The organism is Ideonella sp. FW305-24, assembly GCF_058788035.1.
This window is the reverse complement of sequence record NZ_JBYTAI010000004.1, coordinates 330,282-442,229: the sequence shown is the minus strand read 5'-3', so window position 1 is coordinate 442,229 and position 111,948 is coordinate 330,282. Positions and strand designations below refer to the sequence as shown.

The following is a 111,948-nucleotide window of genomic DNA, read 5'->3' as shown; positions in this document are numbered from 1 at the left end:
GCCGACTGGATGACCGCCAAGTCGGCTTTGAACTAGAAAATCTGCCGAGGAGGCATCGGTGAGCTTTGAATCCCTGCAACTGAAACTGCAAGCGCTGAGCGCGGCCCGCCTGGCCGGCATGCGCCGCGGCATTGAAAAAGAGAGCCTGCGCACCCAGGCCGATGGCCAGCTCGCCGCCACGCCGCACCCTGCCGCTTTGGGCGCCGCGCTCACGCACCCGCACATCACGACCGACTTCAGCGAGTCGCAGGTCGAACTGGTGACCGGTGCCAACACCACCGTGGGCCAGACGCTGGACGAGCTCGCCACGCTGCACCAGCTGAGCTACCGCGCCATTGGCGACGAGCGCCTGTGGGTGGCCAGCATGCCCGGCCGGCTGCCGCCGGATGCGCAGATTCCCATCGGCCAGTACGGCCGCTCGAACGTCGGCCAGGCCAAGACCGTCTACCGCCACGGCCTGAGCCACCGCTATGGCCGCCGCATGCAGACGATCTCCGGCATCCACTACAACTGGTCGCTGCCAGGGCTGTCGAACGACGAATACTTCGGCCTGATCCGCAATTTCCGCCGCCATTCCTTCCTGCTGCTGTGGCTGTTCGGCGCCTCGCCCGCCACCAGCACCGACTTCGGCGCCGGCCTGCAGCATGGCCTGGATGCGATGGGCACCGACACGCTGTACCTGCCCTACGCCACCTCGCTGCGCATGGGCCGCCTGGGCTACCAGAGCGATGCCCAGGCCAGCCTGCGCGTCAGCTACAACCACCTGGCCGGCTACGGCGCCTCGCTGCAGGACGCGCTGACCCAGCCCTACCCGGCCTACGAAGCGCTGGGCGTCAAGAGCGCCGACGGCCGCTACCAGCAGCTCTCGACCTCGCTGCTGCAGATCGAAAACGAGTTCTACGGCACGATCCGCCCCAAGCGCACGATCCAGAGCGGCGAACGCCCGCTGCATGCGCTGCGCCAGCGCGGCGTGGAATACGTCGAAGTGCGCTGCATGGACCTGGACCCCTTCGAGCCGGCCGGCATTGGCGCGCAGACCTCGCATTTCCTCGACGCCTTCCTGCTGCACTGCCTGCTCAGCGACAGCCCGCAGGACACACCCGAGGAAGTCGCGGCGCTGGCCCGCAACCAGCACCGCACGGCGGCCCGCGGCCGTGAACCCGGCCTGCTGCTGGAACGCGGCGAACAGACGCTGACGCTGACCGACTGGGCCGCCGAGCTGCTCACGCAGATGGGCCCGATCGCCGATCTGCTGGACCAGCGACTGGCCGGCGACGGCAGGCCGCACCAGGCCGCGCTGGCCGCCGCCCGGCAGATGCTGGGCAACCCGGCGCTGACGCCTTCGGCCCGCGTGCTGGCGGCCATCCAGGCCCGGCCGGACGCATCGTTCGTCGGCTGGGTGCGCGAGCGCTCGGACGCCGTTCGCACCCATTTCCTGGCCCAGCCGCTGCCCGCCACTGCGGCCGACCGCTGGGCCGCGATGGCCCGCGAGTCGCTGGCCGAGCAGGCCCGCATCGAAGCCGCCGAAACCCAGAATTTCGACGACTTCCTGAAGGACTACCTGTCGCCCAGCCAGCTCGGCTGAGCGGGGCTGGGCGAGCCTGCAGGCTTTTGCCGGTCAGCCGGCTTGCACCTGGATGCGCCGGGGCTGCGCATGCTCGGCCTTGGGAATGCGCAGGCGCAGCACGCCGTTGGACAGGTCGGCGGCAATCTTGCCGGTGTCCAGTTCCTTGCTGAGCGTGAACACCCGGTGATAGCGGCCCAGACTGACCTCGCTGTGACTGGACCGCAGGCCTTCGGGCACCGTCAGGCCGGATTCGGCCTCGATGGTCAGCGTGTCGGCCGTGACCTGCAGGTTCAGCTTGTCACGCGACACGCCGGGCAAGTCCGCATACAGCGTGATGCCCTGCGAGTCCTCGATGACATCCACCGGCGGAGTCAGCGCGGCGTCGCTGTAGTTCGCCTTGCCTTGAGACTGGTCCTGCGGCCTGTCCACCGCCTGGTTGCCGGGGCGGGTTGCAAGCGACGAGCTGTTGGGCGTTTTGGACGAAAGATTGAAGCTGTTCATGATGGTCAATCTCCTGGATGCTGAAGTTCAGGAAAGACGGCTCACTGCACCGTGATGCGGCGCGGCTGCGAGGCCGCACGGCGCTGCACCGTGATGTGCAGCACACCGTCCTTGCAACGCGCCTGCACGGCTTCCGGATCGGCATCTTCCGGCAGGGTCAACACGCGCCGGAAGCTGCCGGCAAAGCGCTCGTTGATGTGGACCGCGGACTTGCTGTCACCGGCCTCGGCCAGTGAGTTCTTGCGCTCGCCAGCAATCGTCAGCAGCCCGCGCTCGAGTTGCACCTCCAGTGTGGCCGGGTCCAGGCCCGGGGCGAATGCATAGATCTCGACGGTCTGCGGCGTGCCGCCGACGTTCAAGGCCGGGAAACTCTGGCGGCCGAAGCCGCGGATGCTGGGAGACAGGTCGAAGGCCTGCTGCATGTCGCGTTGCAGGCGATCCAGCTCGGCGAACATGTCGCGGGGAAACAGGGATCGATACATGGCGAAACCTCCATTCGTTCTTGCGTCAAACAAGGGTGGAACGAAGCGCCGAAGACTGGCCCCCAGCGCTTCTGGCTCCAAAACTAGGAGCGCCGCGCCAGGTTTTCAAGAGACTTTTTTCGAGATTTTTTCAGTCGTCGGATTCGGCCAGCGTGACCGTCAACTTGCGGGTCGCGCCGCTTCGCCAGACGCTCAGCGTGCAGCTGTCGCCGGGCTGCAGGCGCTCCAGCGCGGTCAGCATGTCGTCCTGCGTCTCGACCGGCTCGCCATCGACCGCGGTGATCACGTCGCCGGCCAGGATGCCGCCGTCGCCCCGGCTGAAGGCCTTGAGCCCGGCCTTGGCAGCCGGGCCGTTGCGCTGCACCCGCACCAGCGCCACGCCCTTGGGCAGGCCCAGCGCACGGTTGATCTCCGGCCCGCCGCCGGTCACGCCCAGCGAAGGCCGCACCATGCGGCCGTCGCGGATCAGCCGCGGCACGATGCGGTTGACCTCGTCCACCGGGATGGCAAAGCCGATGCCGGCGCTGCCGCCGGACGGGCTGTAGATCGCCGTGTTGACGCCGATCAGCCGGCCGGCGGAATCCAGCAGCGGGCCGCCGGAGTTGCCGGGGTTGATGGCCGCATCGGTCTGGATCGCGCCCTTGATCGTGCGATGCGTGACCGACTCGATCTCGCGGTTCAGTGCGCTGACGATGCCGGTGGTCAGCGTCTGGTCCAGGCCGAATGGATTGCCGATGGCATAGACCTTCTGGCCAACCTGCAGGTCGCGGCTGGTGCCCACGGTCACCGGCTTGAACTTGGCCACAGGCGCCGGGATCTTCAGCACCGCGATGTCCCGGTCCGGGAAGGCGCCTACCAGCTCGGCCTTGTAGCTGGACTGGTCCGCCAGCGTGACCCGCGCGCCGCTGGCGCCCTGGATCACGTGGAAGTTGGTGACGACGTGGCCCTGCGTGTCCCACACAAAGCCGGTGCCAGTGCCCTGTGGCACCTGCTGGACGTTGAGCGAGAAGAAATCGCGCTCCAGCCCCAGCGCGGTGATGTTCACCACCGAGGGCGACACGGCCTTGAAGACCGCGATGTTGTTCAGTTCGTCGGCACCGAGCACGCCGCGCGGCGTCACCGGCCGGGGTGGTGCGTCAGGCTTCGCGTGAGCCGGCGAGGTGGCGAGTGGCAGCGCCAGTGCGGCAGCGTAAGCAAGGCAGGCGAAGCGATTCGGGCGCATGGCAGACAGCGGTTGTGGCAATGGCCCGGGATGTTAGGCAAGCCCACGCTGATTTCAATCCTCCGCGGGCCCGCCGAACACCGCCAGGAAGGCCTCGGCGAAACGCGCTGAAACCGCCAGCGTCAGCGTCACCGCATGCCACTGCCCTTCGACGCTGACCTGCAGGTCCTCGTCCCAGTCCATGCCGTCGTCCAGCGGGCCATGGCCGTGCGGGAAATGCTGGCGGGCCCAGTCCAGCACCTGCCGCACCTCGGCCAGCACGGCGGCGTGCTGCGCGGCCGAGGTGGACGCCAACGCTTCCAGCGTGCTCACGCCTTCATCGTTGTCGCTGAGGTCGAAGCTCAGGTAACGCAACGCGGGCATCAGAACGGCGACGAGGTGTCGCCGCCGTTTTGGGCAGCGTATTGCAGCTGCGAGTGCAGCTCCGCGACCTGCTGGCGCAGCGCGGCGTTTTCCGCGGTCAGCGCGGCCACGCGCTGGCGCAGCGAGTCGACGTTGTCGTCGGTGTCGTCCGCGGGCAGCGTGGGTGCTGCGGCTGCCGGCATCACTGCCACCTCGACGGGTGTCTTGCGCTTGGCATCGCGCACGCGCTTGGCGGCCTGCTTCAGCTCGTCCTTGCCTGCATTGGCCGCGGCGACCTGTTCCTCGGCCGGCAGGCTGGCCACTGCCGCCGCGGCGCTGAGCGACAGCGTGCCGGCGCGCACCGCAGCGACCAGCTCGGGCGCCGCCTGCTTCTGGATCTTCTCGATCATCACCACCTGGCTGCTGCTCAGGCGCGCGGCCTTGGCCAGCGCCTCGCGGGTCTCCAGCGTGTCGGCGGGCTTGGGCGTGGGCACGCTTTCGGGCGGCACGAAGCGCTCGTCGCCCACCGGAGCCTTGAATTCCGCCGCCGGCTCGGCCTGCTTGCGCAGCCGCCGGACGGCGACGATCTCGCGCTTGCGCAGCGCCAGCACGCCGCGCTGGAAGTCCGAAACGCTGCGCCGGCCCAGGTGCTGGTCAATCATCCACAGGTGCACGTCTTCCAGGCTCTGGAAACGCGTGTTCTGCACCGTCTGGAACGGCACGCCGTGCTGCTGGCAGATGCCGTAGCGGTTGTGCCCGTCCACCAGCACATTGCCCCACAGCACCAGTGCGTCCCGGCAGCCTTCGGCCAGGATGCTGCGTTCCAGCGCTTCATGTTCTTCCGCAGTCAACGGGTCGATGTAAGCCTTGAGTTCTTCGTTGACGACGATGTCCATGTGCGCGATGTGAGGGAAAACAGGGAAAAGGGGCGCGATTGTAGGGAGGCCGGCCGCAATGCCCGCAAGGGATGGAGAGCAGCTTACAAGGACATTGACGGCCGCAGCGCCATCGCTGCCCGCCAGCGCAGCAGGTGCGGGTGCTGCTCGCCGGGCTTGTGCTTCACGACCCGCGCGAAGTCCACGGCGACGACCGCGGTGATGTCGGCCAGGCTGAAGCGCTCGGTCGCGATGAACTCGCGCCCGGCCAGGCGCTGGTCCAGGTCCACGAAGAACTGCTGCACCCGGGCCAGGCCGCGCGTCGCCAGTTCGGGGATCTGCGCATGGTCCACCGGGCCCGGCAGCGCGCGGTTGACCATGGCCGGCGAGCTGTTGCGAAAGGCCTCGGCAATCGCCATCAGCCCCTCGAACTCGATGCGCCACTGCCAGCTGGCAATCTCGGCCTTCTCCTGCGGCGTTCTGCCCAGCAGCGGCGGCTGCGGAAACGCGGCTTCGACCCACGCGGCGATGGCCGCATTGTCGGTCAGCAGCGGGCCGCCTTCCTCGGTGCGCAGCGCCGGCACGGTGCACTGCGGATTGATGCGGCGATAGGCCTCGCCCATCTGCTCGTTGGCCCGCAGGTCAACCTGCACCGTCTCGTGGGCCACGCCCTTCTCGGCGAGCAGGATGCGCGCGCGGCGCGGGCTGGGGGCGGTGGCGCAGTCGTAGAGCGTGATCATGCGGCGCCCAGCTTGTCTTGTGTCCTGGTGTCGAAGTCGCTGGCTTCGTGCCGTTCGTGCAGCTGGCTGGACGGCTGGCCCCAGGTGCGGTTGACCATGCGGCCGCGCTGCACGGCCTGGCGCAGCGCAATCTCGTCGGTCCAGCGCAGCACATGCCTGTATTCGTGCACCTGAAGGAACTCGCCGGCCTCGTAGAGCTGGCCCTTGACCAGCGTGCCGTACCAGGGCCACACGGCCATGTCGGCAATCGTGTAGTCGTCGCCCGCCAGGTAGTGGTGCTCGGCCAGGTGGCGGTCCAGCACGTCGAGCTGGCGCTTGACTTCCATCGCGTAGCGGTCGATCGGGTATTCGAACTTGGCCGGCGCGTAGGCATAAAAATGCCCAAAGCCGCCGCCGAGGAAGGGCGCACTGCCCATCTGCCAGAACAGCCAGGACAGGCACTCGGCCCGCGCGCTGCCGCCAGCCGGCAGGAACGCGCCAAACTTCTCGGCCAGGTACTGCAGGATGGCGCCGGACTCGAACACACGAACAGGCTCAGGCCCGCTGCGGTCCATCAGCGCCGGGATCTTGGAATTCGGGTTGACTTCGACAAAGCCGCTGCCGAACTGCGCGCCTTCGTTGATCGGGATCAGCCAGGCGTCGTACTCCGCGCCGGCATGCCCCAGCGCCAGCAGCTCCTCCAGCATCACCGTGACCTTCACGCCATTCGGCGTGGCCAGCGAATACAGCTGCAGCGGATGCCGTCCCACGGGCAGCGGCTTGTCATGCGTCGGCCCCGCAATGGGTCGGTTGATGCCGGCGAACTTGCCGCCGTTCTCGCGCTGCCAGGTCCAGATGGCGGGTGGGGTGTAGTTGGACGAATCGGCCATGCAGCAAGCTCCGGGAGAAGGCTTTGAATCCGGCGCAGTGTATGCAGCCGCCCTGCCGCCTGCTGCTGCCCGGTCTTCGCCCCCACCGCAGGGCCAGCCTTTACCGCAGTACGTCGCATCAGCCCTCAATGGGCAGCGCACGCTCGCTTAAAGTCCGACTTTTGAATGTTTTGTGAAGAAGGCGGAGGGCGGGTTGCAGGACTTGGATGGGTTGACCGAAGCCGCGCCCGCATCGCCGCCCAACGCCGTCTGGCGCATCGGGCATTTCGTGTTCGACCCGGCCGCGCGCACGCTGACGGCCGATGGTGCCGATGCCCACAGCGAGCGCATTTCCGGCAAGGCCGCTGCGGTGCTGCTGAGGCTGGCGGAGCACGCCGGCAGGGTGGTCAGCCGCGAGCAGTTGATCGCCGAAGTCTGGGCCGGCAACAGCTACACCGGCTCCAGCGGCCTGACGCACACCGTCTCGCAGCTGCGGCGCAGCCTGCGCAAGGCGCCGGCGGCCGAACCGGTACGACTAGACGGCGAGGCCGACGAAGACACCGGCCCGATCGAGACGATTTCCAAGTCCGGCTACCGACTGCTGTGGCCGGCGGTTCAGGTCACCGGGGAAGAAGCGGAAGCGCCGGCGCCCGCCCGCAAGTCGAAGCTGCCCTGGCTGGCCGGTGGAGTCTCTGTGCTGCTGGTCATGGCCCTGGCGCTGGCCTGGCAGGCTCGCCACGGCGCGAACACCGTCGCGCAGCGCTCGCTGAGCGCCATCACCACGCTGGAAGGCATCGAGGAGTCGCCCGCTTATTCACCGGATGGGCACTCGCTGGCCTATGTGTGGCGGCGCACCGGCGTACCGCCGCGGCTGCGCGTGGTCGACCTGCAGCGGCCCGAGGCGCCTGCGCGTGAGCTGACCGATCCGCAGGACCGCCTCTACCGGCCGGTCTGGGTGGACACCCATCACCTGGCCTACCTGCAAGGCCAGCACGGTGAAAGCTGCCGCGTGATGCTGGTGGACCTGCGCGACGACAGCCGGCGCGACCTGGCCGAGTGCCACTACCTCACCGGCGCCGCCACGCTGGCCGCTTCGCCGGACGGCCAGTGGCTGGCCTTCTCGCGCCGCTCCTCCAGCGCACCTGGCGGCCTGGCGCTGATGCTGCACCACATGGCGGACGGCCAGGAACGCGTGCTGGCGCAGGCCGGCGAAGGCCTGGGTTATGGCGAGATGGCCTGGTCCCACGACGGCCGCCACCTCGCGGTGCTGCAGCTGAAGGACACCGTGGGCGACCTGGTGCGCTTGGACGTGCGCAGCGGCGAGGCGCTGCGGCTCACGCGCGAAACGGCGCCGATCTGGGCGCTGGCCTGGCGGCAGGGCGACCGAGACCTGGTCTTCTCGGCCGGGCTGGCCGGCGACTTCGCGCTCTGGCGCGTGGACGCCGACGGCGGCACGCCCAGCCGCTTCGCGCGCATCGACAACGTCGGCAGCCTGGCCGCGATCCCCGACGGTTCCGGCGACGTGGCCGCCAGCGTGCTGCGCTACGACGACCACATCGAGCTCTACACGCTGGCCGACGGCGCGCTGCGCAGCAGCATCCGCTCCAGCGGCCGCGACCTGTATGCCGACGCCTGCCAGGACGCCGAACACCCGATCTTCGTGTCCTTCCGGGCGCGGCGCATCGGCGTCTGGTACCGCGACGGCGCCAACGCCGAGGCCCGCGAGCTGCCCTTGCCCGCCGGCACGCCCGAGCCGCCCGCCTGCAGCCCCGATGGCCGCCGCTACGCCACCGTGCTGAGCCCGAGCGACGGACCGAACCAGCTGGTGATCGGCGACTTGAACGGCGGCGCAGCACCGACCGTGATCCCCGTGCAGGCCGAGGTCGCCAGCCCGAGCTGGGGCCTGGACGGCCGCACGCTCATCGTCTACAGCACCCGCGAGAACCACCCCGAACTCTGGCGCTTCGACCCCGCCACGCAAACCTTCAGCCGGCTGACCGACGACCACGCCCACTTCGGCCGCGAAGTGATGCTCGGCACGCAGCGCTGGCTGTACTACGCCAGGGAAGAACAGCGCGGCCTGTGGCGCCGCCGGCTGGACGACAAGGGCCGCCCCGTCGGCCCAAGCGAGCTGGTGCTGGACGACCTGGCGCAACAGGACTGGGGCAACTGGGCCTGGCACGACGGCGAACTCTGGCGCATCTCGCGCAGCGCCGCTGGCGACCAGCTCATCCGCCGCGACGCCACCGGCCACGACCACGCCCTGCTCACCCTGCCCAGCGCCTCCATCGGCCCGTTCCGCTCACTGGCCATCGACAAGGCCGGACTGGCCTTGGTGACCCGCCACGGACCGACGCAAGGCGACCTGGTGCGCGTGCCGGCGGACGGACAGTGAAACTCAGGTCACCGGCGCCGGATTGAACAGCACCAGCGAGTTGTGCAGCTTCCAGTGTTCAGCCCAGGTCTTCTTGCCGCTGGCCACGTCCAGCATCAGCTGGAACAGCGCCCAGCCGGCTTCCTCGATGGTCTGCTCGCCGTCGGCGATGCGGCCAGCGTTGACGTCCATGATGTCGTGCCAGCGGCGCGCCAGATCGCTACGGGTGGCGACCTTGATGACCGGGCATTCGGCCAGGCCGTAAGGCGTGCCGCGGCCGGTGGTGAAGATGTGCAGGTTCATGCCGGCGGCCAGCTGCAGCGTGCCGCAGATGAAGTCGCTGGCCGGCGTCGCGGCGAAGACCAGGCCGCGCTGGTCACGGCGCAGCTTCTCGCCGGGCGGCAGCACATGCGAGATGGCTGAGCTGCCGCTCTTGATGATGGAGCCCATCGCCTTTTCGGTGATGTTGGACAGGCCGCCGGCCTTGTTGCCCGGCGTGGTGTTGGCCGAACGGTCCACGCGGCCGCGGTCCAGGTAGCGGTCGTACCAGCCCAGTTCACGCTTGATCGCCTCGGCCACTTCGGGCGTGGCGGCGCGGCTGGTCAGCTGGTCCACCGCGTCACGCACCTCGGTGTTCTCGCTGAACATGATGGTGGCGCCGGCGCGCACCAGCAGGTCGGCCGCGAAGCCCACGGTCGGGTTGGCCGTCACACCGGAAAACGCATCGCTGCCGCCGCACTGCACGCCCACCACCAGCTCGCTGGCCGGCACGGTCTCGCGCTGGCGGGCGTTGAGTCGCGCCAGGTGCGGCTTGGCGCTCTGCACGATGTCGTCCAGCATGGACATCAGGCCCACATGCGCCTCGGCCTGCAGGCAGACCACGTCCAGCCCGGCTTCGCTGCCATCGTCGGCCGGCTGGATCGCGAAGCTGCCGGGCGGCAGCAGGCGCTCGGGCTGCAGCTTCTCGCAACCCAGGCTGACGACCATCACCTCGCCACCGAAATTCGGGTTCAGCGAGATGTGCTTCAGGGTGCGGATCGGGATGATCGCGTCCGGCGCGTCAATGGCCACGCCGCAGCCATAGGTGTGCTCCAAGCCGACCACGCCGTCCACGTTCGGGTACAGCGGCAGCAGTTCGCTGCGGATGCGCGCCACCGCCAGCGCCACCACACCGGCCACGCACTGCACGGTCGTCGTGATGGCCAGCAGGTTGCGCGTGCCGACCGAGCCGTCGGCATTGCGATAGCCCTGGAAGCTGTGGCCGACCAGCGGGTCCTGGTGCGGCGGCTTGACGGTGGCAATCGGCAGCGTGTCGTCCAGCTCGCGCGCGGCCGGCATCTTCAGCAGCCGCTCGTGCACCCAGCTGCCGGCCGGAATGTCCTTCACCGCGTAGCCGATGGGCACGTTGTAGCGCCGCACCACCGCGCCTTCGGCAATGTCCTCCAGCGCCACCTTGTGACCCTGTGGCACCTTCTCGCGCAGCGCCAGGCCGGCGCCGGGCAGGCCGGGCGGCAGCTCGGTGCCGGCAGGCAGGCCGCCGTCGTTGGCGACGATGGCGACGTTGTCGGCCGGGTGCATGCTGAGCGTCAGCGGCGGCCTGGCGGTCAGCGAGGCGATGGAAGGGGCAGCCACGGGGGCTGCGGTCGGGGCGGCGGCGTTGGTCAAGGCAAACTCGCTCAGGTCAGGAACTGAAAAGCTGGCTCTGGCGCTGTTGCGCTGCGGGTCTTTGCTGACTTGCGCAGGCATCACAGCCCGGAGATGATAGTTGTATGTCGTCGTACAACATAACCAGGAACGGCACTTTAGCGCGTTGAAGCCAGCGCCCGACCTGGGATTCCACCGATCCGACGAGGGACAATACCCCGCATGCAGCCTGTTGCACCGAATTCCACGCTTCCCGCCCGCCGGCGGCCCCGCACCCTTGCCCTGGAGCTGGTTGACTCCCTGGGCGACCGCATCCGGGATGGCCGGTTGGCACCCGGTGACAAGCTGCCGACCGAAGCGGCCATCATGGCCGAATTCGAGGTCAGCCGCACCGTCGTGCGCGAGGCCATCTCCAAGCTGCAGGCGGCCGGCATGGTCGAGACGCGGCACGGCATCGGCACCTTCGTGATCGGTTTTTCCGAGGGCACCGGCTTTCGCATCTCGCCAGAGCAGTTCAGTACGCTGAACGACGTGATCGCGGTGCTGGAGCTGCGCATCGGCCTCGAGACCGAAGCCGCCGCGCTGGCCGCCGTGCGACGCAGCCCCACCAACCTGCAGGCCATGCGCCAGGCACTCGACGCGGTGACCCAGGCGGTGGCCAACGGTGGCGATGCGATTGCACCGGACTTCCAGTTCCACCTGGAAATCGCCCGTGCCACGCAGAACCATCACTTCGCCGACCTGATGCAGACGCTGGGCAGCATGATCATCCCGCGCGCCCGCCTGCAGCCGACCACCGCGCTCAGCGACGCCCTGACCGAAGAGCGCAGCCTCTACCTGCGGCGCGTCAACGGCGAACACGAAAGCATCTTCGACGCCATCGCCAGCCAGGACCCTGACGCCGCCCGCGCCGCGATGCGCACCCACCTGGCCAACAGCCGCGAACGCCGCCGCCGCGCGCAGCAGGGCTGAGCTGCCTCAAGCCGCTGGCGCGCCGCTTGCACCTGCCGCCATCAGCTTGACCAGCAGCGCCAGCGTCGCCTCGGTGGCCGCCGCTTCGCCGCCGGGCTTCACACCCCATTGCGGCAGGTGCCCGTCCAGCTGCATGCGCGCCAGGCCATAGACGGTCGCGCGCGACAGCAGCGCCAGCGCCGCCGCGTCGTGTGCCAAGCTCACTTCACCCACCGCCTGCGCTTCGTGCAGCGTCTGCTCGGTCAGCGCGCGCACCGCCTGCATGCTGGCCTGCAGCCCAGCTGAGCCGGCGAGGTCAATCTGGTCCCGTGCCGAGACGATGCGGAAATGCGCCTCGTGCGCCCTGGCCCACTGCAGGTAGCCGCGACCCAGCGCACGCAGCCGCGCCAGCGGTGTCTTGTCCCGCGGGCGAATGGCCTTGCGCACCTCGATCTGCAACCGCGCGCTGGCCTCCTCGGCCATCGCCGTCATCAGCGCCCGCCGGTTCGGGAAATGCCGGAACGGCGCGCCGGGCGACACGCCCAGCTGCCGCGCCGCCTCGCGCACGCTCACGCCTTCCGGCCCGCGCTGCTGCGCCAGCACCAGCGCAGCCTCCAGCAAGGCCTGGCGCAGGTTGCCGTGGTGGTAGGCACGCGCTGCGGGCGCGGCGTGGGAAGCAGAAGCCTTGGCTGGCTTGACCATGTAAGCACCTTGTGTGGCGCCTGGACCGGCGCCTGGGCCGAAATGTAATCTCCGATCACATTGAAGTCACCGGCCACCCCCATGCACACTCGCCCCCTGCCCGACCCGACCCGCGCCAGGCTGCTCGAAGGGCCACGCCTGCTGGCCTGCCTGTCGCTGGCGCTGCTGCTGATGGCGGCGACTCCCTTGCTGGTGCTGCCGGACCTGGTGCCTGCGCTGCGCCTGGCCATTCGCCTGACCGCGCGCAGCTCGTGGCTGTTGTTTCTCCTGGTCTTCACCGCCTCGGCCGCCGCCCGCCACTGGCCCGGCGCCCTGACCCGCTGGCAGCTGCGCAACCGCCGCCACCTGGGCCTGGCCTTCGCGGTTTCGCACACCGTCCACCTGGCCGCCATCCTCGGCTTCGCCAACCTCGATCCCGCCGGCTTCCACCAGGCCAGCAGCCTGGGCAACCAGATCACCGGTGGCATTGCCTACGGCTTCATCGCGCTGATGGCGCTGAGCTCGTCCGACACGGTTGCCGCCTGGCTCGGCCGCAAGACCTGGGGCCGGCTGCACACGGCCGGCATCTACTACCTGTGGATCAGCTTCATGGTGACCTTCGGCAAGCGCATCCCGACGTCTGCCAGCTACGCCGTGCCAGTCGTCATCCTGCTGCTGGCGCTCGCCTTCCGGCTCTGGCCCCAGCGCAAGACCAGGCTCACGTCATGAGCCAGCCACGGGCCTAGACTTCGGCGATGCACCAGCCATCGCTGTTCGAACCCGCCGAGATGCTGCCTTCGCGGCTCCCGCCGGGTTTGAGCTACCAGCCTGAGTTCCTCACCGAAGCCGAAGAGGCCGGGTTGATCGAATTGATCCGCAGCCTGCCGCTGGCCGCCGCGAAGTACAAGCAATACACCGCCCGCCGCCGCGTCGTCAGCTACGGCGGCAGCTACGACTACGACGCCAACCGCCTGCTGCCCGCCGCCCCGCTTGTCGACGAACTCAAGCCGCTGCGCGAGCGCGTCGCCGCCTGGGCCGGCGTGGCGCCGGAAGACCTGGTGCATGCGCTGGTTGCCGAATACGCACCGGGCACACCACTGGGTTGGCACCGCGACGTGCCGAACTTCGAGCACGTCTTCGGCGTCTCGCTGGGCAGCGAGGCCCTACTGCGCTTCCGGCCGCATCCACCGGAGACGGCCAGGCGCGAAGACGTGTTGCGCGTGCCGGTGGCGCCGCGGTCGATCTACGCGATGCGTGGGCCGGCGCGATGGGACTGGCAGCACAGCGTGGCGCCGGTGGCGGAACTGCGCTGGTCGGTCACGTTTCGCACACGGCGGGACCACCACCAAGGACCAAGGTCGCGAGCAAACAAATGGGGTCAGCAAACAAATGGGGTCAGAGTCAATTTATCTCACTGAAGATCGAGCGATAGCCATCCCCATCTCCAGATAAATTGACTCTGACCCCATTTGTTTGAACGACGGTGGGACTGATCGTTGCTGGTGGCCTCGGTGCGGAACCCAAACAAGCCACTGCCGCGTCAGTGGAATCACCAAGTCTCAATCGGCTTTGGTGTTGTACGATGACTGACAACACCTCGAAGCCAGGCCCTTGTTCGCTGTTCTGCCTGGCTGTTCTGTTCACTTCCAGTCCTTCGCTGCCAGGAGCCCTCATGTCCCCCCAAGAACTCAAAGCCGTCTTGCAATCCGGCCTGCTCTCGTTCCCGCTGACCGATTTCGACAGCGAGCTGAACTTCGCGCCCAAGGCCTATGCCGACCGGCTGGAATGGCTGCAGCCCTACGGCGCCTCGGCGCTGTTCGCGGCCGGCGGCACCGGTGAGATCTTCTCGCTGGAGCCGGTCGAGTTCAGCGCGGTGATGAAGGTGGCGCTGGAGACCTGCAAGGGCCGCACGCCCATCATCGCTGGCGCCGGTGGCGGCACCCGCCTGGCCATCCAGTACGCGCAAGAGGCCGAGCGCCTGGGCGCGCAAGGCATCCTGCTGATGCCGCCTTACCTGACCGAAACCAGCCAGGAGGGCCTGATTGCCCACGTGCAGGCGGTCTGCAAGAGCGTGAAGTTCGGTGTCATCGTCTACAACCGCGCCAACTGCCGCCTGACGCCCGCCAGCCTGCAAGTGCTGGCCGACACCTGCCCGAACCTGATCGGCTTCAAGGACGGCGTGGGCGACATCGAGAAGTTCGTCTCGGTGCGCCAGACCCTGGGCGAGCGCTTCGCCTACCTGGGTGGCCTGCCCACGGCCGAGCTGTTCGCCGGCGCCTACAAGGCCATGGGTTGCCCGGTGTATTCGTCGGCAGTCTTCAACTTCATTCCGAAGACGGCGATGGACTTCTACAACGCCCATGCCGCGAACGACACCGAGACCTGCGACCGCCTGATCCGCGACTTCTTCATCCCCTACATCGCGATCCGCAACAAGGGCGAAGGCTATGCGGTCTCGATCGTGAAGGCCGGCGCCACCATCATCGGCCACAGCGCCGGCCCGGTGCGCCCGCCCATCTCCGACCTGAAGCAGGCCGAGTACGACGAACTGGCCGCGCTGATGGCCAAGCTCGGCCCGCAGTAAGGCGCCAAGTTCCCCCGGGCGGCCCCGCGCCGCCTCCCATGCCATCGCCCCAACGGCCGCAGAGCCGGGGCGCGGCATGTTCCATGATCCCGACAGGAGACACCTGATGAAACTGATCCAACGCTCGCGCCGCGCTGCGCTTTCCGCACTGCTGACGCTTGCCGCCACGCTGCCCCTTGTCACCTTGCCGGAGGCCGCCATGGCGCAAAGCGATGAAGCCCGTGCCGTCGGCGCAGCCGTCGAAAAGCTGCGCACGCTGATGGTCGACCCCGACCGCGCCGCGCTCGAAGCCATCGTCGCCGACAACCTGACCTACGGCCATTCCGGCGGCAAGGTCGACACCAAGGCCAGCTTCATCAAGGACTTGCTGGAAGGCAATTCAGACTTCGTCAGCATCAGCCTGACCGAGCAGCAGGTCACCGTGACCGGCGACGTGGCCACCGTGCGCCATGTGCTGCAGGCCGCCACCAACGACGCCGGCAAAGGCCCGGGCACCGTGAAGCTGCATGTGCTGAGCGTGTGGACCCGCCAGGCCGGCGCGTGGACGCTGCTGGCCCGCCAGGCCGTTCGCCTCCCGACCTGAGCCGCACAGCGGCCTCAACCGAGCTTCTTCCCATGACCTCCTCTGCCACGCCCACCGTCCAGCAAGTGCGTGTCGTGCCCGTTGCGGGCCGCGACAGCATGCTGCTGAACCTGTCCGGCGCCCACGCGCCGTTCTTCACCCGCAACCTGCTGATCCTGACCGACAGCGCCGGCCGCACCGGCGTGGCCGAGGTGCCTGGCGGCGAGCCGATCCGCCAGACGCTGGAAGACGCCCGCGGCCTGCTGGTCGGCGCCAAGGTGGGCGACTGGCAGCGCGTGCTGAATGCGGTGCGCACCCAGTTCGCCGACCGCGACGCCGGTGGCCGCGGCCTGCAGACCTTCGACCTGCGCACCACCATCCACGCGGTCACCGCGGTGGAAACCGCGCTGCTGGACCTGCTGGGCCAGCACCTGGAAGTGCCCGTTTGCGCGCTGCTCGGTGAAGGCCAGCAGCGCGCCAGCGTGCCGATGCTGGGCTACCTCTTCTACGTGGGTGACCGCAGGAAGACCGACCTGCCTTACGACACCCAGCCGGACCAGGCCGACGACTGGCTGCGCCTGCGCCATGAAGAGGCGATGACGCCCGAAGCCATCGTCAAGCTGGCCGAAGCCTCGCAGGCGCGCTACGGTTTCCAGGACTTCAAGCTCAAGGGTGGCGTACTCAGCGGCGAGCAGGAAGTCGAAGCCATCAAGGCACTGAAGGCCCGCTTCCCCAAGGCCCGCATCACGCTGGACCCGAACGGCGGCTGGCTGCTGAAGGACGCGATCCGCCTGATGCGCGACATGCACGGCGTGCTGGCTTATGCCGAAGATCCGTGCGGGGCCGAAGCCGGCTTTTCCGGCCGCGAGGTGATGGCCGAATTCCGCCGCGCCACCGGCCTGCCCACGGCCACCAACATGGTCGCCACCGACTGGCGCCAGATGGTGCATTCGCTCTCACTCCAGTCGGTGGACATTCCCCTGGCCGACCCGCATTTCTGGACGCTGCAAGGCGCCGTGCGCGTCGGCCAGACCTGCCGCGATTTCGGCCTGACCTGGGGCTCGCATTCGAACAACCACTTCGACGTTTCGCTGGCCATGTTCACCCATGCCGCGGCCGCGGTGCCCGGCCGCGTCACCGCGATCGACACGCACTGGATCTGGCAGGAAGGCCAGGAGCTGACGAAGAACCCGTTGCAGATCGTCGGCGGCGAAGTCGCCGTGCCGACCGCGCCCGGCCTGGGCGTGACGCTGGACATGGCCGCCGTCGAAGCGGCGCACCAGCTCTACCTGCAGCACGGACTGGGCAGCCGCGACGACGCGACCGCGATGCAGTACCTGATCCCTGGCTGGAAGTTCGACAACAAGCGACCCTGCCTGGTGCGCTGAAGCGCGCGCCTTGAGCCTGGTTCCAAACCATCCCAAACGGAGACATCACCCCATGAACACGACTCGCCGTTCCGTGCTGGCCTCGGCCGCATCATTGGCTGCATTCGGCAGCGCTTTCCCGCTGCGCGCACTCGCCGCGGACGCCTACCCGTCCAAGCCCATCACCTACACCGTGGCCTTCCCGCCCGGCGGCACCTCGGACATCCTGGCCCGGCTGATCGCCGACAAGCTGGGCCCGGCCCTGAAGGGCACGGTCATCGTCGAGAACAAGGCAGGCGCCGGTGGCAGCGTGGGCTCGGAAATCGTCTCGCATGCGGCGCCGGACGGCTACACGCTGCTGGGCGGCACCATCAGCTCGCACGCGATCAACGTCAGCCTGTACCCCAAGCTCGGCTATGACCCGGTCAAGTCCTTTGTGCCGGTGACGCTGATCGGCACCAACCCGCTGGTGCTGCTGGTCAAGGCCGACAGCCCGTACAAGACCGCCAAGGACCTGGCCGCTGCCGCGAAGAGCAAGCCGCTGACGGCCGCTTCCGCCGGCAACGGCACCTCGCAGCACCTGGCGCTGGAGCTGTTCAAGTACAAGCTGGGCCTGAAGGACGTTGTGCACGTGCCGTACAAGGGCAGCGGCCCTGCGCTGCAGGACACGCTGGCCGGCCAGGTCGACATGATGTTCGACACCACGGTGGCCGCGGCGCAGTTCATCGAGTCCGGCAAGCTGCGCGCGCTGGCCGTCACCTCGGCCAAGCGCGTCAGCAGCCTGCCCGACGTGCCGACGATTGCCGAGACGGTGCTGCCTGGCTTCGAGGTCGTCTCGTGGCAGGCCATCTTCGCACCCGCCGGCACGCCCAAGCCGCTGGTGGACCGACTCAACAGCGAGATCGGCAAGATCCTGGCGACCGCCGACATGCAGGAGCGCCTGACCAAGCTGGGCATGCTGTCGCAGCCCATGACGTCCGACCAGATCCAGGCGTTCCAGAAGGCCGAAGTCACCAAGTGGGCCGAGGTCATCAAGGCGGCCAACATCAAGGTCGACTGAGCGCCATGACGGCTGCCGCCACCGTGCCTGCCAACGCTGCGCCTGCCCACGCGGACACGCCGCGCTCGCAGCGCGCGGCACGGCAGCAGCAGCGGCTGGCCCGGCGCTTCCTATCGCTGGATGACTTCGAGCCCGCCGCACAGCGCCGGCTGCCGCGCCCACTGTTCGGCTACGTGGCCGGCGCCACCGAAACCAACGCCTCGCTGCACGGCAACCGAGAGGCCTTTGCGCAGTGGCAGTTCGTGCCGCGGGTGCTGGTCAACGTGTCCGCGCGCGAACAGTCGGTCGAGCTGTTCGGCCGGCGCTACGAAGCGCCGTTCGGCATCGCGCCCATGGGCATCAGCGCGCTGACGGCCTACCGCGGCGACATCGTGCAGGCCCGCGCTGCCGCGCAAGCCGGCGTGCCGATGGTGCTCAGCAGCTCGGCGCTGATCCGCATGGAAGACGTGCTGGCCGAAGCGCCCGGCACCTGGTTCCAGGCCTACCTGGCGCGCGACCTCAACGCCGGCCTGGCGCTGGTGGACCGCGTGGCCAAGGCGGGCGTGGACGTGCTGGTCATCACCGTGGACTCGGCCGTGGTGCCCAACCGCGAGAACAACGCGCGCAACGGCTTCAAGACCCCGCTGCGGCCGGACCTGCGCCTCTTGTGGGACGGCCTCACCCATCCGCGCTGGGCGCTGGGCACCTTCCTGCGCACGCTGGTCATGCATGGCATGCCGCATTTCGAGAACGTCGAGGCTGGCCGCGGCGCGCCGCTGGTGGCCAAGGACGTGACGCGCGACTTTTCCGGCCGCGAGCACCTGGACTGGGACGCACTGAAGCTGATGCGCCAGCGCTGGCGCGGTGCGCTGGTGCTCAAGGGCATCTGCCACCCGCAAGACGCCCGCCGCGCCCGCGAGCTTGGCGCCGACGGCGTGATCGTCTCCAACCACGGCGGCCGCCAGCTGGACGGCACCGTCTCGCCGCTGCGCGTGTTGCCCGCGGTGGCCGAAGCGGCCGGCAGCATGACGGTGATGGCCGACAGCGGTTTTCGGCGCGGCACCGACGTGCTGAAGGCGCTGGCGCTGGGCGCCAAAAGCGTCTTCATCGGCCGGCCGATGAACCATGCCGCCGCGATTGGCGGCGAGGCCGGCGTGGCCCATGCCATTGCGCTGCTGAAAAGCGAGATCCGCGCCGACATGGGCCTGCTGGGCGTCAACCATCTGGCCGAGATCGGCCCCGAACTGTTGAGCCGGCGTCAAGACCGGTGCTTGTGGACAATACCGGAGACTCTTGGATGAAACGACTTCTCACCGCGCTGGCCTGTGTGGCCGCGCTCACCGCCTCGGCCGCGGCCAGCGCCCAGGCCTTCCCGGTCCGGCCGGTCACGCTGGTCGTGCCCTTCCCGCCCGGCGGCGGCACCGACACCACCGCCCGCCTGATCGCGCAGAAGCTCAGCGTGAAATGGGGCCAGCAGATGGTGGTCGAAAACAAGGGTGGCGCAGCCGGGCAGATCGGCGCGGACTCGGTCGCCAAGGCCAAGCCCGACGGCTACACGCTGCTGATGGGCAACCTCGGCACCCAGGCCATCAACCCTTCGCTCTACGCCAAGCTGCCCTACAACGCCGACACAGCGTTCGCCCCCATCGCGCTGGTGGCCGACCTGCCGCTGGTGATGCTGGTCAACCCCGGCGTGCCGGCGAAGACGGCGAAGGAATTCGTCGCGCTGGCGCGCAGCAAGCCCGGCCAGCTGACCTTCAGCAGCTCGGGCGCCGGCGGCGCGCCGCACCTGGCCGGCGAAATCTTCAAGGCGACCACCGAAACCTTCATCGTGCACGTGCCCTACCGCGGCGGCGGCCCTGCCACCAGCGACCTGATCGCCGGCCACGTGCAGCTCTCGTTTGTCACCGCACTGGAAGCCAGCAGCTTCATCAAGACCGGCAAGCTGCGCGCGCTGGGCGTGAGCAGCCCCAAGCGGCTGAGCAACCTGCCCGATGTGCCCACGCTGGCCGAAGCCGGCGTGCCCGGCGTCAACGTCAGCAGCTGGGTCGGCATGCTGGCGCCGGCCGGCACGCCCAGGGACATCGTCGACAAGGTCGCCAGCGACCTGCGCGAAGTGCTGGCCTCCGATGACGTCAAGACCCGCATCACCGAGCTGGGCGGCCTGCCCGCCGGCAACACGCCCGCCCAGTTCACCAAGCTGATCGACGACGACCGCAAGCGCTACGCCGTGGTGATCCGTGATCGCAAGATCACCGTCGATTGATTTCCGTCCGCACAAGACGACCGCACCAGACGACCGCAAGGATTCACATGACCCGTTCCGTTCGCACCGAAAACCGCCTGTCCCGCCGCCAACTGCTGGCCGCTACCGGCCTGGGCGCCCTCGCGCTGGGCACGCTGCTGGCCCCGCAGCATGCCGCCGCGGCCGACGCCGCCTGGCCCAGCAAGCCGATCCGCCTGATCGTGCCGTACCCGCCCGGCGGCTCGTCGGACATCATTGCCCGCGCCATCAGCGTGCAGCTGGGCACTGCGCTCAAGCAGACCGTCATCGTCGACAACCGGCCCGGCGCCAGCGGCAACATGGGCGCCGACTTCGTCGCCAAGGCCAACGACGGCCACACGCTGCTGCTGTGCGACGTGGGCGCGCTGGCCATTGCGCCCTCGGTCTACACCAAGCTGGGCTTCGACCCGAGCAAGGACCTGCGTGGCGTGACCATGCTGGCCTACTCGCCGCACATGCTGGTGGTGCACCCCTCGGTGCCGGCCAACAACCTGCAGGAGCTGGTCGCGCTGTCCAAGACTAAGGAGCTGAACTTCGCCGTGACGGCGCTGGGCAGCGCGCCGCACCTGGCCGCCGTGGCGGTGCAGCAGGCCACCGGCGCCAAGTGGACCTACATCCCGTACAAGGGTGGCTCGCAATCCGTCGCCGACACCATTGCCGGCCAGACCGACCTGACCATGAACGGCATGCTGGCCACGCTGCCGCATGTGCAGTCCGGCAAGCTGAAGGTGCTGGCCCTCTCCAAGGGCACGCGCATGCCGCTGCTGGCCAACGTGCCCACGCTGGCCGAACAAGGCATGAAGGGCTTCGAGTCCGGCACCTGGCAAGGCGTGCTGATGCCGGTGGGCACGCCGCCGGCCGTCATCGCCAAGGTCAACGCAGTGCTGACCGGGATCATCCGCTCGCCCGAGGTGCGCGAGCGCCTGGTCTCGCAGGGCGCCGAGGTGCGCACGATGTCGCCAACCGAGTTCAGCAGCTTCTTCGAGACCGAGCGCAAGCGCTGGGCCGAGGTGGTCGTCAAGGGCAATGTCAAGCTCGACTGATTGATCGATTGAGGAACCTGATGACCACACCCCGCCTGCTGCTGGTCGGCAACCTGGTGCCCGTGCTGAACCGCGCGCTGGCCGAAAGCTTCGCCATCCATCGCCTGGTCGAGGAGGCCGACCCGGCCGCCTTCCTGGCCGCGCACGGCGGCGAGTTCGAGATCGCCGTCACCTCGGCCGCGGTCGGCATGAACGAGGCCCAGCTCGCCGCATTGACCAACCTGAAGCTGATCTCCAGCTTCGGCGTGGGCCTGGACAAGGTGCCGGTGGCCGCGGCGCAGGCACGCGGCATCAGCGTGGGCTACACGCCCGACGTGCTGAACGACTGCGTGGCCGACACTGCGCTGGCCCTGCTGCTGGACGTGGCCCGCCGCGTCTCCGAGGCCGATCGCTTCGTGCGCGCCGGCGGCTGGGCCAAGGGCGGGCTCAACAGCTTCGGCCTGTCGCGCAAGGTCAGCGGCGCCAAGCTCGGCGTGCTGGGCATGGGCCGCATCGGCCAGGCCATCGCCCGCCGCGGCGCGGGTTTCGACATGCAGGTGCGCTACCACACGCGCCGGCCGGTCGAAGGCCTGCCGTGGGCCCACGAGCCCTCGCTGCTGGAGCTTGCGCGCTGGTGCGACTACCTGGTCGTCATCACCGCAGGCGGCCCGTCCACCCAGCACCTGGTCAACGCCGAGGCGCTGAACGCGCTGGGCCCGCGCGGCTTTGTCATCAACGTTGCCCGCGGCTCGGTGATCGACGAAGACGCACTCGTCACCGCGCTGCAGGACAAGCGCATTGCCGGCGCCGGGCTGGACGTGTTCGCCAACGAGCCGCAGGTGCCCGAGGCCTTGCTGAAGCTGGACAACGTGGTGCTGCTGCCGCACATCGCCAGCGCGACCGAAGAAACCCGGCAGGCCATGGCGCAGCGTGTGCTCGACAACATCGCGGCCTTCCAGGCCGGCAAGCCGCTGGTCAGCGAAGCGCCGCGGGCCTGATGGTTTTCGCTGCCTCCGATTCCACCCATCCCAAACACTCCACGAGGTCTCACACCATGAAACTCAACCTGATTGCCGGCGCCTGGACCGAAGGCGTGCGCGCCTACCAGAACATCAACCCGTCGGACACCCGCGACACGATTGGCGACTACACGGTGGCCAGCCGCGCGCAGGCCGAAGAAGCCGTGGCCGCCGCTGCGGCCGCGTTCCCGGCCTGGAGCCTCAGCACGCCGCAGCAGCGCTTTGACGCTCTGGACTTCATCGGCAGCGAGATCATTGCCCGCAAGGCCGAGCTGGGCGACCTGCTGGCGCGCGAAGAAGGCAAGACCCTGCCCGAAGCCGTCGGCGAAGTCGCGCGTGCCGGCGCCATCTTCAAGTTCTTTGCCGGCGAGGCCCTGCGCCCGGGCGGCGAAATGATGCCTTCGGTGCGCCCTGGCGTCGGCGTGGAGATCACCCGCGAGCCGCTGGGCGTGATCGGCCTGATCACGCCTTGGAACTTCCCCATCGCGATTCCCGCCTGGAAGATCGCCCCGGCGCTGGCCTATGGCAACTGCGTGGTCTTCAAGCCGGCCGAAGTCGTGCCGGGCTCGGCCTGGGCCTTGTCGGACATCATCAGCCGCTCGGGCATTCCGGCCGGCGTGTTCAACCTGGTGATGGGCCGCGGCAGCGAAGTCGGTGCCGTGCTGCTGGAAGACCCGCGCATTGCCGGCATCAGCTTCACCGGCTCGGTGCCCACCGGCCAGAAGGTGGCCCAGGCCTGCGTGAGCCGCGGCGCCAAGTTCCAGCTGGAAATGGGCGGCAAGAACCCGTTCGTGGTGTTGGACGATGCGGACCTGAACGTGGCCGTGGGCGCCGCGATCAACTCCGGCTTCTTCTCCACCGGCCAGCGCTGCACCGCCTCGTCGCGCCTGATCGTCACCGAAGGCATCCATGACCGCTTCGTCGAAGCCATGGTCGCCAAGCTGAAGACGCTGAAGGTGGGCGACGCCCGCACCGCCGGCACCGACATCGGCCCGGTGGTGGACGACCGCCAACTCGCGCAAGACCTGGAATACGTGGGCATTGCCCAGTCCGAAGGTGCCAAGCTGGCCTGGGGCGGCGCGGCCATGCCGACCAACGCCGAAGGCGCGCCGGGCTACTACATGCAGCCGGCCCTGTTCACCGAAACCGCCGCGGCCATGCGCATCAACACCGAGGAAGTCTTCGGCCCGGTCGTCAGCGTGATCCGCGCCAAGGGCTACGACGAAGCCCTGCACCTGGCCAACGACACGCCCTTCGGCCTGGCCAGCGGCATCGCCACCACCAGCCTGAAGCACGCCACGCACTTCAAGCGCCACGCGCAAGCCGGCATGGTGATGGTCAACCTGCCGACCGCGGGTGTGGATTACCACGTGCCCTTCGGCGGCCGCAAGAGCAGCAGCTACGGCCCGCGCGAGCAAGGCCGCTACGCGGCGGAGTTCTACACCGTCGTCAAGACGGCCTACACGCAGGCCTGAGCACCAGCATCGAGTTTGGGATGCATGGCTGTACGCGCCATGTTTTCAAAGGGTGGCCCTGGCCACCCTTTTTTTGGCTTGAATATGGAATCGGTTCCATATCCAAGCCGCAGCAGCCTCGCCAAACCCCCTAGCTCGCATATGGGATCGGTTCCATACTGCACGGAGTTGGGCATTCCCCTCCCCGATTTCGCTCATCTTTCGCCATTTGTGCACCTATGAGGTTCATTTCCTTGTGGACAACGCTATCCCCCCAAACTTGAAGGCAGGTTTCTGAGGGTTAACGATTGATTACAGGGTAATCCGAAAATAGACTCAACTTTCGTTTCTTCCCTGGAGTCCCTTTCATGTCCTCCTTATTCACCATGTCGATCTGGACGCTGATCAGCGCGTCCGTGATCAGCGTCGGCCTGGGCACATCCGCCCATGCCGACAGCGACATTCCCGCGGCGCCCGCGTCCGCGTCGTCCACCGACGGCCTGCGCGTCAGCATCGACCCCGTCACCAAGCGCATCCGCCCGCTGACGCCCTCCGAGGCCGACGCGCTGGGCGCCGCTGCCGCCAGCGCCGCCAAGGCACCGCGCGCCGAAACCGTGCTGCAAGGCATCGTGTCCCGCACCACCGGTGCGCGCGGCATCGTCATGGGCCCGGAGCACATGTCGTATTCGCGCGCGGCCATCGGCGCCAACGGCAAGCTGGCGACCGACTGCGTCGACGGCGACGAAGCCGCCGATGTGCACGAACACCCGGTCCACACCGAAGGGAGCCTGAAATGAGCGGCATTCGCATGCACGGCCGCAGCCTGGTGGCCCTGGCTGCCTCCCTGGCCGCCTTCACGGCCTGGGGCGCCACGATCGAGATCCTGAACACCGACTCGCCCGGCGTCGGCTTCAATGACAAGACCGCCGTCGCGCCTGTGGGCGGCAACGAAGGCAGCACGCTCGGCGAACAGCGCATGAACGTGTACAAGAAGGTCGCCTCCGTCTGGGGCAAGCAGCTGCCGGCGGGCCCGGTGATCCAGATCTCGGCCAACTGGCCGGCGCTGGACTGCAACGCGTCGCAGGCCGTGCTCGGCCAGGCGGGCGCCGTGACCTCCTGGCACGACTTCCCGAACGCGCCCAAGACCGGCACCTGGTACCCAGCGGCCCTGGCCAACACCCTGGCCCAGGTCGACCTGGACGACGGCGCCAAGCCCGAGATCAGTTCCAGCTTCAACGTCAACCTGGGCAAGGCCAACTGCCTGGAAGGCACGCCCTGGTACCTGGGCCTGGACGGCAATGCGCCGGCCGGCAGCATCGACTTCGCCGTCGTGCTGACCCACGAGGTGGGCCACGGCCTGGGCTTCGCCACGCCGACCAACGGCAGCACCGGCCTGCAACCCCGCGACACCGACGGCACGCGCTACCCCACCGTGTGGGAAAGCATGATGTTCGACAACACCGCCGGCAAGACCTGGCTGGAGATGAGCGCTGCCGAGCGCCGCGCGTCGGCCATCAACCCGCGCGGGCTGGTGTGGACCGGTGCGAACGTCGTCGCGGACATGCCTTCGGTGCTCAAGAAGGGCACGCCGATGCTGACGGTCAAGTCCAAGCAGTTCCCGGACGTGGCCGGCGTCTACCAGGTCGGCCCGGCCGCGTTTGGCCCGCCGCTGAGCAGCACGGTGCTCAAGGGCGGCATGGCGCGTGTCATCGACCAGGCAGACGGCGTGATCGGCCTGGCCTGCGACCCGCTGAGCTCGGCCAATGCTGCGCTGGTGGCCGGCAGGGTGGCACTGCTGGACCGCGGCACCTGCAACTTCTCCGTCAAGGTGAAGAACGCGCAGGACGCAGGCGCCATCGGCGTGATCGTCGTCAACAACGTGGCCGGCGGCCCGCCCACCGGCCTGCCGGGCAGCGATGACACGGTGGTCATTCCTTCGGTCATGATCACCCAGGCCGACGGCGCCACGCTGAAGACCGCGCTGACCGGCAGCGTGCTGGCCACCGACAAGATCACCGCGGTGCTGGGCATCGACAAGACCCGCTACGCCGGTGCCGACGCGGCTGGCCGGGTCATGCTGTTCACGCCCAACCCGTTCCAGGGCGGTTCGTCCGTCTCGCACTGGGACACCTCGGCCACCCGCAACCTGCTGATGGAGCCGGCGATCAACGACGACCTGCCGACCTTCAAGGTCTCGGCCCCGAAGGACCTCACGCTGGAACTGCTGAAGGACATCGGCTGGTAAGCCGACCAGGCTGACGCCGCACAGGCCCGGTGGGTTCGCTCACCGGGCCTTTTTCATGCCGGGCGCCTCGCGATGCATCACCCAAGTCATCGTACAACATGGCCGAAAATGCACACACCAAACCCAGTGGGCCTGGTCTGAAGCCCTCCCGATGGATGCCTCAGAAGCCTCTCGCATGGCCGATTGACAGCAGCATCGGCAGCCGAAACCGGTTCACATTTACCTATGAAAATTACCCTTTTCCCAGGCCGTTGGCGGCGACCTGGCGAATCACCGAAGCCTGACAACTTTGCTCAGGGTTAAGTGGAAACCCTGAGTCATTTCGGCGAGAGAGTTATCGTACAACTCGCCGAACAACAGGGTTCGGCTGGCGAGCCAGCACACCGGCAGCGCGCCGGCTGGACTCGCCTCATCGCCGCCCATGTCCACCCCATTCAAGCCCACCCGCCGGACCGTGTTGATGGCCTCGGCTGCTGCAGTGCCCGTCGCCGCCATCCCGCTGTACGGCGCCCGAGCCGAAGGCCTGGAAGCCACCTCGCTGAGCCAGTACAAGCCGGTCTTCTTCTCCGCTGCCGAGTGGCAGTTCATCCTGGCCGCCTGTGACCGGCTGATCCCGGCCGAGGGCAAGGGCCCAGGCGCGATCGAGACCAACGTGCCGGTCTTCATCGACCAGCAGTTGCAGACCGGCCTGGGGGCTGACATCTACCTGCAGGGGCCGTACAAGAACGATGCGGTCGCCACGCTGGGCTTCCAGCTGCCATACGCGCCGCAGGACGTCTACCGCATCGGCATCAAGCTGGCCCAGCAGCACAGCCAGGCTCAGCACGGCAAGCCCTTCGAGCAACTGGACGCCAAGGCGCGCGACGCGCTGCTCACCGCGCTGCAGAAAAACGGCGTGGACTTTGCCGCGCTCGGCGAGCCGGTGCTGAAGGCCTCGCAGTTCTTCGGCCAGCTGCTGGACGACACCAAGAACGGCTACCTGGCGGACCCGATGTACGGCGGCAACAAGGACATGTTGGCCTGGGTCGCCATTGGCTTCCCCGGCGCGCGCGGTCAGTACGTCGAATGGGTGGACCAGCACAACGTGCCCTACCCGCTGGGCCCCGTGAGCGTCAGCGGCAAGCGCGCCTGACCCGCCTTCCGCCGCCCGCCTTCATCGTCATTCCCAGGCAGCGCCCGCAGGCTGCCACATACCCCTATCCCCATGCCCCAAATCACCAACGACGAAGTCGACGTCGTCATCGTCGGCCTTGGCTGGGCCGGCTCGCTCATGGCCATCGAACTCGCGAAGGAAGGCCTGAAGGTCCGCGCGCTGGAGCGCGGCCCGGATCGCCCGCCCGAGGACTTTGCCTATCCCAAGCCGGCCGACCAGTACGCCTACGCCACGCGCAACAAGGTCTTCGCCACGCCGCGCGATGCCGCGCTGACGGTGCGCTACGACGCCACGCAGACGGCGCTGCCCACGCGCAAGTGGGGCGCCTTCGCGCCCGGCACCGGCGTGGGTGGCTCGGGCCTGCACTGGACGGGCGTGCTGATCCGCCCCACGCCCACCGACCTGAAGCTCAAGACCTATGCCGACCAGGCCTACAAGCGTGGCAGCCTGGACCCGGAAATGCGCATCAAGGACTTCCCGTTCACGTGGGAAGAAATCGAGCCGCACTACGACTTCTTCGACAAGGTCTGCGGCCTGTCCGGCACCACCGGCAACCTGAAGGGCCAGGTCCAGCCAGGCGGCGACCCCTTCGAGGGCCCGCGCTCCAACCCCTATCCACTGCCGGCGCTGCAGGACACGCTGAACTGCTCGATGTTCGCCGAGACGGCGCGCGGCATGGGCTACCACCCCTTCCCCAACCCCTCGGCCAATGTCTCGCAGCCCTGGACCAACCCCTATGGCGCGCAGATCGCGCCTTGCAACTACTGCGGCTACTGCAGCAAGTACCCCTGCCTGAACGCCTCCAAGGCCTCCCCGCAGACGGCCGTGCTGGACGTGCTCAAGCGCCTGCCCAACTTCGACTACCGGGTCAACGCCAACGTCATCCGCGTGGACCTGCACGAGGACAAGAAGACCGCGCGTGGCGTGACCTACATCGACGAGCAAAAGCGCGAGGTCTTCCAGCCGGCGAAGATCGTCATCCTCGCCAGCTTCCAGTTCGCCAACGTGCGGCTGATGCTGCTCTCGGGCATCGGCAAGCCCTACGACCCGGTCAGCGAGACCGGCACCATCGGCCGCAACTACGCCTTCCTCAGCAACGGCAACGCCACGCTGTTCTTCAAGGACAAGCACTTCAATCCGTTTGCCACCGCCGGTGCCACCGGCGAGATGTTCAACGACATCTCGCCCGGCAACTTCGAGGACGGGCCGAAGCAGGGCTTCATCGGCGGCGCCAAGATCCACAGCTCGCAGTCCACCGGCGCGCCCATCGGCACCGCGCTGCCGCCCGGCACGCCCGGCTGGGGCAAGGGCTGGAAAGAAGCCATGATGGACTGGTATGGCCGCTCGATGACCATCGGCATCACGACCACCTGCATGTCCTACCGCGGCCACTTCCTGGACCTGGACCCGACCTACAAGGACCCCTGGGGCATGCCGCTGCTGCGCATGACCTTCGACTGGCGCCAGAACGAGCTGAAGCTGCAGCGCTACCTGCGCGAGATCGTGCTGAAGATCGCCAAGGAGATGAAGCCGGACGCGCTGTCCGAGAACTTCCTGGCACTGGATTCGCACTGGGACATCACCAAGTACGTCTCCACCCACAACGTAGGCGGCGCCATCATGGGCACCTCGCCCCGGGACTCGGCGCTGAACCGCTACCTGCAGTCCTGGGACGTGCACAACGTCTTCGTGCCGGGCGGCAACGCCTTCCCGCAGAACTTCCAGGCCAATCCGACGGCCACCATCGGCGCCATCACGCTGTTCGCCGCCGAGGCCATCAAGAAGCAGTACCTGAAGAACCCCGGGCCGCTGGTGCAGGCATGAGCATGAAGAACCAGAACACCTTCCTTCCGCGGCTCATCGGCGCGGCCGCGCTGTGCCTGGCGGCCCTGCAGGCTGCGCAGGCCGAAGTCGACCCGGCCCTGGTCAAGCGCGGCGAGTACCTGGCCCGCGTGGGCGACTGCGTGGCCTGCCACAGCGCGCCGGGCAAACCGGCCTTCAGCGGCGGCCTGGCGATCGACAGCGGCCACGGCGTCATCTACTCGACCAACATCACGCCCGACAAGCAGCACGGCATCGGCAACTACACCGAGCAGCAGTTTGCCGACGCCATGCGCAAGGGCCTGCGGGCCGACGGCACGCACCTCTACCCTGCGATGCCGTACCCGAACTACGCCAAGGTCTCCGACGCCGACACGCACGCCCTTTACGCCTACTTCATGAACGGCGTGAAGCCCAGCAGCGCGGTGCCGCCAGCCACCAACATGGCCTTCCCGTTCAACCTGCGCTGGGGCATGTCGCTGTGGAACTTCCTGTTCCTCTCCAGCAAGTCCTTCCAGCCGCAGCCGGACTGGAACGAGCAGGTCAAGCTCGGGGCCTACCTGGTCGAAGGCCTGGGTCATTGCAGCAGCTGCCACACGCCGCGCGGTTTCGCGATGAACGAGAAGGCCAGCGGCAGCGCGGACACCGCCTTCCTGGCCGGCGGCGAGCTCAACGGCTGGCCCACGCCCTCGCTGCGTGGCATGCCGCGCTGGAACAGCCAGGACATCGTCGACTACCTGCAGACCGGCCGCAACCGCAGCGCCGCCGTCGCCGGCGAGATGACCCAGGTCGTGCAGCACAGCACCGCCTACCTGCAGGACCCGGACCTGCAGGCCATCGCGGCTTACCTGAAGGCCCTGCCGCCGGGGCCGGACAAGGCCGCCGGCGTCACGCCGCAAGGCAAGGCCGAGACCATCCAGAAGCTCACCGCCGCGAAGGACCTGAGCCTGGGCGAGCGCCTGTACCTGGACAACTGCGCCGCCTGCCATTTCGTCACCGGCCAGGGCGCCACGCGCATCTTCCCGCAGCTGGACGGCGCCACCGTGATCAACGCCGAGAACCCGCACGGGCTGATCCAGGTGATCCTGGCCGGCGCCCGCACCCCGTCCACCGACAAAGCCCCATCGGTGCTGGTCATGCCCAGCTTCGCGCAGCGCCTGAGCGACAGCGAACTGGCCACCCTGGCCACCTTCCTGCGCCAGGGCTGGGGCAACCGGGCCAGCGCCGTCTCGGAACGCGAGGTGGCGGCCGTGCGTGCCAAGGGAGTCGCCGCGCGCTGATGTTCGCGGCGCAGGCGGTCCGGCACCGTCAACCAACCGTCACGTGAGTTTCAAACCGGCTCAGGACACTGGCTGGGCTCGACATCGCGTCGAGCCCGGCCGTGCCCGATGGCCGGTGCCCCCTCACATCCACCGTTGGGAGACTTTCCATGTCCACGAATCGCCCCTGGGCCGCGCTGTGCCTCGCCCCCTTGTTCGTGCTCGCGCAGGCCGCGCTGGCCGATGACTTCGCCAAGCTCGACGAAGCCCTGCCCAGCACCGAGAACGTGCTGGCCACCTACCCGGTGTTCGACTTCGACACCGACGGCTGCCTGCCCAGCGCCGGCATCAGCCGCGCTGGCGTGCAGAACGGTGGCCTCAAGCCCACCGGCAGCATCACCGGCAACTGCCGCTCCAGCAACTTCCTGGACAGCTCGAACACGCTGCACCGCCACGCCTGCCTCACCACCGGCGGCAACACCTACTGCGGCCACTTCTACGCGCTGTACTTCGAGAAGGACCAGACCACCGCACTCGGTGGCGGCCACCGCCACGACTGGGAACATGCGGCCGTCTGGACGACGAACGGCGTGGTCACCCACGGCGGCTACAGCGCCCACGGCGACCTCTACAACAAGCCGGTCGCCGAGATCGCGATGCAGGGCAACCATGTGAAGATCATTTATCACAAGGATGGCGGCCTGACCCATGCGATGCGCTTCGCCAGCGCCACCGAACCCGCCGAGAACCCCTACGGCCAGTTCGTCACGCCCACCATCACCAGCTGGTACGAACTGCACGGCGACGGCATCGACAACGCCACGATGCGCAGCAAGCTCAACAGCTTCGACTACGGCTCGGCCACCATCCCGCTGAAGGACAGCAACTTCCTCGGCAACCTCAACACCTACAAGCCGTCCGGCTACCCCACCTTCACGCAGGCCAGCGTGGACGCCGCCAAGCCCTGAGGCAAAGGGGCGCGTTGATCAGCTTGCAGCACTGACCAGCTCGCCGCCCCAGCTCGCAGGGTCCACGTCGCGCAAGGACTGGGAGAAGGTCCAGGCGTGGCCTGCGGGGTCGAGCGCCGAATACTGGCGCTCGCCATAGGGCTGGTCGGTGGGCTCACCAATGATGACGGCGCCTGCCGCGCGCGCGGCGGCGCAGTGCCGGTCGGCATCCCGCACCCGGACCATCACCGAGTGCCCGAAACCGGCCGGCGCCAGGTCCGGCCGCGCGGCCTGTGCCACGACGATCGCGCCATCACCCACCTGCAGTTGCACCCGGTGGCTGCCAATGCGCAAGCGCTCGGCGAACCCGAAAGCCTGGCACAGCCACTGCGCGGCGGCCGGGACGTCCGGGTAGAGCAGCACTGGCATCACCGCAGCGTCCGGCATGGACCGATTGGCCGGGCCGCTGGCAAACATGGCGCTTTCAGACATGGCGGACCTTTGTCGTTGAGGCCCACCATTGTGCTGAAACTGCCTGCGCGGCCCGCACGGCAGAAGGGCTAACGCGCGGCCTGCAGCAAGGTCTCGCTGTCCCGCTGCCGGGCCGGCGGCGGGGGGATGAACAGGTCCGCTGCGCTCAAGCGCCCGAGCGCGGGAACCGTGGCCGCTGCGGCCCCCTGCGAGCGCAGCGCCAGCACGCGCTGCTGCACCCGCGAGGCCTCGGCCTGGATGTCGGCATCGTCTTCCGGCAGGCGCGCCCGCAGCGCTTCGACCTCGCGCTGCGCCTCGTCCACCAGGCCGGCCTGGGCCATCGCGCCCAGCAGGCGCAGCTGCAGGGCATGCGTGATGCGGCGTTCGGCGTCTGCCGTGCGCTGGGCTTGCCTGGCCTCCCAGCCCAGCGCGCCGCAAAAGCCCAGGCCCATCAGCAGCAGCGCCAGGCCTGCGGACACCCGCCGCAGCTGCTCGCCCTGCCGCAGCGCATCGCGCCAGCGGGCCGCGCGCGGCGGGTTGTAGGGCCGGGCCGCGGCCGGCATGTCCTGCGGAACCTCCGGCGCCACGGCCACGGGTGCGTCCGTGTGCGGCGCCTCGGCGGGTTCTTCGGCCACAGACGGCCTGGCTTCTGCGACGGCCCCCTGGCGCTGCACCTCGGCCATCAGCCGGTAGCCCAGCTTGGGCACGGTGGAGATGCAGTTCACGCCGTCCGGCCCCAGCGCCTGGCGCAGCTTGCCCACCGCATTGGTGACGGCCTTGTCGACCACCGGCGTGCCGGGCCACAGCTCGGCCAGCAGGTCATCCCGGGTGACGACCTCGCCGGCACGGCGCAGCAGCATGCTGAGGATGCGCAGCGGCTTGGGCTCCAGGGCGACCGGTGCGCCGGCCACGCGCAAGCACCAGCGCACTTCATCGAACTCGACCTCGCCAAAGGTCCAGATGGACCCGGCGAGCGCTTGGGACAACCCAGCTTCTTGCATGAACACGATTCCTTGGAACGCACCGCGCTCCCGGGTTGGGAGCAATCGCTCCGCGCTGGCCAAAACCCGCTGGATGAGCGGGTCAGGCTGGCGCGGTGCATGGCCGGCGATGTGATGACACAGCGCAAAAACAATGCCTGACTGACGTCATACAACCGTCAACAGGCAAAGCTAGAAAAATTCAATAAGTCCGCCGAATTTCCACCCCGACACACCTTTTTACCGGGCAACCATGGCTTTTCCGTTGCCCTTTCATGGCGCAGCCGAGGCCCTGTTTCGGGGCACGCCACGCACACTGCGGCTCACTTCGGCGGGGCCGGTTGTTGTATGACCGACCCTTGCAGAAGCCGGCGCGCAACGGTCACAAGCCAGCACGACGGACCTCACTCCCCCTTATTCACAAGGTGTTCCATGAGACTCAAACAATGGGTTGCCCTGTCGCTGCTGGCCATCGCCACAAGCCATGTTGCAGCCGAAGCAATCGTCAAACAATCAGGCCCAGCCCGGACCCCGACCGCCGCGCCACCCGGGACCACCAAGATCTACAGCACGCTGAACACGGACGCGACCAACGTCTATGACTACGGCTGGGGCCCGGCCATCTTGGGGCCGCTGTGGCACATGCAGGGCGTGCCGGGCTCGCGCGGGCCGCAGCAGCATTTCGCGGTGCCGTTCAAGGCCAAGTCCAACATCAGCGTGACGCAGGTCATCGTGCCGCTCTCGCAGGACAGCGTCAAAGACGCCAGCACCCTGCTGATCTCGATCAACGCGGACGCCAAGGGCCTGCCCGGCGAAGCGATCTATACCTGGCAGGACATGCCGATCCAGAACACGCTGAACGCCGACAACACCGCGCGCCAGTGCTGCACCTATGTCGCCCCGAGCGCTGCAGCCGGCGAAGTGCCGCTGGTGGAAGGCAAGAAGTACTGGATCGTCGTCGCGACCACGCCCAAGAGCCGCATCACCGCGATGTGGTACTTCAACTCGCGCGGCCTGACCGGCACCGATGCCTACCTGGACGGCGGCGGCGTGTGGCAGAGCCAGAGCGAAGTGCTGCTGCCGGCCGTGGGCGTCTACGGCGTGCCGACCGAGTGAGCAAGCGCGTCTTCGCACTCGTCCCCGCCTTCACCCTCCCCGCTTTCCGTCATCCGACAAAGGTTTTCCCATGCGAATCCCGCAAACCCTGACAGCGCTGCTGTCGCTGCTCGCGCTCGCCGCCGCGACCACAGCCACCTCGGCCAGCGCCGAGCCCATCATCCGCCGAGTCGGTCCCGCACAGTCGGTCGCACCGACAGCGGATGCGAAGTCCCAGGCCAAGGCCAACACCCAGGTCCTGTACTCGACGATCACGTCGAACGTCGCGATGTACCAGGCCGACGCCGGGCTGAGCATCGCCGGTGACAGCGCGAGCGATCCGCTGCAGAACGCCGCGGTGCCGTTCACGCCCACCCTGAACGCCAACCTGACCAAGATGGTGCTGCCGGTGGCGCTGGGCGCCGGCAACCGCAGCACGCTGAACGTCGTGGTGTATGCCGACGCGAATGGCGTGCCGGGCGCGCCGCTGTTCACCTGGACCGATGTGACGCCTTTCGACTGGAAGACCGAGAAGGGCGCGATCTACCCCTGCTGCAGTTATGTGCAGGTCACCACGGCCGAGACCATCGCACTGACGGCAGGCGTGCAGTACTGGGTCGGCACGGTCACCACGGCAGGCAGCGACGTCAGCGCCATCTGGCTGAACAACGCCAACGGCACGACCGGCGGCTACGCCACCTACGGCACCAGCGGCAGCTGGATCAAGGCCGCCTCGGCCACGCTGCCGGCGCTGTCGGTCTACGGCGTGGCCCGCTGAAGCCGCAGGGCGCTGAACTCAGCGCTCGAACGGATTGCCCGCCGCACGCAGCCGGCGCAAGCCGCTGGCCAGGTGCGCGCGGGCACTGTCGGCATCGCCCAGCCGCATCTGCGCTGCAGTGCGCTGGGCGATCTCGCCTGGAATGAGCTGAAGCGGCTCGCCGGTGCTCATCGCCAGCAGTTGCACCTGGGCAGCACGCTCCAGGTAGTAAAGGTCGTCCCAGGCCTCTGCCACGCTGGCGCCGCAGACCAACACGCCGTGGTTCTTCAGGAACACGATGTCGGCAGTGCCGATGGCTTTGGCAATGCGGTCGCCCTCGGTGTTGTCCAGCGCCAGGCCGTTGTAGTGCGGGTCCACGGCGGTGCGGCCCAGGAACTTCAACGCGGTCTGGCCGGCCCAGCGCAGCGGCTCGCCCTGCAGCATGCTCAGGGCAGTGGCATGCGGCATGTGGGTGTGAAACGCCGCACGGATGCGTGGCTGCTGGCGATGCAGCCGGGCGTGGATGTAGAAGGCCGTGGCCTCGGGCTGCCCTTGGCCGGCCAGCACCTGCCCGTCCACATGGCAGATCAGCAGGCTGGAAGCGGTGACCTCGGCAAAGGCCAAGCCATAGGGATTGACCAGGAACAGCGTGTCACTGCCCGGCAGCAAGGCTGAGAAGTGATTGCAGATGCCCTCCTCCAGCCCGTGCTGAGCGGCCAGCTGGAAACAGGCGGCCAGTTCGATGCGGGCCTGGTGGATCGCTTCGTTGTCCAGCTCGGGCAGTTCGGCAGACGGGGCGACGGATGCGGCAAGGATGTGGGCCATGGCGAGATGATGCCTGTTCACCAGCCCGCCGCTGCCAGCAATTCCGGCACGCCCGCCAGCGTGGGCAGCGTCGCGTCAGGCGCGTAGTCGGGCAGCAGCCGGCGGCCGGTGCCGCGGTCGATCCACACGCAGCGGAAACCGACGTCCCGTGCCGCCGCATGGTCCAGGTGCGGGCTGGCGCAGATGTGCAGCACCTCGTCCTTCGTCACGCCCAGCGCCTCATGCGCATGGTCGAACAGCCGGCGGTTGGGCTTGTAGGCGCCCGCCTGCTGCGCGGTGATGACGCGGTCGATGTGGCCGCCCAGCTGCGCCACGTTGCCGGCAATGATGTCGTCGTCGGTGTTGGAGACGATGCACAGCCGCCAGCCCGCCGCCTTCAGCCGCGCCAGCGTGGTCACCACCTCGGGAAACGGCGGCATCGCCGAGATGCGTTTGGCCAGCGAGGCCATGTCACCGTCGCCCACCGGCAGGCCCAGCTCGCGCAAGGCCATCTGCAAGCCCTGGCCGGCCACCTCGCGGAACGAGCGGTGCGGCGGCGTCTGCTCCAGCGCGTGCTCGTGGTGGTCATACACCTGGATCAGTTTTTCGGGCGAGACATGGTCCGCCTGCTTGGCGGCCAGCAGCTCGCGCACGGCCGCCTGCAGGCCCTCGTCCCACTGGATGAGGGTGCCGTAGCAGTCGAAGGTGAGCCAGCGGGGACGGGAGCCGGAGAGGGACATGGCGATGGGCTTTCTGCAGTGCAAGACAAGGAATGGGTGGCATCGTAGGCAGCCATCCTGTAATTTGGAAATTCGATTTGATGTAACACATCAGTTGAATGTCTAATGACACCTTCAAAGTGGAAGGAGTGCCGAGGTGCTGGACCTGGAGTTGCTGCAGACCCTCGTCTGCGTGGTGGACGAGCGCAGCTTCACGCGGGCTGGAGAGCGGGTGCACCGCACCCAGTCCACCGTCAGCCAGCAGATCCGCAAGCTGGAAGAGCGCGTGGGCCGGCCGCTGCTGCTGCGCGACCGCACCGGCACGCAGATCACGCCCACCGCCCAGGGCGAGTTGCTGACGAACTACGCCCGCCGCCTGCTGGCACTGGCCCAGGAGGCCGAGGACGTGTTCGCGAGCGAAGGAGCCGTGCTGCCGGTGCGCGTGGGCGTGCCGGAAGATTTCGACGCGCGCCGCATGTCCGCCCTGCTCTCCGGCTTCAGCGCGCAGCAGCCCGGCCTGCGCCTGGCAACCATCAGCGGCATGAGCACGGACCTGAAACACAAACTCGCGCAGGGGGAGCTGGATCTGGCACTGGTCAAGCGCTCACCCGGCGAAGGCGAATGCCTGGCCGCCTGGCCTGAAACCCTGGTCTGGGTGCAAGGCCAGGGCTTTGCGCTGCCGCCCGGCGAGCCCATCCCGCTGGCGCTGTTCCCGCAAGGTTGCGTCTACCGCCAGCGCGCGTTGCGCGGCCTGGACAAGGCGCGCCGCCGCTGGCGCCAGGCCTTCGGCAGCCACAGCCTCACCGGCATCCAGGCCGTAGTCGCCTCGGGCCTGGCGATCAGCGTTTTGCCCACCACCGCGCTGCTGCCCGAGCACCAGCGCTGCGAAGGCTTGCCGGAACTGGCGCCCACCGAATTGGCGCTGGTGGCCGCCTCAGGTGCGGCGCTGACCGCGCCGCAGCGGGCCCTGGTCGATCACCTGCAGCAGGCGCTGGGCGTGTAGCAGGTTCAACGGGCTGCGGCAGATGGCGCGGCCTCCGCCACAGGGCTGGCCTTGACGCTCAGTCCCAATGCCACTTGCGGCGATGCATCTGCGCCCAGTCGCCTGGGCGCATCCACCAGCAGGTGGTCCAGCGAGACGTGGCGTGAAACCAGCCGACTGCTGACGGCCTCGGCGCGCGCCGCGGCCAATGCGGTGAGCTGGTCCTCGGTGACGGCGCTCTGCGCCATCAATTGCTGCTGCAGCGCGGCATGCAGCGGGAACTCGGGCGGCTTGGCCTCCGCGGTCTTGGCGGGCTCGACCGGCTTGGCACCGCCAGCCTTGATCTGCTGTCGCAAGGCCTCCAGGGCGGGCCCGCCCAGGCGCTGGGTGTAGATCGCTTCCAGTGCCTGGCGGACCTCGGGCTGGGTGAGGTTCACGGCGCCTGGCAGTTCGCCGGGGGCCACTTCCTGCTTGCGCTGGGCCGCCACGGCCTGGCGCAGCCAGAGGTCCTGCAGCGCGGCGGTGTCGGCCTGCAGGCTGTAGCCTGCGCTGATCTTCACGGCCAGGCCCGGGCGCTTGGCCAGGGCCTGGGCGAGCTGGTCCAGCTTCTCGCGCTCGGGCGGCGGCAGCTCGGCGTGGCCGGGGTCGAAGGCGATGCGGGGTGCGGCTTCGTCGTCGCCGCCGCCGAACAACGCGCCGATGGCGCGGAACGGCGCGGTGACGACCTTGGTCAGCACGTTGACGATGGCCTTCCAGACGATGCCGCCGTAGCTGAACTGCGGGTCGTCCAGGCTGCCGGAAATGGGCAGGCCCAGGTCGATGCGGCCGTCGCTGTCCTGCAGCAGCGCCAGTGCCAGGTCCAGCGGCAGGTTCACGGCGGTCGGGCTGTCGACCTTCTCGCCCAAGGTGAGCTTGTCCATCACGACCTGGTTCTCGCCCCTGAGCTGGCGCTTGGCTATCTTGTACGCCAGGTCCAGCGACAGCTTGCCCGAGGCGATGCGCCGGCCGGCAAAGGTCGCGGTGTAAGGCGTGAGCGAAGTCATCTCGACGTTCTTGAAGACCACGCCGATGTCCATCGCATTCGTCGGGTTGCCCAGCTCGACCTGGCCGGCCGCGCGGGCCAGGCCGTATTCGTCGACCTGCCCGCCCAGCTCGATCTGCGCCGAGCGGCCGGGCCGCGTGGACAGCCCCGCCAGCTGGCCTTGCAGGCCGTGGATGCGCGCGGCAAACGGCAGCGCCAGCGACAGGTCCGCAAAGTCCAGCTCGCTGTCGCGCACCCGCACGCGGCTCACGTCGACCAGGAAGGCCGGCGCAGCGGCGGGACTCGCCACCTTGGTGGCGGCCACGGCGCTGGCCGACGAAGCGGCGGGTGCCGCAGCCGCCACGGCCTGCGGCCGCAAGACCTTGGTCAGGTTGATCGAGCGATCCTTGAAGATCACCAGCTTGGTGTTCAGGCCGTCCAGGTCCACGTCACCGGCTTCCAGCGACTGCGGCGTGACGACCAGGCGCGGTGCGTTCAGTTGGCGCCAGGCCAGGAAACGCTCGCCGCTGACGGTCTCGTCAATGCGCAGCTCGCGCAGCGCCAGCTTGCCTTCATACCGCGGCTGGCCTTGCGAGAGGCGCAGCCGGCCTTCGGCATCGAGCAGCCCGCCCAGCAGCGTGAGCGCCGCCTGCTGGGCCAGGTAAGGCTTGGCAGGGGCCAGCGCCAGCCCGCGCAGCGACACGCGCAGGTCTGCCGCCTGGCTCGCGGGCTGCGCCTGCCCGTTGATGCTGAGGCGCCCGCCGTTGCCCTGCACCGCCAGCGCGAGTTGCACCGGCAGCCTGGCCTTGGGATCGTCGCTCAATTGCTCGACCTGGCCCTGGATGCCCTCCAGCACCAGCGGCTGGGTACCGGCCACCGCATCGTCGCGCAGCGTGGCCTGCCAATCGCTCGCGGCCACCTGGTCAATGCGGTAGTGCCAAGCCGGCGCACTGGCCGCTGGTGCTGGTGCGGCCACCGCAGCCTTGGCCGCCGCAGGCCTGAAGGCCGTGAGAAGGGAAAGCTCGCCCTGCGCATCACGCAGGGCCACCAGCTGCCCGCCGGCAAAGGCCACCCGGCCGATGCCCAGCGTGCGCTCGGCCAAATCCAGCTGTCCATCGCTCAGCGTGGCACCGGCCAGCTTGAACCAGGGCTCGGCAGCACCCGAGCGCAGCGCCAGCTCGCGGGCCGAGAGCTGCAGGCCTTGCAGCTTGAACTGGCCATCGCCGGCAGTGCTGGCCTCGGCCTGGAAGCCCAGCTTCAACTCGCCCAGCTCGGTCGTCAACGGCGTGGCCAGGCCGCGGTCTTCGAGGCGCAGGCCCAGGCCTTCAACGCTGGCCTTGGCGAGCTGGAGTGTCCATGGCTCGGCAGGTGCCGAAGCCGCAGGGGCAGGCGCCGGGGGTGCAGCGGCCGCCGGCGCGGCAGCAAACCAGTCCTGCAGGTCCAGCCGACCATCCACCGCGCGCACCAGGTGCAACGCACCTCCTTGCAGTGCCAGGCTTTCGACGCCGATGTGGCGGCTCGCCAGGTCCAGCGTACCGCCGCTCAGCGTCAACGCGCCCAGCGCCACGGCCGGCTCGGCCTGGCCAGTGCCGCGCAGCGCCACCTCGGCCAGCTTGGCATTCACCTGCGCCAGCTTCAGCGACAGCTGGCGCTGCGCATAGGCCGCTTCGTAGTGCAAGGACAGCGAAGCCAGGCCCTCGGGCGGTGCCATCTTCAGCCGCTGCTGCAGATAGGGCCAGAGCCGGCCCAGCGGCAGGCCCTGGATGGAAAACTCGCCACTGGAGACCAGTGGGTTCAGGCCGAAGCGGCCTTGCCAGTGCAGGTCGGCACCCAGGCCCAGGTGCGCGGTGACTTCGTGTTCGCCTTGCGCATTCGGCAAGGTCGAAACATCGTCGAGTTCCAGTGCCAGCGGCGCGAGCTGGGTGCTGAAACCACCTGCCACCTGCTGGTCGGAAAAGTCGATGCGGCCACCGCTGAGTGCGAGCCGCTGCACCAACAAGCGGGGCGGCTCGGCCGTTGGATCGGGTGGCGGCGCAGGCTGAGCCTTGTCGGCCAGCGCGTCCACGAACAGCTGCCAGTTCAGTCGCCCGTCGGCCAGCAGCGTCACCGCCACCGTGGGCTGCTCGATCAGCAGCTCGTTGAAGGTCCAGGCGCGGCGGAACAAGCTGCTGGCCTGGAAGTTCACGTAGAGCCGGCCCAGGCCCAGCAGCGGCTGGCCTTGCGGCGTCTTCAGCGACAGGCCTTGCAGCTCCAGCGACAAGGCCAGCGGATTGAAGTGCGCCTGCTCGATGGCCAGCGTGTAGCCGCCTCGCCCGGACAACCACTTCGGCGCCGCCCATTTCAACAAGGGCCCGACGGCCAGCCAGCCCAGCAGCAGGTACAGGGCCAACAGACCTCCGCCAAGCTGCACCCAACGGCGGCCCAGCCAGGGCCGCACTCGCATCCACCATGTCATGGCGGGCACGATAGCACCGCCATCCGCGCGGCAAGCGCACGCGTGGCGGGCTGTCGCGCGTCAGGGCAAACGCAGGAAGCCGAGGTAGGTGCTGCTGCCGGACTTCAAGCAGGTTCCGGCGACGACGCCCTGGTCATTGATGCTGCTGGGCGATGTGTAGAGCATCTTCGGCACCTTGAAGGTCGTGACCGCACCGTCTGCGGCGCGCACAAAACCGCTGGCGCCGCGCGAGGCGGTGTAGTCACCCACGATCTGGCCCGCATTGTTGATGCCCGCCACGTTCATGAGGCTGCGGGTGGCGCCCACCTTGAACAGCGTGATCTGGCCGCCTGCGCTGCGCACATAGCCTTGCGAGGACTTGGTGGCGCAGTTGAACGGGCACACCACGGTCCTGAACACGCCGGCCGCGGTGCCGGCGTTGTTCAGGCCTGCCACTTCGGTCTGCGGGATGCCGGCCGGGTCGCTCACGGTGCCAGCCTCGAAGCTGGTCAACACGCCGCTGGCCGTCTGCACGAAGCCAACGTACTTCAGCAAGGTGTTGAGGTAGAGCACCTCGAAATTGCCGGCGCTGTCGCCGCCATCGTTCAGCGCACTGGCCACCGAGCCGCTCATGCCGGCGGGCATGCTGATGCTGGTGAAGCCGCCGTTGGCGGTGGCCACGAAGCCGCGGTTGGCGAAGTCATCGTTCTGCTCGTTGCGGTAGAAGCCCGAAGTGCTGCCAAGGTTGTTGATGGCGTAGGCCACGCTGAAGGAGCCCGGCGTGACCAGGGACGTGATGACCCCCGCAGGGCTGCGCGTGAAGGCCTTCAGGCCGCCCCCGTCGGTGTAATAGCCGGCCACGGTGCCGTCGTCGCTGATGGACATCGCCGTGGTGCTCAGTCCATTGACGTCGAACCCGGTGATCTCGCCGGACGCGCTGCGCACGAAGCCGCGCGACTGGCCGCCGCTCGAGGTGTACGAGCCGGCGACCACGCCGCTGTTGTTGATCTTGGCCACCGAGAAGCTGGTGGCGCCCGGCACCTGGAACGTGACGAAGCTCTCGGCTGCGGCAGGCAATGCGGTAGCGAGCAGCGCGACGCTCAGCAGCGCGGAAGAGAACGTGAAGGGAATCGACATGACGAGCCTCTCTGACTTTGGTTGTAAGACGTGTGCAGCGCGGTGTCTCCGCCGCGCTGGCCATCGCTGGCGAGCGCGACGGTAGCAGCGCCTGGGTGTCCGCCGCACAACTCAAATTAGGGGAGGCATGGTGCGTTCTCGATCAACGGTCGCAGCCACTGGCTTACCGGATGAGCCTGCCACCGCAGGTGCCGTGCTGGCCGGCTTTGCTTCGCCGCTGTCGCGTCGTCGCCCGGCAAATGAATGGCCGTGGTTTGGCCGCCTTCTCTGCCGCTCACGCGAGGGTCGGGCCACTAACGTTCACCGCTCAAAGCGGCGTGTGCCGTCAAGAGGGAATACATGATCTCGAACTGGATTTACCGGCTTGCGGTGTCGCTGGGCGCTTGTGCCGCGCTGACCCTGACGGCCTGCGGCAGCGACGACACCGCGTCGACCTCGCCGCCTCCTGCCGTGGCCAAGGCCGGCACCGTCAGCGGCGTGCTGGTCGATGCCAGCAGCGGCCTGGTGCTGCCGGGCGTCACGGTGCAAAGCGCAGACCGCAGCGCCACCACGGCCGACGACGGGCACTACCAGCTCACGCAGGTGCCGGAATCGGCCGCTGCCTCGGTCCGCTTCACCCGCACCGGCTATGCACCCAGCGTGGCCGTGGTTGCCGTGGCCGACCAGACGACGGTGTCGCTCGACGCGCGCCTGACGCCGATCGACACCAGCGCGGCAGTGGACGCCTCGCAGCCAGCGACCGTCGCCTCGACCGTGTCTCCCGCCCAGGTCAGCCTGCAGGCGGCCAGCCTCACCGCTGTCGATGGCACCACTTTCACCGGCACCGCCACGGTCTCGGTCACGGCCATCGACGGCGGTGCGAACGCCGCCAACCTGCCGGGCACTTTCGTGGCCGCCGCCGTGGGCAGCGACCCCGCGCGCACGCTCGAAAGCCTGGGCGCCGTGAGCGTGAACCTGAGCGACGCTGCCGGCCAGCCGCTGCAGCTCGCCGCGGGCAAGCCAGCGGAACTGCGCATACCCGCCGTGGTAGGCAACACGCCCCCGGCCAATGCCGCGCTGTTCTACTTCAACGAGGCCACCGGCCTGTGGGTGGAAGAAGGCGCGGCCGTGCTGGTGGGTGACGCGCCGAACCAGTATTACCAGGGCACCGTTTCGCACTTCACCTACTGGATGGTGGCGCGCGCGGTGACCACCGTGGCCGTCACAGGCTGCGTGCAGGACGGCTCTGGCGCACGCCTGGCCGGCGCCAACGTGGTGGCCGGCGGCATCGACTACGTCGGCCGCACCACCGCCGTGACCGCCGCGGACGGCAGCTTCAGCCTCAGCGTGCGCAACGGCGGCCTGGCCTTGCTCACCGCCGACAGCAGCGCGGGCAGCTCCGACGGCCTGCGGGTCGGCCCCTCGGCCTCGGCCATCAACCTCGAAAACTGCCTGGTCGTCTCCAGCACTGTTGCACTGCCGACGCTGGTGCAATCGCCCTCGGCCCAGTCTGCCCAGCAGGCCGGCTTTGCGGTGTTCGACGTGGTGGCTGCCGGCCAGGGCCCGCTGCGCTACCAGTGGCTCAAGAATGGCGCGGCAATTGCCGGCGCCACCGGGCCGCACCTGCTGGTGAGCAACCTGCAGGCCAGCGACAATGGCGCGGCCTTCCGCGTGGCCGTGACCAATGCCGCCGGCACCGTGACCAGCGAGCCCGCCAGCCTGACGGTGACGCCGGTGGATTCGGGCACCGGCACCCCGCCGGTGACACCGCAGCCTCCGGTTGAAACGCCCACCCTGAGCATCTCGGCCCAGCCGGCCAGCGCCAGCGTGGCCATTGGCCAGACTGCCAGCTTCAGCGTCACCGCGGCCGGTGCCTCGGACCTGAGCTATCAATGGCGCCGCAACGGCGTGGCCATCGACGGTGCCACCGCTGCGAGCTACCAGACCGGTGCCGTGGCCTACGCCAACAACGGCGAGGTCTACTCGGTGCTGGTTTCCGGCGGCGGCACTTCGCTGGCCAGCGCATCGGCCAGCTTGAGCGTGGTGCTGCAGGTGGCCGCCAGCGGTGGCCACATCCTGGCCTCGATCGACAACTACGCGGCCTCAACCGTCCTGCATTTCGCCGACACCAACCGCAGCCGCACACCGGCGGCCATCGTGGCTGTCAGCACCGACACGCCGACGGCAGCCGCCCTGGCCATCGAGCCCGCCACCGGCGCCTACCCGCTGACCAACTACCAGCACAGCATCGAGTACAGCCTGAAGGACGGCAAGGTCAGCGCGCTGCGCAAGCGCTTCGACTTCTATGCCAAGAACGACCACTACTACGTGATCGATCACCTGGGCGCGACGGACGGCAGCGTCAGCTCGCGCCAGCTGTCCACGCTGGCCACGCAAGAGGTCTGCTCGCTGCAGTACATCACGCCGCAAGGCCAGGATGCAGCGGTGCCGTCCAGGGGCTGGCTGTTCATGCCGACGCCGGCTGCGGACGGCAAATGCCGCACCGCCGCGACGACGGAGAGCGCCAAGGCCGTGCGCATGGACATGAGCGCCACCGATGCGCCCGTCGCCATCGGCAAGCCCATGGCCCGAGTGTCGGATGCCTCCGGCGCCTTCCTCGGCCTGGTCGTGCTCGAAGGCAACCAGATCAGGCTGCTGGACGCCGACCTGAAGCCCAAGGCGGACCTCTACACCATTGCCGGTGACGGCAGCTTCCGCTACCGCGACACCATGCCGGCCCAGCCGGACCTGTGGCTGTTCAGCGATGTCGGCCAGGTGTGGGCGGTCAACCTGAAGAAGCCGTCCGTGCGGGTGCCGGTGACCACGCTGTCGTCCGGCGAGTTCATCACGCGCAATGCCAGCGACGGCACCACGGCCTACATCGGCATCACCGATGGCGTCACCACGCGCATCGTGAGCTTCAACGCCGACCTGAGCACCAGCACGCTGGCGACGATGAGCGGCCGCCTGACGCAGCTGCGCCTGACGCCGACCACGGTCGCCGCGGTGGTGCTGTCCACACCCGCCACCGACGACTACCTGTCCACCGCCGCGGGCCAGCTGGTCAGCGTGGCCAAGGCCAGCGGCGCCGTCACCGTGCTGCGCGCCTTGTCCGGTGGCGAGACGCAGGGCTACATGGTCGCCTCGGCCGAAACGCTGTACATGCCGCTCTACAGCAACGACTTCGCGACGGCGAACACGCTGGTCGTCGGCTCGGATGGCAGCAGCCCCGAAGTGCTGCCCTTCACCGACACCTACGACGAGATCGCCCCGGCGCTGGGCACGCCGGCCGAAGTCTTCGGCTCGAACGTGGGAGCGGTGATGCTGGTGCAAGGCCCCAACCAGGGCAGCACCGCCGCACCGCGCGTCCTCGTCGCCCAGGGTGCCACGCGCACGCTGACAAGCTATGCGGACCCGGCGCCGAACGACCCCGCCTGGTCGATGGAGCCCAACGCCTTCGACCGCGCCCTGCAACTCGGCCAGCCCGCCGTGCTGGTCCGCAGCAGCAACACCAGCACCGACCTGTACGCCTACCGCAGCGGCACCGCCGGCCTGACCAAGGTTGGCAGCACCGCCACCCCGCTGAAGATCCGCCCCGCAACGCGCAGCACCGCCAGCGCAGCCGCGCAGCGCAAAACCCAGGCCCGCACGCGGCTGGGTGCACAGTGAACTGAAGCGGGGGCTGGCCACCGCCCCTGCATCCACCTGAAGGCCCCCATCGCAAACGCCCCGCCGTCATCGGCGGGGCGTTTTTCATGGATGGCTTCAAGCGGGTGCCGGCACCACCCGCGGTCCCCAGCGCCAGGTGAGCAAGGTGCCCAGCGCGACGGCGACCACGGCGAAGGCCGGCGCGCCCAGCGCGCCCACATGGTCCACCAGCAAGCCGCCTCCGATGGCGCCCGACGCGATGGCGATCTGAAAAGCGGCCACGATCAGGCCGCCTGCCGCCTCAGCCTGGTCCGGCGCGGCGCGCACGATCCAGGTCTGGAAGCCGACCGGGAAGGCGCCGAAGGCAAAGCCCCACAGGCTGACGGCGACGGCGGTGACGACAGGCGAGCTGCCGGCCACCAGCAGGCTCGCGGCCAGCAGCACGATCAGCGCACCGCCTGCCGCGATCGCGTGGCGCTCGCTGCGCCCGGCCAGCCAGCCACCCGCGAAGTTGCCGAAGAAGCCGCCAATGCCATAGCCCAGCAGCACGGCCGAGATCGCCTCCACCGGCAGCCGCGTCACCTGCTCCATCACGGCGCGGATGTAGGTGAAACCGGCGAAGTGGCCCGAGATCACCAGCAGCACCGCCAGCAATGCAAAGCGCACGGCCGGCCGCGTGAACAGCTCGCCCATGGCCCGCAGGCTGGACTCGCCATGCGGCGGCAGGGCCGGCAGCGTGATCAGCTGCACTGCAAACGCCAGCACGCCAACCGCCCCGGCCGCGACGAAGGCGCTGCGCCAGCCCCACAGCTCGCCCATCCATGCGCCCACCGGCGCCGCGCACACCGTGGCGATGGACACGCCGGTCAACACCAAGGACATGGCGCGCGGAAACAGCGGCGCTGGCACCAGCCGCATGGTCAGCGCCGCGGCCATGGACCAGAAGCCGCCCAGGGCAATGCCCAGCACCACCCGCCCGGCCAGCAGCACGCCCAGCGATTGCGCGGTGGACGCCAGCACGTTGGACAGCAGCAGCAAGGCAGTGAGCGCCAGCAGCACCCAACGGCGGTCCAGGCGCCGCGTCAGCAGCGGCACGGCCGGTGCGGCCACGGCGCCGACCAGCGCGGTGGCCGTGACCGCCTGCCCGGCAGCGCCAACCGAGACATGCAGGTCGGCCGCCATCGCGGTGAGCAGGCTGGCAGGGAGGAACTCGGCGGTGACCAGGCCGAACACGCCCAGCGAGAGCGAAGCCACGGCAGGCCAGCGTGCGGCGTCTTGTTCGGGTGCTGCGGGGGGCGCGGCGGGAAGCTCGCTGGCGGCAGCCAGGCACGCGGAGCAGGAATTGGATGACACGGAATGCGAAGCCTTGTGGGTCCTGAGGTTGATCAGCTTAGGCCTAGCATCCAGTGCTTTCCATGCCGGAACAGCCCAAATGCTTGACCGTTTCTCCAGCCCGCCCACCGCCACGGCCGCCGCGGCCCTGGCCCCGACGTCCGGCCCGGACCCGCTGACGCAGATCCTGCTGGGCCTGAGGCTGGAAGGCGTGGAGTACGGCCGCTGCCTGATGCACGCCCCCTGGGCGATCTCCTTCCCGAAGCAACCCACGGCGCGCTTCCACTTCGTCGCCAGCGGCAGTTGCTGGCTGCGCGCAGGGGCCGAAGACTGGGTGCAGCTGAACGCTGGCGACGCAGTGCTGCTGCCGCGCGGCAGCGCCCATGTGCTGGCCAGTGCGCCCGAAGTGCAGGCCCTGGACATCGATTCGCTGGGACGCGACACGGTGGTCGACCAGCTCTACCTCGTGCGCGACGCCGCCGACGAAGCCGGGCCGCCCAGCCATGTGATGTTCTGCGGCAGCATGCAGTTCAACCTGGACCCCTTGCACCCGCTGCTGGCCATGATGCCGGACGTGATCCGCGCCGGCGACCTGGCCCAGCGCGACCCGACCGTGCCAGTGTTGCTGGAGGCGATGGAGCGCGAAGTGGCGCTGAACCGCATCGGCGCCTGTGGCATCCTGGCGCGCATGGCCGACGTGCTGGCCGCCAGCATCATCCGCGCCTGGGTCGAATGCGCCTGCAGCAACCCGACAGGCTGGATCGCCGCGCTGCGCTGCCCCGGCGTGGGCAAGGTGCTGGCCGCCATCCACACCGCGCCCGAGCGCGACTGGAGCGTGCCCGCGCTGGCCCATGTGATGGGCACCTCGCGCTCGCGCTTTGCCCAGGCCTTCAAGGACTCGGTCGGCGAAAGCCCGGCCCGCTACGTCGCCAAGATCAAGATGTTCCAGGCCCGCCGCTGGATCGCGCAGGACGGCATGCGCATCACCGTGGCCGCCGACCGGCTGGGCTACGACTCAGAAGCCTCTTTCAGCCGCGCCTTCAAGCGCGTGCTCGGCCACGCGCCCAGCCTGGCAAAGGCCTTGGCCGAGCAGCTGGACGGGCGCTGAACAAGTCATACGATGACCACCGATTCCGCCCGTCCCGCATCCGTGGAATCACGGTCATCTACCTGGTAGCCCAACGCGCACTCGACTTGTACGATGTCATAACACCAATGACATCGGAGACCTCTCATGCAAGACGACACCCGTGCAACCCTGCCCCGCCGCAGCCTGCTGCAAGCCGCGGCAGGAACCGCATTCGCCGCCGCAACCGGCAGCGCGCTGGCCCAGTCCTTCGACTTCAAGCCCAACCAGCGCTACCCGGACCCCGCCGTGATGGTGCTGGACCCGAGCTTTGCCAAGTACCGGCTCTACAGCAGCACGGTGGAGCAGATCGGCAGCGGCCTGCGCTGGGCCGAAGGGCCGGCGTATTTCCCGGAGAAGGGCTGGCTGCTGGTCAGCGACATCCCGAACAACCGGATCATGAAGTACGACGAGAAGGACGGCAGCTTCACTGTCTTCCGCAACCCGTCGAACTTCGCCAACGGCAATGTGTGTGACCGCCAGGGCCGGCTCGTCACCTGCGAGCATTCGGTGACCCGCCGCATCACCCGCACCGAGCGCGACGGCAAGGTCACCGTGCTCGCCGACAGCTTCGAAGGCAAGCGCCTGAACGCGCCCAACGACATCGTCGTCAAGTCCGACGACAGCATCTGGTTCACCGACCCGCTGTTCGGCATCAACGGCGAATGGGAAGGCAGCAAGGCCAAGCCCGAGCAGGCGACGACCAACGTCTACCGCCTGGGTACCGACGGCAAGCTCACCGCCGTGCTCACCGACTTGGTCAACCCCAACGGCCTGGCCTTCTCGCCGGACGAAAAGAAGCTCTACGTCGTCGAATGGAAGGGCACGCCGAACCGCAGCATCTGGCGCTACGACGTGGCCGCGGACGGCACGCTGAGCAACAAGTTCAAGTTCATCGACGCCGCCGACCAGGGTGCGCTGGACGGCTTCAAGGTGGACCGCGACGGCAACCTCTGGTGCGGCTGGGGCAGCAACGGCGCGCTGGCCGCCGAACCGGTCGACAACCCGCTGCTGCCGGGCCGCAAGGTCTACCCGCTGAAGGGCCGCTCGGAGGACCTGGACGGCGTGATGGTCTTCAACCCCGAGGGCAAGGCCATCGGCTTCATCCGCCTGCCCGAACGCTGCCCCAACCTGGTCTTCGGCGGCCCCAAGCGCAACCGCCTCTACATGACCAGCAGCCACTCGGTCTATGCGCTGTATGTGGAGGCGCACGGCGCGGTGTGAGTCCCTGCAGCGATCACGGCGGAGGGCACCCGCCCTCCTCGGCGCCATGGAACAAACGGCCAGCCCCCCTGTCTCATCTGCGGTGGCCCACCGACAAGAAAGGAAGCCGCCATGAACCTGCTGTCAGGACAATGCCTTTGCGGGCAGGTGCAGCTCACTGTTCGCGGTGAACCGCTTCGCGTGGGCATCTGCCACTGCATGGACTGCCGCAAGGAAAGCGGCTCGGCTTTCACCTTCTACGGCATCTGGCCCGTCCAACGCTTCGAACACGCGGGTGACACGTCCGAATTCCGAGGCCGCCACTTCTGCCCCCGCTGTGGCGCGCGGCTGTTCTCAGTGGACGACGAAGAGGCCGAGATCAAGCTCGGCATCCTGTCGCAAGCCCCCACCCCTCTGGTGCCGAGCTACGAGCTGTGGATCAAGCGCCGCGAACCGTGGCTGAGGCCGATCGACGGCGCCGAGCAGCACCTGGAAAACCGGAGGTGACGGGCGCAGGCCGGTAGGCCACTGCGCTAGCGTGCTGGCAAAGATGCGCATCGCTCAGCGCCCACCCGCCTGCTGCTTCTCCAGCTCCGCCAGCTTCTCCCGCATCCTCGCCCCCATCGCAATCTGCGGATTCGAATAGCCGTCGTCCTTGCCGGCTTCCTTCTCGCGCTGCGCAATGACCTCGCGCGCCTTCGCATGCGCCGCTTCGAACGGCATGCCGGCGCGGATGTTTTCGTCGTACATCGCGCGGCCGAAGAAGGTCAGCGGGGAGCGGCGGCCGCAGCCGTAGGAGGTGTGGTCGGCGTCGGCTGCCGTCATCACCAGCGTGTCGTCGTCGGCCAGCGGGGCGATCCAGCTGCCGGAGAAGCAGGCGGAGATCGAGATCACCGCGTGCTTGATGCCGGCTTCGTTCAGCCAGGACTTGAGGTCCTGCGGCGTCACCGAGTCCACGTCCAGCGGCCAGAACGAGGTCGCGAGTTCGCCGTCGCGGCCGCCGTGCGAGGTCAGGTGGATGAACAGCACGTCTTCGTCCACGTCCATCTGCTCGCCCGCACGCTGGATCGCGCGCTCCAGGTTGATCGGCGTGGCCCAGGGCCAGTCGGGTGTTTCCTCGCGCTGGTTGATCAGTTCCAGCGGCGCCGCGCCATAACGCTTCTGCATGACCTCGGCCACCATGTGGCTCTCGCGGCGGAACACTTCCTCGTCGGCATTCGGCGCGAAGGTGATGGCGTAGACATCGACCTTGCCGGGGTGCTGGGGCGGCACCGCGTCCAGCGCGTTCGCCAGCACATCGTCCTGCGCCTCGAAGACTTCCTGCGTGAGGCTGAACGGGGGCTCCTTGTCAGCCTCGGTCTCCGCGGGCGGGCGCTGCGGGTACCAGAAGTGCACCGGCTGGTAGAACTGCAGCAGCAGTTGCGAGCCGACCAGCAACAGCACCGCCGCAAAGCGTGAAAGCCCATTGGCCGTGCCACCCCGCCACAGCAGCCGGCCCTGCGCCGCGAAGACCCAGCCCATCCAGATCCAGCTGACCCACTGCACCAGCGCCACGGCCTGCTCGTCCTGGCTGTCCATGCCACGGATCAGCGGCACCAAGACCAGCGCGCTGCCCAACACCAGCGGCAACATCAAGGCACAGAGCAAGGCCAGCCGCGCGCCCGCCTGCCGCAGCACCTGGCCCGGCTCGGCCGCAGGGTCGCGCACCGCCAGCCAGGCCACCAGCGCAGACACCACCAGGGCCATCCACGGATTCATCAGCAGCGCCGGCCAGTAGAAGCGCGCCGGGCCGTCGATGAACAGGCGCGCCAGCCCCAGTTCCGCGCCCAGCCCGACCAGCCACAGCAGCAACAGCAGGGCCGCTGACAGCGGCAGGCCCTCGCCGTTGGCCCGCAGCAGCAAGGCCGCGCGCAGGCCTTGTGCCCACCAGGCGCCGAGTGCGCCACGGGGCAGCAAGGGCACCTTCGGCGCCACGGCAACGGGCATTGGTGCGCTTGTCTCTTCAGGCACTTCCGAGCCCTGCCCGGCCGATGCTTCATTCACCATCATCCACTCCCTCGATTGTTCTTGGCGACACAAGCCCGCCTTGTTTCAGCTGCCGGCCAAGGCCGATGGCGACCAGGCATCTGCATCCTGGTGACCGAAAAGTGCGCCAACGTAGCGCCCCAGGGACAGCTCGAAATGACGGGCCGCGGCCGCCTCGCCCGCATCTGCGCGCCGGGCATCCGCCACGAAAGCCTGGAACACGCTCCACTGGCCGGACAACTGCGACACCACCAGGCGCGCCAGGTCGTAGGACAGCAGGTTGCCGTCATCGGTCCTGCGAAAGGACTCCCCGGTCCAGAACTGCTGGATGGTCTCTTCGTTCCAGAAGCGCACATGCATGGCGTGCAAGGCATGCGGCGTGTGCAGGCTTGGCCGGGCGCCGGCCACCCGGTGCTCGGTGTTGACCGCCAGGCCTTCGTCCAGCCACACAGGCAGGCGCAAGTGGGCGAGCGCGCTGTGCGTCAACTCATGCGCGATCACCGGCTCGATGTCGCGAAGCTCAGCACGGCACAGCACGAAGTGCGGACAGCCAGCGTCAATGAACATGCCGCCACTGAAAGCGGCTTCGCCTTCTCCAGGGTCATGCGCGGCCACGTAGTGGTAGTAGTCGTCTTCATGGTCGAGCACCAGCACGACGCTCTTCATCCCGGCGGGAAAGCGCGCCAGCGGGCCCAGCACGCGCTCGATGCGCCCTCGCGTCCTGGCCACGTAGGCCGCCACGGCTTCAGCACTGGCGGGCTCCAGCGAGGACAGCACCCACGCGGCCTCGCTCTCACGCAGCGAAACATGCGCGCCCAGGGCGTCCCGCATGTGCAGCAGCCAGGCGCGGTGGGCGGCCAGCCGCAGGCCGGGCTGCGCGGCAGGCGACAGCGGCGCCAGCCAGGCCTCGAATGCGCGCCAATCCATCAGCGGATGGCCATGCACCAGCTGCAGGCCATGGGCCATCACCCAGTTCTCGGCGCCCGGCGCCTCGATCAGCGCTGGCGGCGTATCCAGCACGCCAGTGCGCACCGGAAGCTCGGCGCGAGCTGCCTGCTCGTGTGCCCGGGCCTGGGCATGGCCCATCAGGGCCCCCATGAATGGCACCATCCACACCATCGCGATGTGCATGTCCTTGTGGCCCATGGCATCGCCCAGACCGATGATCCGGCGCGTGATCCAGATGTTCAGGCCTACGAGGGCCAGCAAGACAATGAGCAGGGGCATGACGATGCGAGGCGCGCACAGTTGAAATCGAAGCCGAGAATCTACCTGCAACACCGTGCCCTCGGGCGCCAGCACCCCGAAACGCCAGCATGACGGACCGCGACAGCCCACCGCTTGAACCCGTGACCAAAGCCTCGACCGCGAACCAGCCCTCACGCGCCCCCTCTGCCTTCGTCCGCGTGCGCGGCGCCCGCGAACACAACCTGAAGAACATCGATGTGGACATCCCACGGGACGCATTGGTGGTGTTCAGCGGGGTGTCGGGTTCGGGCAAGTCTTCGCTGGCCTTCGGGACCTTGTATGCCGAGGCGCAGCGGCGCTATTTCGAGTCGGTGGCGCCCTATGCGCGGCGGCTGATCGATCAGGTGGGCGTGCCGGCGGTCGACTCGATCGACGGGCTGCCGCCGGCCGTGGCGTTGCAGCAGCAGCGCGGCACGCCGAGCACGCGCTCGTCCGTCGGCAGCGTGACCACGCTGGCCAGCCTGCTGCGCATGCTGTATTCGCGTGCCGGCAGCTACCCGCCTGGGCAGCCCATGCTGTACGCGGAAGACTTTTCGCCCAACACGCCGCAGGGCGCCTGCCCCACCTGCCACGGCCTGGGCCATGTCTATGACGTGACCGAAAAAAGCATGGTACCGGACGACACGCTGACGATCCGCGAGCGTGCCATTGCCGCGTGGCCACCGGCCTGGCACGGGCAAAACCTGCGCGACATCCTGGTCACGCTCGGCCACGACGTGGACAGGCCATGGCGCGATCTGCCGCGCAAGCTCAAGGACTGGATCCTCTACACAGAAGAGCAACCCACGGTGCCGGTCTATGCCGGCTTCACGCCCGCCGAAACCAAGGCTGCGCTGAAGCGCAAGCTGGAGCCCAGCTACCAGGGCACCTTCATGGGCGTGCGCAAATACGTGCTGCACACCTTTGCCACCACGCAGAGCGCGCTGATGAAGCGCCGCGTGGCACGTTTCCTGGTGGGCGGCCTGTGCCCGGCCTGCGCCGGCAAGCGGCTGAAACCCGAGGCGCTTTCTGTGCGTTTTGCCGGGCGGGACATCGGCGAGCTGATGCAGCTGCCACTGGCCGAACTGGCCGAGGTGCTGGCGCCTGCGGCCGCGCATGCCGAAGGCGCGCTGGCTGCGCAGGGCAAGGTGCTGAGCCGCAGCGCGGCCAAGGCCGACAACGCGCGCCGCGTGGCCGCTGGCGGCGCTGCACACACCGCCACGCCGGACGTTCGCCGCACCGCGGGGGACTCCGAGGAAAAGCGGCTGGCCGCGCAGCGCATCGCACAGGACGTGCTGAGCCGCGTGCACACCTTGACCGAGCTGGGCCTGGGCTACCTGTCGCCGGACCGCAGCACGCCCACGCTGTCTTCCGGTGAACTGCAGCGGCTGAGGCTGGCCACGCAGATCCGCTCCAACCTGTTTGGCGTGGTCTATGTGCTGGACGAGCCGACCGCCGGCCTGCACCCTGCGGACGGCGAAGCGCTGCTGACCGCGCTGCAGCAGCTGAAGGCGGCCGGGAATTCGCTGTTCGTCGTCGAGCATGACGTGGGGCTGATGCGGCAGGCGGACTGGCTGGTGGACGTGGGGCCGGATGCCGGCGAGCTGGGCGGCCAGGTGCTGTACAGCGGGCCACCGGCCGGGCTGGAAGCGGTGGCAGCTTCGCGAACTGCGCCCTATCTGTTCGGCCACCGCGCTGCGCCCACCAAGGCCGGCCGCGAAGTGCGCGGCTGGTTGAAGCTGGCCGGCGTGGGCCGCAACAACCTGCAGGCGGTGGACGTGGCCTTTCCGCTGGGCGCGATGACCGCCGTCACCGGCATCTCGGGCTCGGGCAAGTCCAGCCTGGTCAGCCAGGCGCTGGTGGAGCTGGTGAGCCGCCACCTGGGCCATGAAGAGGCACTTGTATCCGACGATTCGGCTGAGCTGCTGGACGAACCGCCGCTGGCCGTCACCACTGGCTGCATCGCCGAAGGTGCCGAGAAAATCCGCCGGCTGGTGCAGGTGGACCAGAAGCCCATCGGCCGCACGCCGCGCTCCAACCTGGCCACCTACACCGGCCTGTTCGACCAGGTGCGCAAGCTGTTCGCGGCGACACCGGCGGCGAAGAAGCGCCAGTTCGATGCTGGCCGCTTCTCGTTCAATGTCGCCAAGGGCCGCTGCGAGACCTGCGAGGGCGAAGGCTTCGTCAGCGTCGAGCTGCTGTTCCTGCCCAGCGTCTACGCGCCCTGCCCGGCCTGCCACGGCGCACGCTACAACGAGGCCACGCTGCAGGTGCGCTACCGCGAGCGCCACATTGCCGAGGTGCTGGGCATGACGGTGGACCAGGCGCTGGCCTTCTTCGCGGACCAGCCAGCGCTGGCGCGCCCGCTCACGCTGCTGCGCGACATCGGCCTGGGCTACCTGCGCCTGGGCCAGCCGGCCACCGAGCTGTCCGGCGGCGAGGCGCAGCGCATCAAGCTGGCCACCGAGCTGCAGCGCAGCCAGCGCGGCGACACGCTGTATGTGCTGGACGAGCCGACCACCGGGCTGCACCCGTCGGACGTGGACAAGCTGATGGCGCAGCTGCAGGGACTGGTGGACGCGGGCAACACCGTCGTGCTGGTCGAGCACGAGATGCGCGTGGTGGCGGCCAGTGACTGGGTGATCGACGTCGGCCCGGGCGCCGGCAGCGCGGGCGGCCGCATTGTCGTGGCCGGCCCGCCAGCCGAAGTCGCGCGGGCCGAAGGTTCGGCCACGGCGCCTTACCTGCTGCGCGAGCTGCCCGGCTTGGCGTAGTCGCTCTCGATCCAGGCGACCGCGCTGGCGGCCTTGAGCTTGAAGCTGGCCGCCACCTTGACGCTGGCCAGAGGCTCGCCGTAGGCGTCCTGCGCGGCCAGGATGGCGTGCGGTTCGTATTCGTCGGCCACCAGGTCCAGCGTCACGGTGATGCGCTCGCCGTTGACCTCGACCACCACGTTCTGGTGGTTGATCGCGTGCAGGTGCTGCTCGTGGCGTCGGATCACCTCGGAGGCGGTCTTCACCAGCACGTTGAAGGCAGCGGTGTCCAGCGGCTTGGGGTTGCGCTTGTCGCGGCCCATGGTCCACGGGCCGATCAGCGCCGGCTCGGGCTCGCCGTCCTTGATCATGGCCACGGCCCAGCCGTCGCCCTCCTCACTTTTGAGGACCTTTGCGGTCCAGCCGTTGTCGCGCCACAGGCCAGGTTGGTGGATGGTGTCGGGCGTGGTGCCCTCGGCGGCCTCGTCGGCGTCTTGCAAGCTCATGGGGGGGCATTTTAAGGAGTTGGCAGGGTCGTCGAATTCGGGTACATACAGGCGGTGTCCATCGACACCACTTCGGTGCTGTGTGGCCTGACGCAGTGACTTCGGCAGTAGGGATCACGCAACCTGAAAGCGGCTGTCGAACCGCGGCCCGTGCCAACCGCGGTCGTTCGGCCAACCTCGAATCGACCGGACGCACATGCGGACAGCACAACAACAGGACCCGCTGGCCTTTCTCGGCGATGGCGGCGAGATGGGCAAGTTGGTCCGCAGCATGGACTGGTCGGCCACGCCGCTGGGCCCGCCCGAGACCTGGCCGCAAAGCCTGCGCACGACCGTCGGCCTGTGCCTGGCATCGAACTTCCCGATCTCGCTGGCCTGGGGCCCGCAGCACGTCCAGATCTACAACGATGGCTACTGGCCGATCTGCGGCGGCAAGCATCCGCACTCGATGGGCCAGGACTTCCGCGCCTGCTGGGCCTCGGCCTGGCCGGTTGTCGGCGAGGCCTTTGATCGCGCGCTGCAGGGCGAGACCTCGTTCCTCGAAAACCAGCGCATGTTCCTGGACCGCAACGGCTACCTGGAGGAGACCTTCTTCACCTTCTCGTTCAGCCCGATCCGGGACGAATCCGGCCAGGTTGGCGGGCTGTTCCACCCGGTCACCGAAACCACCGCCCGCATGCTGGGCGAGCGCCGCGCCCGCGCACTGCGCGACCTGACCGCCCGCACCGGCGACGGCCACAGCATGGCCGAAGTCTTCGCCTGCGCCATCGAGGTCCTGGCCGAGCACAGCTTCGACCTGCCGTTTGCGCTGCTGTACGAGCTGGACGAGGCCGGTGACAGTGCACGCCTGCATGGCACGACCGGTGTGGTCGCCGGCACCCCGGCCACGCCCACGGTGCTGCTGCTGGACGACCCGGATGCGCCCTGGCCGCTGGCCCGGCTGCTGCCCGAAGGCCAGCCACTGCAGGTCGACGACGTGCCGGCCCGGCTGCGCGGTGTGCACGCCGGGCCCTATGACGAGCCGCCGCAGAGTGCGCTGCTGCTGCCCATCTCGCCGCCCGGCGCGGGCCGGCCGATGGCGGTGCTGGTGGCGGCACTGAGCCCCCGGCTGCCGCACAACGAGGTCTACCTCGGGCTGTGCGAGCAGTTCGCCGCCACCATCACCGCCGCGCTGGCGAATGCGCTGGCCTACGAAGAGGCGCAGCGGCGCGCCGAGGCGCTGGCAGAGATCGACCGCGCCAAGACCGCCTTCTTCAGCAACGTCAGCCACGAATTCCGCACCCCGCTGACGCTGATGCTGGGCCCGCTGGAAGACCTGCTGGCCCAGCCCGGCGGCCGCAAGCCCGCGGACCAGGCCACGCTCGCCCTGGTGCACCGCAATGCCTTGCGCCTGCTGCGCCTGGTCAACAGCCTGCTGGACTTCTCGCGCATCGAAGCCGGCCGGCTGCAGGCCAGCTTCGAGCCCACCGACCTGGCCGCGTTGACCACCGACCTGGCCAGCGTGTTCCGCGCCACCATCGAGCGCGCCGGGCTGGCGCTGCAGGTCGACTGCCCGCCGCTGCCGGCCGCCGTGCAGGTGGACCGCGAGATGTGGGAAAAAATCGTCCTGAACCTGCTGTCCAACGCTTTCAAGTTCACACACGCCGGGCAGATCCGCGTCGGCCTCGTGGCGCAGGACGGCATGGCGGTGCTGACGGTGGCGGACAGCGGCATCGGCATTGCGCCAGACGAGCTGCCGCGGGTCTTCGAGCGCTTTCACAGGGTGCGTGGCGCCCACGGCCGCAGCTTCGAGGGCACCGGCATCGGCCTGGCGCTGGTGCGTGAGCTGGCGCGCCAGCATGGCGGCGAGGTCGCGGTGCAAAGCCAGCCTGGCCGCGGCTCGACCTTCACCGTGCGCGTGCCGCTGGGCAATGCCCACCCGTCCGCCGAGCGCACTGGCGCCGCGCAACCCCTGGCCTCGACCGCGCTGGACGCCGCGCCGTTTGTCGAAGAGGCCATGCGCTGGCTGCCGGACGCGCCTGCGGACCCGGACGCATCAGTCGCCCCGGTCGCCCCGGACGCCCCGGTCATTGACCGCTCGCAACCGTTGCCGGCTTCGCTGGAACTGCAAGCCCGCGTGCTGCTGGCCGACGACAACGCCGACATGCGCGACTACCTTCGCCGCCTGCTGGCCGAGCACTACACGGTGCAAGCCGTGGGTGACGGCAGCGCCGCGCTGGCCGCCGCGCTGGCCCTGCCGCCAGACCTGATCCTGTCCGACGTGATGATGCCCGGGCTGGACGGCTTCGAGCTGCTGGCCGCTCTGCGCGCCGAACCGCGCACCGCGGCGATCCCGCTGATCCTGCTGTCGGCCCGGGCCGGCGAGGAAGCACGGGTCGAAGGCATGCAGGCCGGGGCCGACGATTACCTGACCAAGCCCTTCTCGGCCCGCGAGCTGCTGGCCCGCGTCAAGGCCCACCTGGCGCTGGCCCGCATGCGGCGCGAGGCCGACCAGATGCACCAGGCCGCGCTGGAGCGCGAAGGGGCGCTGGCCCAGGCCCGCGTGCTGCAAGCCAGCGAACAACGCCTGCACCTGGCGCTGGAAGCCGGCCAGATGGGGCTGTGGGAATGGAACATCGACACCCAACTGTCGATCTGGAACCCGCAGATGTACCAGCTGCTGGGCCTGCCACCGGGCGAAGGACCGGTTCCCACCGACTGTTTCTTCCGCCTCGTCCACCCGGATGACCGGGGCCGGCTGCAACTGCGGCTGAAGCCCTTGTTCGAGCCTCAGCCCGAGGCACCCACCAGCCCCTGGCAAGACGAATTCCGCATCGTCCGCCATGACGGCCAGACGCGCTGGCTGGCCGGCCAGGGGCAGCTCTACCGCCATGCGGACGGCCGCCCGGCCCGCATGATCGGCATCAACCACGACATCACCGAGCACCGGGCGCTGGTCGCCGAGCTGCAGGACCACCGGCACCGGCTGCAGCAGATGGTCGACACGCGCACCCAGGCGCTGGCGCAGGCCGTTGGCGAGCTGGCCACCGCGCGCGACCGCGCCGAGGCCGCGAACCGCTCGAAGAGCGAGTTCCTGGCGAACATGAGCCACGAGATCCGCACGCCGCTGAACGCCATCGTCGGGCTGACCCACCTGGTGCAGCGCGAGGCCCAGGAACCCGCCCAGCGCGACCGGCTGGGCAAGATCGCGCACTCGGCGCAGCACCTGCTGCAGGTCATCAACGACATCCTCGACCTCTCCAAGATCGAGGCCAACCGCCTGCAGCTCGAAGACATCGAGTTCTCGCTGGACGCGGTGCTGAGCCGCAGCTTCGAGATGGTGGCCGACCATGCGCAGGCCAAGGGCCTGGAGCTGATCGTCGACACCGATCACCTGCCCGACCGGCTGGTCGGCGACCCGACGCGCTTTTCGCAGGCGCTGCTGAACCTGGTCGGCAACGCAGTGAAGTTCACCGCGCAGGGCTTTGTGCGCCTGGGCGGCGAAGTGCTGGCCCGCAAAGGCGACCGCGCGTTGATGAAGTTCAGCGTGCGGGACACCGGCATCGGCATTGCGCCAGAGCGCATCGGCGCGCTGTTCCTTGCCTTCGAGCAGGCCGACAGTTCGACCACCCGCCGGCACGGCGGCACCGGCCTGGGCCTGGCGCTGACGCAGCGGCTGGCCAGGCTGATGGGTGGCGACGCCGGCGTGCGCAGCACGCCCGGCCAGGGCAGCGAGTTCTGGTTCAGCGCCTGGCTGCGCGTGGCAGCGCCGTCGACCCGTCACGCGCCACAGCTGGCCGGGCGCCGCGCCCTGCTGGTCGATGACCTGCCCGAAGCCCTGGCAGCACTCTCCGGACAGCTGCGCCGGCTCGGCTTGCTGGTCACCACCGCGGCCTCCGGCGAAGAAGCGCTGGCCTGTGTCGACGAAGCCGCGCGCCGCGGCGAGCCTTTCGAGCTGCTGCTGATCGACTGGCGCATGGCCCCGCTGGACGGCGTGCAGACCCTGGCGCTGTTGCGCCAGCGGCTCGGGGCCGGCCTGCCCCCGGCGGTGCTGGTCACGGCCGACGCCGATGCCGCCCTGCAACGCGAGGTGCGCGAAGCCAGGTTCAGCAGCGTGCTGGTCAAACCCGTCACCGCCTCTGCGCTGCACGACAGCTTGCTGCGGGTGCTGGGCCGGGCCCACCCCACGCCCCCTCGACAGCCCGCAGCCCCTGGCGGGCCCGAGGCCAGCCTGCGCCAACTGCATGCCGGCAGGCGAGTGCTGCTGGCCGAAGACGGCCTGGTCAACCAGGAGGTTGCCAAGGCGCTGCTGGAATCGGTCGGCCTGACCGTCGACGTGGCCGCAGACGGCGTGCGCACCGTGCAGATGGCGCTGGACCGGGCGGTCGACCAGCCCTACGCGCTGATCCTGATGGACGTGCAGATGCCGCGGATGGACGGCCTGGACGCCACCCGGGAACTGCGCAGCCGCGGCTACCAGGCCCCCATCATCGCGATGACGGCCAACGCCTTCACCGAAGACCGCGACGCCTGCCTGGCCGCCGGCATGGACGACCACCTGAGCAAACCGGTCAAGCCCGAGGAGCTGTACGCGAACCTGCTGAACTGGCTGTCCCGGCCAGCGGCAGGCTGAAGCTCAATCGCCCAGGTCGACCAGCGCCGCCAGCGGCAGGTCGGCCAGTGCCGCAGGGAGCGCGTAGTCGGCCAGCACCCAGGCGCGCCGGGTGTCGGTGGCCGCTTCGGCCAGCAGCGCCACCAGGCGGCGGCTGGAGCGGGCGTCCAGCGCTGCAAACGGCGTGTCCAGCAAGGTCAGCTGCGCGCCACTGGCTGCGGCGGCCACCAGGCCGACCTTGCGGCGGCTGCCGGTGGACAGCATGTGCATCGGCTTGTCCAGGTGCTCGGCCAGGCCGAAGTCCGCGACCAGGGCGTCGGCCAGCGCGGCTTGCCAGCTTGCAGCGAACACTTCGTGCCGCGCGGCCAGCCAGGCGCGGGCCGGCACCGGGTCGTGCACCTCGTCTGCCGGGCGCTCGAAGCTCAGGCCCCTGACCTGGCGGTGCAGGCGGCCGCTGCCGGGCTGAAGCTCACCGGCCAGCAGGCGCAGCAGCGTCGTCTTGCCACGCCCATCGCCGCCGCGCACCAGGCTCAGACCGGGGCGGATGGCGAAGTCCAGCGACTTCAACAGCGGCTGGCCGGCAATGGAAAAACCAAGCTGTTCGGCCTGGAGCAGGACTGGGTTCATGTCAAAGCTGTGTTCCGCGACAAGGGGCCGCCGATTGTGTTGGGAGCGCCCGGCACCAGCGACAACACAAACGCGTTCGCAAACCGCCCGTTCAGCTTGAGCCGGTTGCGCGCCAGGCATTCCCGCAGCGCGCCGGCGCGTTCCGCCACCGCCAGGCTGGGCGCGTTGTCCTCGGCAACAACGATCTCCACGCGGCCCAGGTGCAGCTCGTCAAACGCGAAGCGCGACAGGGCCCGGACGGCGGCGGAAGCGGCGCCGCGCCGCTGCCACGACTCGCGGACCCAGTAGCCCAGGTTGCAGAAGCCGTTGACGGTGTTGAACTGGTTCAACCCGCAGCCGCCGACCAGCGTGCCGGATGCAGCGTCGAAGATGCCGAACTCGTGGCCCGAGCCGTCTGCCCGCACCTGCTCGCAGTGCGCAAACCAGGTCAGCGCGTCGGCGTCCGCATAGCCCGCATGCGCCCAGGGCATCCACCGGCCGACGGTGGCGGTGGATTCGCGGACGGCAGCGGTGAACGCGGGCGCGTCGGCGGCCACGAAGGGCCGGAGAAGGAATGGCGAGTTCGGAAGGTTCACGGTGCAACCTGGGTGCAAGAAGCGGCGAAGCGGCGGCTTCGCCCGCTTCTGCATTCTCCACAAGCGGCGGCGACCTGCTGTTCGGGGGCGCACGCCACACCGACGGCCGCGGCTTCGACAAGGAAGAGAATCGGCCCACCCACCTGCAGATCCCGCTGCGGCGCCAGTGACCGCCTGGCGTCGGGCAAGCCCGAACCGATGCCGCTCATTGCTCCCTCCTCGCCAGAACCCGCCTGGCTGACGGCCGCCCGCGCCGAACTGGGCGTGTGCGCCGCGCCAGCGGGCCAGTCCAACCCGCGCATCACCGCGTACCACGCCGGCACCAACATCGAAGGCTACGACGACAAGGTCTCGTGGTGCAGCTCCTTCCTGCACTGGACACTGGCGCAAGCCGGCTTGCGCGGCACCGGCTCGGCGCTGGCGCGCTCGTGGCTGGACTGGGGCGTGGCGCTCGCGCAGCCGGTGCCTGGCTGCATCGCGGTGCTGTGGCGCGAAGACCCGGCCAGCTGGAAGGGCCACGTGGGCTTCTACCTGGCGCACGACGACCGCGAGGTGTGGCTGCTGGGTGGCAACCAGCTCGGCGCCGTACGAGCGCACAGCTACCCCGTCGACACGGTGCTGGCCTATCGTTGGCCAGAAGGCTGCCCGCTGCCGGACGCCTGAATGCCAAGCGTGGACGCGATGCGTGATGGCACGATCGGATGGCAGGCTGTCGTCGTTTGCCAGTGCGTGGCGCGATCCGAATTCCTACGATCACCTCATCGAAACCCACTCCTTGAGGACATCATGAACAAGCCATCCAACACCGCGCTGATCACCGGCGCATCCAGCGGCATCGGGCTGGAACTCGCGAAGATCCATGCACGGCAAGGCGGCGACCTGGTGCTGGTCGCAAGGTCCCGCGACAAGCTCGACGCGCTGAAACTGGCGTTGGAGGCCGCGCACGGCATCTCGGCGACCGTGATCGCCGAAGACCTCGCCAAGCCAGGTGCGGCGCAACGCATCTTCGAGCAGACGCAGGCCCAGGGCCTGGTGATCGATGTGCTGGTCAACAACGCCGGCTTTGGCGGCCACGGCCTGTTCCACGAACAGCGCCTGGCCGACGCGCAAGCGATGATGCAGGTCAACATGGCCGCGCTGACCGAGCTGACACACGCATTCCTCAAGGGCATGGTCCAGCGCCAGCGCGGCCGCATCCTCAACGTGTCGTCCACCGCCTCATTCATGCCCGGCCCGCTGCAGGCGGTGTACTACGCCACCAAGGCCTATGTGACCTCGTTCACCCAGGCGATTGCCGAAGAGGTGGCCGCCCATGGCGTGACGGCCACCGCGCTGTGCCCCGGTGCCGTGGCCACCGGCTTCGTGGCTGCCGGCAACCTCGAAGGCGTGGACCTGTGGAAACAGGCGAAGTCCGCGCAATCGGTGGCGCAGTTTGGCTACGATGCGATGCTGCGCGGCGAACTGGTCGCGTTCAACGAGGGCCGGCTGCGGTTCATGCTGAACTGGATCGTGCCGCTGCTGCCGCGCAAGGTGGTGCTCAAGATGTCCCGCCAGGCAATGGAGAAGGGAAATGACATGCCCGCCGGGCTGCGCTCAGGCGGCACGCGATGAAACGCGCCAGCCGGTTCGTCGTCGCCAGCAGCTGGAAGCTGATGCTGAGCGACATGCGGATCGATCCTGCCGCCGTGCTGGCCCACGCGGGGCTGCCGGCCGACCTGCTCCATCGCGGCGACGCTGCCTTGTCTCCGGCCGAATACTTTCGCTTCTGGCACGGCATCGAGCGGGCTGCGGGCGACCGCGAGGTGGGCTTGCTGCTGGCCGAGCATTTCAAGGCCGAAGCCTTTGACGCGCCGATCTTTGCCAGCCTCTGCAGCCCGAACTTCAACGTGGCCGCCAGGCGCCTGAGCAGCTACAAGCCCTTGATCGGCCCGCTGCTGCTGGACGTGGACCAGGGCCGGGACCTCACCCGCCTGAGCCTGGCCTGCTATGGCGCCGAAGGCCAAATGCCGCGCTCGCTCAGCCTGACCGAGCTGGTGTTCTTCTGCCAGCTGATCCGCTTCGGCACGCGCGAGCGCATCGTGCCGCGGGTCGTCCAGCTGGCGGAGTTGCCACTGGATGTCGCGCCCTATGCCGCCTACTTTGGTTGTGCATTGCGCCGGGCCGATCAAACCGAAATCCACTTCTCGGCGGCCGACGCCGCCAAGCCCTTCCTGACCTTCAACGCCGCGATGTGGGACTTCTTCGAAGGCAGGCTGAACCAGAAACTCGCCGACCTGGACGCCAGCGCCAGCACCGCGCAGCGGGTTCGCGCAGTGCTGCTGGAGGCGCTGCCCAGTGGCGAGGCCAGCATCGAGGCGGTGGCCGACCGGCTGGCGGTGAGCAAGCGGACCTTGCAGCGCAAGTTGACCGCCGAAGCCGAGGGCTTCCAGGACATCCTGGCGGCCACCCGCACCGAACTGGCCGACCACTACCTGAAGCAATCGAAACTGTCGCTGGGGGAGATCTCCTTCCTGCTGGGTTTCCAGGAACCCAACTCCTTCATCCGGGCGTACCAGGGCTGGAAGGGCGTGTCGCCGAGTGCTTTCAGAACGCAGGTCCATTGAGCTGCCCGCGCGGCGCCTGCATGCGATGGCGCAAACGACGCCTGGCAAACGCGGCCATACTTGGCCGCTGGCCGGCACCCCACTTGCCGGCCAGCCCGCATGCATGAGATCGAACTGAAGTTCCAGGTGCCCGAAGCCCGGCGGCGCGGGCTGCAACAGGCCTTCCGGCGCGGCCACGTCGCCGAGCAGCGGCTGCTCGCCGTCTACTTCGACACCGAAGACCGGCTGCTGGCCCGCCACGGCATGGCCCTGCGGCTGCGCCACGAACCCGGCGGCTGGGTGCAGACGCTGAAGGCCGGCAGCGGCCACGGCCCGCTGCGGCTGGAAGACAACGTGGCGCTTGGCACCGCCGAGGCCATGCCAGCGCCAGACCCCGCGCGCCACGCCGGAACGCCCGCGCACCAGCGCTTGCTGAAGGCCTTGGCGCCGGCAAAGCACACCACATTGGTCGAAGTCTTCCGCACCGACGTGACGCGCGAAGTGCGTTTGATGAAAGGGCCTGGCGGCCTGGTCGTCGAAGCGGCGCTGGACCGGGGCGAGCTGCAGGCAGGCCCGGCCCGCCATGCCCTGTGGGAGATCGAATTCGAGTGGAAGGCCGGGCCGCTGGCCGGGCTGTTCGCGCTGGCGGCCGACTGGGTCGCCCAGCACGGCCTGTGGCTGGACAGCGTCTCCAAGGCCGAGCGCGGGCACTGGCTGTCGCTGGGCAAAACCAGCGCGCCGCCGGTCAAGGCGCAGCCGCCTGAGCTTGACGAAAAACTCGGCGCCGCGGCCTTCGCGCGCGCCGCCGTCGCGGCCTGCCTGGCACAAGTGCTGCCCAACCTCAGCGCATTGGCGGGCCGCGACGGAAACGGCGCAGGCGACCCGGACCATGTGCACCAGCTGCGCGTGGGGCTGCGCCGGTTGCGCACCGTGCTGCGCGAAATGGCGCCGCTGGACGCCGGGCTGGATCCCGGCTGGGAAGCGCCACTGGCCGGCGTCTTCGGCGCGCTGGGCCGGCTGCGCGACCAGCAAGTGCTGGAGACACAAATCCGCGAGGCCTTGATCGCTGCGAGTGCGCCGCTGCTGAGTCGCCTGCAGCCGCCAAGCGAGGACCCGCCGCTGCCTTCGCTGCTGCAGGCCAGCGATTTCCAGCAGGTGCTGCTGGCCGCGCAGGCACTGGCGATGCAGGCGCCACCGGTCACCCCCGAGGCCTGCGACGGCCCGCCGCTGCCCGTGCTGGCCGAGCGGCTGGACCAGCTGCAACGCCAGCTGCGCCGCGACGCCAAGCATTTCGGGACACTGCCGCCCGAACACCAGCACCGCGCCCGCAAGCGGCTCAAGCGCCTGCGCTACCTGGCCGAATTCACCGCGCCGCTGTTCCGCCGCTCAGAGGTCAGCCGTTACTTCGAAGTGCTGGCACCCGCCCAGGACTGCCTGGGCAGGCTGACCGACCAGATGGCAGCGCAAGCCGCCTACCGCGAAGCGGCGGCGGCGCAACCGGAGGCCTGGTTCGCCGTCGGCTGGCTCAGCGCCGGCCATGCCGAGGCTGTGCGGGCGGCGCAAGAGGCCTTGACCCAGGCCGGCAAGGCCAGGCCCTTCTGGCACGGCCGGCTGCGGCGTCGTCACGGGCGCTGAAATCAGCGCCCGCGCCAGAAACCGGCCAGACCCAGGGCATGATGAGCGAACTTAGACCTTTGAGGAAAGCCCATGAAATCCCAGCGCAGCAACAAGGAAACCAAGAAGCCGAAGAAAGACGCGCCGGCGCCCAAGCCTTCCGGCACCGTGGCACCGCCACCGGCCGTGCCCATCATTCCGAAGGAACGCAAGAAGCCTTGAAGGCGTGAGGCGGACGGTTGTCCGCCTGGAAAGTCCTTGGCGAGCCGGGCGGCGCGTACACCGGCGCCAGCCCCTCGCCAGGCAGACCGGACCAGCTGCGCGCCGAGGCCATGCCGCCCCGGCTCAGGCGCGCCAGCCGCGCCGCAATCCACGGCGGCCCGTCGGGCGGCAGCGCCAGCATGCAGCGCAGCTCGCCGTACAGCGGCGCGCCATCACGAGCGGTGGCCAACGGGAAAGCCTGGTAGCGCGGCTGCACGATCCAGTGCGGCGCGTCCACCGTGGCAGCCAGCGCATCCAGCTCGGCCGCATCCACCTGCAGCCGCACGCCGGTGCCACCCCAGGAGCGCGCCGACTTCAGCACCAGCGCCTGCGCCGGCCGGCCCAAGGCTCGCCACTGCGCCAGCGGCGCGCAGCGCTCCTCGGCCGGCAGCGGCAGCTGGGGCAACAAACCCTTGTGGATGCGGTCAAACCAGGCCGGATGGCCCCGCCAGCGCACCGCGCGGGCCTGGGCCAGCAGCCGCGCCGTGGCCTCGCCCTGCGGGTCCTCGTGCAGGATCAACCGGTTCAGCACCTGCGGCACGTCCACCCATTCATCGCCCACCTGGCGCTGCAGCACACCTTGTTCGCTGCGCAGCTGATGCGGCTCGGCCAGCGTCAGGCCCAGCAGCGCCGCAGTCGGCAGCAGGTCAAACGCCGTGGTCTGGGCCAGCGGCGCATGCTCCAGCAGCACGCCGCCGGGCAGTGGTGCCAGCCAGTCATGCATGGCCTGGTGCCAGCTCGCCTGCCCGGCCGGCAGCTCGTGCGGCTGCAGGCCTTGCAACAGCCCGGGATGCAACGCCTGCCAGGCCAGGTGCAGCGCCTGGGCCGTCACCGTCACCGAATGGAAGGCCTGGAACTCGACCCAGCGCAATGCCCAGCCACCGGGCGCGCCCGGCGCCTGCACCACGGCCAGGTCGGCCGCCAGCACGTCGGGCCGGGTGATGCCTGGCCATTGCGCGTCATCGGCCCAGGCGCCGGCCTCCACCCGCGCTTGCAGCCAGCTGCACAACCCGCGCAGCCGCTGGCCGAGCTCGGCGTTCAGGCGCTCGGACATCACCAGCGGCGCTTCGCCCATGCTGTGCAAGGGCAGCGGCGCACGCGCATCGGCCAGGCCGCTGGCCAGCCAGGCGGCCTGCAGGCGCTCGCGCTGGCCGGCTGGCGGCGAATCGAAGACCGCGTCCAGGCGCTGCATGGGCGTCATGCGGCACCTCCGGGTTCGGCCAGCAGCCAGGGCGACAGCGGCTGCGCAGTCTCGTGCACCAGCCTGTCCACCAGGGCCGGCAGCTCGCCGCCGGCTTCGGCCAGCCAGTGGCGCTGCTGGTCGGCCGGCGTGCCCTGACGCAGTGCCTCAGCCATGACCAGCGGCAGGCGCCGGCCGAAGCCCAGCGCTGCGGCAGCGGGCGCCAGGCGGGCCAGCCAGCGCGCCATGCCCTGCGCAAAGGGCAGCGGCTCCTCGCTGCGCCAGTCCACCAACCGGGCCTGCTGGCCGTGGCGGCGGGCGCGCCATTTGTTGTCCTCGATCAGCGCGCGCGGCAGCGGCGGCGCGCACTGCCCCGCCGCCAGCTCGGCCTGCAGCGTGGCCACCTCGGCCTGCAGCAGCGCCACGATCAGCCAGACCCGGTCCAGCCCGTGCACCGCGTCGCACACGCGCACTTCCAGCGTGGCGTAGCGATGATGAATGCGCAGGTCTTCCCACAGGCCGTGGCCCTGCTCCACGCTGCCCACCGCCTGCAGCCGCCGCACATGGGCCCAGTAGTCGGCCTCGCTGGCCCAGACCTCGGGCACGCCCATGCGCGGATAGCGGCCCAGCAGGCTGTGGCGCCAGGTCTGCAGCCCGGTGTCCCGCCCCTCGAACAGCGGCGCGCTGGCCGACAGCGCCAGCAGCTCGGGCAGCACGTGGCGCAACCGGTTCATCACCGGCATGCGCCACTCGGGTTGGCCGACGCCCAGGTGCACATGCAGCGCAAACGACATCGCGCTGCGGGCAATGTCGCCGTATTCCTGCAGCAGGTGCACGTAGTGCGGATGGTGCAGCGGGTCCTCGTGCAGCGCCTGGGCCTGCCAGCGCGAAAACGGGTGCAGGGCCGCGGCCAGCACGCGCTGGCCCTGGGCCCGGGCACGTGCCGCCGCCGTCTGCCGCAGCACCGCCAGCGCGGCCACGATCTCGTCCGGCGAGCCGCAGACGGGCGTCTGCATTTCCAGCACGCAGCGGTGGATCTCGCCGCAGGAGCTGCCCAGCGGCTCCGGGAAATCGCGCTGGCCGCTCGCCACGTCGTGCGCCGCCAGCCCGCCGTCGGGCCCGACCACCTGCAGCTCTTCCTCGACCCCCAGCGTGATCGCCCCGGCCGGCATGACCCGCCCGGGTTCGTGGTCAAGCGCCATGCGCTACCACCCAGTTGTGAAACATTCAACGACTTCCGGTTTTCGTGAAAGGCCGGCTCGGCCGCCGCGAATTGTGCTGCAGTGCCGCTGGCCCGCGATAAAGGAAGCCACGCATCCCGCGCATGGCAGCAGCGCACTCAAGCCCTGTCCGCGGCAGCCGATAGCGTCACAGTGCCAGCGGCCAACCAGGTCACCGCGGTGCGTTGCAATGCCCATGAAATCCCTGCTGTCGTCCCGAGTCCTTCGTGCGCTGATCTGGTCCGTCGCCTTTGTCGCCGCGATCGGCGGCGCAGCCATGCTGATGAGCCGCACCGCTGGGCGCCTGCTGATCGACGAAGCCGAACATGCCGCGCTGCAATATGCCGGCTTCATCGCCGGGGCCGTGCCCAAGCTGAACCTGCTGTTCGACCAAGGCAGCCTGGAACCCGAAACCCTCACCGAGCTGCGCCGGCTGCGTCGCATGGGCGACGTGTTCCGCTTCCAGCTGTTCGACCGCGATGGCCGGGCGCTGCTGAGCTCGGAAGACCTCGCGGCGCAGGAACCCCGCGTGGGCCAGGGCGGCCAGGCGCTGGGCCAGGAACATCCGAACACGCACGTCAGCGCCATCGTGCTGGGCGGACGCAATTTCATCGAGCTGCACGGTGCCGATGACGAAGATGACGACGATGCGCCAGGGGCAGGCGAAACCGCCCACCCACCGGTCTACAGCGAAGCCTATGTGCCGGTGATGGCAGGCGACCGGGTGCTGGGCGTGGTCGAGGTCTATGTGGACCAGACCGGGCATGCGGCCCGCATCCGCGCCGCGTTTGCCAAGGTCTCGGCCATCGTCGTGGCGCTGCTGCTGGCCATAGGCGGCGCGATGGGCGCGCAGGCCTGGCAGCGCCTGGCCGAACGCCGCCGCACCCAGCAGCGCATGCGCTACCTGGCCGAACACGACCCGCTCTCCGGCGCACTGAACCGGGCCAGCTTCCAGCAGGCGCTGGAACAGGCCGGCTGGCGCCATGGCAAGGGCGGGGCGGGCTTTGCGGTGCTGTGCATCGACCTGGACCACTTCAAGGAAATCAACGATGCACGTGGCCATGCCGCGGGCGACGAAGTGCTGCGCCAGGCCGCCGCGCGGCTGGCAGCGCTGGTCCGCCATGGCGACCTGGTGGCCCGGCTGGGCGGCGACGAATTCGCGATCCTGCAAAGCGCCGTCAACAGCCCGGAAGACGTGGGCCGGCTGGCCCAGCGCGTGGTCGATGCCATCGCCCTGCCCTTCGAGCTCAGCGGCCACACGGTGCTCTGCGGCGCCAGCGTCGGCGCAGCGCGCTTTGGCGTGGACGCCCAGGCGGTGGACGAACTGCTGCACAAGGCCGACGTCGCCATGTACCGCGCCAAGACCGGCGGCCGCAACTGTTTCAGCTTCTACGACCCCGCGCTGGACCGCGAGCTGGCCGAGCGCCGCTCGCTGGCGCAGGACCTGCGCTCGGCACTCGCAGACGGCCACCTGTCGCTGCACTACCAGCCGCTGTGGGCCAATGACGGCACAACGCTGCTCGGCTACGAAGCGCTGATGCGCTGGCGCCATCCGCAGCGCGGCATGGTGCCGCCGGCCGAATTCATTCCACTGGCCGAGCAGACCGGCCAGATCGAGGCGCTGGGCGCCTGGGCCCTGCAACGCGCCTGCCTCGAAGCCGCCAACTGGCCGGCACCGCTGCACGTGGCCGTGAACCTCTCGGCTGCGCAGTTCCGGCCCACGCACGACTTGGTGCGCGTCGTCGAGCGGGCACTGGAAGTGGCCGGCCTGTCCGCAGCCCGGCTGGAACTGGAGATCACCGAATCCCTGCTGATGAGCGGCACCGACGAAGTGCTGCGCACGCTGGGCGGGCTGTCGGCCATGGGCGTGCGCATCGCGATGGACGATTTCGGCACCGGCTACTCCAGCCTCGCCTACCTCTGGCGCTTCCCCTTCGACAAGATCAAGATCGACCGCGCCTTCACCAGCAGCCTGGTCCACGACGCCAAGGTCGCCCTCATCGTCCGCTCCATCGTCTCCCTCGCCCACGCAATGGGCATGCGCGTCAACGCCGAAGGCGTCGAAACCGAGCCGCAGATGGCGATGCTGCAGAGCCTGGGGTGCGATGAGTTGCAGGGCTACCTGCTGGGCCGGCCGGGGCCGGCGGAGGCGCTGGATCACCGCAAGGTTGAGGCGGTGAACACGGAGGCGTAACCACCAGCCGTGAATGGGTCAGCGACCCAGCTCGGCGGAGCCGAACAGCGACGCTAGTGCACGCAGGCGACGCGACAGCAACCGGGTTGTCGATCCGAGGTGAGCGCACCTTAGACAGATCGTGCTCTGGCGGAAAGCACGTACGAGAAAGACCAGGACCCAGCGCACAACGCTGCAATCACGCACGGCTTCAACGAAGAGATACCGATCGCCCCCCCAACTACAAGCCAATGCGTGGCGACTGCGGCTATAAATCCCAATAGAAAGCCGCATCCACAGCGAACCCATACTTGGCTCGAACTCGCGGGTCGTGAAGCCAACGGAAGCATGGTGAGCGAAGGGCCCACTGCAGCGGCCAGCGCCGGCCAAAGAAATGGGTCGTTGAACACCCCATACAACACCGGCAGGACGCTGAACCCGATGGAAGCAAATTGAAGTCTGCGCTGCGCGGGCGTTTGTATTGCTCGCCGGGTCTGCTGCCCGTGTAGTCCGGAATAGCGAACGATCAGTTTGTTGAATGCGTATATCCCGACACCCCAAACAGCACCGCCCACCATGCACAGCAAGAACACCAGTGCCAGGAGAAGGGCGTTCGCCTTCGATCCAGCCATGAACCAATAGACCACAAACATAGCGAGGCCCCAGGCGGCCGATGCAGTGGCAAGACGTTTTTTATTCATGAAGTCAAAATTTCAGCGAAAGGGCATCCGCCGAGGCTGGCTTGAACCACCGATGCGTCGAGCAGATCGACGCGAGCGCCTGACCGAACCCGAACCGAGTCCCAAGAATCCAGCCGTGCCTCGCATCGCTGCGCCCGGCCACCTGATCTCGATCTTGCGGTTCTAGGCAAGGCGATCCCTGGGATAGAGATTGGTCAGGCTCCGAGAAGGCGTGCCAGCTTCGCAGCCACACCTTTGAGGTACCCCACCACGTCCTGCGAGAGGCGCAGTGTGACCGGCCTTTTCAGCTTCGACGCATACGGATTGCGACGCGACTTCATCTTCGACAGGTCGTACTCGGCCTTCATGTCATTCACCCAACCAGACGACTATGCGTACGATGTCTTGATCTTCCTGATGGCCGAGATATCGCCAAGGAAAATCCGAAGGGAATCCTTGTCCTTCTGGGAAAGGGCCCGGTCTTCGAGCAGCTTGAGCTGGCCAATGACGACCTCCAGGGCTTCAGCCAAGTGGCCGATCTGCTTGCCGTAGCTACCCACCGTTTGCAGTGCCTCTTGCTCGACGGCGGCATTTGAAGACGCGCCAACGTTGACATTGAACAGATTGAACGACCAATTCGGCAGTATCGACTGGCTCAGACTGGATGGAGCCATCTGCAGTGGCAATTGCAGTGGCAGGTAGACGTTTTGCATGTTGAACCTCCTGATAGGTCAAACGAATTCGGCGCACTGCGATTGAGCCACATGCCGCGCACTTTGGGCGATGCCTGAGTGCAACCATGCGACGGCAGCATCGCCGCCTTGGGCGGGCTGGACTTCAAACAGAAGACCGCGGACGACGTGGCCAAGTTGCTCGAAAAGCCGCGCACTGCCGCCTGACCGGGCGATCGGTTCAGGACCGGCCGTCGTGCTCGCCCGTCCGCTGCCGAGCCGCCTATTCAATCTTCGCTTCGCGCACGGGCTGGTTCTGCGGGCACCCCAGCGCCATGAACACCGCCAGCGCCGCATGCGCATCGTCTGCCGCATATTGCAATTGACGAGGTGCCAGTTGCGGCAACGCCCAGTTGGAGGTCGTGGCCTTCCTGGACTTTTGCAGGCGCTGGCCGAGGGCGATGGCGACTGCGGTTTTCACGCCGACGGCCTCTCGATGGCCCAGCGGGCGGAATGCGCGGGCGACGTCGATGCAGTTTTGCAGTTCGATGCCCAGCTTCTCGTGCAGCGGCCCACGGTCCGAGTTCAGGCCGAAGCCGACCTTCAGGATGTGTGGCGACTCCAGGATCTCTTGCAGCACGGCCAGCGTGTCGCGGCGGAAGGTCTGGAAGATGAAGGCGTGGTCCAGGGTGGCGATCTGGATGACGTGCGGGCCGTCGGACTTCAGGCCTGCGCCGAAGATGGGCTTGGATTCGGTGTCGAAACCCACCATGCCGGCGCGCGCAACCTCCGCCGCCACAAAGGCCAGGTGCGAGGCCTCGGTGACCAGCAGGATGCGGCTCAGCGGCAGCGCCTGGTAGGGCGGCAGCAGCGCAATCTCCTCTTTTGAGGGCCTGGGCACCTGCATCTGCACCGGCGGCTTGTTGCATCGCTCGGCTGGCGGGCCGGCTGTGGGTGCGGCTTCAGGAAGCTTGTTCTTCACGCTTGACCTCCAGCAAGGCCAAGGCACGCTGGCTCAAGGCGATCCACTGGCGCTCGTGCGCAATGCCGGCCTGCAGCACCAGGTGCTGCAGCTGCGTCTCGCGGCTGGCATCCGGCTCGGCAAAGTCGGCCGCCTCGATCTGCAGGTACAGCGCCAGCTTCTGCTCGTGCAGCGCCAGGCGGCGGCGCAGCTCGGGCGCCAGCCCGGCCGGGCCGACGGCGGCTTCGGCGCGCAGCTTGACCATCAGCTCGTCGCGCTGGGGTTTCGGGTCTTCCGGCTCGGCGACCCAGCGCTTGAGTTCGCGCTTGCCGGCGGGCAACAGCTTGTAGTTGCGCTTGCGACCGCGGCTCTGGGCGACTGCGGTGGACAACACCCAGCCGGCTTCTTCCAGCCGGCCGAGTTCGCGGTAGATCTGCTGGTGCGTGGCGTGCCAGAAGTAGCCGATGGAGCGGTCGAACCGGCGGGCGAGTTCCAGGCCCGAGCAGGGGCGCTCGGCCAGCGCGGTCAACAAGGCATGCGGCAGGGACATGGCGACATCTTGCCCGAAGCGGCGCCCGATCTACGGAACTGGCAAATTTATGCAACCAGTTGCATTGAAAGGCGCGGCGCACTACATTGCGGTCCATCGAGTTTGCAACCCGTTGCATAAAGCCGCCACCCATGACCACCACCGCCTACCCTCACCTGCTTCAGCCCCTGGAACTGGGCTTCACCTCGCTGCGCAACCGCGTGCTGATGGGCTCGATGCACGTGGGCCTGGAGGAAGCGCCACAGGGATTCGAGCGCATGGCAGCGTTTTATGCCGAGCGGGCGCGCGGCGAGGTGGGGCTGATGGTGACCGGCGGCATTGCGCCGAACGAACGAGGCCGCCCGATGCGCGGTGGCTCGATGCTCACCACCGAAGAGGAAGCCGAGAAGCACCGACTCGTCACGCGAGCGGTGCATGCCGCAGGCGGGCGCATCGCGATGCAAATCCTGCATTTCGGGCGCTATGCCTACCACCCGACGCTGGTCGCACCCAGCGCGTTGCGGGCGCCGATCAATTCATTCACGCCGCATGCGCTGAGCAGCGAGGAAGTGACCGAAACGATTGACGACTTCGTGCGCTGCGCGGCGCTGGCCCAGCACGCCGGCTACGACGGCGTGGAGATCATGGGCAGCGAGGGCTACCTGATCAACGAGTTCGTCGCCGCCTGCACCAACCAGCGCGGCGACGAATGGGGCGGCAGCTACGAGCGCCGCATGCGCTTCCCGGTGGAGATCGTGCGCCGCGTGCGCGAACGGGTCGGCGCCAACTTCATCATCGTCTACCGGCTCTCGATGCTGGACCTGGTCGAAGGCGGCTCGTCGCTGGACCAAGTCATCCAGCTTGCCAAGGCCATCGAGGCGGCCGGCGCCACGATCCTGAACACCGGCATCGGCTGGCACGAGGCCCGTGTGCCGACCATCGCCACCAAGGTGCCGCGAGCCGCGTTTGCCTGGGTCACGCAGCGGCTGATGGGCCAGGTCAACATCCCGCTGGTGGCGACCAACCGCATCAACACGCCGGAAGTGGCCGAACAGCTGCTGGCCGACGGCTTCTGCAACATGGTCTCGATGGCCCGCCCGCTGCTGGCCGACCCGCATTTCGTGCGCAAGGCGCGCGAGGGCCGGGCCGACGAGATCAACACCTGCATCGGCTGCAACCAGGCCTGCCTGGACCACACCTTCGGCGGCAAGATCACCTCCTGCCTGGTCAACCCGCGTGCCTGCCACGAGACCGAGCTGATCGTCACGCCGACGGCAGCGCCGAAGCGCATCGCCATCGTCGGCGCCGGGCCGGCCGGGCTGGCCTGCGCCGTCACCGCGGCCGAGCGCGGCCATGCGGTCACGCTGTTCGAGGCCGGGCCGGAGATTGGCGGGCAGTTCAACATCGCCAAGCAGGTACCGGGCAAGGAGGAGTTCCACGAGACGCTGCGCTACTTCCGTCGCCAGATCGAACTGCAGGACGTGGCGCTGAAGCTGGACACCCGCGTGAGCGCAGCGCAGCTGGCTGCGGGCGGCTTCGACGAGGTGGTGCTGGCGACCGGCGTGACGCCGCGGGTGCCGGACATCGCCGGGCTGGACCATCCGAAGGCGCTGGGCTACCTGGACGTGTTGCGCGACCATGTGCCGGTTGGCAAGCGGGTCGCGGTGATCGGCGCGGGCGGCATCGGCTTCGACGTGGCCGAATACCTGGTGCACGAAGGCGACGGCGAAGCCCCGTCGCCACAGCGCTTCCTTGCCGAATGGGGCGTGGACACCGCCTACTCGCGGCCCGGCGGCCTGAAGGCACCGCAGGTGCCTGTGCCTGCGCACCAGGTCCACCTGCTGCAGCGCAAGGCCAGCAAGGTGGGCGAGCAACTGGGCAAGACCACCGGCTGGATCCACCGCGCCGGGCTGAAGGCGCGCGGCGTGGAGATGGCGGCGGGTGTGCAGTACGAGCGCATCGACGACGAGGGCCTGCACCTGCGCATGGACGGCGAACCGCGCCTGCTGCCGGTGGACCACGTGGTGATCTGCGCCGGCCAGGAGCCGCAGCGCGAGCTGCTGCCGGCGCTGCAGGCGCGCGGCGTCACGCCGCACCTGATCGGCGGTGCCGACGTGGCGGCCGAGTTGGACGCCAAACGCGCCATCCTGCAGGGCACGCAACTCGGCGCCGCCCTTTGAGCGCACTTTGAGGCATTTCAATCCAACAGGAGACAAGCGATGACAGCCCCCACCCATCTGCAAGCCGCAGCCGCCCGCTCGCTGGCACATTGGCACCGCATGATTGCGGCCCAGGACCTGAGCGGGCTGGACGAGATCGTGCACCCGCAGGCGGTGTTCCGCTCGCCGATGGCGCACCAGCCTTATGCCGGCGCACCGGCGCTGAAGCTGGTGCTGCGCACGGTGGTGCAGGTCTTCGAGGACTTCGAATACCACCGCCAGTTCGCCAGCGACGACGGGCTGGACGTGACGCTCGAATTCAGCGCCCGCGTGGGCGACAGGCAGCTCAAGGGCGTGGACCTGATCCGCTTCAACGCAGAAGGCCTGATCACCGAGTTCGAGGTGATGGTGCGCCCTGCGAGTGCACTCCAGGCGCTGGGCGCCGAGATGGGCGCGCGGCTGGGCCAGCACATGCCGGCCTTCAAGGCGCCGCGCTGAACTCAGGCTGTCAAACGCAGCCCAGGTTCTCCACCTGCTCGGTGAAACCGGCCACGATGTGCTCGACGTAGCCGTCGCGGGTCTCGAAGCGGGTGGCGTGCACGCCGTCCGGGTCCTGCACGGTCAGCGTCCAGTCCTTGCCGCCGCCGGTCTTGCTGGATTCGGTCTTCAGGCGTTCGCCATACAGCGCCTGCACTTTGGCCAGCGTGTCGCCTCGGCGAATGCCGTCTGCGGTGCTCATGCCGGGCTCACGTGTGTCGATGCGGCGCAGCGTGCCGCCTTCCATCAGGAAGCGCAGCTCGGGGTATTGCTGGGCGCGCAGGTAGAAGCATTGCGCGTCCGGCGCGTTGTCGGGCAGCTTGACGGTCTTCTCGCCGAGCGCGGCGCGAATCTGGAAGGTGTCCATGCCCACGCGCACCGGGCCGACGCCATCTGGCCGCAGCGTGGGCGGCGCGCCGGCCGCTCCGGCCAACGGCGCCATTGCCACCAAGGCGCCGAAGGCAAGCGCTGCCGCAGCAGCCTGGGTGACCGGGCGATGGGACTTGAAGGAAATCTTGTTCATGGGCGACTGCTCCTGTTGGCGCCAAGGCGCGGTCCCAGCAGGATGCGCGCCGCGCCCGCCCCCGCTGCGTAGGACTTGACCGCGTCGGCACCTTGGGCGATGGCCTACCAGGCCCCGGCATCGCTGTAACAAAGCTCAATGCTGCACCGCACCTGGCCGATCTTGCGCAGGACGGCAGGTCGCGAGTGCCCTGCTACGTCATCGCGCAGGCCAGGAGGCATGTGAGAGGGAGCGTGACCAGGGCGCCATGACCACGAAGACGCCCGGTCGCGCCTGCGCATTTGCCGCTGGCCTGCAGGCTTCACGCCTGCAGGCCCTGTTTTTCGGCCTCAGCCAAAAGTAGGGCCTCTCACCCCGCAGCCTGAGGGGTGCGCGCCGGCCGCGCGGCGCCGATCATGGGCCTGCCCACCGACTGGATTGCAGGAGCCCGCCGTGATCGCCTCATCGCTTGCTGTCAACGTTCCGAGTGCCATGCCAAACGCCTTGCTGGCTTTCGGCGGCGCGCCGCTGCCCGTCCCCAGGCCGCGGCCGGCCCTGCAGCTGGAAGACGCCAGCGGCACTTGCGAGGACAGCCAGTTCGTCGCGCTGCTGTCCGCCTACCGGCACTCCGGCGGCCTGGCACGGGAAACCCAGCTGAGGCCTGCCGTTGCCGGCAGCGCCGAGCTGGTCCGCTTCGACTGGTCAGGCTGGACCTGGCTGCCGATGTTCCAGTTCAGCGCCGGCGGCATTTCCCTGCGACCCGAAGTGCAGCGCATCCTGGCCGAGCTGCCCAGGGCACTGGACGGCTGGGGCCGGACCCAGTGGTTCGCCTCGCCCAACGCCTGGCTGCGCCATCGCCGGCCGGTGGACCTGCTGGACGGCCGGGCCGACCTGGTGGCCGAAGCTGCGCGCGTGGACCGCTTCATCGCGGGAAGCTGAGACAGCTCACCAGCACCAGACCAGGCCTACAGACACGCAAGACCAGGGACGACAGACGCCTCGCGGCCTCGGCGGCACAGTGAGCCCATGCGCTGCGAACCCCGCGGCGCCGACTCAAAGGAGATCATCATGAACAAGGACCAAGTGCAAGGCCGTGTCGAAGACGTCAAGGGCAAGATCAAGGAAGCCGCCGGCAAGGCCGTGGGCAATGATCGCCTGAAGAACGAAGGCCGCGTGGACCAGGTTGCCGGCAAGACCCAGGCCACCGTTGGCGACGCCAAGGAAAAGGTCAAGGACGCGATCGATCGCATCTGAGCGATTGACCTGACCCGCATTCGCTGGCCCTCGGCCGGCGCCTGACGGACTCGCCCCCGCGGCGAGCACAGGGCCCCCAGGCCATTGGCGTGGGGGCCCTGTTGCCTTGGGCCCTGTGGCCCTGTGCTACCTGCCGCCGCGAATTTCCTTCGCCAGCAGCGGCGCGCCATACACCGTCTCCAGCGCCTGCAGGATGGCATCGATGTGGACCGCCACGGCGCGGGCCGATTCGTCACGGTAGAGGTAGCGGCCGCCGAGCGAGGCGAGGTTGCCGTCGAAGATCAGGCCGACGAGTTCGCCCTTGGCGTTGACCACGGGCGAGCCGGAGTTGCCGCCGATGATGTCCGCGGTGCTGACGAAGTTCAGCGCAGTGCGGGGGTTGAGCTTGGCCCGGGCCGTGGCCACCGGAGTGGACAGCGTGAAGGGCATGCGGTCGTCGAAGCTGTCGGCGCGGTCCAGCAGGCCGGACCAGGTGGTCTTCCACGGGGTGCGGATGCCGCGTTCGCTGTAGCCCTTGACCGTGCCGTAGGACAGGCGCAGCGTGCCGGTGGCGTCCGGCGGGACGTTGGCGCCGCCCAATGCGTAGCGGGCCTGGCCGATCATCGCGGCAGCCTTTTCGGCCGGGGTGTCCAGCGCTTCTTCCTTGAAGTGGGCCAGCGCCAGCCTCTGCGGCGCCAGCGTGCGAGCCAGCACGATCATCGGGTCGGTCGAAGCTTCGATCGCCGCCTGGCCGCCACGCATCAGCGATTCGCGCACGGCTGGGTCGGCCAGCTGGGTGCCGCGCACCAGGCGCTGGGCGGCGGCCTCGGGCGTGTCGCTGCCCAGGGCAGTGGCCACGAAGGGATGGCTGTCGCCCAGCACCTTCTTCGCCTCGCCCAGCGCCCAGGCCAAGCGCACGGTTTCCAGCTCGGGGTAGAACGGCGCCTTGGCGCGCAGCTTGCGCTCGTTCTGCACCAGCTCGCTGTCGCGCCAGGCGGCCAGGCGCTGGTCCTCAGGCAGCGGGCGCTGCTGGGCCAGGTCCACCAGCAGGCCGGCCAGCGACAGCAGGCTGCCGTAGGTGTATTCGGTGGCGGTCAGTTCATCGAAGCGTTCGGCATGGCGGGCGACGCTGGCTTCGACCAGGGCCCACGGGTCGCCGGGCAGGTTGCGCTGGGTCCAGGCAGCGCGCAGCCGGGCTTCTTCGGCCTCCTTGCGGGCCATCACCTCCGGGTCGCGCAGGGCCGCGTATTCGCCGCGTTTGGCCTTCAGGCGGTTTTCGACGCCGGCAATCGCGTCCGCCGCCTGGCGCGCGGCCTCGGGCGAGCGCTTGGCGTACGCGTGCAGCAGCGCCTGCTGGGCTTCCAGGCGGGCCAGCGTGCGAGGGTAGTCCACGTCACGGGCAAAGCGCAGCTGGGCCTGCGTGCGCAGCCGGTCGGTGCTGCCGGGGTGGCCGGCAACGAAGACCAGGTCGCCCTCGGCCAGCGGCTTGCTGGCCAGCTTCAGCACGCCGCTGGGCTTGGCGGGCTTGCCGTTTTCATAAACGCGTGCCAGCGCGAAATCCAGTGCAAAGCGCGGATAGACGAAGTTGTCGTCGTCGCCGCCGAAGTTGGCGGCCTGGGCATCCGGCGCGAAGACCAGGCGCACGTCGTCCCATTCCTTGTAGCGGTACAGCGCGTAGCGCGCGCCGCCATAAAGCGCCACCACCTGGCAATGCAGCCGGGTGTTTTGCTGGCAGTCGCGCTCCAGCTTGGCAATGACGCGCTTGCGGGACTGGTTGCGGGTCGCGTCGTCGTCGGCCGCGGCAGAGGTGGCCAGGCGCAGGCTGTCGCTCACGTCGTCGCTGGATTGCAACACCTTCAGCACCGTGCCCGGGCAGCGCAGTTCCTCGGCCTGCGTGCGCGCCAGGAAGCCGTGGCCGTCCAGGTCGCGCTCGGGTGTGGAGAGCCGGGCGATGCAGCCGCGCGCCACATGGTGGTTGGTCAGCACCAGGCCTTGCGACGACACGAAAGAGGCCGAGGCCCCGCCGAAGTTGACCGCCGCCTTCTGCAGTTGCTGCAGCCAGCGGGCACTGAGCGCCACACCATGCTGCTGCTGGATCGCCGCCAGCGGCGGACTGTCGAAAGTCCACATGCCTTCGTCGGCAGCGGCGGCCAGGCTGGCCAGCGCCAGCAACGAAGCGACGGCGGCAGGCAGCAAGCGGGTTGAAAGAGAGCGGCGAGGCAACGAATGGGCAGCAAGAAGTCGGCTGGTCATGCGCAAAAGACTGTGGCAGCGGTCAAACGGTCAGTCTACGCCGGGCGCCGGATGCGGATAAGCTTGGCACATCCTCATGCCTGAACCCTTGCCCCCGCCCGCCCCGCTGGAACCGCCGCCCGAGCGGGATGCGCGCTTTCCGTCGGCCGTCGGTGCGGTCTGGTTGATGCTGGTGCTGATGCTGCTGCAGGCCCTGATCGGCGAGGCCTTGTACGGCGCCAGCCAGGACCTCGGGCTGGCGGAGCCTGAGGTCACGGCGCTGGTGCTGATCCTGTCCTACGGGCTGCTGTTCAGCGTGCTGCTGTACCGCAAGGGCATTGGCTACGGCGCGCTGTTCCATGCCGGCCCGAGCTCGGCGATGGCCACGCTGGGCGTCACCGCGGCACCGCTGCTGCTGATGACGCCGGGGCTGGTCATGGGCATCTCGACGCTGGACGACATCCTGGTCCGCCTGGTGCCGCTGTCCAGCCACGACACCGAATTGTTCAAGCGCATGAGCGACACCTCGCTGTCCACCGTGCTGACGGCCTGCCTGATCGCCCCGGTGCTCGAAGAGCTGCTGTACCGCGGCGTGATCCTGCGCAGCTTCCTGGCGCAGTACGCCGCCTGGCCGGCCATCGTCGGCTCGGCCGTGCTGTTTGGCGTGGCGCACCTGAACATCTACCAGTTCATGGTCGGCCTGCTGCTGGGCGTGTTGACCGGCTGGTTGTACGAGCGCACCCGCTCGGTCGGCCCCGGGCTGCTGCTGCACATCGCCTACAACAGCTTGATCACCTGGCTGGCCAGCGACAGCACGCCACCGCCGCCCGGCAGCGATGGCGACATCGGCATGGGCTGGTGGGTGCTGTCCTTGATCCTGATGGGGGTGGGCCTGCGCTGGCTGGTGCGGCTGCTGTCACCACCGGGCACGGCTCCTGCTCGCGATGTTGGCTAGCATGGTCCGAGGCTGCGGCCTCGCCGCATTCCCAGGACCTTGAAAGACATTCGCCCGATGACCACCCGCCCTTCGTTCCCCATGTTTTCCCAGCGCTTCCTCGCTGGCGCCAGCCTGATGGCCAGCTTGATGGCCGGCCTGATCGCCTGCCTCGGCAGCGCACGGGCCGCCGAGCCGGCACCGGTGATGGCCTGCGACCAGCAGGGCTCGCTGCCGGCCATGCCGCCCATCGCGCCCAAGCCGATCCAGATCCACGAATGCGCCAGCTTCAGCGGCGGCGCCATGGCCGCGCAGGTCGGCAAGAGCTGGTGCGAACAGGCCAGCCATGCGCCCTTCGAAGGCGCGGTGCCGCCCAAGGTCACGATGCTGGCCAGTTGCGCTCCGGGTGCGCTGGCCAAATGCGACGTGACGACGCCGGGCGGCGACGTGGTGATTTCGCGCCACTACTACCTGGCCGATGCAGGCGCCGGCGGGCTGGAAGGCCTGCGCAAGACCTGCGAAGGCTCGGGTCGTGCCGTGAAGGGCATGACCCCCGGCAAATGGACCCAGTTCTGATGCACCCGATCCTGATCACCTCTTGAAGGAGCCTCGCGGATGGTGGAAGCCCATGTGCTGGTCGGTAATCCCCACACCCGCAAGGCCACGCTGCTGCGCTGCCTGACCGGCTGTTTCAACCGCAACGTGCGCGACATCGCGCTGCACGGCGGCGGCCAGGTCAAGCTGTATGTGCGGGTGGCCGCGCTGCAGGACTCGCGCACCGATCCAGCCGAGTTCATCAACGAGGTGGCGCGCAGCCGCTGCCAGCAGGTGGCGTTTTCGCTGTGGCCCGAAGCCCATCCGCATGACAGCGAACGGCTGCCGGATGCGCAGGCCTACCTCGCGGCATTCCGCAGCGCTGGCTGGAAGATCAGCAAGGTCGCGGTGCTGGGCGCCCATCCGCTGCGGCTGGACCTGAAGAGCGGCGTGGCGCAGTTTCCCAATGTGCTGCACCAGCCGGTCAACAGCTCGGCCCAGCTGATCCGCCAGCACTTCGGCTGGCAGTGACGCCCGGCTGAGCCAAGAACGCCCGGGATGAACCGGGCCGACATCAAGGCGCCCAGGCGTTCTCCACCGCCCAGCGCGTGTCGTTCAGGTAGCTGCCCGAGGTGTTCCAGTCGCTGCCACCGGTGCCGTCAGCAATCCAGACTTCGGCAGCGTAGTGGCGCAGGTAGCGGTTCGGGAAGTTGCTGGCCGAGAAGCGCGTGCCGCTGCTGCCGTCCGGCGTGCCTTCGGCGCAGAAGGTCGCATCGGCGCGGTAGAGGTCCGAGTCCTCCAGCGGATCGCGGCGCACGCGCGAGTTGCTGTGGCGCAGGTACTCGCCAGGGAAGTTGCGGGACTCGAACGAGTAGCAGCTGCCATCGGCCAGGCCGGTCACGATGTGCCAGGTCGCGTCCAGCTTCAGCGTGTCGCTGCTGTCGGCAGCCACCACTTCGGTGAAGGCCAGCCCGTCCTGGTGCCGCACGTAGCGGTTGTCGTAGCCAGGCGTCAGCACCCGCAGCGAATGCATGTCGCCCGGATTGATCAGCACGCTGCTGCGCCACCAGCCGGTGGCCTGCGCCCAGGAGGCATCGGCGCGGAAGCTGCTGCTGTCCTCGAAGGCATTCAGCCAGAGCTCGGCATTCATGTGCCGCAGGTACTGCCCCGGCAGGTTCTTGGACTCCAGCGACAGCCCGCCGCCGCCATTGAGCGCCTTGCGCGGACAGAAGGTCGCGTCGCCGCGGAAGCCTTCGCTGTTGTCGCTGGCGTCGATGCGCAAGCGGTCAGCCGCGTGGCGCAGGAACTGGCCGGGCAGGTTCACCGCCTCGAAGGACAGGCAGCTGCTGTCGGCCAGTCCGTTGACCACCTTCCAGGAACTGTCCTGCTTCAGGCCGGCGGGGCTGCCGGCGTTGACCACGTCGGTCACGCCCAGGCCACTGTCGCCATGGCGCAGGTAGCGGTCGGTCACGCCGGGGCTCACGGTTCTGAACGAGTACGAGCTGCCCTTGCGCAGGTAAGGCACGCCGGCGATCAGCGCCTGGTGCGCTGCCTTGACGCGCGCGAAGTCCATTTTCTGGACCTGGCGGTCATAGGTCAGGAAGCCGTTGAGCTCGTCCTCCACGTCGGAGATCTCGGTGTAGACCGCCGCACTCAGGCCCTTGGACGCCGAGAGCTCCCGCAGGCTGTCGACCTGAGCCGCGTAGACATTGGTCAGCGTCGCCGAGTCTGGATAGAGGTTGTAGCAGCAGGTCGAATCCGGGTTCCACATGTGGCCGTCCACGCGCAGGCCGTTGCCACCGAACTCGCCCAGCACCGAGATCCGGTTGGCTTGCCAGGCCGGGGCAGACGGGCCGGGGTAGTCGTGCAGGTCGATCAGGTCGCCGGCACCCGAATCGCCTGGGGCGAAGTTGATGCCCGAGTGGGTGTTGATCAGCCGGCTCGGGTCCCAGGCCTTGAACATGTTGGCCATGCCCACCATGTCGAAGTCGCCCCAGCTTTCGTTGAAGATGACCCAGGTGACGACGGCCGGTGAAGAGCGGTGCTCGTCGACGATCTCCTTGTCCTCGGCCTTCACGCGAGCCTGCACGTCGGCATTGCTTTCGGCGTCCCAGGCGTGTGGCATGTCCTGCCAGACCATCAGGCCCAGCTTGTCGGCCCAGTAGAACCAGCGCTGCGGCTCGACCTTGATGTGCTTGCGCACCATGTTCATGCCGAGGTCCTTGATGGCCTGCAGGTCGGACTTCAGTGCGTCGTCGGTCGGCGCGGTGTAGAGCCCGTCGGGCCAGAAGCCCTGGTCCAGCGGGCCGTACTGGAAGACGTACTGGCCGTTGAGCAGCGGCCGTGGCACGCCGTCCACGGTGCCGATGCTGATCGAGCGCATGCCGAAGTAGCTGCTGACCTCGTCATGCACCTTGGCGCCGGCCTTCTTGCGCAGCCGCACCTTCAGGTCGTAGAGGAAAGGATCGCTGGGCGACCACAGGTGTGCGTTGGGCACCGGCACGGTGAATTCAACGTCGCCCACGCCGCTGCCAGTGCCGACCTTCTTGCCGCCGGAGGACGCCACGGCATCCACCACCAGGCCGTCCAGGTTGTCGCCGCGCACGATGATGCGCAGCTGCTTGTTCGGCAGGTCCGGCGTCATGTCCAGCCGGGTGATGTGGGCCTTGGTTACCGGCTCCAGCCACACCGTCTGCCAGATGCCGGAAGTGGGTGTGTAGAAGATGCCACCGGGGTTCAGCGTCTGCTTGCCCAGCATGTCGTCGCCGGTGGTCGGGTCGAAGGCGCCGACCACCAGTTCGTTGTCGCCGCTCTTCAGGTAGGGCGTGATGTCGAAGCTGAAGGCGTCGTAGCCGCCGCTGTGCTGGCCGACCTGCTGGCCGTTGACGTAGACGGTGGCCTTGCGGTCCACCGCGCCGAAGTTCAGCTTCACGTGCTTGCCGGCCCAGCCGGCCGGCACCGTGAAGCTGCGGCGGTACCAGAGGTTGCGCTCGTTCATGCGCTGGATGCCGGAGAGGTAGGACTCCACCGGGTACGGCACGCGGATCTGCTCGGGCTGGGCCGGGAAGGCCGGCGCGGTGGCGGGCGGGTTGTCGGCATCGGGCGCGGCGGCGCCGCCGGTATAGCTCCAGCTGCCGTTGAGGTTCAGCCAGTCGGTCCGCGCGACCTGCGGACGCGGGTATTCGGGCAGCGGAACCTCGGCCTGCTGCGCGGCGTCGGTCCACGGCGTGGTGAGGCGTGCAGTGGGCGCCTGTGGCGCAGAAGCGGTCTTGGCCGCCAGCGCCTGCATGCGCGACGCATCGGCGGCAGCGGCATCCTCGTCGTCGCCTGCTCCGCCACCGCAACCGGCGGCCAGCAGCGGCAGCGTCAAGGCGGCCAGCCAGTGTCTCAATCTCAGGTCCATCTTGTCTCCTGTCGTGTGCCGGACGACTCGCCCCATGCGGTCGTCACTAATAATTTGCTAATACTCAGATTATTAGTAAACGGGCGATGGCGACACCAGCGAAACGATGTAAGCGTTGGTATGTGGCGGTTTGCCGGCAGCGAGCTGCGGCCAGAGGCATTGGCATGACCCGCGCGGCAACGGGCACGCGCCGGCAGTCAGCCGATCAACGCGGCTTGGGCGGCGCCACAGTGGCGCGTGCCACCAGGCTGCCTTCGACCTTGTGCCGGCGCTTGCGGCGCGCCGGGTCTGCCACTTCGGCCAGCAGCATTTCCACCGCCAGCCGGCCCATCTCGTAGTCCGGCAGCACCAGCGTGCTCAGCGCCGGCTTGGTGTGGCGGGCAATCTCCTGGTCGTCGTAGCCCATCACCGAGACGTCTTGCGGCACGCGCAGGCCCAGCTCGTGCAGCGCCTCCAGGCAGCCCACGGCCATCAGGTCGTTGGCGCAGAAGATCGCCGTGGGCGGCGGCTCCTGGCGCATCAGCAGCAGCGTGCACTCGTGGCCGGAGGCGACGTGCCAGTCGCCCTCGCGCACCAGCTTGCGGTCGAAGGCAATGTCGGCACTGGCCAGCGCGCGGCGGTAGCCCAGCAGGCGGTCGTGCGCGGCGTCCATCCACGGCTCGCCGTTGATGAAACCAATGCGGCGGTGGCCGGCATCGATCAGGCATTCGGTCGCCACCTGGCCGCCGGTCACCTCTGAGGGTTCGACCGACGAGATCGTCAGCGCCGCCGGCGGCGTGCCCTCGTCCACCGGGTGGCAGTTCAGCAGCACCGTGGGCACGCCGGCCAGCGGCGCCGGCAGCGTCACCGCGCGGGTGAAGATGGTCGAGTAGACGACGCCCAGCAGCTGCGGGTTGGCCAGCATGGTGGCCAGCACCGCGGCCTCGACCGCGCTGCTCGAGCGCGTGGCGAACACGCAGACCAGCGCGCCCTGGCGCCAGGCCTCGTCCTTCGCACCGTCGATGGACAGCGCCGCATGCGGACTGGTCGAGACCTCGTCGACCAGGTAGAGGATCAGCCCGGCTCCGGCCCCCGCGCTCGCCGGCACGCGCCTGGCCGCAGCGGCCCGCCGCTCGGGCTTGCGCTCAGGCAACTGGTAGCCCAGCTCGGCAGCCACGCGAGCCACACGGGCCCGGGTTTCCTCGGCGAGCTGCGTGCCGGTCATGCCGTTGAGCACCAGCGAGACGGTGGACTGCGACACGCCGGCCTGCGTCGCGACATCGGTCATCGTGACGCGCCTGGCGGCACCGCGCCTGGCAGGCGTTTCGGGACGGGGCGCGCCAGCGCGGGCGGCTTTGGCTGGCATGGCGATGTGGGGCGATGAGACCGCGCGTATGTTACGGGCAGCTGGCGCGCCAGCTGTTCAGCCCGCCCGCCTCAGCGTGCGCAGCACCTCGGCATGCAGCGCATCCACCGCGCCCGAACCCGCCGACGCGCGGCTGCGCACCACCGCCACTTCCACTGAAGGCAGCGCCGGCAGGCCGTGCTTGTCCTGCAGCAACTGCAAGCCGGGCGGCAGGCAGCAACGCGTCAGCACGGCCACCGCGAGCCCGCTTTCCACGGCGGCCAGCTGCCCGGCCAGGCTGGCGCTGTTGTAGGCCACGCGGTAGGCGCGGCGCTGGGCGTCCAGCGCGGCCAGCGCATGCTTGCGCACGAGGCTGCCGACCTCGTAGGTGGCCACCGGCAGCGGGTCGCGCCGCCAGGCTTCGTGCTGCGGCGCGCCCACCCACACCAGCGGCTCGCGGAACAGCGGCGTGCCGCGGTTGGCCCGGTCGCGCGAGACCAGCGCCAGGTCGATCTCGCCGCGCGAAATCTTCGGCAGCAGCGAGGTGGACTGCTCGCAGACCAGCGTGATCTCCACGCCGGCATGCCGCGTGGCAAAGCTGCGCAGCACCGGCGTAAGGTAGGTGGCGGCATAGTCGTCAGGCACGCCCAGGCTGACGCGGCCGCTCAGCGCCGGGCCGTGCAGCGCCGCCTGGGCCTGCGCATGCACTTCCAGCAGCCGCCGCGCATGGCCCAGCAGTTCGAGGCCGGTGGGCGTGAGTTCGATGTGGCGCGGCCCACGGTTGAGCACCGGCCGGCCCACGGCGTCTTCCAGCTTCTTCAGCTGCATGCTCAGCGCCGACTGCGAGCGGTGCACCAGTGGCGCCGCGGCGGTCAGGGAGCCGGCGTCCACCACCGCGACAAAGGCGCGCATCCAGTCGAGTTGAAGGTCGGCGGCAGGCATGCGGGGCAAGCTCATGTATTCGGTTTTCGAATGCTAGCAGCCAAAACAATGCGCTTGTTGGCTGGCTGGCAGGGCCGAACAATGGCTCTCACCATGCGCTCATCGAACCCCGGCACCGCTGTTTCACCTTTGCCGAACCCGGCCCTTCCCCAGGCCTTGCAGCGCGAGCGCCAAGGCGTGCTGCTGATGGTGGCCGGCGGGCTGCTGCTGGGCAGCATTGGCGGCTTTGTCGAAGAGGCCGGCCAGGACCCGTTGACCACCGTGTGGTTTCGCTGTGCGTTCGGCATGCTGGCGCTGCTGGCCTGGGGCGCGGCCAGCAGTCGGCTGGCGGAACTGCGGCTGCGAGGCACGGCGCTCGCAGTCGCGCTGGCCGCCAGTGCGCTGATGCTGGGCAACTGGGCGCTGTTCTTCGCGTCCATCACGCGCACCTCCATCGGCGTGGCCACCGTGGTGTTCCACGTGCAGCCGCTGTGGGTGCTGGCGCTGGGCGCATGGTGGCTGCGCGAGCCGGTGTCATGGCGCCAGGCTGCTGCCGCGCTGGCGGCACTGGCCGGGCTGGCGCTGGCCACCGGGCTGCTGGACGCTGGCGCCACCGGCCACCTGCAGCAGCCGGGCTACTTGAGCGGCCTGGCCATGTGCCTGGGCGCGTCGCTCTGCTACGCCGGTGTGACGCTGATCGCCAAGCAGGTGCGCGGCATCAGCTCGTTTGCGCTGGCATGGTGGCAATGCGCGCTGGGCACGCTGGCGCTGCTGGCCTGGCCCGTCCTGCACGGCTGGCCGGCGTTTGGCCGCAGCTGGGCCTGGCTGGCTGGCCTGGGCGTGATCCACACCGGGCTGGCCTACGTGCTGCTCTACGCCGGCATGGCGCGCCTGGCCACCAGCCGCATCGCACTGCTGCAGTTCGTGTACCCGGCTGCGGCCATCGTGATGGACTGGGCCGTGTACGGGCACGCGCTCAGCGCGGTGCAGCTGGCGGGCGTGGCGCTGATGGCGGCCGCGTTGACCGCTGCGCGGCCCGGCGTCATGCGCGCCTTTTGCGCTCGACCGAAACCGGCAACCCCAGCAGTTGAGAAACAAGCAATCTCGCGTTCGACTGCATCGCGGCAATCGCCTTGCGGTCGCCAGACAGGTGCTTGATCAGGCACTGCTGGAAAATCCCGTCGAACATCGCGTAGGCCACGTTGCTGGGAGCGCGCAACGGCGCGCCGGCAAGGCTCGACATGCGCGTGAGGACGCGCCAGATCATCTTCTCCAGGCTCGCTTCAATCGCCGCCACATCGGCGCGAAAGGCCTCTTCAAACAGCGACTGCGAACGCAGGTCATACCAAAGCCGGTGCATCGGCGCCTCGTCGCGCACGGTCTGGCCGAGCGCAGCGACAAAGCCATCGAGCAACTGCTCGAAGGTGGTCGAGGTGGTGGTGACCGCGTCGTAGCGGGTCACGCAACGCGCCTTGTATTGGCGAACGCTGCAAAGGATCAGGTCGACCTTGTCGGTGAAATAGTAGTGCAGCACGCCGTGCGAGAACTCGGAGTTCTGCGCAATCTCGCGCAGGCTCGTGCGCGCGTAGCCGAGTTCGGCCAACGTCTGCAGCGCCGCCTCGCCGAGCTGCGCACGGCGTTCGGTGAACTTTTCGTCGCGCGGTTTCGCGCGGGGGGCTGCGAGTTTCTCCATGCCATGAATTGTAGGAAGGAAGCGCGCCGAAAGGCCAGCACCTCTCGGTGCAAACCCGCGATCTTGACAACTGTCAAGGATAAATCTTGACACTCGTCAAGGCCACTCCTAGCATCGAATCGCGCTCTTTGACGAGCGTCCAAAAACAGCAGGAGACAAGGCAATGACGAAGTTCGACTTGACCGGCCGCAAGGCCCTGGTCACCGGAGGCGCGCGCGGCCTCGGTGAAGGCATGGCACAGGCACTGGCCGCCGCCGGTGCTTCGGTGATGATCGGTGACGTGCTCACCTCGCTCGGCCGCGATACCGCCGGCAAACTGACCGCGGACGGTGCGAAGGTCGGCTTCGTGAAGCTCGACGTGACGCAGGAGGCCGACTGGGAAGCCGCCGTGAAGACCACCATCGACACGCTTGGCGGCTTCGACATCCTGATCAACAACGCAGGCATCGAGGTCACGGCGCTGGTCTCGGAGATCGATCCGGATCAACTGCGCAAGATGCTGGACGTCAACATCGTCGGCACCGCTCTCGGCTTGAAACACGCGTTCCGCGCGATGCGGCCGAACGGCTCGGCTGGCAAGGGCGGCGCGGTCGTCAACCTCTCGTCGGTCGCCGCGACGATCGCGTTCCCGGCCATCGCCGGCTACTCGGCGACCAAGTCGGCCGTCGACCGCCTGACGCGCGTGGCCGCGATGGAGGCCGGCAAGCTGGGCTACGGCGTCCGCGTGAACTGCATCTATCCGGGGCTGGTGCCCACCGAGATGGGCATGAAGCTCGCCGCCGATGTGGTCGCGGCAGGCCTGTTCTCTTCGCCCGAGGCTGCGGTGGGCGCGATCATCGAACAGACGCCCTCGGGCCGCCTCGGTGAGGTTGCCGACATGGCCGATGCGGTCGTGTTCCTGTGCTCGGATGCGGCGCGCTTCATCACCGGCGCAGGGCTGCCGGTCGACGGCGGCATGGGCATGTAAGCCTCACAAACAAAGGACGAGAAAACCATGAGCAAGAACAAGAAACCCGTGGTCGTGTACGGCGCTTCCGGCTACACCGGCCGGCTGGTGTGCGAGTACCTTCGCGAGTACGGCGTGCCGTTCATCGCAGCGGGGCGCAGCGGCGAGAAGATCCAGGCAGCAATGAAGTCGAACGTCGCGGGCATCGAGACGGCCGACTACGAAGTCGTCGAGGTGATCCACACCGCCGAGGCGCTAACCGAGCTGTTCCGCGGCGCCTCCGTCGTGCTGAACACCGTCGGCCCGTTCTCGAAGTACGGCCACGAGGTCGTGCAGGCCTGCCTGGCCGCGAAGTGCCACTACACCGACACAACCGGCGAACAGGACTGGCTGATCACGCTGGACGACGAATACGGCGCCAGGTTCGCCGCCGCCGGCCTGCTGCTTTCGCCCGGCCTCGCCCAGATGTACACGACCGGCGAGATCGCCGCACAACTGTGCCTCGAAACGCCCGGCCTCGACACTTTGGACATTGCGGTCTTCTGGGGCGGCAGCCCGACGATCGCGTCGACGCAGACCATCCTCGTCAACGCGGCCACCTCGAAGGCCTTCTTCCTGGAGCAGAACAAGCTCGTCGAGTGGCAGCCGGATGCGGGCCTCTACAACGTCACGATCCCCGGCCAGCACGAAGCGGCGCTCGCATTGCCGTGGGGTGGCACCTCGCACCCGGTCTGGTTCCGCAAGGATCCCCGCGTCTCCAACGTCAAGGTGCTCGGCGGCGTCTTCAACAAGCCCTTGATGCTGGGGGTGCCGCAGATCGTCGCGGCGGCGTTGAAGGCGACCGAAGGCATGAACGACGAGGACCGCTACGTCGCCCTTTCGAAAACCGCCGCGAGCGTGATGAACACGATGCCGCCGCGCGAGAACCCACGCATCAACAAGTCGGTCGACTCGGTGCACGCACAGGGGCCGCTGGCACGCGCGCACTGCGTGATCTACGGCAACTGCAACTACAAGCAGACGGGGCTGCTGCAGGCCTTCGCCGCGGCCTCGCTGCTGCAGCAGGCGCCGAAGCGGGTTGGTTTTGCGTCGGGCTGCCAGGCGTTCGGGCACCGCGAGTTGCTCGGCGCGCTGCGCAGCTTCGGGCTGGTGCAGGCGCCCATACTGACCGTGCACAAGTGATGCATCAGGTCGCGGCTGGCCGATTGCCGGGCCGCCCCACGCCGGCCCGCATCCCCTCGGGGGATCGGCCGGTGTACTCACCGGACAAGGGGCTCCATTGAGACTGATCGACTACCTGGACAAGGGCGCATCGCTCGGCGAGGGCGCGCCGTGCCTGACGATGGGCACCACCGACCTCTCGTACGGCGACGTGCAGCGCTTCAGCCACCGCGTCGCGCGCGCGCTGCAGCGCTCGGGCATTCACGCAGGCGACAAGGTTGCCGTGCTGGCCAGCAACGACGCGACCGCGTTCGCCTGCGTGTTCGGCATCTCGCGCGCCGCTGCGGTGTGGTGCCCCGTCAACCCGCGCAACGAGGCCGCCGAGAACAGCTTCGTGCTCGACGCGTTCGACTGCAGCTGCCTGATCTTCGCCAGCGCCTACGCACCCATGGTCGAGCAGATGCGCGCGAAGCTGCCGAAGGTGAAGCTGTTCGTCTGCCTCGATCAGCCGTGGCCGTTCGCGGTCTCGCTGGCGCAGTGGCTGGAAGGCATGAGCGACGAGGCGCTCGATGTGCCGGTGGTCGACGATGTCGCGATGATCGCCGGCACCGGCGGCACGACGGGCCAGCCCAAGGGCGTGATGCTCTCAGGGCGCAACCTCGAGACCATGAGCGCGCTGACGCTGATGGGCTACCCGTTCGACGGCCGCCCGACTTACCTCGCGCTTGCGCCGCTGACGCATGCGGCCGGCGTGCTCACCTTCCCGGTGATGGCGCTGGGCGGCCGCGTCGTGATCATGCCGAAGCCCGATCTCACCGACTTCCTCGCGCTGGTGGAGAAGCACCGCGTCACGCACACCTTCCTGCCGCCAACGCTGATCTACATGCTGCTGCAGCACGAGAAGCTGGCGGTGACCCAACTCGATTCGCTGCAGTGCTTTTGGTACGGCGCTGCGCCGATCTCGGCCGCGCGGCTCGAAGAAGCGCTGGCGAAGATCGGCCCGGTGATGGCACAGCTCTTCGGCCAGACCGAGGCGCCAATGATGATCTCGATGATGGCGCCGAAGGACCACTTCAACGCCGACGGCTCGGTCGCGCAGGCGCGCCTGTCGTCGGCCGGACGCCCCGGCCCGCTGGTGCAGGTTGCGACCATGAACAGCGAGGGCGAGCTGCTGAAGACGGGCGAGACCGGCGAGATCGTGATCCGCAGCTCGCTCGTGATGCTGGGCTACTACCGGGACGCGAAGGCCACCGAAGAGGTCGGCCGCTTCGGCTGGCACCACACCGGCGACATCGGCCGGCTCGACGCTGACGGCTTCTTGTACATCGTCGACCGCGCCAAGGACATGATCATCACCGGCGGCTTCAACGTCTACTCGGTCGAGGTCGAGCAGGCGCTAATGCAACACCCCGATGTGCAGGACAGCGCGGTGATCGGCCTGCCCGACGACAAGTGGGGCGAGAAGGTCGTTGCGGTGCTGCAGCTGCATGCAGGCCGCAGCGTGCAGCCCGAAGAGATCGTCGCGTTCGTGAAGGCCCGCATCGGCAGCGTGAAGGCGCCGAAGCTGGTCGAGATCTGGCCCGACCTGCCGCGCTCGAAGGTCGGCAAGGTGATGAAGAAAGACATTCGCGCCGAGATGCTGCAACGCATGCCGGAGCCACATTGAAGGACGCCATGTCGAACAAGGCATTCATCGCAGGGATCGGCATGATCCCGTTCGTCAAGCCCGGCGCGAACGAGCCGTATCCCCAGATGGCAGCAAAAGCGGGCCGACTTGCGCTGGCCGACGCCGGTGTCGAGTTCGGCGCCTTGCAGCAGGCCTACGTTGGCTACGTGTACGGCGACTCCACCGCGGGCCAGAAGGCGGTCTACTCGCTGGGCATGACCGGCATTCCAATCTTCAACGTCAACAACAACTGCTCGACCGGGTCGACCGCGCTGTTCCTTGCGCGGCAGGCCATCGAGTCGGGTGCGGCCGAATGCGTGCTGGCGCTTGGCTTCGAGCAGATGAACCCCGGCGCCATCGGCACCGTGTTCAACGACCGGCCAAGCCCATTCGAGGATTTCGACCGCGAGGCCGCAGAACTCGTCGGCATGCCCGATCTGCCGCTCGCACTGCGCTACTTCGGCGGTGCCGGCCAAGCGCACATGCGCAAGCACGGCACGCCGCTCGAAGCTTTCGCGAAGGTGCGCGCGAAAGCCAGCCGCCATGCGGCGCGCAACCCGCTCGCGCTGCTGCGCAAGGAACTTTCGGTGGACGATGTGATGAACGCACCGATGCTCTGGCCCGGCGTGCTGACACGCCTGATGGCCTGCCCGCCGACCTGCGGCGCAGCGGCGGCGGTGCTGGTGTCGGAAGCCTTCGCCAAGCGCAATGGCCTGCGCACCGACGTGTTCATCGCGGCGCAGGCCATGACCACCGACCGGCCCGACTCGTTCGAGAGCCACGACATGATGAAGCTGGTCGGGTACGGCATGAGCCAGGCTGCAGCGAAGCAGGTCTACGAACAGGCCGGCATCGGTGCCGAAGACCTTGACGTGGTCGAGCTGCATGACTGTTTCGCGCAGAACGAGCTGATCACCTACGAAGCGCTCGGCCTGTGCCGCGAAGGCGAGGCCGCTGCGTTCATCGACGCAGGCGACAACACTCATGGCGGCAAGGTCGTGACCAACCCGTCGGGTGGACTGCTGTCGAAGGGACATCCGCTCGGTGCGACAGGGCTGGCGCAGTGCTACGAGCTGACCCACCAACTGCGGGGCACGGCCGAGCAGCGCCAGGTACCGCTGGCACGCACCGCGCTTCAACACAATCTAGGCCTGGGCGGGGCCTGCGTCGTCACGCTCTATCAGTCGGCGTGATGCCCGCCCCCCGCGCCAGCTCGAAGCCCTCGTCCAGCCAGCCGGTGATGCCGCCGATCATCATCTTCACCGGCCGGCCCAGCTTCGCCAGCCGGGCCGCGCCGCGATGTGCGCCGTTGCAATGCGGGCCGGCGCAATAGGTGACGAACAAGGTGCCCGCCGGATAGCCCGCCAGCTTGCCTTCGGTCAGCTTGCCGTGCGGCCAATGCAGCGCGCCAGGCACATGGCCGGCGGCATACAGCTCGGCGTTGCGCACGTCCAGCAGCACGAAGCCGGGCTCGGGCCGAGACAGTGCGCCGTGCACGTCCCAGCAGTCTGTCTCGAAGCGCAAGGCGGCTTCGAAGTGGCGCAACGCTTCGTCTGAAGCGGCCGCGGGGATGGCGGTCACAGGGTTGGTCATTGCCAGGTTCCGGGTTGGTTGAAGACAGTCTCAGTGTGCGCAGCAGATGGCTTCCGGCCCAGTGGCGCCTGCGACAGTCTCCGGCAACAATGCGCCAATGCAGGACCACCTCGTCGCCGCCCTCGCCTACGACCAGCTGTGCACCTTCGAGTTCGGCTGCACGGTGGAGCTGTTTGCACTGCGGCGTCCGGAGCTGGGCGTGCCCTGGTACGACTTCAAGGTCTGTGCGGCCGAGCCTGGCCCGCTGCGCGCGGCCGGCGGCATCCAGGTGCTGGCGCCGCATGGGCTGCGCACGCTGGCCCGCGCCGACACCATCGTCATCCCCGGCTGGCGCGGTGCGGACCAAGCACCACCCGAGCCGCTGCTGCGTGCACTGCGCCGCGCCCATGCACGCGGCGCGCGGCTGTGCAGCATCTGCTCGGGTGTGTTCGTGCTGGCCGCAGCCGGCCTGCTGGACGGGCTGACCGTCAGCACCCACTGGCGCTACGCCGAGAAGCTCGCCGCGCGCTACCCGGCGCTGAAGGTGGACGCCAATGCGCTGTACGTGGACCAGGGCCGGATCCTCACCTCGGCCGGCTCTGCCGCAGGGCTGGACATGCTGCTGCACCTGGTGCGGCGCGACCACGGCGTGCGCGTGGCCAACCAGGTGGCGCAGCGCCTGGTGCTGCCGCCGCACCGCGATGGCGGCCAGGCCCAGTTCGTGCCCCGGCCGCTGCCCAGCGACGAAGGCAGCCGCGTGGCCAGGCTGATGGACTGGCTGCGCGCCAACCCGCGCCTGCCGCACACGCTGGCCAGCATGGCGGCCGAGGCGTCGATGAGCCCGCGCAGCCTGCAGCGCCAGTTCCAGGCGGCCAGCGGGCTGGGGCCGGTGGACTGGCTGATCCGCGAGCGCGTGGGCCTGGCCAAGGAGCTGCTGGAGACGCACCCGGAACGCGCGCTGGCCGAAGTCGCCGAACTGGCCGGCTTTGGCGCCGAAGAATCCATGCGCCGGCACTTCCGCCGGCTGGCGCAGGTCAGCCCGGCCGCTTACCGGCGGCAGTTCGCCAAGCCACCCTAAGGTGCCGCGCTGCGGCGCATCACACGCACCGGCTGGGCCTGGCTGCCATCGGCCGCGCGGGCGCGCAGCTGGCCGCAGCCACCGTCCACGTCCTGCCCGGCCGAGTGGCGCAGCTTGGTCAGCACGCCGCGCTGGTGCAGCTGGCGCGCCATCGCCGCGGCCTTGTCCCAGGCCGGCCGGCGGTACGGCAGCTCGGGCACGGTGTTGTAGGGGATCAGGTTCATCAGCGCGTACTTGCCCTGCAGCAGCCGCACGATGCCATCCATCTCCTCCTCGCTGTCGTTGACGCCGTCCAGCAGCGTCCACTGGTACTGGATGGGGTAGCCGGTGGCCCGCGCGTAGCGCTCGCCCGCGTCCACCAGGTCAGCCGGCGCGATGCGCGGTGCGCGTGGCAGCAGCTCGGCGCGCAGGTCGGCCCGCGTGCTGTGCAGCGACAGCGCCAGCGCGGGCTTCACCGTGCCCTGCGGCAGGCGCTCGAAGACGCGCGCATCACCCACGGTCGAGAACACCAGGTTCTTGTGGCCGATGGCGCCGCCGGTGCCCAGCAGCTCGATGGCTTCGAGCACGTTGTCCAGGTTGTGCGCCGGCTCGCCCATGCCCATGAACACCACCTTCTTGACCACCCGCTGGCGCCGCGCCAGCGCCACCTGGGCGACGATCTCGGCACTGCCGACCTGACGGATCAGCCCTTCCTTGCCTGTCATGCAGAACACGCAGCCCACCGCACAGCCCACTTGCGTGGACACGCAAAGCCCGTCGCGCGGCAGCAGCACACTCTCCACCGCCTGGCCGTCCGCCAGGTCCACCAACAGCCGCGCCGAGCCGTCTTCGCCCGGGTGGCTGGAGCGCAGGCTGACAAGGCCGTCCAGCTGCCGCTGCAGCGCCGGCAGCGCCTCGCGCAGCGGCTTGGGCAGGAAGTCCTCCACGCGGCGCTTGCCGGCGTCCAGCGGCTGGGCCTGAGCCCAGTGGCGCAGCAGGCGCTGGGCGTGCGCCGGCTGTGCGCCCAAGGCGGCGAACTGCTGGCGCAGCGCGGCGATGGTGTTGGGCAGGGACTGAGGCGGCGCGGCGGCAGGGGCGGACATGGCAACGGAGCAGGCAGGAACAGCCGCAAGTGTAGGCAAGCGCCGCCAAAAGCCCCTGCCATGGCTGGCATGCGGCACTTGTCGGACACTCACGCCGCCCTCCGCTCCGATCACCCGACCCAAGGCGCCCCGACATGACCCTGAGCTTTCGCCCCGACCGCCGTGCCGCCAGCGTGCTGCTGCTGAGCCCGCTGCTGACCGCGCTGCCCTTGGCCGCACGAGCTGCCACCGCCACGCCGGCCGACGCCGATGGCGCGCTGCTGAAGGCCGTGATCGACGGACCGCAGCGCAGCGCCGCCAACCGCGCGCGCGACGTCTACCGCCACCCGTTCGAGACGCTGCGCTTCTTCGGCCTGAAGCCGGGGCAGACGGTGATCGAGATCGCGCCGGGCGGCGGCTGGTACACCGAGATCCTGGCGCCCTACCTGCGCGACCATGGCCACTATTACGCGGCGCACAACAGCGCCACCGGCGGCAGCGAGGGCGCGCGCAAGGGTCGCGCCCGCTTCGAGGCCAAGCTGGCCGCCGAGCCGGCGGTCTACGGCCATGCCAAGGTCGGCAGCATGCCCACGGCCGCGGGCTTCACCGACATCGCCCCGCCCGGCGGCGCCGACCTGGTGCTCACCTTCCGCAACATCCACAACTGGATAGAAGCCGGCAACCTGGACGACACGCTGCGCGCCTTCTACACGGTGCTGAAGCCGGGTGGCGTGCTAGGCGTGGAGGAACACCGCGCCACGCCAGGCACGCCGCTGGCCAAGGTGATAGCCACCGGCTACGTGCCGGTGGACTTCGTCGTGGCCCGCGCCCGTGCCGCCGGCTTCGAACCGGCCGGCAGCAGCGAAGTCAATGCCAACCCCAAGGACATGCACGAGCACCCGAACGGCGTCTGGTCGCTGCCGCCCACGCTGCAAGGCGGCGAGGTGGGCAAGGCCGAGTTCCTGGCCATTGGCGAGTCCGACCGCATGACGCTGAAGTTCGTCAAACCGCGCTGAAGTCGCCGGGGCGCGCATCGGCTGGCCCATTGACGAGATCGACGCGCCGCGCCCTCTGCCTTGAGGACGGATGGCCGCTGCGTCGCATCTTTGCGGCACGAACCACGCGAAATCAGGGGTATCGGCGGCAAGGCCTTGGCCGTACCATCGCCGCGCTCTTGAGGAAACTCAAGCGCCGTCCCGCGGTTCAGGGGGCATTCTTTCCCGCAACCCGAGGGAGGACCCATGTCGAACGTGGCAGGCAAGGCCTACGCGATGAACGTGCTCACGCCGATACGCTGGTACACGGCGTGGCTGAACAAGCTGATTTTCTGGGTCGCGCTGAAGATCCCGTCCACCCTCAAGGGCCTGATCACGCTGTCGCTGATCCACTATGCGCGCTGGGTGATCATCGGACCCAAGCAGTTCCCGCACCTGTCGCCGCAGCAGCCCAGGGAGGAACTGAAGTACGCCTACATGCTGTTCTTCAGCAACTTCAATGGCAGCTGGGACCAGTACGTCGACTCGTTCTCCTTCGCTATTCCCGCTGGCCTGGACATGTTCTGGAAGTGGAACCTGCGCTACCCGCGCTCCATCGCGTTGACGCCGTTCCACCAGTACATCCGCTTCAACCAGATCGAGACGATCCACTACTACAACGCCTACCCGCTGGCGACCTCCAACGACGTGAAGAGCGCGCATGCGGTGCGTAACGCCTTGCTGGCTTTCCAGCAAGGTTCGGACGTCAGCGACGAGGCTTTCATGACCCGCTACAAGGCCTTGCTGCGCTCACTGCAGCATGACCTGGGCGACATGGCGCCCACGCCCATCGTCAGCATGTCGGCCTACCAGGTGGAGCGCCGCGAACGCTGGCATGCCAGCCTGCCAGAGGAAGGCAAACCGCCGGCACCCACCGCTGGCCAGGAGGCAAGCCATGCCAGCTAACGTGAGCGGCCGGGCTTACGCCCTGACGGCCCTGTCCCCCATCCGCGAAGGCTGGACCTCGGACGGCATTGCCTACGCCGACGTCGTGCGGGACCGCCTGCAAGGCTGGAACACCGAGCCCAACAGCCCGATGACAGGCGTGCCCAACACCTACCTGTGCCGCTTCTTCGTGCTGGACGACGTCTACCACCAGTCGCTGCCCGGTGCCGGTGTGCTGGACACGCTGTCGGACCTGCTGCCGGTGCTGCCCAACGCCTTGCGCAAAAGCGTGCTGCCGGCCGAGGATCACCTGAAGAGCCGCTACCTGGTCTTTTCGTCGGAGCTGCATGGCGGGGTGGACGGCGACGTGGATGCCTACCTGCGCGGCATGTGGGGCGCCATCGAAAGCCGCATCCGCGAAGTCTGGGGTTGGTGCCACGGCTTCGAGCAGGTCACCGACGGTGCAGGCTTTGCTGCCTACATCCGCAAGTGCCAGCTGCCGGCTGCGCTGTTCTTCAACGGCAGCAACGACGACCCGCTGGCCGAGCAGCTCAAGGCGCTCTACCTGAAGCAGGAGTTCACCCGCTTCGCGGTCGACAGCCAGGGCCAGGACGCAGCGACCCTGCGCCGGCGCATGGCCGAATTCATGCAGCGCGTGGACCCGCCCAACATCGCCGGGCCGACCTGGTCGCCCGGCCGCTACCGCCTTTGAATGCCTTTGATCGCCGCTGATCCCCACCGGAGCAAGCCATGACCAAGCAATTGGACCTGTTGGACATCCAGGGCAACCTGGTGCGGGCCTATGGCCGCTTCGGCTACCCGCTCGCCCGCTACGTGTTCCTGGCCGTTCACCACCCGGCCGCCGGCCGGGCGCTGGTGGGCGACCTGACCCGCTACGTCACCGGCTCGCTGGACTGGGGCACCGGCCCGGGCCAGATGCCGCGCCCGGACTGGACCCTGAACCTCGCCTTCACCTACCCCGGGCTGGCCCAGCTCGGCCTGCCCACCGCCTCGCTGATGAGCTTCTCGCCCGAGTTCGCCGCCGGCATGCGCGAGCGCCGCGACATCCTCGGCGACACCGGCAGCAGCGCGCCGCAGCACTGGGACCCGATCTGGCGCAAGCATCGTGACACGCAGGACGTGCACGTCTTCGTCTCGCTGAACGCCGTCAGCCCCGAGGCACTGGCAAAGGGCTACGCGAAGCTGCAGTCCATCGTCGAAACCTACGGCGATGGCGCGCAAATCCTCGGCGGCAACGTGGGCGACGATGGCGAGTTGCTGGACTACCAGGACGCCCACGCGCTGGTGGAGAACGGGCAAGTGGTCGCCAAGGAACACTTCGGCTACACCGACGGCATCAGCGACCCGGTGTTCGAGGGCATGCCGCCGTCCGCGCAAAGCACCAGGGGCCGCGGCAAACCGATGCCCGGCGGCACCTGGGCACCGCTGGCCACCGGCGAGTTCCTGCTCGGCCATCCGGACGAGGCGCACGAATACCCGCCCGGCCCGAAGCCGGGGCTGCTGGCGCGCAATGGCAGCTACCTGATCTACCGCAAGCTGCACCAGAACGTGGGCACCTTCGAGGCCTACCTGGAGCAGCAGGGCCGCGCCTATCCCGGCGGCAAGGAGCTGCTGGCCGCCAAGTTCGCCGGCCGCTGGCGCGACAACGGCGCACCACTGGCCCGCGCGCCAGACGCCGCGTCCAAGCAGCGCTTTGACGCCGAGTTCTCCGCAGCCCTGAAAGACGGCGACATGGCCAAGGTCGACGACCTGCTGAGCGACTTCGACTACAACCAGGACATGAGCGGCGCCAAGTGCCCGTTCAGCGCCCACATCCGCCGCTGCAACCCGCGTGGCTCGCTGCAGATGATCCACGAGCCGGGCGACCTGCCAGGCTCGTTGAAGCAGAGCGTGGACGCCTTCGACACCCCCGGCGCACTGTCCAACCGCCGCCGCATGCTGCGGCGCGGCCTGCCCTATGGCCAGGTGAAGGACCGCAGCCGCGACGACGGCAACCACGGCATCGTCATCATGCTGGTGAATGCCGACATCAACCGCCAGTTCGAATTCGTCCAGCAGCAATGGATGAACTACGGCAACGACTTCAAGGCCGGCAACGACAAGGACATCCTGCTGGGCAACCACAGCGAAGACCCGACCCAGCCCAGCAAGGCCGTGCTGCAGACCGACCCCGCCGGCCACGACGCCCCGCACTTCCTGCCCCGCATCCCGCGCTTCGTCGAGACCCGCGGCGGCGACTATTTCTTCGTGCCCAGCCTCACGGCGCTGCGTATGATCGCGGCCGGCGTCATCGACCCGACCTGATCACGGCGGGCGCTCAGCCGTCCCAGCCCTGCGGCTCGCGCCGCGGCTGCTGGTTGCAGGCGTGGCGGTACTTCGAGATGGCCGCATAGACGACCCTGCGCGCCCGGTTCACGCCGCCCAGCGGCCGGTGCGCGGGCAAGGCGTGCCAGGGTGTGAACGACAGGTTCTCGCCCAGCTCGCGCTGCGCCTCGGTGTCGAACACCTGCGCTGGAATCACGATGCTGGCCACCTTGCGAAACGGTGACAGGGCCTGCGACCACTCATGGCCCGGGTCTTCGATCGGCATGGCCTGCGCGTCTACCTGCAGCTGCACCGCGAAGTCGAAGCGCGCCTCGCCGACCGTGAGTTGCTGGCGCATCGCCAGGCGCAGGTAGTCGTCATCCGGCCGGTCCGGGATGCGGTCCGGCGCGCTCACATGCGGAATGGCCGAATACTTCACCGCCGTGTTGCCGAACAGGTAGGGCGTGGTGCTGAAGTAGCGGATCTGCAGCGGGTTGGCAAAGCGCACCATCGAACGCAGCAGGTTCCAGGTGACCCGCCAATGCATCAGGAAAAAGACCAGCTTGGCCCAGCCGCTGCCGGTCAGGCTGGCCAGCAGCGCATCGAACTCGGCTGCATCGCGCGTCACGAAAACAGGCGTGCTGATCAGGATGAAGTCCTGCGTGGGCGCATCGCGCTCCTCGTCCAGCAGCTTCGCGCCCGGCACGCCCATCAACTTGATGGCCATGCCGCGGATGTCGCGTCCCTTGTCCGGGTTCAGGCTGCCGTCCTGGTTGGAAAAGCGTATCCACGCGGGATAGCTGCGCGGCTCGGCGAACACGCCCACCCGCAGCTCCGGCGGCAGCTCCGGCTCAACGATGAACTCCGCCCTCACCAGCCCATGCATCTTCGGATGCGCATCCCGCCGCATCGGCCCACCCGCGTTGTCCCGCGTGATCTTGGCCTGCAGCCGCGCCACCAGGTCCTCGATGACCTGTGCCTCACCGCTGGGGATGGTTTCCTCGGCAAGCTTCATGGTGCACAGTCCGCGGCAAGGGTTGCAGGGCGGGTGCAAGCCTACACCTCGCAGCGGTGATCAGGTATAGCGGCACGCCGCATACCCCGCCCCTTCATCCAGCACGAACTGCCTGAACGCCGCGTTCACACCCGTCAGCTGGCTGTCCCTGCGCTGCAGGAAACACCAGTCGATGTGCTTGGGCATGCCGCGCACGTCCAGCACGGCCAGGCGCCCGGTTTCGGCTTCGACCTGGAAGCTGTGGGCCGACAGGAAGCTGATGCCCATGCCGCACATCACCGCCTGCTTGATGGTCTCGTTGCCGGCCAGCTCCAGGCCGGCGCGCACCTGGATGGACTGCTGCTGCAGCAGGTGTTCGAGGAACTGCCGGGTGGCGGAACCGGGCTCGCGGAAGATGAAGTTCTCCTCACGCAGCTCGGCCCAGCTCAGGCCGCGCTGGCCGGCCAGCGGATGGTTCGGCGCGGCGACGATGCAGTGTGGGTGACGCGCGAAGCGGGTCGCTTCCAGGTCGGCTTCCGAAGGCGGATGGCCGGCGATGGCGATGTCCATGCGGTGCTCCTGCAGCATGGCCAGCACCTCGCTGCGCTTGGCCACCGTGAGCTTCAGCCGCACCTGCGGGTGGCGCTGGCAGAAGGCGTGCAGCAGGCGCGGCGCGAAGTAGTGGGCGGTGGACACCACGCCCAGGTGCAGCAGGCCGCGCGGGCTGCCCTGCTCCGCCGGGTCGGCGCGCAGCTGCGCCAGCGCCTGGTCGGCCGCCCGTGCCTGGGCCAGCATCAGCCGGGCGTGCTGCAGCAGTTCCTGGCCGGCGTCGGTCAGGCGCTGGCGGCGCGGGCCGTCGAACAGCTTCAGGCCCAGGTCGGTTTCCAGCTGGCGCATCTGCATGGACACCGCCGACGGCGTCATCGCCAGCGACTCGGCCGCGCGCGAGAAGCTGCCGCCGCTGGCAATGGCCTCGAACAGGTGCAGGTGGCGCAGGTTGAAGGTCTTCATGTCCAGATGAAAAGACGGTTGGGGGTTTCCCGGCATGTCGACGGCCGGATCGAGCAGTTTTGCGCGGGCTAACCCCGAGAAACAGGCCCGGGCGAAGGTCGGAGCGCTGCAGCATCAGTATTGCCTGAACTTCATCATCAGGCTTCATCAATTGATGCTGAAGGACTTGGCTTCTAACCTTCGGCTCATTCCCGCTCAAGCCCTCACGCACACACCGCCATGGCCCCCACGCCGATCAAGCCCTTCCCCCGCTGGGACGACACCCGCGCCGCCACGCTGGACGAACCCGGCCTGCTGCTCTACCGCTCCAACCTGCTGGGCTCGGACCTGCGCATCACCAACTACGGCGGTGGCAACACCTCGGCCAAGCTCACCCAGCCGGACCCGCTGACCGGCCGGCCGGTCGAGGTGCTGTGGGTCAAGGGCTCTGGCGGCGACGTGGGCTCGATGAAGCTGGACGGCTTCTCCACCCTCTACATGGACAAGCTGCGCGCGCTCAGCAGCCTGTACCGCGGCCTTGAGCATGAAGACGAGATGGTGGGCTACCTGCCGCACTGCACCTTCAACCTGAACAGCCGCGCTGCGTCCATCGACACCCCCCTGCACTCGCTGCTGCCTTACGCGCATGTGGACCACATGCACCCGGACGCGGTCATCGCCATCGCGGCCATGGCCAACTCCGAGGCGCTGACCAAGCAGGTCTTCGAAGGCACCGTGGGCTGGCTGCCCTGGCTGCGGCCCGGCTACGAGCTGGGCCGGCGCCTGGCCGAGTACAACGCCCAGCACCCGGGCCTGCGTGGCATCGTGCTGGCCGGCCATGGCCTCTTCAGCTGGGGTGATACCGCCAAGAGCTGCTACGAGAACACCGTGGACCTGATCCAGCGCGCCCAGGGCTGGCTGGCGCGCGAGCGCTCGGCCCGCCAGGCCCAGGCCTTCGGTGGCGTGCAGTTCAGCTCGCTGCCGGAGGACCAGCGCAACCAGGCCCTGGCGCGGCTGCTGCCGGTGCTGCGCGGTCTCAGCGCCGAGGGCGCGCCGAAGCTGCTGCACCTGAACACCTCGCCCGAGGTGCTGGAGTTCGTCAACTCGGTGGATCTGGCGCCGCTGGCCGCGCTGGGCACCTCCTGCCCAGACCACTTCCTGCGCACCAAGATCCGCCCGCTGGTCGTGCCCGAAGCCGTCTACACGCTGCAGGGCGACGCGCTGCGCGACCGCCTGGGCGAACTGCTGGCCGACTACCGTGCCGACTACGCCGCCTACTACGAACGCTGCAAGCGCCCGAGCAGCCCGCCGCTGCGCGACCCCAACCCCGTCGTGATCCTGCTGCCGCGCATCGGCATGGTGACGATTGCCAAGGACAAGGCCACCGCCCGCATTGCCGGCGAGTTCTACGTCAACGCCATCAACGTGATGCGCGAGGCCAATGCGGTGGACCGCTACGTCGGCCTGCCCGAGCAGGAGGCCTTCGACATCGAATACTGGCTGCTCGAAGAAGCCAAGCTGCAGCGCATGCCCCGCCCCAAGCCGCTGGTCGGCAAGGTGGCTTTGGTGACCGGCGGCGCCGGCGGCATCGGCCAGGCAATCGCCCGGCGCATGTTGAGCGAGGGCGCCTGCGTGGTGCTGGCCGACATCGACCAGGAAGCGCTGGACGAAGTGGAAGCCTCGCTGGCCAAGGGCTTTGGCCGGGACGCCGTGCGCGGTCTGCGCTGCGACGTGACCGACGAAGCCAGCGTAATCGCCGCGCTGGACCGCACCGCGCTGGAATTCGGCGGCGTGGACATCCTCGTCAGCAATGCCGGCATCGCCTCGGCCGCGCCCATCGAGGACACGACATTGGCGCTGTGGAAGCGCAACCAGGACATCCTCGCCACCGGCTACTTCCTGGTCGGCCGCGAAGCCTTCCGGCAGATGAAGGCGCAAGGCACAGGCGGCTGCATGATCATCATCGCCAGCAAGAACGGCATGGTGGCCAGCAACCAGGCCAGCGCCTACTGCGCCGCCAAGGCCGCCGAGATCCAGCTCAGCCGCAGCTTCGCGCTGGAAGGCGCGCCACTGGGCATCCGCTCCAACGTGGTCAACCCCGACGCGGTCATCCGCGGCTCCAAGATCTGGACCGGCAAGTGGAGCGAGGAACGCGCCGCGGCCAACAAGATCAGCGAGGCCGACCTCGAAGCCTTCTACCGCGACCGCTCCATGCTCAAGCGCAGCGTCTACCCCGAGGACATTGCCGAAGCCGCTTATTTCTTCGCCTCCGAGCAACTCTCGGCCAAGAGCACCGGCAACATCCTGAACGTTGACGCCGGCAATCTGGCAGCGTTCACGAGATGAGACCCCAGAAATGGTCCCCCTCAGGCGCCTGGCGGCGCCTCCCCCCAGGGGGCGCCACCAGCGGCCTGGCAGAGCCAGTTCCGCGGCGGCTGCTGGATTTGAACCTGCGCTTCGCGCGGTTCCTGGAAGGAGACACAAGACATGAAGACGATTGATCCATCGCTGATTGCGGCGCAGAACGACAAGCTGGCGCGGCATGTGCACCATGACTACGAGCACCTGGGCGAGCAGTTGGCGCGGCGGGACATTGACATCGAGACGGTTCGCGCGCGGGTCGCCGCGTTTGGCGTGGCCATCCCGAGCTGGGGCGTGGGCACGGGCGGCACGCGCTTCGCGCGCTTTCCGGGCCAGGGCGAGCCGCGGCACGTGTTCGACAAGCTGCAGGACTGCGCCGTCATCCAGCAGCTGGGCCGGGCCACGCCCACCGTCTCGCTGCACATTCCCTGGGACCGCTGCAGTGACTGGAGCGAGCTGCGCCAGGCGGCCGAGGCCGGCGGGCTGGCGTTCGACGCGATGAACTCAAACACCTTCTCGGACCAACCCGGCCAGCCGCTGAGCTACAAGTTCGGCAGCCTCACGCATGTGGACGCTGCCGTGCGCGAGCAGGCGGTGGCCCACAACCTGGACTGCATAGCGATCGGCCGCCAGCTGGGCTCCAAGGCGCTCACGGTGTGGATTGGCGACGGCAGCAACTTCCCCGGCCAGCAGCACTTCCGCCGCGCCTTCGACCGCTACCTGGACAGCACGCGCCAGATCTACGCCGCGCTGCCGGGCGACTGGCGCATGTTCCTGGAACACAAGATCTGCGAGCCCGCGTTCTACGCCACCGTCATCCAGGACTGGGGCTCCAGCTTCCTGGCGGCCAGCGCGCTGGGCCCGCAGGCGCAGTGCCTGGTGGACCTGGGCCACCACGCGCCCAACGTGAACATCGAGCTGATCGTCGCCAGGCTGATCGCCGCCGGCAAGCTGGCCGGTTTCCATTTCAACGACAGCAAGTACGGCGACGACGACCTGGACGCCGGCAGCGTCTCGCCTTACCGGCTGTTCCTGGTTTTCAACGAACTGGTGGCCGCAGCGCACGAGCAAGTGCCTGGGTTCGACCCGGCCTACATGCTGGACCAGAGCCACAACGTGACCGACCCCATCGAGAGCCTGATCAACAGCGCCGTGCAGGTGCAGCGCACCTATGCGCAGGCCTTGCTGGTGGAGCGCGCCGCGCTGGACGCGGCCCAGCAAGCCAATGACGCCCTCACCGCCACGGGTCTGCTGCAAAAGGCCTTCCAGACCGACGTGACGCCGCTGCTGCAGCGCGTGCGCATGGACGCCGGCGGCGCGATCGACCCCATCGCCACCTACCGCGCCAGCGCTTACCGTCAGCGCGTGGCCGGGGAGCGGCCAGCGGTGAAGGGTGGCAGCAGCGGGATCGTCTAGGTCCGTTCGGGCTGAGCCTGTCGAAGCCCCCTTTCATTGGGACTGAGCCCCTTCCCCGTTCAGGCTGAGCTTGTCGAAGCCCCCTTCGACAAGCTCAGGACGAACGGTTCAGGAACCAACCCTTCGACAGGCTCAGGGCGAACGGAATACGAGACAAACCAGGACACCCAAGACACCGAAGACACAAGAAAAGCCGCCCAACTTTGCGGCCCGTCCCCACCGGCCGATTCTTCATCCAAGGCCGGACACCACAGAAGAGAAAGCAGGAGACAAGACATGGAGATTCAATTCAAGCTCGCCGCGGTAGCGCTGTCCGCATTCCTCACGGCCCCGGCCTTCGCGGTCGACAAGATCGCGCTGGTCGTCAAGTCCATGGGCATCGGCTTCTTCGACGCGGCCCACCAGGGCGCGCTGGAAGCCGCCAAGGAGCTGAAGGACGTGGAGATCATCTACACCGGCCCGGCCAAGCCCACGGCCGAGGGCCAGATCGAGATCATCAACTCGCTGATCAACCAGAACGTCAAGGCCATCATCATCTCGGCCAACGACCCGGACGCGCTGGTGCCCGTCACCAAGAAGGCGATGCAGCGCGGCATCAAGGTCATCTCGTTCGACTCCGGCATCCGCAAGGACGGCCGGCTGATGCACCTGGCGCCGTCCAACAACGCGCTGATCGGCGAGAAGCTGGTCAAAATGGCCGAGCAGGTCACCGGCAGCGGCGGCGGCGAGATCGCGGTGCTGTCCGCCACCGCGCAGGCCACGAACCAGAACGTCTGGATCGCCGAGATGAAAAAGGTGCTGGCCCAGCCCTCGCATGCCAAGCTGAAGCTGGTCAACGTCGTCTATGGCGACGACCAGACCGACAAGAGCTACCGCGAGGCCCAAGGCCTGTTCAAGAGCTACCCCAATCTGAAGGCCATCGTCGCGCCCACCACCGTGGGCGTGGCCGCCGCGGGCAAGGCGGTGCAGGACGAGAAGAAGGTCGGCCAGGTGTTTGTCACCGGCCTGGGCCTGCCTTCGGAAATGGCCGGCCATGTGCACAGCGGCGCGGTCAAGTCGTTTGCGATCTGGAACCCGATCGACCTGGGCTATGCCAGCGTGCAGATCGCCGAGGCGCTGGTCAAGGGCGCCAAGGCCGAGCCAGGCGCCAAGCTGAGCATGGGCCGCGTGGGCACCGCCACGCTCGACAAGGACAACGAAGCCGCGATGGCCGAGCCCTTCACCTACGACGCCAGCAACGTGGACAGCTTTGCGAAGATTTTCTGAACTGACGCCTCATCCGTTCGCACCTCGCCCCACCCGGTTCGCCCCCCCCCACTCCGTTCGCCCTGAGCTTGTCGAAGGGTGGGGCCCTCCCCCGTTCTCCCTGAGCCTGTCGAAGGGTAGGCTTCGACAGGCTCAGCCCGAACGGGGGAAGGTATTCAGCCTGAAGGAGGCAGCGGCGCAGCCCGAACGGATGGGACGCCCCGCATCTGGAATAACTCAACAACCTCAACTCCGTTCGCCCTGAGCCTGTCGAAGGGTGGGCTTCGACAAGGCCTTCAGTCCTGAGCCCAGTCGAAGGGTCAGCCCGAACGGAGTAGCGGCTCAGCCCGAACGAAACAAGACGTTCCACATGACTTCAGCCTCCCCCCTGCTCTCGCTGCGGGGCCTTCACAAGCGCTTCGGGCCCACGCACGCGCTGCGCGGCGTGGACCTGGAGCTGGTGCCCGGCCAGGCGCTGGCCTTGATCGGCGAAAACGGCGCCGGCAAGTCCACGCTGGTCAAGCTGCTCACCGGCGTTTACGCACCTGACGAAGGCCAGATCCTGCTGGACGGCCAGCCGCTGCGCTTTGCCAACGCGCAGGCCGCGCAGGCGGCCGGCATCGTTGCGGTGCACCAGGAAACGGTGATGTTCGACGAGCTGAGCGCGGCCGAGAACATCTTCATCGGCCGCCAGCCGATGAAAGGCCCGCGCGGTTTCCGCGTCATCGACTGGGCGCGCATGAACCGCGAGGCCCAGCAGGCGCTGGACCAGGTGGGCGCCGGCTTTGCCGCCACCACGCCGGTGCGCCAGCTCAGCCTGGCGCAGCGCCACTTGATCGAGATCGCCCGTGCGCTGTCGCAGCAGGCCCGCGTGGTGATCCTGGACGAACCCACCGCCGCGCTCTCTCAGGCCGAGATCCGCGACTTCTACGGCATCGTGCACGGCCTTAAAAGCCGCGGCGTGGCCGTCCTGTTCATCACCCACAAGTTCGACGAGATATTCGCCGTGTGTGACCGCTACGTGGTGCTGCGGGACGGCGCCTCGGTCGGCAGCGGCGCGATGGACAAGGCCAACGAGCAACAACTCGTCGCGCTGATGGCCGGCCGCAAGATCGAGGACATCTACCCGCACGTGCCGGACCAGCGCGGCGAGGTGCTGCTGCAGGTGCGCGGCCTGTCCCACCCCACCGAGTTCGACGGGCTGGACTTCGAGCTGCACCGCGGCGAGATCCTGGGCTTTTACGGCCTGGTCGGCGCCGGCCGCAGCGAGGCCATGCTGGCGCTGATGGGGCTGAACCCGGGTGTCACCGGCAACGTCAAGCTGGACGGCAAGACGCTGAAGATCAACGAGCCGGCCGATGCGATCTGCGCTGGCCTGGCCTACGTGCCCGAAGAGCGCCAGCGCCAGGGCGGCATCCTAACGTTTTCGGTGATGCACAACATCAGCCTGGCTGCGCTGGCTGGCCCACTTGCCCGCACACCTGCCGCCGGCAACGAGCGCCTCTCGCGCGGCCCGTGGCTGTCCCATGCACGGGAGCACAGTCTGGCCGCCCGCATGATCGAGCGGCTGCGCATCAAGTGCGCCGGCGCGGACACGCCGCTGTCCGGCCTCTCGGGCGGCAACCAGCAGAAGGTGGTGATCGCCAAGTGGCTGGGGCTGAACCCGCGCATCGTGATCCTGGACGAGCCGACCAAGGGCATTGACGTGGGCGCCAAGCAGGCCGTCTACCAGCTGATCGCCGAGATGGTGGCGCAAGGCCTGGCGGTCATCCTGGTGTCCTCCGAGCTGCCCGAGGTGATGCACCTGGCGCACCGCACCATCGTCATGCGCCGCGGCCTGCAGGTGGCCGAATTCGCGCGCGGCGAGGCAGACGCCGAAGCCATCGTCGCGGCAGCCTCCGGGCTGGACGGCGGCCACGCGCCGCGCCAGGCGCTGTCCGCCAGCGCCCACGCGGGCAAGGCCTACACCCCGGAGCTGGCCGCATGAAGCACACCGCCGCTTTCATTTCCCGGCGCGACGGCGTGCTGCTCGCCATCATCGCGGTCGTCGCCATCGCGGTCGGCCTGCGCGCCCCCGTGTTCCTCACGCTGCGAAACGCGCTGGACATTGCCAACGACTCGGCCATCCTCGCCATTTTGGTGATGGGCCAGATGCTGGTGCTGCTCACGCGCGGCGTGGACCTTTCCGCAGCGTCCAACCTGGCGCTCACCGGCATGTTGTGCGCACTCGCGGCACGGGCCTGGCCTGGCATGCCGCTGCCGGTGCTGCTGCTGTTGGCGGCCGTCATCGGCGCGTTGCTGGGCGCCGGCAACGGCGTGCTGATCACCGCGTTTTCGCTGCCGCCCATCGTCGTCACGCTGGGCACGCTGTCGGCCTACCGCGGCGCCATCTTCCTGGCCAGCGGCGGCGCGTGGATTTCGGACCACCAGATCCACCCGCTGATCAAGGGCCTGCCGCGCGAAACCTGGCTGGGCCTGCCAGCCCTGCTGTGGCTGGCGCTGCTGGCCGTGGCCGCCACCGCCTGGCTGCTGCGCTGGCGCCGCGAGGGCCGCGAGTTGTACGCGCTGGGCGGCAACCCGTCTGCCGCCACCTATGCCGGCATCCCGGTGAACCGCCGCGTGATGATGGCCTACACGCTCTCGGGCCTGTTCGCCGGCATCGGCGGCCTGCTGTGGGTGGGCCGCTATTCCATCGCCTTCACCGAGCTGGCCGCAGGCTATGAGCTCACTGTCATCGCCGCCTGCGTGATCGGTGGCGTGAGCATTGCCGGCGGCATTGGCAGCGTGACCGGCGCGGTGCTGGGCGTGCTGTTCATCGGCGTGGTCAACGGCGCGCTGCCGGTGATCCAGGTCTCTCCGTTCTGGCAGCAGGCGATTGCCGGCGCCGTCATCCTGTTCTCTGTGGCGCTGAATGCGCGCAGCCAGGCCAGGGGCGTCCGGCAGATCCTTGAAACCAAGCACATGGCCACTGCAGGAGCCCCCGCATGAAAGCTTTCGACACCTGGGAGCGCGTGCTGCTCGCGCTCATCGTGCTGGTCTACCTGCTGTTCGGCCTCACGGTGGACAACTTCCTCTCACCCTATGCCCTGGCCGACAGCACCTACAACTTCTCCGAGAAGGGCCTGATCGCGCTCGCCATGGCGCTGCTGGTCGTCTCCGGCGAGATCGACCTTTCCGTTGCCGCCACGATGGCACTGTGTTCGCTCGCCATGGGCTTTGCGATGAAGGCCGGCGCGGGCCTGCCGCTGATGCTGCTGGCCGCACTCGCCACCGGCATTGCCTGCGGCGCGCTGAACGGCTGGCTGGTCACGCGCCTGCAGCTGCCGTCCATCGTCGTCACCATCGGCACGCTGTCGCTTTACCGCGGCCTCGCGCTGGTGTTGCTGGGCGACCAGGCCATCACCGGCTACCCCGAAACCCTGAGCACCTGGGGCAACGGCACGCTGGGCGACCTTCTGGGCGTGGAGAAGCTGATCGTGCCCATCGAGTTCGCGGTGCTGCTGCTGGCGGCCGTCGCGGTTGGCCTGCTGCTGCACCGCACGGTGCACGGCCGGCGCATCTACGCGATTGGCGCCAACGCGGTGGCCGCGCGCTTCTCCGGCGTGGCGGTCAACCGCTACCGCTTCGCGCTGTTTGTCTTCGTCGGCATCATGGCTGCGCTGGCCGCCGTGCTGCTCACCGGCCGCATTGGCAGCACCCGCCCCAACCTGGCCATGGGCTGGGAGCTGGACGCGGTGACCATCGTGATCCTCGGCGGCGTGGCCATTGAAGGCGGACGCGGCAGCGTGCTGGGCACCGTGCTCGCCGCCGTGCTGCTGGGCAGCTTCACCTTCGCGCTGGGCATGCTGAACGTGCCCGGCATCGTGATGTCCATGATCGTCGGCGTGCTGCTCATCGTCTCGATGGTGCTGCCGCGCCTGCTGCGCCGCCTGAAAGCGCCCACCGGCCTGCGTGTGCAAGGAGCATGAGGCGATGGCCGATGAAAAGCGCGCCTTCCGCATGTTCCTGAACCCCGGCCAGGCCGACGAATACCACCGCCGGCACGACGCCCTCTGGCCCGAGCTGGCCGCGCTGCTGCGCGAGAGTGGCGTGCACGACTACAGCATCTACCTGGACGCCGAACACCACCTGCTGTTCGCCGTGCAACGCCTGCGCCCCGGCCACACGACAGCCAGCCTGCCCGAGCACCCGGTGATGCGCCGCTGGTGGGCCCACATGGCCGACCTGATGCGGACGAACCAGGACGGCTCGCCGGTCGTCGAGCCCCTGCCCTGCATGTTTCACATGGACGAATGAGGTTTCTCTTATTCGAGACGTTTTGAATCCGTTCGACTGAGTTTTAGATCCGTTCGCACTGAGCCTTCGACAGGGCTCAGGACTGAAGGCTTTGTCGAAGTGCCTGTTCTTGATCTGTTCGCCCTGAGCTCGTCGAAGGGGCCGTTACTGAACCGTTCACCCTGAGCCTGTCGAAGGGTCTGTTCCTGATCCGTTCGCCCTGAGCCCGTTGAAGGGCCGGTTCCCGTACCGTTCGCCCTGAGCCTGTCGAAGGGTCAGGCTTCGACAAGCCCGAACAGAGGCAGTGCCGCGCGTTTTGAAAATTCCAACATGAGCAACACCCCGCCCCCCGACAACGACCTCACGCTGGTGCTGGACATCGGCAAGAGCCACGCCAAGCTGGTGCTGATCGACGCTGCCGGCGAGGTCGTGGCCCGCCAGGTCCAGCCCAACCAAAGCGCCCCCGGCCCCGGCTACACCGCCCTCGGCGTGACCGCCCTGGAAGCCTGGCTGCTCGGCACGATCCCCGAGCTGCCCCGCCGCCGCGCCATCCGCCGCCTGTCCATCACCACCCACGGTGCCGCCTTCTGCGGCATTGATGACGCCGAGGGCCTGGTGCTG

Annotated in this window: 97 protein-coding genes (1 of these 97 cut by a window edge); 60 read left to right on the top strand and 37 right to left on the bottom strand. The window is 68.6% G+C overall.

Translation table 11 applies throughout. The features are described from left to right. Positions 1–58 precede the first annotated feature (58 nt). Entirely contained in the window at positions 59–1,585 is a 1,527-nt protein-coding gene (gshA, locus tag AC3WR5_RS13930; protein ID WP_492485265.1) for a glutamate--cysteine ligase, read from the top strand. 33 nt (positions 1,586–1,618) lie between these two features. Here the strand turns inward: gshA and AC3WR5_RS13925 are convergent, their stop codons facing one another. The 7 genes from AC3WR5_RS13925 to yghU all read right to left on the bottom strand — a co-directional run bounded on the left by AC3WR5_RS13925 (position 1,619) and on the right by yghU (position 6,598). Next, positions 1,619–2,068 carry an Hsp20/alpha crystallin family protein gene (locus tag AC3WR5_RS13925; RefSeq protein WP_492485262.1) on the bottom strand — a complete coding sequence of 150 codons (450 nt, stop codon included), beginning with the start codon at positions 2,066–2,068 and terminating at the stop codon, positions 1,619–1,621. Between the two features lie 41 nt (positions 2,069–2,109). After that, positions 2,110–2,550, bottom strand: coding sequence for an Hsp20/alpha crystallin family protein (locus AC3WR5_RS13920; RefSeq protein WP_492485260.1), 441 nt, complete (start codon positions 2,548–2,550; stop codon positions 2,110–2,112). A gap of 130 nt (positions 2,551–2,680) precedes the next feature. Continuing rightward, positions 2,681–3,772: a S1C family serine protease gene (locus AC3WR5_RS13915; RefSeq protein WP_492485258.1), complete on the bottom strand. Its 1,092-nt coding sequence runs from the start codon at positions 3,770–3,772 to the stop codon at positions 2,681–2,683. Positions 3,773–3,826: 54 nt separating this feature from the next. After that, positions 3,827–4,135, bottom strand: coding sequence for a hypothetical protein (locus tag AC3WR5_RS13910; protein ID WP_492485256.1), 309 nt, complete (start codon positions 4,133–4,135; stop codon positions 3,827–3,829). After that, complete coding sequence (locus tag AC3WR5_RS13905; RefSeq protein WP_492485254.1) at positions 4,135–5,010, bottom strand: ParB N-terminal domain-containing protein; 876 nt, start codon at positions 5,008–5,010, stop codon at positions 4,135–4,137. Before AC3WR5_RS13905 ends, AC3WR5_RS13910 begins: the two co-directional genes overlap by 1 nt. Positions 5,011–5,093: 83 nt before the next feature. Beyond that, entirely contained in the window at positions 5,094–5,729 is a 636-nt protein-coding gene (locus AC3WR5_RS13900; RefSeq protein ID WP_492485252.1) for a glutathione S-transferase N-terminal domain-containing protein, read from the bottom strand. Continuing rightward, positions 5,726–6,598 (bottom strand): glutathione-dependent disulfide-bond oxidoreductase, encoded by an 873-nt coding sequence (yghU, locus tag AC3WR5_RS13895; RefSeq protein ID WP_492485250.1) that lies wholly within the window; start codon positions 6,596–6,598, stop codon positions 5,726–5,728. The genes AC3WR5_RS13900 and yghU overlap by 4 nt, the downstream gene beginning before the upstream one ends. A gap of 193 nt (positions 6,599–6,791) precedes the next feature. Between yghU and AC3WR5_RS13890 the strand changes: the two genes are divergently transcribed. Then, positions 6,792–8,972 (top strand): winged helix-turn-helix domain-containing protein, encoded by a 2,181-nt coding sequence (locus AC3WR5_RS13890; protein WP_492485248.1) that lies wholly within the window; start codon positions 6,792–6,794, stop codon positions 8,970–8,972. A 3-nt stretch (positions 8,973–8,975) separates the two neighbouring features. Here the strand turns inward: AC3WR5_RS13890 and garD are convergent, their stop codons facing one another. Next, a complete protein-coding gene (gene garD / locus AC3WR5_RS13885) occupies positions 8,976–10,529 on the bottom strand; it encodes a galactarate dehydratase (protein ID WP_231011132.1) in 1,554 nt (517 codons plus the stop codon). 288 nt (positions 10,530–10,817) lie between these two features. On the opposite strand from garD, the gene AC3WR5_RS13880 reads away from it, so the two are divergent. Continuing rightward, positions 10,818–11,567 carry a FadR/GntR family transcriptional regulator gene (locus AC3WR5_RS13880; protein WP_141291901.1) on the top strand — a complete coding sequence of 250 codons (750 nt, stop codon included), beginning with the start codon at positions 10,818–10,820 and terminating at the stop codon, positions 11,565–11,567. Between the two features lie 6 nt (positions 11,568–11,573). Here the strand turns inward: AC3WR5_RS13880 and AC3WR5_RS13875 are convergent, their stop codons facing one another. Further along, positions 11,574–12,248 (bottom strand): TetR/AcrR family transcriptional regulator, encoded by a 675-nt coding sequence (locus AC3WR5_RS13875; RefSeq protein ID WP_492485245.1) that lies wholly within the window; start codon positions 12,246–12,248, stop codon positions 11,574–11,576. 81 nt (positions 12,249–12,329) lie between these two features. Between AC3WR5_RS13875 and AC3WR5_RS13870 the strand changes: the two genes are divergently transcribed. The 17 genes from AC3WR5_RS13870 (at position 12,330) to AC3WR5_RS13790 (ending at position 31,004) form a co-directional block, all read left to right on the top strand. Beyond that, a complete protein-coding gene (locus tag AC3WR5_RS13870) occupies positions 12,330–12,956 on the top strand; it encodes a hypothetical protein (protein ID WP_492485243.1) in 627 nt (208 codons plus the stop codon). Positions 12,957–12,982: 26 nt separating this feature from the next. Then, the gene (locus AC3WR5_RS13865; RefSeq protein WP_492485242.1) at positions 12,983–13,645 is read left to right on the top strand and encodes an alpha-ketoglutarate-dependent dioxygenase AlkB; all 663 of its coding nucleotides are present in this window, start codon (positions 12,983–12,985) and stop codon (positions 13,643–13,645) included. Between the two features lie 254 nt (positions 13,646–13,899). Then, positions 13,900–14,811 (top strand): 5-dehydro-4-deoxyglucarate dehydratase, encoded by a 912-nt coding sequence (kdgD, locus tag AC3WR5_RS13860; RefSeq protein ID WP_141288747.1) that lies wholly within the window; start codon positions 13,900–13,902, stop codon positions 14,809–14,811. 106 nt (positions 14,812–14,917) lie between these two features. Continuing rightward, entirely contained in the window at positions 14,918–15,394 is a 477-nt protein-coding gene (locus AC3WR5_RS13855) for a nuclear transport factor 2 family protein (protein WP_141288746.1), read from the top strand. Positions 15,395–15,426: 32 nt separating this feature from the next. Next, positions 15,427–16,761, top strand: coding sequence for a glucarate dehydratase (gudD, locus tag AC3WR5_RS13850; protein WP_141288745.1), 1,335 nt, complete (start codon positions 15,427–15,429; stop codon positions 16,759–16,761). A gap of 52 nt (positions 16,762–16,813) precedes the next feature. Next, the gene (locus tag AC3WR5_RS13845) at positions 16,814–17,800 is read left to right on the top strand and encodes a Bug family tripartite tricarboxylate transporter substrate binding protein (RefSeq protein WP_141288744.1); all 987 of its coding nucleotides are present in this window, start codon (positions 16,814–16,816) and stop codon (positions 17,798–17,800) included. Positions 17,801–17,805: 5 nt separating this feature from the next. After that, entirely contained in the window at positions 17,806–19,080 is a 1,275-nt protein-coding gene (locus AC3WR5_RS13840) for an alpha-hydroxy acid oxidase (protein WP_492485238.1), read from the top strand. Continuing rightward, positions 19,077–20,045 carry a Bug family tripartite tricarboxylate transporter substrate binding protein gene (locus tag AC3WR5_RS13835; protein ID WP_492485236.1) on the top strand — a complete coding sequence of 323 codons (969 nt, stop codon included), beginning with the start codon at positions 19,077–19,079 and terminating at the stop codon, positions 20,043–20,045. The genes AC3WR5_RS13840 and AC3WR5_RS13835 overlap by 4 nt, the downstream gene beginning before the upstream one ends. Positions 20,046–20,092: 47 nt before the next feature. Next, positions 20,093–21,106, top strand: a complete 1,014-nt coding sequence (locus AC3WR5_RS13830) for a Bug family tripartite tricarboxylate transporter substrate binding protein (protein ID WP_492485234.1) — start codon at positions 20,093–20,095, stop codon at positions 21,104–21,106. 20 nt (positions 21,107–21,126) lie between these two features. Next, positions 21,127–22,083 (top strand): 2-hydroxyacid dehydrogenase, encoded by a 957-nt coding sequence (locus AC3WR5_RS13825; protein WP_492485232.1) that lies wholly within the window; start codon positions 21,127–21,129, stop codon positions 22,081–22,083. A gap of 56 nt (positions 22,084–22,139) precedes the next feature. Beyond that, positions 22,140–23,579, top strand: a complete 1,440-nt coding sequence (locus AC3WR5_RS13820; RefSeq protein ID WP_492485230.1) for an aldehyde dehydrogenase family protein — start codon at positions 22,140–22,142, stop codon at positions 23,577–23,579. A 347-nt stretch (positions 23,580–23,926) separates the two neighbouring features. Continuing rightward, complete coding sequence (locus AC3WR5_RS13815) at positions 23,927–24,355, top strand: post-PEP-CTERM-1 domain-containing protein (protein WP_492485228.1); 429 nt, start codon at positions 23,927–23,929, stop codon at positions 24,353–24,355. Then, positions 24,352–25,803, top strand: a complete 1,452-nt coding sequence (locus AC3WR5_RS13810; RefSeq protein WP_492485226.1) for a PA domain-containing protein — start codon at positions 24,352–24,354, stop codon at positions 25,801–25,803. Before AC3WR5_RS13815 ends, AC3WR5_RS13810 begins: the two co-directional genes overlap by 4 nt. Before the next feature lie 421 nt (positions 25,804–26,224). After that, positions 26,225–26,935, top strand: a complete 711-nt coding sequence (locus AC3WR5_RS13805; protein WP_141287676.1) for a gluconate 2-dehydrogenase subunit 3 family protein — start codon at positions 26,225–26,227, stop codon at positions 26,933–26,935. A 72-nt stretch (positions 26,936–27,007) separates the two neighbouring features. Next, the gene (locus AC3WR5_RS13800) at positions 27,008–28,780 is read left to right on the top strand and encodes a GMC family oxidoreductase (protein WP_492485224.1); all 1,773 of its coding nucleotides are present in this window, start codon (positions 27,008–27,010) and stop codon (positions 28,778–28,780) included. After that, positions 28,777–30,057 carry a c-type cytochrome gene (locus AC3WR5_RS13795; protein WP_492485222.1) on the top strand — a complete coding sequence of 427 codons (1,281 nt, stop codon included), beginning with the start codon at positions 28,777–28,779 and terminating at the stop codon, positions 30,055–30,057. The genes AC3WR5_RS13800 and AC3WR5_RS13795 overlap by 4 nt, the downstream gene beginning before the upstream one ends. A gap of 149 nt (positions 30,058–30,206) precedes the next feature. Continuing rightward, positions 30,207–31,004 carry an NPP1 family protein gene (locus tag AC3WR5_RS13790; RefSeq protein ID WP_492485220.1) on the top strand — a complete coding sequence of 266 codons (798 nt, stop codon included), beginning with the start codon at positions 30,207–30,209 and terminating at the stop codon, positions 31,002–31,004. An 18-nt stretch (positions 31,005–31,022) separates the two neighbouring features. Here AC3WR5_RS13790 and AC3WR5_RS13785 read toward each other — a convergent pair whose 3' ends face one another. Both AC3WR5_RS13785 and AC3WR5_RS13780 read right to left on the bottom strand, forming a co-directional pair. Then, positions 31,023–31,475, bottom strand: a complete 453-nt coding sequence (locus AC3WR5_RS13785) for a VOC family protein (protein ID WP_492485218.1) — start codon at positions 31,473–31,475, stop codon at positions 31,023–31,025. Between the two features lie 68 nt (positions 31,476–31,543). Further along, positions 31,544–32,455 (bottom strand): winged helix-turn-helix domain-containing protein, encoded by a 912-nt coding sequence (locus AC3WR5_RS13780; protein WP_231011066.1) that lies wholly within the window; start codon positions 32,453–32,455, stop codon positions 31,544–31,546. A gap of 411 nt (positions 32,456–32,866) precedes the next feature. Here AC3WR5_RS13780 and AC3WR5_RS13775 point away from each other — a divergent pair, with 411 nt between their 5' ends. Then, positions 32,867–33,550, top strand: a complete 684-nt coding sequence (locus AC3WR5_RS13775) for a hypothetical protein (protein WP_141289514.1) — start codon at positions 32,867–32,869, stop codon at positions 33,548–33,550. A gap of 70 nt (positions 33,551–33,620) precedes the next feature. Next, positions 33,621–34,307, top strand: coding sequence for a hypothetical protein (locus AC3WR5_RS13770; protein ID WP_492485216.1), 687 nt, complete (start codon positions 33,621–33,623; stop codon positions 34,305–34,307). An 18-nt stretch (positions 34,308–34,325) separates the two neighbouring features. On the opposite strand, the gene AC3WR5_RS13765 is transcribed toward AC3WR5_RS13770, so the two are convergent. Together AC3WR5_RS13765 and AC3WR5_RS13760 are read right to left on the bottom strand one after the other, a co-directional pair. Beyond that, on the bottom strand, positions 34,326–35,111 hold the full coding sequence (locus AC3WR5_RS13765; protein ID WP_492485214.1) for an aldolase: 786 nt from the start codon (positions 35,109–35,111) through the stop codon (positions 34,326–34,328). 17 nt (positions 35,112–35,128) lie between these two features. Then, positions 35,129–35,830: a haloacid dehalogenase type II gene (locus AC3WR5_RS13760; protein ID WP_492485212.1), complete on the bottom strand. Its 702-nt coding sequence runs from the start codon at positions 35,828–35,830 to the stop codon at positions 35,129–35,131. Between the two features lie 136 nt (positions 35,831–35,966). On the opposite strand from AC3WR5_RS13760, the gene AC3WR5_RS13755 reads away from it, so the two are divergent. Next, positions 35,967–36,812, top strand: a complete 846-nt coding sequence (locus tag AC3WR5_RS13755) for a LysR family transcriptional regulator (protein WP_492485210.1) — start codon at positions 35,967–35,969, stop codon at positions 36,810–36,812. A gap of 5 nt (positions 36,813–36,817) precedes the next feature. Here AC3WR5_RS13755 and AC3WR5_RS13750 read toward each other — a convergent pair whose 3' ends face one another. Together AC3WR5_RS13750 and AC3WR5_RS13745 are read right to left on the bottom strand one after the other, a co-directional pair. Then, on the bottom strand, positions 36,818–40,267 hold the full coding sequence (locus tag AC3WR5_RS13750) for a DUF748 domain-containing protein (RefSeq protein ID WP_492485208.1): 3,450 nt from the start codon (positions 40,265–40,267) through the stop codon (positions 36,818–36,820). Positions 40,268–40,327: 60 nt separating this feature from the next. After that, the gene (locus AC3WR5_RS13745; protein WP_492485206.1) at positions 40,328–41,383 is read right to left on the bottom strand and encodes a hypothetical protein; all 1,056 of its coding nucleotides are present in this window, start codon (positions 41,381–41,383) and stop codon (positions 40,328–40,330) included. A 339-nt stretch (positions 41,384–41,722) separates the two neighbouring features. Here AC3WR5_RS13745 and AC3WR5_RS13740 point away from each other — a divergent pair, with 339 nt between their 5' ends. After that, the gene (locus AC3WR5_RS13740; RefSeq protein ID WP_492485204.1) at positions 41,723–45,031 is read left to right on the top strand and encodes a carboxypeptidase regulatory-like domain-containing protein; all 3,309 of its coding nucleotides are present in this window, start codon (positions 41,723–41,725) and stop codon (positions 45,029–45,031) included. A gap of 96 nt (positions 45,032–45,127) precedes the next feature. On the opposite strand, the gene AC3WR5_RS13735 is transcribed toward AC3WR5_RS13740, so the two are convergent. Continuing rightward, positions 45,128–46,363: an MFS transporter gene (locus tag AC3WR5_RS13735; protein WP_492485202.1), complete on the bottom strand. Its 1,236-nt coding sequence runs from the start codon at positions 46,361–46,363 to the stop codon at positions 45,128–45,130. 79 nt (positions 46,364–46,442) lie between these two features. Between AC3WR5_RS13735 and AC3WR5_RS13730 the strand changes: the two genes are divergently transcribed. The 3 genes from AC3WR5_RS13730 (at position 46,443) to AC3WR5_RS13720 (ending at position 49,178) form a co-directional block, all read left to right on the top strand. Further along, positions 46,443–47,450 carry an AraC family transcriptional regulator gene (locus AC3WR5_RS13730; protein WP_492485200.1) on the top strand — a complete coding sequence of 336 codons (1,008 nt, stop codon included), beginning with the start codon at positions 46,443–46,445 and terminating at the stop codon, positions 47,448–47,450. A gap of 126 nt (positions 47,451–47,576) precedes the next feature. Continuing rightward, positions 47,577–48,692, top strand: coding sequence for an SMP-30/gluconolactonase/LRE family protein (locus AC3WR5_RS13725; RefSeq protein ID WP_492485198.1), 1,116 nt, complete (start codon positions 47,577–47,579; stop codon positions 48,690–48,692). Between the two features lie 111 nt (positions 48,693–48,803). Continuing rightward, on the top strand, positions 48,804–49,178 hold the full coding sequence (locus AC3WR5_RS13720) for a GFA family protein (protein WP_141289528.1): 375 nt from the start codon (positions 48,804–48,806) through the stop codon (positions 49,176–49,178). A gap of 54 nt (positions 49,179–49,232) precedes the next feature. Here the strand turns inward: AC3WR5_RS13720 and AC3WR5_RS13715 are convergent, their stop codons facing one another. Next, entirely contained in the window at positions 49,233–50,657 is a 1,425-nt protein-coding gene (locus AC3WR5_RS13715; RefSeq protein WP_492485196.1) for a C13 family peptidase, read from the bottom strand. A gap of 105 nt (positions 50,658–50,762) precedes the next feature. Next, positions 50,763–51,923 (bottom strand): hypothetical protein, encoded by a 1,161-nt coding sequence (locus AC3WR5_RS13710; RefSeq protein ID WP_492485194.1) that lies wholly within the window; start codon positions 51,921–51,923, stop codon positions 50,763–50,765. An 89-nt stretch (positions 51,924–52,012) separates the two neighbouring features. Between AC3WR5_RS13710 and AC3WR5_RS13705 the strand changes: the two genes are divergently transcribed. Next, on the top strand, positions 52,013–54,697 hold the full coding sequence (locus AC3WR5_RS13705) for an excinuclease ABC subunit UvrA (protein ID WP_492485192.1): 2,685 nt from the start codon (positions 52,013–52,015) through the stop codon (positions 54,695–54,697). On the opposite strand, the gene AC3WR5_RS13700 is transcribed toward AC3WR5_RS13705, so the two are convergent. Next, positions 54,664–55,182, bottom strand: a complete 519-nt coding sequence (locus tag AC3WR5_RS13700; protein WP_492485190.1) for a hypothetical protein — start codon at positions 55,180–55,182, stop codon at positions 54,664–54,666. The genes AC3WR5_RS13705 and AC3WR5_RS13700 overlap by 34 nt on opposite strands. A gap of 196 nt (positions 55,183–55,378) precedes the next feature. On the opposite strand from AC3WR5_RS13700, the gene AC3WR5_RS13695 reads away from it, so the two are divergent. After that, entirely contained in the window at positions 55,379–59,794 is a 4,416-nt protein-coding gene (locus AC3WR5_RS13695; protein WP_492485188.1) for a response regulator, read from the top strand. A gap of 3 nt (positions 59,795–59,797) precedes the next feature. Here the strand turns inward: AC3WR5_RS13695 and AC3WR5_RS13690 are convergent, their stop codons facing one another. Together AC3WR5_RS13690 and AC3WR5_RS13685 are read right to left on the bottom strand one after the other, a co-directional pair. Beyond that, the gene (locus AC3WR5_RS13690) at positions 59,798–60,400 is read right to left on the bottom strand and encodes an ABC transporter ATP-binding protein (protein WP_492485186.1); all 603 of its coding nucleotides are present in this window, start codon (positions 60,398–60,400) and stop codon (positions 59,798–59,800) included. Then, entirely contained in the window at positions 60,397–61,029 is a 633-nt protein-coding gene (locus AC3WR5_RS13685) for a GNAT family N-acetyltransferase (RefSeq protein ID WP_492485184.1), read from the bottom strand. Before AC3WR5_RS13685 ends, AC3WR5_RS13690 begins: the two co-directional genes overlap by 4 nt. 144 nt (positions 61,030–61,173) lie before the next feature. Between AC3WR5_RS13685 and AC3WR5_RS13680 the strand changes: the two genes are divergently transcribed. From AC3WR5_RS13680 to AC3WR5_RS13660, 5 genes are all read left to right on the top strand, one after another. Continuing rightward, on the top strand, positions 61,174–61,638 hold the full coding sequence (locus tag AC3WR5_RS13680) for a TIGR02594 family protein (protein WP_141290234.1): 465 nt from the start codon (positions 61,174–61,176) through the stop codon (positions 61,636–61,638). Positions 61,639–61,761: 123 nt separating this feature from the next. Next, positions 61,762–62,586 (top strand): SDR family NAD(P)-dependent oxidoreductase, encoded by an 825-nt coding sequence (locus AC3WR5_RS13675; RefSeq protein ID WP_492485182.1) that lies wholly within the window; start codon positions 61,762–61,764, stop codon positions 62,584–62,586. Continuing rightward, entirely contained in the window at positions 62,583–63,578 is a 996-nt protein-coding gene (locus AC3WR5_RS13670) for an AraC family transcriptional regulator (protein ID WP_492485180.1), read from the top strand. Before AC3WR5_RS13675 ends, AC3WR5_RS13670 begins: the two co-directional genes overlap by 4 nt. A gap of 99 nt (positions 63,579–63,677) precedes the next feature. Then, positions 63,678–65,192, top strand: coding sequence for a CYTH and CHAD domain-containing protein (locus AC3WR5_RS13665; RefSeq protein WP_492485178.1), 1,515 nt, complete (start codon positions 63,678–63,680; stop codon positions 65,190–65,192). 72 nt (positions 65,193–65,264) lie between these two features. Further along, positions 65,265–65,393: a hypothetical protein gene (locus AC3WR5_RS13660; RefSeq protein WP_259373956.1), complete on the top strand. Its 129-nt coding sequence runs from the start codon at positions 65,265–65,267 to the stop codon at positions 65,391–65,393. Here the strand turns inward: AC3WR5_RS13660 and AC3WR5_RS13655 are convergent. Then, positions 65,365–66,633, bottom strand: a complete 1,269-nt coding sequence (locus AC3WR5_RS13655; RefSeq protein ID WP_492485176.1) for a hypothetical protein — start codon at positions 66,631–66,633, stop codon at positions 65,365–65,367. The two genes, AC3WR5_RS13660 and AC3WR5_RS13655, sit on opposite strands and share 29 nt — an antisense overlap. Further along, positions 66,630–67,814 (bottom strand): carboxylate-amine ligase, encoded by a 1,185-nt coding sequence (locus tag AC3WR5_RS13650; protein ID WP_492485174.1) that lies wholly within the window; start codon positions 67,812–67,814, stop codon positions 66,630–66,632. The genes AC3WR5_RS13655 and AC3WR5_RS13650 overlap by 4 nt, the downstream gene beginning before the upstream one ends. A gap of 214 nt (positions 67,815–68,028) precedes the next feature. Here AC3WR5_RS13650 and AC3WR5_RS13645 point away from each other — a divergent pair, with 214 nt between their 5' ends. Next, positions 68,029–70,026: a putative bifunctional diguanylate cyclase/phosphodiesterase gene (locus AC3WR5_RS13645; protein ID WP_492485172.1), complete on the top strand. Its 1,998-nt coding sequence runs from the start codon at positions 68,029–68,031 to the stop codon at positions 70,024–70,026. Between the two features lie 874 nt (positions 70,027–70,900). Here AC3WR5_RS13645 and AC3WR5_RS13640 read toward each other — a convergent pair. The 4 genes from AC3WR5_RS13640 to AC3WR5_RS13625 all read right to left on the bottom strand — a co-directional run bounded on the left by AC3WR5_RS13640 (position 70,901) and on the right by AC3WR5_RS13625 (position 72,867). Next, a complete protein-coding gene (locus AC3WR5_RS13640) occupies positions 70,901–71,053 on the bottom strand; it encodes a hypothetical protein (protein ID WP_492485170.1) in 153 nt (50 codons plus the stop codon). Positions 71,054–71,074: 21 nt separating this feature from the next. Beyond that, positions 71,075–71,398, bottom strand: coding sequence for a hypothetical protein (locus tag AC3WR5_RS13635; protein ID WP_141289279.1), 324 nt, complete (start codon positions 71,396–71,398; stop codon positions 71,075–71,077). Between the two features lie 241 nt (positions 71,399–71,639). After that, entirely contained in the window at positions 71,640–72,338 is a 699-nt protein-coding gene (locus tag AC3WR5_RS13630) for a 3'-5' exonuclease (RefSeq protein ID WP_492485167.1), read from the bottom strand. Next, positions 72,319–72,867, bottom strand: a complete 549-nt coding sequence (locus AC3WR5_RS13625) for a PadR family transcriptional regulator (protein WP_492485165.1) — start codon at positions 72,865–72,867, stop codon at positions 72,319–72,321. The genes AC3WR5_RS13630 and AC3WR5_RS13625 overlap by 20 nt, the downstream gene beginning before the upstream one ends. A gap of 131 nt (positions 72,868–72,998) precedes the next feature. On the opposite strand from AC3WR5_RS13625, the gene AC3WR5_RS13620 reads away from it, so the two are divergent. Further along, the gene (locus AC3WR5_RS13620; RefSeq protein ID WP_492485163.1) at positions 72,999–75,026 is read left to right on the top strand and encodes a 2,4-dienoyl-CoA reductase FMN-binding domain-containing protein; all 2,028 of its coding nucleotides are present in this window, start codon (positions 72,999–73,001) and stop codon (positions 75,024–75,026) included. A gap of 39 nt (positions 75,027–75,065) precedes the next feature. After that, a complete protein-coding gene (locus AC3WR5_RS13615; protein WP_492485162.1) occupies positions 75,066–75,503 on the top strand; it encodes a nuclear transport factor 2 family protein in 438 nt (145 codons plus the stop codon). A gap of 10 nt (positions 75,504–75,513) precedes the next feature. Here the strand turns inward: AC3WR5_RS13615 and AC3WR5_RS13610 are convergent, their stop codons facing one another. After that, complete coding sequence (locus AC3WR5_RS13610; RefSeq protein WP_492485160.1) at positions 75,514–76,065, bottom strand: hypothetical protein; 552 nt, start codon at positions 76,063–76,065, stop codon at positions 75,514–75,516. A gap of 471 nt (positions 76,066–76,536) precedes the next feature. Here AC3WR5_RS13610 and AC3WR5_RS13605 point away from each other — a divergent pair, with 471 nt between their 5' ends. Both AC3WR5_RS13605 and AC3WR5_RS13600 read left to right on the top strand, forming a co-directional pair. After that, complete coding sequence (locus AC3WR5_RS13605) at positions 76,537–76,983, top strand: hypothetical protein (protein ID WP_492485158.1); 447 nt, start codon at positions 76,537–76,539, stop codon at positions 76,981–76,983. 129 nt (positions 76,984–77,112) lie between these two features. Continuing rightward, positions 77,113–77,298, top strand: a complete 186-nt coding sequence (locus tag AC3WR5_RS13600) for a CsbD family protein (protein WP_141290231.1) — start codon at positions 77,113–77,115, stop codon at positions 77,296–77,298. A 126-nt stretch (positions 77,299–77,424) separates the two neighbouring features. Here AC3WR5_RS13600 and AC3WR5_RS13595 read toward each other — a convergent pair whose 3' ends face one another. After that, the gene (locus tag AC3WR5_RS13595) at positions 77,425–79,473 is read right to left on the bottom strand and encodes a S46 family peptidase (protein WP_492485156.1); all 2,049 of its coding nucleotides are present in this window, start codon (positions 79,471–79,473) and stop codon (positions 77,425–77,427) included. A gap of 145 nt (positions 79,474–79,618) precedes the next feature. Between AC3WR5_RS13595 and AC3WR5_RS13590 the strand changes: the two genes are divergently transcribed. From AC3WR5_RS13590 to AC3WR5_RS13580, 3 genes are read left to right on the top strand one after another with little or no spacing between them, the layout of a single operon-like run. Beyond that, on the top strand, positions 79,619–80,464 hold the full coding sequence (locus tag AC3WR5_RS13590) for a CPBP family intramembrane glutamic endopeptidase (RefSeq protein ID WP_492485154.1): 846 nt from the start codon (positions 79,619–79,621) through the stop codon (positions 80,462–80,464). 57 nt (positions 80,465–80,521) lie between these two features. After that, positions 80,522–81,019: a hypothetical protein gene (locus AC3WR5_RS13585; RefSeq protein WP_492485152.1), complete on the top strand. Its 498-nt coding sequence runs from the start codon at positions 80,522–80,524 to the stop codon at positions 81,017–81,019. Positions 81,020–81,058: 39 nt separating this feature from the next. Then, a complete protein-coding gene (locus AC3WR5_RS13580; RefSeq protein WP_141289424.1) occupies positions 81,059–81,508 on the top strand; it encodes a hypothetical protein in 450 nt (149 codons plus the stop codon). 43 nt (positions 81,509–81,551) lie between these two features. Here AC3WR5_RS13580 and AC3WR5_RS13575 read toward each other — a convergent pair whose 3' ends face one another. The 3 genes from AC3WR5_RS13575 to AC3WR5_RS13565 form a co-directional block, all read right to left on the bottom strand. After that, complete coding sequence (locus tag AC3WR5_RS13575; protein ID WP_492485150.1) at positions 81,552–84,380, bottom strand: AbfB domain-containing protein; 2,829 nt, start codon at positions 84,378–84,380, stop codon at positions 81,552–81,554. Positions 84,381–84,585: 205 nt separating this feature from the next. Beyond that, the gene (locus tag AC3WR5_RS13570; RefSeq protein WP_492485148.1) at positions 84,586–85,725 is read right to left on the bottom strand and encodes a LacI family DNA-binding transcriptional regulator; all 1,140 of its coding nucleotides are present in this window, start codon (positions 85,723–85,725) and stop codon (positions 84,586–84,588) included. Positions 85,726–85,782: 57 nt separating this feature from the next. Continuing rightward, entirely contained in the window at positions 85,783–86,646 is an 864-nt protein-coding gene (locus tag AC3WR5_RS13565; RefSeq protein ID WP_492485486.1) for a LysR family transcriptional regulator, read from the bottom strand. Positions 86,647–86,739: 93 nt separating this feature from the next. On the opposite strand from AC3WR5_RS13565, the gene AC3WR5_RS13560 reads away from it, so the two are divergent. Next, positions 86,740–87,783, top strand: a complete 1,044-nt coding sequence (locus tag AC3WR5_RS13560) for a DMT family transporter (RefSeq protein WP_492485146.1) — start codon at positions 86,740–86,742, stop codon at positions 87,781–87,783. Here AC3WR5_RS13560 and AC3WR5_RS13555 read toward each other — a convergent pair. Next, positions 87,668–88,318, bottom strand: a complete 651-nt coding sequence (locus tag AC3WR5_RS13555) for a TetR/AcrR family transcriptional regulator (RefSeq protein WP_492485144.1) — start codon at positions 88,316–88,318, stop codon at positions 87,668–87,670. The genes AC3WR5_RS13560 and AC3WR5_RS13555 overlap by 116 nt on opposite strands. 163 nt (positions 88,319–88,481) lie before the next feature. On the opposite strand from AC3WR5_RS13555, the gene AC3WR5_RS13550 reads away from it, so the two are divergent. The 4 genes from AC3WR5_RS13550 (at position 88,482) to AC3WR5_RS13535 (ending at position 93,284) form a co-directional block, all read left to right on the top strand. Continuing rightward, on the top strand, positions 88,482–89,285 hold the full coding sequence (locus tag AC3WR5_RS13550; RefSeq protein ID WP_141288737.1) for an SDR family NAD(P)-dependent oxidoreductase: 804 nt from the start codon (positions 88,482–88,484) through the stop codon (positions 89,283–89,285). A gap of 27 nt (positions 89,286–89,312) precedes the next feature. After that, positions 89,313–90,446, top strand: a complete 1,134-nt coding sequence (locus AC3WR5_RS13545) for a DUF5938 domain-containing protein (RefSeq protein ID WP_141288738.1) — start codon at positions 89,313–89,315, stop codon at positions 90,444–90,446. A 97-nt stretch (positions 90,447–90,543) separates the two neighbouring features. Then, complete coding sequence (locus tag AC3WR5_RS13540; RefSeq protein WP_492485141.1) at positions 90,544–92,091, top strand: AMP-binding protein; 1,548 nt, start codon at positions 90,544–90,546, stop codon at positions 92,089–92,091. 8 nt (positions 92,092–92,099) lie between these two features. Continuing rightward, the gene (locus AC3WR5_RS13535; protein WP_492485139.1) at positions 92,100–93,284 is read left to right on the top strand and encodes a lipid-transfer protein; all 1,185 of its coding nucleotides are present in this window, start codon (positions 92,100–92,102) and stop codon (positions 93,282–93,284) included. Here AC3WR5_RS13535 and AC3WR5_RS13530 read toward each other — a convergent pair. Further along, positions 93,262–93,684 (bottom strand): rhodanese-like domain-containing protein, encoded by a 423-nt coding sequence (locus tag AC3WR5_RS13530; protein WP_492485137.1) that lies wholly within the window; start codon positions 93,682–93,684, stop codon positions 93,262–93,264. The two genes, AC3WR5_RS13535 and AC3WR5_RS13530, sit on opposite strands and share 23 nt — an antisense overlap. 97 nt (positions 93,685–93,781) lie before the next feature. On the opposite strand from AC3WR5_RS13530, the gene ftrA reads away from it, so the two are divergent. Further along, positions 93,782–94,741 carry a transcriptional regulator FtrA gene (gene ftrA / locus AC3WR5_RS13525; RefSeq protein WP_492485136.1) on the top strand — a complete coding sequence of 320 codons (960 nt, stop codon included), beginning with the start codon at positions 93,782–93,784 and terminating at the stop codon, positions 94,739–94,741. Here the strand turns inward: ftrA and AC3WR5_RS13520 are convergent. Further along, complete coding sequence (locus AC3WR5_RS13520) at positions 94,738–95,823, bottom strand: RNA methyltransferase (RefSeq protein WP_492485134.1); 1,086 nt, start codon at positions 95,821–95,823, stop codon at positions 94,738–94,740. The genes ftrA and AC3WR5_RS13520 overlap by 4 nt on opposite strands. A 134-nt stretch (positions 95,824–95,957) precedes the next feature. On the opposite strand from AC3WR5_RS13520, the gene AC3WR5_RS13515 reads away from it, so the two are divergent. From AC3WR5_RS13515 to AC3WR5_RS13500, 4 genes are all read left to right on the top strand, one after another. Beyond that, a complete protein-coding gene (locus AC3WR5_RS13515; RefSeq protein WP_492485132.1) occupies positions 95,958–96,818 on the top strand; it encodes a class I SAM-dependent methyltransferase in 861 nt (286 codons plus the stop codon). 225 nt (positions 96,819–97,043) lie between these two features. After that, the gene (locus tag AC3WR5_RS13510; RefSeq protein ID WP_492485130.1) at positions 97,044–97,742 is read left to right on the top strand and encodes a hypothetical protein; all 699 of its coding nucleotides are present in this window, start codon (positions 97,044–97,046) and stop codon (positions 97,740–97,742) included. Continuing rightward, on the top strand, positions 97,732–98,433 hold the full coding sequence (locus tag AC3WR5_RS13505) for a hypothetical protein (protein ID WP_492485128.1): 702 nt from the start codon (positions 97,732–97,734) through the stop codon (positions 98,431–98,433). The genes AC3WR5_RS13510 and AC3WR5_RS13505 overlap by 11 nt, the downstream gene beginning before the upstream one ends. Before the next feature lie 38 nt (positions 98,434–98,471). Then, positions 98,472–100,046: a Dyp-type peroxidase gene (locus AC3WR5_RS13500; RefSeq protein WP_492485126.1), complete on the top strand. Its 1,575-nt coding sequence runs from the start codon at positions 98,472–98,474 to the stop codon at positions 100,044–100,046. A gap of 13 nt (positions 100,047–100,059) precedes the next feature. On the opposite strand, the gene AC3WR5_RS13495 is transcribed toward AC3WR5_RS13500, so the two are convergent. Together AC3WR5_RS13495 and AC3WR5_RS13490 are read right to left on the bottom strand one after the other, a co-directional pair. Then, a complete protein-coding gene (locus tag AC3WR5_RS13495; protein WP_492485124.1) occupies positions 100,060–101,061 on the bottom strand; it encodes a catalase family protein in 1,002 nt (333 codons plus the stop codon). A gap of 60 nt (positions 101,062–101,121) precedes the next feature. Further along, complete coding sequence (locus tag AC3WR5_RS13490) at positions 101,122–102,051, bottom strand: LysR family transcriptional regulator (protein ID WP_492485122.1); 930 nt, start codon at positions 102,049–102,051, stop codon at positions 101,122–101,124. 219 nt (positions 102,052–102,270) lie between these two features. Between AC3WR5_RS13490 and AC3WR5_RS13485 the strand changes: the two genes are divergently transcribed. The 8 genes from AC3WR5_RS13485 to AC3WR5_RS13450 form a co-directional block, all read left to right on the top strand. Beyond that, positions 102,271–104,376: a bifunctional rhamnulose-1-phosphate aldolase/short-chain dehydrogenase gene (locus AC3WR5_RS13485; RefSeq protein WP_492485120.1), complete on the top strand. Its 2,106-nt coding sequence runs from the start codon at positions 102,271–102,273 to the stop codon at positions 104,374–104,376. A 141-nt stretch (positions 104,377–104,517) separates the two neighbouring features. Then, entirely contained in the window at positions 104,518–105,807 is a 1,290-nt protein-coding gene (gene rhaI, locus AC3WR5_RS13480; RefSeq protein ID WP_492485118.1) for an L-rhamnose catabolism isomerase, read from the top strand. 276 nt (positions 105,808–106,083) lie between these two features. Further along, positions 106,084–107,073, top strand: coding sequence for a rhamnose ABC transporter substrate-binding protein (gene rhaS / locus AC3WR5_RS13475; protein WP_141288432.1), 990 nt, complete (start codon positions 106,084–106,086; stop codon positions 107,071–107,073). Between the two features lie 349 nt (positions 107,074–107,422). After that, the gene (locus AC3WR5_RS13470; protein ID WP_492485116.1) at positions 107,423–109,039 is read left to right on the top strand and encodes a sugar ABC transporter ATP-binding protein; all 1,617 of its coding nucleotides are present in this window, start codon (positions 107,423–107,425) and stop codon (positions 109,037–109,039) included. Further along, entirely contained in the window at positions 109,036–110,040 is a 1,005-nt protein-coding gene (locus tag AC3WR5_RS13465; protein WP_492485114.1) for an ABC transporter permease, read from the top strand. Before AC3WR5_RS13470 ends, AC3WR5_RS13465 begins: the two co-directional genes overlap by 4 nt. Further along, the gene (locus tag AC3WR5_RS13460; protein ID WP_492485113.1) at positions 110,037–111,020 is read left to right on the top strand and encodes an ABC transporter permease; all 984 of its coding nucleotides are present in this window, start codon (positions 110,037–110,039) and stop codon (positions 111,018–111,020) included. Before AC3WR5_RS13465 ends, AC3WR5_RS13460 begins: the two co-directional genes overlap by 4 nt. A 4-nt stretch (positions 111,021–111,024) precedes the next feature. Next, positions 111,025–111,348 carry an L-rhamnose mutarotase gene (locus AC3WR5_RS13455; RefSeq protein WP_492485111.1) on the top strand — a complete coding sequence of 108 codons (324 nt, stop codon included), beginning with the start codon at positions 111,025–111,027 and terminating at the stop codon, positions 111,346–111,348. A gap of 348 nt (positions 111,349–111,696) precedes the next feature. After that, positions 111,697–111,948: the start of an FGGY-family carbohydrate kinase gene (locus AC3WR5_RS13450; protein ID WP_492485109.1), read on the top strand. It continues 1,125 nt past the right edge of the window; the window shows 252 of its 1,377 coding nt (coding positions 1–252); it begins with the start codon at positions 111,697–111,699; its stop codon lies beyond the right edge, outside the window.

What these genes read in the sequence shown, in the direction of transcription:
- AC3WR5_RS13925 (WP_492485262.1), bottom strand. Translation starts at nt 2,068, where the DNA reads ATGAACAGCTTCAATCTTTCGTCCAAAACGCCCAACAGCTCGTCGCTT.
- AC3WR5_RS13920 (WP_492485260.1), bottom strand. Translation starts at nt 2,550, where the DNA reads ATGTATCGATCCCTGTTTCCCCGCGACATGTTCGCCGAGCTGGATCGC.
- AC3WR5_RS13915 (WP_492485258.1), bottom strand. Translation starts at nt 3,772, where the DNA reads ATGCGCCCGAATCGCTTCGCCTGCCTTGCTTACGCTGCCGCACTGGCG.
- AC3WR5_RS13910 (WP_492485256.1), bottom strand. Translation starts at nt 4,135, where the DNA reads ATGCCCGCGTTGCGTTACCTGAGCTTCGACCTCAGCGACAACGATGAA.
- AC3WR5_RS13905 (WP_492485254.1), bottom strand. Translation starts at nt 5,010, where the DNA reads ATGGACATCGTCGTCAACGAAGAACTCAAGGCTTACATCGACCCGTTG.
- AC3WR5_RS13900 (WP_492485252.1), bottom strand. Translation starts at nt 5,729, where the DNA reads ATGATCACGCTCTACGACTGCGCCACCGCCCCCAGCCCGCGCCGCGCG.
- yghU (WP_492485250.1), bottom strand. Translation starts at nt 6,598, where the DNA reads ATGGCCGATTCGTCCAACTACACCCCACCCGCCATCTGGACCTGGCAG.
- garD (WP_231011132.1), bottom strand. Translation starts at nt 10,529, where the DNA reads ATGCACCCGGCCGACAACGTCGCCATCGTCGCCAACGACGGCGGCCTG.
- AC3WR5_RS13880 (WP_141291901.1), top strand. Translation starts at nt 10,818, where the DNA reads ATGCAGCCTGTTGCACCGAATTCCACGCTTCCCGCCCGCCGGCGGCCC.
- AC3WR5_RS13875 (WP_492485245.1), bottom strand. Translation starts at nt 12,248, where the DNA reads ATGGTCAAGCCAGCCAAGGCTTCTGCTTCCCACGCCGCGCCCGCAGCG.
- AC3WR5_RS13870 (WP_492485243.1), top strand. Translation starts at nt 12,330, where the DNA reads ATGCACACTCGCCCCCTGCCCGACCCGACCCGCGCCAGGCTGCTCGAA.
- AC3WR5_RS13865 (WP_492485242.1), top strand. Translation starts at nt 12,983, where the DNA reads ATGCACCAGCCATCGCTGTTCGAACCCGCCGAGATGCTGCCTTCGCGG.
- kdgD (WP_141288747.1), top strand. Translation starts at nt 13,900, where the DNA reads ATGTCCCCCCAAGAACTCAAAGCCGTCTTGCAATCCGGCCTGCTCTCG.
- AC3WR5_RS13855 (WP_141288746.1), top strand. Translation starts at nt 14,918, where the DNA reads ATGAAACTGATCCAACGCTCGCGCCGCGCTGCGCTTTCCGCACTGCTG.
- gudD (WP_141288745.1), top strand. Translation starts at nt 15,427, where the DNA reads ATGACCTCCTCTGCCACGCCCACCGTCCAGCAAGTGCGTGTCGTGCCC.
- AC3WR5_RS13845 (WP_141288744.1), top strand. Translation starts at nt 16,814, where the DNA reads ATGAACACGACTCGCCGTTCCGTGCTGGCCTCGGCCGCATCATTGGCT.
- AC3WR5_RS13840 (WP_492485238.1), top strand. Translation starts at nt 17,806, where the DNA reads ATGACGGCTGCCGCCACCGTGCCTGCCAACGCTGCGCCTGCCCACGCG.
- AC3WR5_RS13835 (WP_492485236.1), top strand. Translation starts at nt 19,077, where the DNA reads ATGAAACGACTTCTCACCGCGCTGGCCTGTGTGGCCGCGCTCACCGCC.
- AC3WR5_RS13830 (WP_492485234.1), top strand. Translation starts at nt 20,093, where the DNA reads ATGACCCGTTCCGTTCGCACCGAAAACCGCCTGTCCCGCCGCCAACTG.
- AC3WR5_RS13825 (WP_492485232.1), top strand. Translation starts at nt 21,127, where the DNA reads ATGACCACACCCCGCCTGCTGCTGGTCGGCAACCTGGTGCCCGTGCTG.
- AC3WR5_RS13820 (WP_492485230.1), top strand. Translation starts at nt 22,140, where the DNA reads ATGAAACTCAACCTGATTGCCGGCGCCTGGACCGAAGGCGTGCGCGCC.
- AC3WR5_RS13815 (WP_492485228.1), top strand. Translation starts at nt 23,927, where the DNA reads ATGTCCTCCTTATTCACCATGTCGATCTGGACGCTGATCAGCGCGTCC.
- AC3WR5_RS13810 (WP_492485226.1), top strand. Translation starts at nt 24,352, where the DNA reads ATGAGCGGCATTCGCATGCACGGCCGCAGCCTGGTGGCCCTGGCTGCC.
- AC3WR5_RS13805 (WP_141287676.1), top strand. Translation starts at nt 26,225, where the DNA reads ATGTCCACCCCATTCAAGCCCACCCGCCGGACCGTGTTGATGGCCTCG.
- AC3WR5_RS13800 (WP_492485224.1), top strand. Translation starts at nt 27,008, where the DNA reads ATGCCCCAAATCACCAACGACGAAGTCGACGTCGTCATCGTCGGCCTT.
- AC3WR5_RS13795 (WP_492485222.1), top strand. Translation starts at nt 28,777, where the DNA reads ATGAGCATGAAGAACCAGAACACCTTCCTTCCGCGGCTCATCGGCGCG.
- AC3WR5_RS13790 (WP_492485220.1), top strand. Translation starts at nt 30,207, where the DNA reads ATGTCCACGAATCGCCCCTGGGCCGCGCTGTGCCTCGCCCCCTTGTTC.
- AC3WR5_RS13785 (WP_492485218.1), bottom strand. Translation starts at nt 31,475, where the DNA reads ATGTCTGAAAGCGCCATGTTTGCCAGCGGCCCGGCCAATCGGTCCATG.
- AC3WR5_RS13780 (WP_231011066.1), bottom strand. Translation starts at nt 32,455, where the DNA reads ATGCAAGAAGCTGGGTTGTCCCAAGCGCTCGCCGGGTCCATCTGGACC.
- AC3WR5_RS13775 (WP_141289514.1), top strand. Translation starts at nt 32,867, where the DNA reads ATGAGACTCAAACAATGGGTTGCCCTGTCGCTGCTGGCCATCGCCACA.
- AC3WR5_RS13770 (WP_492485216.1), top strand. Translation starts at nt 33,621, where the DNA reads ATGCGAATCCCGCAAACCCTGACAGCGCTGCTGTCGCTGCTCGCGCTC.
- AC3WR5_RS13765 (WP_492485214.1), bottom strand. Translation starts at nt 35,111, where the DNA reads ATGGCCCACATCCTTGCCGCATCCGTCGCCCCGTCTGCCGAACTGCCC.
- AC3WR5_RS13760 (WP_492485212.1), bottom strand. Translation starts at nt 35,830, where the DNA reads ATGTCCCTCTCCGGCTCCCGTCCCCGCTGGCTCACCTTCGACTGCTAC.
- AC3WR5_RS13750 (WP_492485208.1), bottom strand. Translation starts at nt 40,267, where the DNA reads ATGACATGGTGGATGCGAGTGCGGCCCTGGCTGGGCCGCCGTTGGGTG.
- AC3WR5_RS13745 (WP_492485206.1), bottom strand. Translation starts at nt 41,383, where the DNA reads ATGTCGATTCCCTTCACGTTCTCTTCCGCGCTGCTGAGCGTCGCGCTG.
- AC3WR5_RS13740 (WP_492485204.1), top strand. Translation starts at nt 41,723, where the DNA reads ATGATCTCGAACTGGATTTACCGGCTTGCGGTGTCGCTGGGCGCTTGT.
- AC3WR5_RS13730 (WP_492485200.1), top strand. Translation starts at nt 46,443, where the DNA reads ATGCTTGACCGTTTCTCCAGCCCGCCCACCGCCACGGCCGCCGCGGCC.
- AC3WR5_RS13725 (WP_492485198.1), top strand. Translation starts at nt 47,577, where the DNA reads ATGCAAGACGACACCCGTGCAACCCTGCCCCGCCGCAGCCTGCTGCAA.
- AC3WR5_RS13720 (WP_141289528.1), top strand. Translation starts at nt 48,804, where the DNA reads ATGAACCTGCTGTCAGGACAATGCCTTTGCGGGCAGGTGCAGCTCACT.
- AC3WR5_RS13715 (WP_492485196.1), bottom strand. Translation starts at nt 50,657, where the DNA reads ATGCCCGTTGCCGTGGCGCCGAAGGTGCCCTTGCTGCCCCGTGGCGCA.
- AC3WR5_RS13710 (WP_492485194.1), bottom strand. Translation starts at nt 51,923, where the DNA reads ATGCCCCTGCTCATTGTCTTGCTGGCCCTCGTAGGCCTGAACATCTGG.
- AC3WR5_RS13705 (WP_492485192.1), top strand. Translation starts at nt 52,013, where the DNA reads ATGACGGACCGCGACAGCCCACCGCTTGAACCCGTGACCAAAGCCTCG.
- AC3WR5_RS13700 (WP_492485190.1), bottom strand. Translation starts at nt 55,182, where the DNA reads ATGAGCTTGCAAGACGCCGACGAGGCCGCCGAGGGCACCACGCCCGAC.
- AC3WR5_RS13695 (WP_492485188.1), top strand. Translation starts at nt 55,379, where the DNA reads ATGCGGACAGCACAACAACAGGACCCGCTGGCCTTTCTCGGCGATGGC.
- AC3WR5_RS13690 (WP_492485186.1), bottom strand. Translation starts at nt 60,400, where the DNA reads ATGAACCCAGTCCTGCTCCAGGCCGAACAGCTTGGTTTTTCCATTGCC.
- AC3WR5_RS13685 (WP_492485184.1), bottom strand. Translation starts at nt 61,029, where the DNA reads ATGCAGAAGCGGGCGAAGCCGCCGCTTCGCCGCTTCTTGCACCCAGGT.
- AC3WR5_RS13680 (WP_141290234.1), top strand. Translation starts at nt 61,174, where the DNA reads ATGCCGCTCATTGCTCCCTCCTCGCCAGAACCCGCCTGGCTGACGGCC.
- AC3WR5_RS13675 (WP_492485182.1), top strand. Translation starts at nt 61,762, where the DNA reads ATGAACAAGCCATCCAACACCGCGCTGATCACCGGCGCATCCAGCGGC.
- AC3WR5_RS13670 (WP_492485180.1), top strand. Translation starts at nt 62,583, where the DNA reads ATGAAACGCGCCAGCCGGTTCGTCGTCGCCAGCAGCTGGAAGCTGATG.
- AC3WR5_RS13665 (WP_492485178.1), top strand. Translation starts at nt 63,678, where the DNA reads ATGCATGAGATCGAACTGAAGTTCCAGGTGCCCGAAGCCCGGCGGCGC.
- AC3WR5_RS13660 (WP_259373956.1), top strand. Translation starts at nt 65,265, where the DNA reads ATGAAATCCCAGCGCAGCAACAAGGAAACCAAGAAGCCGAAGAAAGAC.
- AC3WR5_RS13655 (WP_492485176.1), bottom strand. Translation starts at nt 66,633, where the DNA reads ATGACGCCCATGCAGCGCCTGGACGCGGTCTTCGATTCGCCGCCAGCC.
- AC3WR5_RS13650 (WP_492485174.1), bottom strand. Translation starts at nt 67,814, where the DNA reads ATGGCGCTTGACCACGAACCCGGGCGGGTCATGCCGGCCGGGGCGATC.
- AC3WR5_RS13645 (WP_492485172.1), top strand. Translation starts at nt 68,029, where the DNA reads ATGAAATCCCTGCTGTCGTCCCGAGTCCTTCGTGCGCTGATCTGGTCC.
- AC3WR5_RS13640 (WP_492485170.1), bottom strand. Translation starts at nt 71,053, where the DNA reads ATGAAGGCCGAGTACGACCTGTCGAAGATGAAGTCGCGTCGCAATCCG.
- AC3WR5_RS13635 (WP_141289279.1), bottom strand. Translation starts at nt 71,398, where the DNA reads ATGCAAAACGTCTACCTGCCACTGCAATTGCCACTGCAGATGGCTCCA.
- AC3WR5_RS13625 (WP_492485165.1), bottom strand. Translation starts at nt 72,867, where the DNA reads ATGTCCCTGCCGCATGCCTTGTTGACCGCGCTGGCCGAGCGCCCCTGC.
- AC3WR5_RS13620 (WP_492485163.1), top strand. Translation starts at nt 72,999, where the DNA reads ATGACCACCACCGCCTACCCTCACCTGCTTCAGCCCCTGGAACTGGGC.
- AC3WR5_RS13615 (WP_492485162.1), top strand. Translation starts at nt 75,066, where the DNA reads ATGACAGCCCCCACCCATCTGCAAGCCGCAGCCGCCCGCTCGCTGGCA.
- AC3WR5_RS13610 (WP_492485160.1), bottom strand. Translation starts at nt 76,065, where the DNA reads ATGAACAAGATTTCCTTCAAGTCCCATCGCCCGGTCACCCAGGCTGCT.
- AC3WR5_RS13605 (WP_492485158.1), top strand. Translation starts at nt 76,537, where the DNA reads ATGCCAAACGCCTTGCTGGCTTTCGGCGGCGCGCCGCTGCCCGTCCCC.
- AC3WR5_RS13600 (WP_141290231.1), top strand. Translation starts at nt 77,113, where the DNA reads ATGAACAAGGACCAAGTGCAAGGCCGTGTCGAAGACGTCAAGGGCAAG.
- AC3WR5_RS13585 (WP_492485152.1), top strand. Translation starts at nt 80,522, where the DNA reads ATGACCACCCGCCCTTCGTTCCCCATGTTTTCCCAGCGCTTCCTCGCT.
- AC3WR5_RS13580 (WP_141289424.1), top strand. Translation starts at nt 81,059, where the DNA reads ATGGTGGAAGCCCATGTGCTGGTCGGTAATCCCCACACCCGCAAGGCC.
- AC3WR5_RS13575 (WP_492485150.1), bottom strand. Translation starts at nt 84,380, where the DNA reads ATGGACCTGAGATTGAGACACTGGCTGGCCGCCTTGACGCTGCCGCTG.
- AC3WR5_RS13570 (WP_492485148.1), bottom strand. Translation starts at nt 85,725, where the DNA reads ATGCCAGCCAAAGCCGCCCGCGCTGGCGCGCCCCGTCCCGAAACGCCT.
- AC3WR5_RS13565 (WP_492485486.1), bottom strand. Translation starts at nt 86,646, where the DNA reads ATGCCTGCCGCCGACCTTCAACTCGACTGGATGCGCGCCTTTGTCGCG.
- AC3WR5_RS13560 (WP_492485146.1), top strand. Translation starts at nt 86,740, where the DNA reads ATGCGCTCATCGAACCCCGGCACCGCTGTTTCACCTTTGCCGAACCCG.
- AC3WR5_RS13555 (WP_492485144.1), bottom strand. Translation starts at nt 88,318, where the DNA reads ATGGAGAAACTCGCAGCCCCCCGCGCGAAACCGCGCGACGAAAAGTTC.
- AC3WR5_RS13550 (WP_141288737.1), top strand. Translation starts at nt 88,482, where the DNA reads ATGACGAAGTTCGACTTGACCGGCCGCAAGGCCCTGGTCACCGGAGGC.
- AC3WR5_RS13545 (WP_141288738.1), top strand. Translation starts at nt 89,313, where the DNA reads ATGAGCAAGAACAAGAAACCCGTGGTCGTGTACGGCGCTTCCGGCTAC.
- AC3WR5_RS13535 (WP_492485139.1), top strand. Translation starts at nt 92,100, where the DNA reads ATGTCGAACAAGGCATTCATCGCAGGGATCGGCATGATCCCGTTCGTC.
- AC3WR5_RS13530 (WP_492485137.1), bottom strand. Translation starts at nt 93,684, where the DNA reads ATGACCAACCCTGTGACCGCCATCCCCGCGGCCGCTTCAGACGAAGCG.
- ftrA (WP_492485136.1), top strand. Translation starts at nt 93,782, where the DNA reads ATGCAGGACCACCTCGTCGCCGCCCTCGCCTACGACCAGCTGTGCACC.
- AC3WR5_RS13520 (WP_492485134.1), bottom strand. Translation starts at nt 95,823, where the DNA reads ATGTCCGCCCCTGCCGCCGCGCCGCCTCAGTCCCTGCCCAACACCATC.
- AC3WR5_RS13515 (WP_492485132.1), top strand. Translation starts at nt 95,958, where the DNA reads ATGACCCTGAGCTTTCGCCCCGACCGCCGTGCCGCCAGCGTGCTGCTG.
- AC3WR5_RS13510 (WP_492485130.1), top strand. Translation starts at nt 97,044, where the DNA reads ATGTCGAACGTGGCAGGCAAGGCCTACGCGATGAACGTGCTCACGCCG.
- AC3WR5_RS13505 (WP_492485128.1), top strand. Translation starts at nt 97,732, where the DNA reads ATGCCAGCTAACGTGAGCGGCCGGGCTTACGCCCTGACGGCCCTGTCC.
- AC3WR5_RS13500 (WP_492485126.1), top strand. Translation starts at nt 98,472, where the DNA reads ATGACCAAGCAATTGGACCTGTTGGACATCCAGGGCAACCTGGTGCGG.
- AC3WR5_RS13495 (WP_492485124.1), bottom strand. Translation starts at nt 101,061, where the DNA reads ATGAAGCTTGCCGAGGAAACCATCCCCAGCGGTGAGGCACAGGTCATC.
- AC3WR5_RS13490 (WP_492485122.1), bottom strand. Translation starts at nt 102,051, where the DNA reads ATGAAGACCTTCAACCTGCGCCACCTGCACCTGTTCGAGGCCATTGCC.
- AC3WR5_RS13485 (WP_492485120.1), top strand. Translation starts at nt 102,271, where the DNA reads ATGGCCCCCACGCCGATCAAGCCCTTCCCCCGCTGGGACGACACCCGC.
- rhaI (WP_492485118.1), top strand. Translation starts at nt 104,518, where the DNA reads ATGAAGACGATTGATCCATCGCTGATTGCGGCGCAGAACGACAAGCTG.
- rhaS (WP_141288432.1), top strand. Translation starts at nt 106,084, where the DNA reads ATGGAGATTCAATTCAAGCTCGCCGCGGTAGCGCTGTCCGCATTCCTC.
- AC3WR5_RS13470 (WP_492485116.1), top strand. Translation starts at nt 107,423, where the DNA reads ATGACTTCAGCCTCCCCCCTGCTCTCGCTGCGGGGCCTTCACAAGCGC.
- AC3WR5_RS13465 (WP_492485114.1), top strand. Translation starts at nt 109,036, where the DNA reads ATGAAGCACACCGCCGCTTTCATTTCCCGGCGCGACGGCGTGCTGCTC.
- AC3WR5_RS13460 (WP_492485113.1), top strand. Translation starts at nt 110,037, where the DNA reads ATGAAAGCTTTCGACACCTGGGAGCGCGTGCTGCTCGCGCTCATCGTG.
- AC3WR5_RS13455 (WP_492485111.1), top strand. Translation starts at nt 111,025, where the DNA reads ATGGCCGATGAAAAGCGCGCCTTCCGCATGTTCCTGAACCCCGGCCAG.